The organism is Candidatus Accumulibacter sp. ACC012, from assembly GCF_907163155.1.
GTDB classification, from domain to species: Bacteria; Pseudomonadota; Gammaproteobacteria; order Burkholderiales; family Rhodocyclaceae; genus Accumulibacter; species Accumulibacter delftensis.
Genome location: NZ_CAJQUC010000022.1, coordinates 228,798 through 344,140, shown reverse-complemented (window position 1 = coordinate 344,140; position 115,343 = coordinate 228,798). Strand labels below are relative to the sequence as shown.

The window sequence follows — 115,343 nt, the reverse complement described above, 5'->3', positions numbered from 1 at the left end:
TCGCCGTCGGCCAGTATTAGTTCCAGCTTGCCGCGATTGCTGAGCAGTTTCAGCGCCGTCTCGGCCTGCGGGATTTGTTTCTCCAGGACCCTTATTTCAGCCTTCAGCGCCTTCTGCTGGTCTTTGCGGGCGTCCTTAAGATCTTGCACAGTGACCTTGTAGGTCATCCGCAACTCCTGAACCTGCAAGCGCAGGACGCCCTTCTCGCCGATCCAGTGGGTCTTGAGGGTGTCGATCTCCTGTGCCTGCTTCTGCGCCAGCGCTTCGGCGTCGCTGTCGAGGTCGATAAGCTTCTGCTTGGCCTTGAGCAGCGTGGCCTTGAGGGCGATCAGTTTTTCTTCGGCGGCGGCGATCCGGTCTTCATCTGCGCTCGCGCCCTGTTCGTCACCATCCTCGCCGCCTTCACTGTTTTCGTCGACGTCGTTACCGCTGCTCACTTCGTCCGCTTCGGGCTCGCTGAAATTTTCGGCGATCAGATCAACCACTGCTTCGGGAATAGCGTCGTCCGGCACGTCGGCGTCATCATGCGCGCCCAGCAGCGTCTTGATGTCCGCCACGTAATCCGGACAGGCGCCGGCTACCTGGTCATGCACTTGGCCGATCTGCGCGAGTTCTTCCGGCGTGTACTTTTGCACGAACAGCACCGAGGTCTTGGTGCCCGTGTGCGGTTTGAACGTGTTCGGATGCAGGCCGACGACTGCCAGCAAGCGCGCCTTCTTGAGAATCCACTCGCGGATGAAGGCGAGCGAGGAATTGTTGAACTTGCCCTGCGGCAAGACGATGGCGGCACGCCCGCCCGGTTTGAGCATCTTCACGATGCGCTCGATGAACAGCACGTCGCGCTCTTCCTTCGGCGCCTTGTTGTCGCCAGCACGTCTGAGCGCCTGTTTCGCCAGTTCATAGCGAACCAGCATCTTGCGGTCCTTCATCTCACCCGCGAAAGGCGGATTGGCGAGAATCACATCGAATTTCAGCTCATCGAAGTATTCCCAGGCCTTGTCGTCGTCCTTCAGAGTTTCGCCTTCGGGAATCTTCTGGGCGGTCAGTTTGGCTTGTCGCAGCCCGTGCATTAGCGCCTGGCCAGATGCGTTGTCGTACCAGGTGCGGGGATCTAGGCTACTGACATCGGGACCAAAGATGTTGGTGTGGCCATCGCCGGCAATCAGCATCAAGGCCCGGGAGGTTTTAGCGGCGCGCTGTTCGAAGTCGATGCCCCAGAGGTACTTGCTGGCGTACCTGTGCTTACGCAATTCACGCTGCTCGTTGTCGGCGGCGGGGTAGCACCAGTCCATCGCGTGCAGGAGGAAGCCGCCGGAGCCGCAGGACGGGTCCATGACGTACTCGGTGCGCGTCGGGTTGAGCATGCGTACGCACATTTCGACGACATGGCGCGGGGTAAAGAACTGCCCCTTTTTCTTCTTGGCTTCGGTCGGCAGCAGGTACTCGAAGGCGTCGTCCATGATGCGCAGATTCGAGCCCATCAGGCGCACGCCTTCGATGGGGCCAACACACACTTGAAGGTGGCGATTGGCGAGCTCGATGTCCTCGCCTTCCTTGAAGATGCCGGGCCACTCTTCGCAGGCCTTGTGGAAGAGGTTGTTGATGCGGTCGTAAGTGATCACGGGGTCGATGGCCTTGCGAAACTCGACCACCTTGTTGGCGCGATTCTCCAGCGCCTCTTTCTCATCCCAAATCTTGGCGAAGATCAGCTTGAAGATTTCGTTGAATTCGTCTTTTCCGCTGTCGGCCAGGACCAGTTCTTCCAGGTCCTGAATGATCTTCTTGAAGTTGAAGTTCTTCTTGAGTTGCAGGAGGGTTTTGCTGGCTTCGAGCACATCCTTTGGCGCCTGGCCGTGCTTTGGGATGTCAAACAGCGTGTCATCGAATTGTGCCGGGTACGGGCGGTAGAGAATGATGTTGTCCGCCCCGTTGGACCACACCGCTACCGGCGCGCCCTTGGCGTTCATGTAGCTTTTGAGCTGCTCGATGCCGTCCTTGCGCTTGGGCTGCTTGCACTCGACGATGATTTTTGGCGTAAGCTTGGTCGCATCGGTGTAGACGATGATGTCCGCCACCTTGGTGCCGACTTCGGTGCCGAACTGAACGCTCTTTTCCAGATCGATTTCGTCGGTCCTGTAGCCATATTGGTTCAGCAGCTTGTAGACCCACAATTGCCGGACGATTTCTTCAGGAGCCGATCTGCCTCCCTCGACATAGACCTGGACTTCGTCGTTGCCCGTTGAAAACGGGATGAAGCTCTGCAGGTAGTATTTGGTTTTCCCGGCATCCTTGCCCGTGGTTGCTGTCTTCGGGTAGATGGTGATGATGTCCTGGATGGGCTTGCCGAAGTTATTGAATTCGCTGAGCTCAAACCTGGCGCCGGGCTCTTTGAAGATACGGTCGATAAGTTCTTTGGTGTTCATGCGGCTTTCTTGTGGCTGGTGATGACTTATTGTCGATTGGTCTTGGCAGCTCGGTTTTTCACGATCCCGCGGCTCTGGTGTCCCGGCCGGAAGGTCGCGCGGGCTTTTCAGGGCAGGGTCGTACGACCGCACAGCACCTTGGCCTTGCCGGTCCTTCTTCTTTCTCCCTCGTCCGGCGCCTGTGGTCGTGCAGTACCGTAATGTACTGGAACGTCTGTCATAATCCAATGCAATTGACGTCAGCTCGCCCAAGGGGAGACATATGGCTCGCAACTACACCACCAGGGATTTCTTCCGGCAGATGCCGAATGCGTTGCTTGCCCGCTACTTCGGAGCGCACGAGCTATTTGCTGATCTCGATTTCTCGGCGATGAAGGAGACCAAGCCCGATGAACTTTTCGGCGCCTGGCTGCATCTCCCCGACCCCACGCGCAACGAAATGGACGCGGAGTTTCGCGACATGTTCGACATGGGCTGCGAGAAGGGCTTTCGGGCGATTGTGGACGAAGCTACATGGCAGCTGCGGAAAGCTCCCGATGAACTCGCCGCATTTGTGGAAACGCTGTCGGCCTTGGCCAGCCACTACGAGCGGGCGATGGTCAGCTTCCTGGACCACAACGAGTACTGGAAGGGTGCGACTCGCTTCTACCACGCGGACACGCTGTCGTACTGGCGCAAGCGCAAGCACCTCGCGCACAACCCGGCGGCGGTGGACGAGGCCAGCATGGCGCAGCTGGCCGGAGCGATCAGTCGGTATTTCCACACTACCGAGGGAAGAGGCAAGCACTGCTTGGTGGAACCCTACCGGCGTGGCGATCTGGATTATTTCTTTGCCTATCCGGAAGACTACTCGCAACAGGATCCGGAATGGGTGGATGGCGAGATCGACCGCCGGCCGCACAATCCCGCCTTCGAGGTCGTGTTCGTGTATTCGCAGAAGGAGGGATCGCTTGATCTTCATTTTCGCGGCTCCTACAAGGCCATTGAGCCGCTGCAAGCGATTTTCGCAACGACGATTCTCAAGCTTGCAGAGTTGCCGCCGGACCCGAAGGATGAGCGTGTGTATGACCTGAATCCCTTGCGCTACACGGGCTTCAACTTCAACTACGCCGTGGGCAGCGGCATCGAACGTATTGCCATCACCAAGTTACGACTGTCCTCGCGGGCAGAGAAGGGCGAGCGCATCACCCTGGAGGCGGACGCCAGCGAGGATCTGAATGCGATCTACGCGTTGCTCGCAAAGCTTGGCAAGGCAATCCAGCTGCACTCGTACAACGTCACGCAGGTTGAGCTATCCGCATCGGTGGCGCTTGATGCCGAAAAGCCAGCCAAGTCCGTTACGATCCGCATCACTCACCCGAATTCGTGCTCGCTGAAGTATGACGAACTGGGGTTGAGGTTACGCCAGATGCTCGAAGACTCTGGCGTGGAGCCCAAGGCGCCGACGGAAGAAGATGAGCCGGCAGTGGTAGAGGAACCCGTTGAGGCATGACGCCGCAGGCCGCGCTGCTTGAGCTGCTGGCGCGCATCGGTTCAGGCGCTGGGGCACCAATACTCGTCAGCGAACACGAATTGAGCCAGTGGCCGAGCGCGGCGGTCACGGCGATGAAAGCGCAACGGTTGTTGACCAAGGCCCGACCAGCTCGCAGTGTGATTTGCCCAGGCTGCGAGCGCGAATGCGTGATGCTCGTACACACCCTGCAAGACCGCGAAGGCACGACCGCAGCCTTCATCGTCTGCGACAAGCGCAGCGACATTAACCGGGTGGAGATATTGGCAGACCGCCTTTCCCAGTGGCAAAGCAACGGCGATGCTGTTGTTGGCTTCGTCGCTGACGCGCTGAGCTTGCGCCGCAGTACCCAGCCTGCCGCTACGGCTACACTGCGGCCAATTGGGATCGCCAGCGGCAACAAGCGTAGCCAAATGCTTTGCCTGCGGGTGGCTGACGAATTGGCGTTGGTCGCGGGTGGCAATGAGCTGCCTTTGCCGGACCTGATCGAGCATCGCGATGGCGCGTTCTTTGTGAACGCAAACAGAGTTCGCCATTTGGTCGATGCCGCGACCACCGCCGACCCACGTTACACGCCCAGCAACATCAAGCGCGACGAAGGGAAGGCTGCTACACAGGCAATGTACCTGAGCTGGCAGAAAGCTTACCGGAAATTGGCCAGGCAACGCCCAAACATGCCCGAAACCTGGTACGCGCAGCAGATTGGCAAGATGCCTATCGCGAACGGCCGCGACCCGAGCACAATTAAGAAGCACATGAATCCTTGAAATAGTTGGGCGGAAAGTTTTCGCCCAGTCTGAGGCAACCGCGACCCCTTGCTTTTCGGCGCCTTTCGCCGCTTCCCGGCCTCTCGACACCGCATCGGTGCGCTTTCTGTCTACAGGAAGAAGATCGACAAGCCATTGTTTTTGCGGCGATCAAGAAGCTACAAGCGGGTGCTCATTGCGTGTTTTTTCGCCCAAATCGCCCAGCTACGCTCCCTCCCAGCAAGTCCCGAAACTTACTGTGAGGTTCAAAGATGAAGAATTCCCTCCTTCGCGCCCCCGCTGTGCTCCGCGCACGCGGCAGGTCACACAGCGGCCACTACGACGATATCAAGAAGGGGTTGTTTACGCACTCGGTGAAGATCGGCCCACGCGCCGTGGGCTGGCCGGCGGCGGAAGTTGACACGCTCAACGCCGCGCGCATTGCCGGCAAGACCGACGACGAGGTTCGCGACCTGGTCGCCAAACTCGAAGCCGCTCGCAAAGTGCAAGCGTAGGGGGCGCGCCATGAGATACGCGAACCCCACGCGGGGACTGCACCGAGCCGCCTTCGGCTTCAAGCGCGACCGGCTGCCGAATGCCGTCGAATACTTCCGGGAACAGGGTTTGAAGCTGGTGGGCGGTGGCGAATGGAAGTCCGCTGTCTGCCCGTTCCACCAGGACACCAGGCCCAGCTTGCGGGTACGGATCGAGACCGGCGCTTTTCGCTGTATGGTCTGCGGCGCGCACGGTGGCGACGTGCTGGCCTTCCATATGCAACGTTACGAGCTGCGCTTCATCGAGGCAGCGCGGACCTTGGGAGCCTGGGAGGAAGCGCGATGAGTGAGACACTCCGACAAGCCGCACATCGTCTTGCTGCCGGGGCGATGCGCGAAGGCTTCAAGCCTCAAGCGCTGCATGAATACACCAACGCCGATGGCACGCCGCTGCACTGGCGCATCCGCCTGAAGAATCCCGACACCGGGGACAAGTGGATTCGACCGATGAAGCTAAACGGCGAAGGCTACGCTCTGGGCGAACCAGACTACCCGAACGGCAAGCCGCTCTACCGACTGCATAATTTGGCGGCGAGGCCTGCCGATCCGGTAATCGTGTGCGAGGGTGAATGGTGTGCCGATGCCTTGGCAAAAACCGGAGCACTGGCCACCACCAGCGGGGCTGCGGATTCCGTCGGCAAGACCGATTGGCAAGCGCTCGCGGGCCGACACGTAACCGTCTGGCCGGACAACGACGAGGCCGGGCAACGCTATGCGGCTGCGGTGACGGCGACACTGCGGGCACTCGGTTGCGAGGTCAGTTTGATCGACGTAGCGGCGCTGGATTCGCCACCCAAGGGCGATGTGGTTGATTGGCTAATGGCGAATCCTGATGCCACTGCGTCGGACATTGCCGCCCTGCCTACCATCGCCCGGGGCGGTGTCGCAGTGGCAACGACGAACAAGTCGGCTGCAAGCGCCGACTGGCCGGCGCCGAAGCCGATCCAGGCGCCGCTGCGTCCGGTTCCTGCCTTCGACGCTGACACCCTGCTGCCCGAGGCGCTGCGCGGATGGGTCATGGACGAAGCCGATCGCATGCCCTGCCCGCCAGACTTCGTTGCGGCGGGAGCGCTGGTGGCACTGGGGGCGATCATTGGCGCGCGCTGCGCGATCAAGCCAAAATCGCGTGACTCCTGGCTGATCGTACCGAATTTATGGGGTGGCATTGTTGGCTTGCCGTCAGCGAAGAAGTCGCCGGCCATCGGCGCGGCGCTGAAACCGCTTGACCGCCTTATCGCGCGAGCAATGGAGGCGTACCAGGCTGACGCAGAAGCGTTTGAGGCCGACAAGACGGTGTTCGAGGCGAAGCGGGATGCCATCGAGTCGCGCATCAAGGCGGCGGCAAAAGATGTCAAGAAGGGCGATCTGGACAGTATCGCCAGGGAACTGCAAAGCCACCGGCACCAGGCGCCTGCTGAACCGACCCTGCGGCGCTACAAGTCCAACGACACCACCGTGGAAAAACTGGGCGAACTGCTGCGGGAGAATCCCGCCGGCTTGCTGGTGCTGCGCGACGAACTGGTCGGGCTGATCGCCGCATGGGACAAGGAGGGCCGCGAAGGCGAACGGGCCTTCTACCTCGAAGCGTGGAACGGCAATGCCAGTTTCGACACGGACCGCATCGGGCGCGGCTCGATCTTCATCCCCAATCTGTGCGTGTCCATATTCGGCGGCATTCAGCCGGACAAACTGACCGGCTACCTGGAGCAGGCAGCGAACGCGCTGGCCAACGACGGAATGCTGCAACGCTTTCAACTGCTGGTATTTCCTGATCATCGGGCCTGGGAATGGCGCGACCGCATTCCTGCGAAGGACGCACGCGACCTTGCCTTCTCCGTATTCGATGCGCTGGCCGATTTTGATCCAGTAGCGTGGGGCGCTGCGTCCATCGACGATTTCGCGAAGTTCCCACATTTCCGCTTCGACGAGGCGGCGCAGGAAATCTTCATTGAGTGGTCGGGCGATCTGCACCGCTCGAAGATGCCCGCCGAGGATCATCCCATCATTGCGCAGCACCTCGCGAAGTTCGACAAGCTGTTTCCGGCCTTGGCCTTGATTCTTCACCTGGTCGAGTGCGCGGCGACTGGCCGCCGGGGGCTGGTGACGGCGGAAGCGGCACTGCGGGCCGCGGCCTGGTGTGATTACCTGGAAGCGCACGCGCGGCGCTGCTATGGCCTGCTGGTGGATGATGGCCTGCGAGCGGCGCAAGCGCTGGCGGACAAGTTGCGTCAAGGCAAGCTCGTCGACGGCTTTACGGCGCGCGACGTACGACGCAACCAATGGCGCAGCCTGACAACCGACAACGCCGTGGAGGCTGCGCTGGACTGGCTGCAAGATGAAGACTGGCTGCGCGCCGAAGAAGTTGGCGGCACCGGGCCAGGGACCGGGCGGCGCACGTATCGCTATTCCATCAATCCGAAGACCGTCAAACCGAGCCGCGATCATGGCTGACTGGCTTGGACGGGCGAGGCGGGAATTCGCGCGAAGTGCTGGCCAGGCTACTGCCGTTACTGCCGAAGGAAATCCAATGGCAGTATTGGCAGTGCCTGATCCGGACGACGCTGAGATTTTGCAGGCTTCTATCGGCAGTAACAACAGTGCCACAGTATCGGATTTCCAGGAATCCAAAGGAGGCGTCGACGACGACGGGCGTACCTGCACTCAATGCGCGAACCTGACGGCGCGCGGGCTTTGCCTCGCAGCACGGCGCGGTGAAATCGTTGCGAGCCGCAGCTATGAGCCGGTCCGCGATATTCCTCGCCGCTGCGAGGGTTACATGCCGGGCGCGGACGATGCCGACCGGCGACCGGGGCTAGAACGCTGGCCTGCACCGTTTTGGAAGGAGAACGGTCGTGCGAACCATTGAGGTGGAAGCGATCAACGACAAACGTCGTAATGTTCTTTCCGGCGACCGACGAGAATGTAGCGGCGAATACGGCCAGCCAGTGTGAAGCCGTGCGCTTCAACGCCTGAAGCACGGCATTTCGTCCAAGCTTTCGCCGTATTGGTGCATGAGGAGCGCGCCGACGGCGCGGGCCTTTTTGGCCGCGCTGATCGATGAACAAGGGATGCGGGCGACGCGTGGCTAAGGTCTGACCGGCTGATGTTACATGAAGTCTCCCCGCAGGACTTGTCACCATCTCGCTATTGACTTTGGCATATTGAACGCGGTCGAAAAGTTGATGCAGTGCAGCGGACCGCGGCCGACATTGCCCTCACGGCACTTTGGGTGGCCCGGTAAAGGCGAGATTTGGTGAGTTCGGCAATCAAGCGGCGCACGCATCGAGCCAGCCGCCGGACCCTCTCTTTCTGCGAACTCCTCTTTATCGCACCAAGCGCCAGAGATTGGCCCGCCTTCATGAGCGTGTTCTTTCACGGTAACCGCCGCTGGATGACAAATCCGACCGCCGCATCGCCCGGTGGGGGCGTGAAGGCGCACAAGCCCAATGCTCGAAGTCAAAGCGAGACGAGTTGCGCTTCGCCGTCGTAAGAGCTCTCGTGTCTGCGGCCCGCGGGGCGGGTGACCACAAAGGCTGAGCGAGGCAATGCGAAACTCACTCGGACCGTTTTTCGAGGGCCACCGGGCCAGTTCGAGATTGACGCCGCGTGATGGAGGCTCATATACTTTCGTCGCTACTATTAGATTTCCGATACTTTATCGAGGAAGCGCTAATGCCTGACCTAGAGCGGTTTTATCGCGCAGCCTGCCTCGAATCGCTGCCGGGTCTTGTCAAACGGCGCGACGGGGACGTGCGGGCCTTCGATGACTCGGTGATCCGCAACCGACAACGTTACGTGCAATACGAGCTTGCCGCCGCGCGCATTTGCATTGACGCACGTGACGCAGACAAGCGCCGCATTGACGGTCGCCGTGCCAAAACTATGGGCATACTAGACGGCCACGGCGCGCTCGACCAATTCCGGCGTGTGCAAGCCGGAGCCAGTGCCCAAGCCGCCGAGACGACGCCATTCACGTCTTCGACGAAAGAGCCGAGGGCCCGGTTTTCTGGTTCGCGATGCAGGGCTCCCGCAGCAAGGGCATCAAGAACCTTCAGCCATTCAGCTGCGACAGCATGTTAATGCGGCTATGCCATTGGCGCGGACTTGGCGCCGATTTCCTCGTCTATGGCAGCCACCCGCTTGACGATGTCGGCGGTCGTCAGGTCATCAAATCCCTCCGCGCCGGCGAGCGGCCGCGGAGCGATTTGGGCTTCCAATGCTCAGTGACGATGAGCGACGACGATCCGTGCAAGAAAAGTGAGGGGGAGTTCGTTCTGGGCAAGCATGTGCTGATGGATGCGACGGAGGAGGGTGGATTGTTTGGGGTGAGGAGTTTAACCGAAGCTTGCTTTTGAGTAGGGAAGCGGGGGAAATGATGAGCGTCAGGAGTCTGATACACGATCTAAAAAGCTCGGATGTGGGGAAAATCTACTGGCACAACTTCTGCGTCCAGTTTCTGGCCGATCTCTTGGATAAAGAGATTGCCCGAAACGTATTTGTGCGCGCATCAATTGATAAGGGCTATCGTAAGGCTATCGAGGAAAACAAGGCTGACCCTAGAAGGTATCACGTCCCAAAGTCTGCGCGTGCGGCAATTTATTTGGCTACTGCCGACAACATGTATGCGCTTTCGGCTAGTCGGGCTGGACCTGCATTGGCTGATTTGCCGCCTACGGTTTCTACGGTCATTTCGGGCTCTATGTCGTTTCGTGTGGAACGGGCGCTGGTTTTGGCGGTTTGAGGGGGCGGCGATGTCAAGGGCGGACGCAGTCCGGGCGCAGCCGAACCCTTTACATCGCTGCCCGCTCGCTTACGCTTCCTCCGGGCCGAGGAAGGCAGTCTGCCGCCCTCGGCATGGAGGACAATAGCGGCCTTTCCTCTCGCGGCCTCTTCCTCATGATTGAAACGCTGTTCACCCAGGCTCTGGGCCTCGTTGCTCCTTGGCAGGTAGCTGAAGTCATCTTCAAGCCAGAGTCGGGACGGATCGATTTCCAGGTCCGATTTGGCGCGGCCAATCATGCTTGCCCGGCTTGCGGTGCGGCAGCGCAGCCGCTGCATGACCGCTTGGCGCGTTCCTGGCGCCATATGGATTTCTTTCAGTACGAAGCCCACCTGCATGCCGAGGTGCCGCGAGTGGCCTGTGCCGGTTGCGGCAAGGTCACGCAGATCGCCGTGCCTTGGGCGCGAGAAGGCAGTCGCTTCACCCTGCTGTTCGAGGCTTTGACGCTGATGCTGGCGCCGACCATGTCGGTCCTGGCGGCCGGCCGACTGCTGCGTGTGCGCAGTCGCAGACTGTGGCGCGTGATCAATCATCATGTGGGCCAAGCGCGTGCGCAGGAAAGTCATGCCGAGGTTCGCGTGATTGGCGTCGATGAGACCGCCAGTAAGCGCGGCCAGACGTACATCTCTGTTTTTTATGATCTTGATGCACAGCGCTTGCTGTTTGCGACGCCGGGACGGGACAAGGCCACGCTCGGGAAGTTCGCCAGCGACCTTACCGAGCATGGTGGTCAGCCGACCGCGATCACCCATGTCAGCATGGACATGAGCGGCTCGTTCCAGGCCGGCGCCGCCGAGCACTTTCCAGCAGCCGAGGTCTGCTTTGACCGCTTTCACGTCGTTGCTCTGAGCAGCACGGCGCTGGACGAGGTGCGACGAGCAGAGGTCAAGAGCGAACCCGAACTGAAGGGCACCCGCTGGGGCCTGCACAAGAAGCCCGCCGACTGGACCGTCAAACAAACCGAGACCATGCACTGGTTGCAGCGCTCGAACCTCAAGACCGCACGGGCCTGGCGGATCAAGCAGGCGCTGCGCTCCATCTACGCCACCGCCACGACACCTGACGAGGCCACGCCCCTGCTCAAGCGCTGGCTCAGCTGGGCCAGCCGCTGCCGACTCGAACCATTCAAGCGCCTCGGCAGGACGATCAGCAAGCATCTTCCTGGCGTACTCAACGGTTTTAACGCCGGCAAACACAACGGCCGCGTCGAAGCGATGAATCGATCGCTCCAGGAGGCGCGCGCACGGGCGCGCGGCTATCGCCGCGTCGAAAACTTCATCGCCATGGCCTACCTTATCGCTGGGAAGCTCACTCATTTGCCCGTCTCGCCCTTCGCCCCGTTCTTGCCCGTTCCACAGGAAACGACCTAAACCCTCATTTCGGGTGAGACGTTTGAAGATTATTGTGCGAAAAATGTTCCCGGGCTAAATAGTATGCTTATAAGCGTGCTTATCAAGATGGGAGCGTCTACGGTTCCGCGAGGGCTTAAACTGTCCAAGATATTCGAAGAGATGCACGCCAATGGTATTCGGCGTATCGACGACCTTCCAAATGCGAAGAATAATATTCTGCCGTATATAGCGATAAGAACGCGCTTCGCAAGGTTTTGGTTGGCAGGAAATCCGCACGGCCTTCCAGATGATCCGGATGCGATTCGTGACCTGTTTGGTCTTGGGTATCTTCGGAAAGGTGACTGGCTGATCCGCGTTTCGATGCCAACTGTCGAGGTGTATCGCGAACTAGGCATGAATTCGAAATTGGTCCGGCGGCCTACTGCCTTTTGTGTTACCGATGACGGCGCACCAAGGTTTCGAGGACTTACGGTCGATGACCACATGAGAATTCCCGGCTCGCCCGTAAAAACGAACGGAACCACAGTTCAATTGAACAAGGTTGAAAACGATGAGTTGCCTGATAACGGTGAGATGGAATGGGCTTGTCCGGAAGTTGCGTCGCAGCAGAAGAATTTTCACTTTGATTTGCTGGGTAAGATTAAGTCGGATAGGCCAAAGCCAAACAACACCGACTTTGCCAAATACTTGAGGAAAACGCTCCCTCTGTCGACAGACGAAGAACAAAAAGTCATTGATTTCTTGGCGCAGCCGTGATGAGTATGAATATGGAAAGAAAAAGTGCGATGAGCCGTGATCCTCAGTTTTCTGAGTGGCTGACCGAGAGCGTAGATCGAAATCCCAACTTGAGACCATTAGCCAGCGATATTGAGGGGTTTTCTGAGGAAGACTTCGGTGCGTGGATCGAGCGGGCGCTAATTCGTATAGTGATTGAAGGAAGAGAGGAAGCAGAGGCATTTTCGCCTGGCGAATCTATTATTGGCACCTCTCAACGAGGATGGCGAGATGATCTATTCGCTGTTATTGCGTTGCTCGAAGACAGCGTTAAGGCGACTGCGATTAGAGGGATTGTTCGGTGTTTCAAAGGAATTGCTCCCCGGCCAAGTGACAACGACATTTTCGAAAATGGAGGCAAGAATTGGGAGCAGTATGTCGTGGAATTGATGCGATTAGTTCGTGACCTGCGTTCGCCGCTGTGCGATATCGAAGCCACGCCGCTGCGCGAGTTGGATCAGTTGCTCAGAGTCAAGTTCCCCAATAGCCAAGCGGTACTCGACGAGGGATTGCTGCTTTGGCGTGCTTTTGCTCATCAAATTGAAGCTGATGAAGAATGGGACGTGACCTTTGGTCGGCATCCGCGTTTTCGGGACGAATATATACCGTTGGTAGCCTTTGCGCACGTGGTCAGGTTTCCTGCGAAAGTCTTTTTCTATTTGTCAGAGTGGGGTCCATATCGCCACTATCGACGCAGGCTGTTGGCCGACTCGGGCGTCGACCAATCTGCCAAGCGCGTGATGAAGCAACTATACCGCGCAACAGAGAACGTTGTGCGGTTTGCAGCGAATCGTGGAGTGCCGATCGGAATTTCGGAACTCGAGGCCGACCCAACGTATAAGTTTCTTTCTTTAGAAAGTGCCCCGCCGAGGTTTCAACAGCGGGATGCGAACTCGATTATTATCGCTGACGCAGAAGCTAAGTGCCGAAAACCTCGTTCACTTCTCGATATGAAAGCGATGTGTTGGAGGCCGAGCCGTGACGATGTCGACGGGGTATTTTCTAAAAATGAGCGAATTTAGTTGCTGATGGGGACGCTTTTATGACGAAGGCACCTGGTTTGGATCATTCAATATTATTTGTTGGGGCTACCGAGCTGGCGATGCTCGATTTGCTCCGGCAAGAGTATGTTGAGAACAAGGAAGTCAAATATTTTTTTGTTGTGGATTTCCCGCGTATGGCGAAGGCGCATTGCGTTCCACCCTTGCATTTATCAATGCCGGAAATTGCGGGGTTGTTGCGGTCGCCGACCAAGGAAGTGAAGGAATCGGGGAGGTCTAGATCAACAACACCCCAACATGACTTACGTCTGATTAAAGGGTTGGCCGACAAATATCCAGAAACACTTGGGCTGGCGGAGGTGTTATCGCGATTTGTATTTGATACAGATTGGTCGGAAAACCTACCGAAGATAATGCTGTCCACCCAGACGGCTGAGGCAGCATCTATAGAAGACGCATTGCGTCGGCAATCGGTGGATGAATGGAGTCGTTCTGTATCAGATAAGAGGGTCAACCAAGCGTTAGACAGTTTTTTGGTGCTTTATCGTGAGAGCGGTAGGTCTATTGATGATTTCATAAAGGCAGTAGCAGAAAAAGCAGAAGCGTTGCTGCCAGGGATTTATGGAGAATATTCGCAAGTTCGTCAATTTCTTCGATTTGAGGATATCAAACCCAAAGGGGGCGAAGACGATTCGGAAAGTCGTGTAATGTATGCGCATGGATTCTCTGAGTTTAGGCCCTATTTGCATGAGATTGCGGATGGCTCTGTCGGCGAGGAGAGATTCAAGTTGCTTAGGAATAGTTGGAGGAGCTCTATTCCAGATACGTACTCACGGATTACGCCAAGTGAAACGGCAGAGCGAATTCGAATCAATAGGAATTCAGATGCCGATACCCTGGCCACCATTGAGTATTTGAACAACCGTTTAATTGAAGATGAAAAGCCATATCGTTTGGTTTTTTTATCGGATGATAGCAAGCTGTTTGCCGGCGCAATTAAGCGCTTTCGATTGATGGAGGATAATCGATCTTTGCTATTCAATCCGGAACGCTCTCTGGGGACTGCAAGTGCCTTCCACAGGAGCAGATATAGTGCTCATCTCCTACTGTCGACTCGTTATAGTGAGCTTCAAAAGGTTCCACTTCTTGATCCACGAGCACTGATGACGGGAAGGCGTTTTGTCGACTTCTCTGTGGCCGGGCGGCACAGAGAAGAGAATATTGAACCGGTCCGCGCTATAACGGAGTGGTTGCCAATTTTTTTCGACGGACAAGAACGTGATCGCAAGGCGATTGCAAGGACGTATTTGCATATCCAGCAAAATGGTGGCAAAGGTGACGGCATCGAGATGAGCGCGGATATGTTCGAGGAGCGTCAGTATGAAGCCTTGAAGTCCCACTGGAGTAGCTATGTCCGCACCGTGGGTACAGCTCATGGCTTGACGCGCTATGCAACGCGCTCCCACTTGCGCGACGTTTTTCTGGCGCTGGTTCGCGACGATCAGTCGGCGGTGGAGAAAGCAATACATCGGCAACTCGACAACGTAATGAGCGAATGGCTACCTGCGTTAGGCGGAGCGACGCTTCTCGGCCGCCGTTCATCAGAAGCCAGACTAGCGCGAGGTGCCGCGAGAATTCGCAGCGTTCCCCCGTTGTTGTTGCCGGCGTGGCCGGTGGTTCAACGGTCGCTTTTAGAGCTTCTTCGTAGCGCCGTTGCTTATCGAGGAGGAGGTGCTTCGCCTAAGCTGGAATGGATTACCAACCCGACAGCAAGCAATTTGGGATTGAAAAAGCCATGGGATGCAATACCACCATGGAATCTTCACTATATACAGTCCGTGGGCCTGGCGTATGGTTTTGCGAGTGAAGGGAACTGGACTGCAAGCTATCGCTTGGCGTCGTCGGCGTTTTCGCTCGCGGAACTTAGGCGGGACCCAACCGGAAGTCCTGACGAGAATTATGTCTCAGGTCGGGAGGCGGCCTTTTTGGCGTCGCTTGCCGCACGACGGAGTCTGGCGGCTCGACCCGTATACCTGCAATTGTCAGAAACAGACATTGAACGCAATCTGACGGGGCGTTTGCGGCAGGCTATCGAACTCGAGAGTAAGCTATTTGACGAAAATGGCTGGGGACGCCGTCGAGAAGCGCATGAATTGCGTTTGACTGGGGAGGTATTGTCTTGGTGCGTGTATCGTCAATTGTGTGAAATTATGCGTAGCTGCATTGGGGACGTGAAGAGAGTGGGAGTTGCGGATTATTATAACTTATCCGACATCAAGGTCGATACTTGGGATGTATACAGCAGCGTGCTTGGGCTGAGAAGTGAGTTTAATCAAGATACAGAATGTGACGCTAGGGATGATTATTCTCTCTCCCTAACCTATCTTGGTCGGCAGGTGTTGTTTAACTTATTGCAGGTAGAGGTTTTTCAGTTGCTCGCCAGAGAAGCTTCGCCTGGCGAGGCTGTAGCCGAACATATCGAGAAGGTATTGACAGCCCTCCTAGACTTTTCCCCATCTCGAGACGATACGGGAGGCGCTAGCATGCCTTGGTCATGCTTCGAAAACCATGTGCTGAGGATTGCTGTAAAACTTGGGGGAATTGGGCGCTCGTTGGAGTTAGGAGCTGCCCTTTGTGTTGATGAAAGGCTGGCAGAAGATGGTGTGAGCGAAGAGCATACGAAACCAATGGAGCACAGCCTGTCCGAGTGGCGGATAGCTCTCATAATGAAGAACGGCGTCACCGTCTTGTGAGCTTTAGAGAGAAGCACGAACACTCCGTTTCTACAAGATTTTTGACGTATTCGTGCGCATGGCACGCGAAGCGTGTTGAACTCGTGTACACCGTTGGCTACCAACACCCACCTTTGCTGACTGCGGTCGGCAAAGGTGGGCATAGTGTCCGCGACATTATTGGCGGGCACATGAAGAGTAATCGTTCACGCCCCCCATGCCGCGGTCGGGATGGTAGGAAGCGCGGGAAGCTGTAACCCTTTGCGAGCGGCAGCAATGACGGTGCCGAGGTACTGCCAGGCGGAGGCACCGCGGCGGCGACAGGTCTCGATGACGCTGGCCAGGAGAGCAAAGGCGCGGGATCCTTCTTCGGAACGGGTGCCGTGACTGATGCGGCGTGAAATGACCCAGTGTCGCAACGCCTGTTCGGCGGCGTTGTTGGAGAGCGGCAGCAGGGGCTCCGCGAGCGGTCGCAGGATGACTTTCCAGTCATAGAGGAACTCGCGCACAACACTGCGCAGGGCCGGATGTTCATCCGTCTGATGCCGCTCGCACAGGTGCCTTAGCCGTTTGACCTCGGCGGCGTAGCGCTCAGGCAGCGCTTGCGGCGGCGGATCGAGCCGCGCCGCGTAGATGGCCGCCATCAGCGCTGTCAGGATAGCTTCCATCTCCTGCCCAACCCGGGACACCCGGCCATCGCTCGATTCGGCCAGCCCCCGCAGCTTGCGCATCAGGTGCGGCCAGCAGCGCAGGCGGTTTTCCCAGTTTCTGTAGACCCCGTAACCATCGCTGATGAGAATGCCGGTATAGCCGTCTTGCAGGGCGTTCTCAAGCATCTCCCGGGTGCGTGGGCCGATGAGGTACAGCACCGTAGAGGTGCTGACCAGTGCCCACAACCACAGCAGCACGCCGGATTCCGGCCACGACGTTTCATCGATGTGCAACTGCGCCACCTGCACGACGTCGGCCACCAGCGCGTCCTCCAGTGGGAAGCTGGCACGGCCCGCCTCCCGGATCGTCTCATCGATCACGCCGGTGCTCAGCGTCAGGTCGAAGACTTCCCGCAGGAGCTCGCGAATGCTCGCTCGTGACAGACGCATCCGCAGCGCGAGCAGAACGATCACGCCGGCCAGACGAGGACCCACCAAGCGCCATTCGCCCAGCTCAACCTTTTCCCACTGGGCGTCGGGCGGCGCCCGCCAAGGCATGGCACGGCTGACGTGCCCGCAAGCGCAGCGCACTTCAAGCAGCGTGTGACGCGTCACGCTGAACATCAGCCCGATGCTGCCCTCGACTGGCGGCGCGATGTCGATCTCGTCCCAGGCCGTGTAAGCCTGCGACTCGGCATCCTCCGCCAGGGCTTCACCACAAGCCGCGCAGTTCTCGGGTCGGTGCACGCAACGGTCAGTAACCGCCAGTTTTTGCGTGCGACCATGGCCCGGACTACCCGTTTGTTTGCCCGGTCGCTTCCCCGAGCCCTTTCCGGACGATGGGCCCTTGGTTACCGGCGGCACAGTCTCTTGTGCCGGCGCCGGGCCCTCTGCCGTGGCGCCAGCACCATCGGCAGCGCCAGCCTGGGCTGGCGCGCCTTTCTCCACGCCTGGGGCGCGCGCCTTCTCCCACGGGGCCTTTGTGCTCGGCGGCCGCGAGCTGTTGCCCGGGTTTTGATTCAGCTGATCCTGCAACGCCTTGACGTCGTGCAGCAGTCGCTTCGATACTTCCAGCAATAGCTCCGCCGGCAGCTTCTTCAGCCACTCGTCGTCCATCTGGAAGAGATCATGCTTGCTCAGGCGCATCCCGTCGCGGCTATCGTGTCGTCGTCATGGTCATGAATTATGCCGCAAAACATGGTGTTGGCGGCGTTTCTTAAGGGGAAGTGAACGGTTACCATGAAGAGAACGCTTTTTCCTCACCTCAGTGGCGGAGGGATCGACTGGATGCTCAACTTCACGGCCGATAAGTTCTTTGATTGGAGATTTTGGCCTAGCGCCAGTCCGTGAGCCGCGCCCACCTGAAACACCAACGTAGCCGTATGCTGCCTTTCTGGTTATCGACAAGCGTGAAACGCCGTTTGCGGCGGCCGTGCCAAATGTGGCTCCCCCGAGTTCGACACTTTTCGCGTGCCGATCGCGTAAATTGCACCTCAATGCTTGCAAAAACAAGGCGTTAGTATTTTGGCCGAAACCGTCGTGTAGTGACACGTTATTTCGTTGAGGCTATTGCCTGTGGTCGATCTGGGCGCTACAGTAGCGACATGTTTGTGAAGATCACCACGTCGGGGCCGCGGCGCTACGTGAAGCTCGTCGAGGCCTACCGCGACACCGGCGGCGCCTCCCGCCAACGGGTCATCGCCACCCTCGGACGGATCGAAGCAGTGCGCGCCGGCGAAGCCGACTCGCTGGTCAATGGTCTGCTGCGCGCAGCGGGCAAGCCGTCCCTTGAAGAGGGCACCGGTGACGTGTCCTTCGCACCCGCCCTGTCGGTCGGCGATACCTGGCTGCTCACCGCCCTGTGGCAGGAACTGGGCTTCGCCGATGCCTTCCGCCGGGTATTGCGCAACCGCCGCCAGTTCGACGCCGAGCGCTTGTTGCGGGTGATGGTCTTCAACCGCCTCTGCGATCCCGAATCGAAGCTGGGCATCCTGCGCTGGCTGGAAGGCACCCGCGTTCCCGAAGTCGCCAGCGAAACGGTCACCCATCAGCATTTGTTGCGCACCATGGATACGCTGGCGGACTGCGCCGAGACGATGGATAAGGTCGTGGCCGGTCTTCTGCGCCCCTTGATCGACCAGGAGTTGTCGATCGTCTTCTACGATCTCACGACGATCCGTACCGAAGGCAGCACCGAACTCTCTGGCGAGGTCCGGCGCTTTGGCCTGTCGAAGGATGGCGGGATCGTCCGGCAGGTGATGCTGGGAGTGGTACAGACCGCCGAAGGCCTGCCGATTCATCACGAGGTCTTCGCCGGCAACAGCGGCGAGACGACGACGCTGGTGTCGACGATCGAGAAGGTCCTGGCGCGCTATCCGATCAAGCGGGTGGTGCTGGTTGCCGATCGGGGCTTGCTCAGTCTGGATAATCTGGAAGCCATCCGAGCGATTCGGGTGGGCGGTCAGCCACTGGAATTCATTCTGGCTGTTCCGGCCCGCCGCTATGCCGACTTCGATACCTTGCTGGCCGAATTCCATGAGCAGCGTTGCCTGTCGGCAACCGAAGAGGTCGTCGGTGAATTGGAATGGCAGGGCTTTCGTCTGATCGTGGCGCATCGCCCCGACACCGCCAGCGAACAGGGTCAGGCGCGGGATGCACGCATCGCGGCGCTCGAGGCCGATGCGGCAAGGTGGGCGGGCAAGCTCGATGGTCAGGATTCCGGCCAGACCCACCGTGGCCGGAAGTTGTCGGATGCCGGCACGACAGCCCGCTTCTACCGCGCTGTCACAGAGGCCCACCTGGCGAACATCATCAAGGTCAATCTGGCGGCGGACGTATTCACCTACGAGATCGACCCGCGGGCCTTGAGCCGTGCGCACATGATGGACGGCAAGCTGATCCTGGTCTCGAACATGCCGGATCACACGCCGGCCGAGATTGTGGCGCGCTACAAGGCGCTGGCCGACATCGAGAGGGGCTTTCGTGTGCTGAAGTCAGAGATCGAGATCGCGCCAGTCTTCCATCGCCTGCCGAACCGGATTCGCGCGCATGCCTTGATCTGTTTCCTGGCGCTGGTGTTGTATCGGGTGCTACGCATGCGCCTGAAGGCCAGGGATAGCCAGTTCTCGCCGGAGCGTGCGCTGGAAATCGCGCGGCGCATTCAGTTTCACCAGATCACCTTGCATCAACGTCAGTCGGCGTCAGGCCTGTCGGCCATGACGCCACAACAGAAGGAGCTGTTCGAGACCGTCGCCCTGCCAGAACCGTCCGCCAAGCGTTTGTAGTGCCAATTTCACTTACGTGAATTGCGCATATTCAATGGCTTACGGGTTTTGCTGTCGAACTCGGGGGCTCCACCTGATAATATAGTGACGATCACGAAATAGAAAAGAAGACGATGGCTGACAGCGCTGTGACAGTCACGAAGCGTGGCAGGCGACCCAAGGGTGAGGGACCGATGACTGCCAGCGAGCGCAAACGGGCTCAGCGTACTCGCGACAGGCGGGCGGCCATAGAAAAGCTATTGGCGATGAGCAAAACGCGCCGCTACATGCGCTGCTGGCGCTTCTGCGTCGCGCCGACACGTCGGAACCGGCAAGGCGTTCTGCTGAGCGGGCGTGGGCGGAAATCGGTCGCCGTTATGGATTCGTGACCATCACGAAATGAGATAAGAGACTATGGAAACCATTGAAGCAACGGCGGTGAGTAATTCTGCGGTGATTCCATGCCAGACGGTCACCGACACTGCGCCAACAACGAAAACGGCAGCGTACGAGGCGGTGCGCTTCAACGCCATGAAGCACGGCATTCTTTCCAAGTTGGCGGTGCTGGCCCACGAAGATCATGCCGAGTTTGACGACTTGTTGGCGGCTTTGATCAATGAACACCGGCCAGCCGGCATTACCGAGCGCCACCTCATTGAAGAACTGGCGACGATCATTTGGCGCAAGCGGCGCGTGTTACTGGCCGAAGGCGCGAAGATCAACGAAGGACTGAAAGCGGCGGTGAGCAATCCGGCGCTGGTGATGACTACGGCTGCACCTTTTCAGCGTGGACTATCGGGGAAGGGCGTCGACTTGCGCGACCTCTTGGACGCCACACCGAAAGAGATGGGCGAGCGCCAGCGCGAGGCGGAGAATGATCTCGCTGCAACTCGCAAGGCCGGAGAAATCCTCCGCAAAGGCGGCGCAAACGCCTATCAGGCCGCGCGGCGGGCCTTGAGTGCCGGCTTGCGGGAGTGGTGGGACGTACGCCTTTCGGACGACGAAGGCGACGCCACGGCCGAAAGCTTCGCCGAGTTCGTGCGCGACGAACTCCACCCTTTCTGCATTAGCGCCCTGCAGGAAGTGCGATTTACCCCGGCAATCAAAGCGCAGACCCTGGGTGAAGGCGTGCAAGCGTACCGGCTTGAGAAGCTGAATCGCTACGAAACGCACCTTGATCGAAAGTTCGAGCGAACTTTGGCCATGCTTTTGATGCTGAAAGACCTGCGCGGCGAATGAAATCGGACATCATCAAAACGACCTAGAAGCTATGCGTAGCAGGGGGTTCAGGCAGATTGGCGGAAAACGACATGGCCAACTTGCCAAATGATTTAGGCTAAATCGGAGCGTAGACAGATGGGTGGCGCGGGCAGCGGGCGGGGATTCCAAGGGGAAAGGGCTACCACCAGCGAGATGCTGGCGCTGGACGTGCGGCGCGTGCAGCGCGATGGCCTGCTGATTCCGGGGCGGGCCTCTACGTGGAAGTGGGCACGAAATGGCGAAAAGGTGGCGTCAATCCAGATGCGAGCGGAAGCCGACCGCGTGATTCTCGACTACAGCAGCCGAAGCAACGGCGGCGAGTGGCAAGCGATCGAATATCCAGTCTCTCTGGAATGGACGGGCTGCACCCTCGGTGGACGGCGGGCGTGGTTCCTCTGCCCGGGCAAGGGATGCGGGCGGCGTGTGGCAATTCTCTTCGGCGGTTCAATCTTCGCGTGTCGGCATTGTCACAAGCTGGTCTATGCCTGTCAGCGCGAAGATGCTAACTATAGAGCGCTGCGGCGTTCGGACAGGATCCGGGATCGGCTGGGCTGGCCTGCGGGCATTGCGAATCCCGACGGCGGCAAACCCAAGGGCATGCACTGGCGTACCTTCGAGCGATTGACCGCAGAACACGACGCCTTCGTCCAGGTATCGCTGGCGGCGACGGTGAGGCGGTTCGGGCTGAGGATGTGAACGGCGAGCGGTGAATCTGTTTCGCAAAATGGATGTTCGCGCGTGACCGGGTGGCGTGCTGCCGTCGTCTCTCCCCCCCCAGGGGACGTAGAAGAGTGGAGAGCGCCGTTCGGGCTGTGTGATGCGCCTCTGGAAAATGACGGGCGCAACGTGACACGTCATTAGTTTCGCGCGAAATACGATCAGTGCTATCACGGTTCGGAAACGCACCGTTCCGTATAGATTCCGTACAAAACAAACATGGCCGCCAAGAAGCGGCCTAAGTCATTGTTTTTATGGCACGCCCGAGACGATTCGAACGTCCGACCCCTGCCTTCGGAGGGCAGTACTCTATCCAGCTGAGCTACGGGCGCGTGCAGGGTGCGAAGCTTAACCGGTTTGCCCCGGGCAGTCCAGCTCGGCACTTCTGGGCGGCGGCAAACGGCGTTACAATTCGTCATCTAACCCGCAGACAAACAAGGATCCGGCATGGCGCAAACAAAATTCTCTTCACGAACGATCCTGGTGATCACCATCGTCATTGCCGTTCTTCTGATCGTGGTCATCTGGCCGCTTTCAATGATCGGCAAGGGCAGCAGCGAAACGCGCAGCGACACTTACGCCGATGAGGTCTATGTCCGCATTCTGCCGGTGGCCAAGCTGGAGCTGGCGAAAGCGCCGGCAGCCGCGGCCGACGGCCAGCCGCGTGACGGCGCAACGGTGTACAAGTCGGTCTGCATGGCTTGCCACGGAACTGGCGTCGCCGGCGCACCGAAAGCGGGCGACAAGGCCGCCTGGGGGCCGCGTATCGCTACTGGTAGCGATGCCCTGATCGTCAGTGTCACCAACGGCAAGGGCGCGATGCCGCCAAAAGGCGGTGGCGCCGACCTGACCGAGGAGGAGATCAAGGCTGCGGTCGAGCACCTCGTCGGCCTGGCGCAGTAAAACCTTCGATTCGGTGGTACAAAAAAAGGAGACCTCGCGGTCTCCTTTTTTTGCTGCGGAAAGCTGCTCCGCAAACTCGGGATGTGTCCGAAGCTTACTTGGTCACGGCCGGAACGGCGGCCGCGGCGGCGGCAGGTACGGTAGCGGGAACGGCGCTGCCACCGGCGGCTTCCACTTTACCGCTCGCCATGTCCTTGGCTGCTGCGGTCGGGGTGCTGGCTTTCGGCATGGAGACGGGCGTCTTGCTTGCAGCCTTCATCTCGGGCTTGGCGACGGCGCTGCCAACGGCAGGAGCGGTTGCAGCTGCGGTGGCGGCAACGGCCGGGGTCAGCGCAGGGGCCGCCACGGCCGGCGTCGCGACAGCTGGTGTTACGGCCGCTGCTGCGGCTGGCTTCGCCGCCTCGACGGCCTTGGTGGCGTCAGCGGCAGAAGGTGTTTGTGCGAAGGCGGCGGTGCTGAAAGCAGCGGCGATGGCAACGGCGATGATGTTCTTGAACATGTGGATCTCCTGAGCTTGGTTCTGAGGTTGATTGGTTCTTGCTCGCTCGGCCGCTTTGCTGTTTCTGTTGTCTCGGCCTTGCCAACAGTAACGCGAGCGCTTGCCAAGGCGATGTCAGGTCATGCGTAACGTCGCGTAACACGGCGTAACCACCGCTCGGTGCAGCGGGCCTTTTCAGAACTCAGCAGAGCTTACTTGGCCTTGCCGAGCATCGCTTTCATCGCCGCCAGGCGATCGGAGCTGGCGGCCTTGTCCGGCGGCGCCGCGCTCTTGCCACCGGAAACGCGCAGGTCATCGCCCATCTCGGCGACGAAACGCGAAGGCTCGCAAGGGATGCTTTCGCGGCCCTGCCTGCGTCGCTCGCAGTAGCTCAGGTGCAGCGAGCGCTGCGCGCGCGTGATTCCTACGTACATCAAGCGGCGCTCCTCCTCGATGCGGCCGTCGGCCTGCGCTTCGCGGTGCGGCAGAATGCCCTCTTCGATACCGATCAGAAAGACGTGCTTGAACTCCAGGCCCTTGGCCGCGTGCAGGGTCGATAGCTGGACGGCATCGACGTCTCCTTCATTCTTGTCAAGCAGGTTAATCAGGGCGATGGTCTGGGTGAGGTCGATCAAGGTCTTCCCTTCTTCCTGGCCCTTCTTGCCCAACCAGGCGCAGAACTCCTGCACGTTGCCCCACTTTGTTTGCGCCGCACGCTTCTCGTCGTGCTCGGTGAGCCAGTCTTCGTAAGCGATGGCGTTGAGCAACTCGCTCAGCAACTGCGCCGCCGGATCGCTGCCAGCGCGCGCTTGCAGGCGATTGATGAATTCGCAGAATCCGAGCAACGGCGCAAGCTGGCGTGGCTGCACGCGCTGCGCGAAGCCTTCTTCGAAAGCTGCCGCGAACAAGGACAGGTGGCGTTCGCCGGCGTAGCCACCGAGGGCCTGCAGAGTGCTGGTGCCGACACCACGCCGCGGCGTGCTCACCGCGCGGATGAACGCCGGATCATCGTCCTCGTTGGCCAGCAGCCGCAGGTAGGCAACCAGATCCTTGATCTCGCTCTTGTCGAAGAAGGACTGGCCGCCGGAAAGCAGGTAGGGAATGCGCTGGTTGCGCAGGAACTGTTCGAGCGCCCGCGCCTGGAAGTTGCCGCGGTAGAGGATGGCGTAATCCTTGAACGAGCCACGATGTTCGAAGCGATGCGCCTGCAGCTTCATGACCACCGCTTCGGCTTCTTTTTCGTTGTCCTGGCAGACGCTGACGGTGATCGGATCGCCATGGCCGAGGTCGGACCACAGCTTCTTGTCGAAGAGTTTTTCGTTGTGCGCGATCAACGCATTGGCCGCCTTGAGGATGCGCACCGTCGAGCGATAGTTCTGTTCGAGCTTGATCAGCTTGAGCTTTGGATAGTCGCGCGGCAGCCCGCGCAGATTCTCGATGTCGGCGCCGCGCCAGCCATAGATCGCCTGATCGTCGTCGCCGACCGCAGTAAACGCGGCGCGCGGCCCGGCGAGCAGCTTGAGCAGCTGGTACTGGCTGGTGTTGGTGTCCTGATACTCGTCAATGAGCAGATAGCGCAGGCGGTTCTGCCACTTCTCGCGCACTTCCGGATGTTTCTCGAAGAGTGCCACCGGCAGCGCGATCAGATCATCAAAATCGACCGCCTGGTAGGCCTGCAGAGTGGCCGAATAGCTGGCGAAGGCATTCGCGGCGAGCAGTTCGGTGTCGTTCTGCGCGTCCTTGCGGGCCTGGTCGGGCGAAACCAGCGCACTTTTCCAGTTCGAGATCAGCGTCTGCAGCTTGCGGATGACCGCCTTGTCGACGCTGGCTGCCAGCTCGGAAACAATGCCGAAACAGTCGGTGGCATCGAGGATCGAGAAGTTCGGCTTGTAGCCCAGGGTGCGCGCTTCCTCGCGCAGGATGCGCACGCCGAGCGCGTGGAAAGTCGAGATGGTCAGGCCCTTCGACGGCTTGTCGGCGAGCAGCTTGCTCACCCGCTCCTGCATTTCCTTCGCCGCCTTGTTGGTGAAGGTGATGGCGGCGATGTTGCTCGGGCTGAAGCCGCAGGACTCGATCAGATAGGCAATCTTCTCGGTGATCACGCGCGTCTTGCCCGAACCGGCACCGGCGAGAACCAGCAGCGGGCCGTCGAGGTAGCGGATCGCTTCGCGTTGCGGGGGGTTGAGCGAGAGCATCGGGCGAGTAACCAAGAGCGGGGCGGGAATGGACGAAAGAAGCAGACGGAAGGAGCGGAAGAGGCGAAAGCGGGGCGCGATTCTAGCATGCTGGCTGGGGGCCGCTGTGCTCGCCCCGGCTGCTGTCATTGGCGCGGCTATCTGCGCGACAGCCGGGATTTCGCCGGGATTGAGCTGCAAACGCCCGGGGCCAGGCAGAGGTGGCAACGCTTTCTGTCCTTGCCACTGACGCGGTTTCGTCGGAACATGGCAGGCGTTGCCATCAAGCCGCCTCGCCATCCCCTGTGCCAGTGAAGAAAGCTCCCGTCGAAGTGTTTGCCGTCCCTGATCTGGCCTCACCCCTGCCAAGCGGCTCACTTTTTCGAGGCCAACGCCGTGGCCCTCCCGGATAGCCCCTCGCCCCTTGTGGGAGAGTGGTTGGGGAGAGGGGCGGCACTTGAAATCCCCGCCGCAGAACAAGAACCAAGCCGCAGCCATCCTGAATACCTCGATGGGCGCGACGTAGCGCAGATTCCCCTTCTCCCCCGGCCCCTCCCCCGCGAGGGGGAGGGGAGTAGGTAGCCGACACTTTTTATTGCTCCTTGCCAACCCTGAGCCCCACCGCCATGTCGCCATGTCTCCACTGATCCGCCGTCTGTTGCTGGCTGTGCTTGTCGTCCTACTGATCGCCGGAGGGGTGTGGTGGGCGACGCGACCGGAACCCGTGGCGGTGGTGTTCAGGGAAATCGAGCGTGGGCTGGTCGAATCGACGATCGCCAACACCCGCGCGGGGACTATCGAAGCCTGCCAGCGGACCAGGCTGTCGACGATCACTGGCGGTCGCATCGAAGTGCTGGCGGTCAAGGAAGGTGACCGGGTCGAGAAGGGCCAGCTGCTGATGAAGTTGTGGAATGACGACCAGCAGGCGCAGAAAGCATGGTACAGAGCGCAGGTGGCCACTGCGCGCCAGCGTGTCAATGAAGCCTGCACCGTCGCCGCCAACGCCGAACGCGAGGCCGAGCGGCAGGCAAGCCTGCGCGCCAAGGGCTTTGTTTCGCAGGCCAAGGAAGACAGCGCACGCAGCGAGTCACTGGCCAGGGGCGCCGGCTGCGCTGCCGCCAAAGCCGACGTCCTGCAGGCCGAAGCGCGCGTCTACCTGACCCGCGTCGAGGAAGGCCGGACGGTGCTCTACGCGCCATTTGCCGGCACCATCGCCAAGATCGTCGGCGAGGTCGGCGAGTACTCGACACCGTCGCCGCCCGGCGTGCCGACACCGCCGGCGATCGATCTCATCGACGACTCCTGCCTGTACGTCAAGGCACCGATGGACGAAGTCGATGCGCCGCGCGTTGCGGCCGGGCAGACGGTGCGCATCAGCCTCGACGCGCTGCCCAGGCAGTCCTTCCCGGGCAAGGTCAGGCGCGTGGCGCCTTACGTTTCGGCGGTCGAGAAGCAGGCACGCACCGTTGATATCGAAGCCACTTTCGACGACCCGACGGCACCCGGCAAGCTGCTCGTCGGCTACAGCGCGGACATCGAAGTGATCCTCGATGTGCGTGCGGACGTCGTTCGGGTGCCGACCTCGGCGCTGCTCGAAGGCGGGCGCGTGCTGGTCGCCGGTGCCGAGGGCAAGCTCGAAGAGCGGCAGGTGCAGACCGGCCTCGCCAACTGGGAGTTTGCCGAAGTGCTCGCAGGACTGGCGCCGGGCGATCGTGTCGTGACCTCGCTCGAACGCGCCGGCGTCAAGGCCGGTGCACATTACGCGCTTGATGCCCAGGCGACGGCAAGCGGCCGCTGACGGTCATGACCTGTCGAAATACCCCGGATCGTGAAAGTCATGACCGTTTCCGCTCTCACTTGCAGTGCGCATTCCGGCTTGCACGCCGGAATCGTTCGACGGGCTGGGCGCATGCGCCCAGAATTCCCCGTCTTACCCCCGGCCCTTCTCCCGCGAGGGGAGAAGGGAGTTTCGTGAGTCGCTTGCGCGACTTTCACATTAAGCGATGAGTGTGGCACTGATCGAACTGGCCGGCATCGAGCGCGTTTTTCAGCTCGGTGACAGCGAGGTGCACGCGCTGCGCTGCCTTGACCTGAGCATCACCGCCGGCGAGTACGTCGCCGTCATGGGCCCGTCGGGCTCGGGAAAATCAACGCTGCTCAACCTCCTCGGCCTGCTCGACCGGCCCAACGCCGGCACCTATCATCTGGAGGGCCGCGACGTTACCACCCTCTCGGCGGAAGAGCAGGCGCGGGTACGCAGCGAGCGCATCGGTTTCGTCTTCCAGAGCTTCCACCTGGTGCCACGCCTGACCGCCGCCGAGAACGTCGCCCTGCCGATGATTCTCGCCGGCGTCGCGCCCACCCAACGCGCCGAGCGCGTGGCGCGGACCCTGCGCGACTACGGCCTCGAAAACCGCGCCGACCACCGCCCGGACCAGCTCTCGGGCGGACAGCGCCAGCGCGTGGCCATCGCCCGCGCAACGATCATGCAGCCGGCGGTGATTCTCGCCGACGAGCCGACCGGCAACCTCGATCGAGCCACCGGCGAGGAAGTCATGCGCCTGCTCGAAACGCTCAACGGCCAGGGCGTGACGCTGATCGTGGTCACCCACGACGGCGCCCTGGGCGCCCGCGCCCGGCGTCAGTTGCTGATGGAAGACGGCGCCCTGCAACATGACAGCGCACGCCCTGAAGCAGACACCAGCACGTGCGCACTCCCGACCTGATCCGCTTCGCCCGCGACGCGGCGACCGGCAATCCCCTGCGCACTTTCCTGCTGGTGCTGGCAATGGCCATCGGCGTCGCGGCGGTCGTCGTCCTCACCGCGCTCGGCGACGGCGCCCGCCGCTACGTACTCAATGAATTCTCGTCGATCGGCAGCAACCTGGTCATCGTCCTGCCCGGACGCTCGCAGACCGGCGGCTTCAACCCCGGCAACGCCGTCACCAGCACGCCGCGCGACCTGACTATCGACGACGCGCAGGCGCTGTTGCGCGCCAACGCCGTGCACCGCGCCGCACCGCTCGCCGTCGGCACTTCGGAAATCAGTTTTGCCGGCAAACTCCGCGAAGTGATGGTCGTCGGCACCACAGCCGAGTTCATCGACGTGCGCCGCCTGACGCTGGCGCAGGGGCGCTTCCTGCCGACCGGCGACTGGCGTCGTGGCGTCTCCGAAGCAGTCATTGGCGCCAAGGTGCGCGACGAAATGTTCGGCCACGAGTCGGCGCTCGGGCAACTGGTACGCGTCGGCGACCGCCGTTTTCGCATCGTTGGCGTCCTCGCCTCCAGCGGCCAGGGGCTGGGGATGAACACCGACGAACTGGTCATCGTGCCGGTGGCGCTGGCGCAGGCGATGTTCAACAGCAACACCCTGTTCCGGATTCTCGTCGAAGCGAGCAGTCGCGAAGCCATCGAACCGGCCAAGGTGCAGGTCACCGAGATCATCAAGCAGCGCCACGACGGCGAAGAGGACGTGACGATCATCACCCAGGACGCCGTGCTCGCCACCTTCGACCGCCTGCTCGGCACGATGACCCTCGCCGTCGCCGGCATCGCGGCGATCAGCCTGGCCGTCGCCGGCATCCTGGTGATGAACGTGATGCTCGTCTCCGTCGCCCAGCGCAGCGCCGAGATCGGCCTGCTCAAGGCGCTCGGCGCCACCGGCGCGACGATCCGCAATGCCTTCCTGACCGAAGCGGCGATGCTCTCGGTCGCCGGCGCCGTCCTTGGTTTCGTGTTGGGGCAGGCGGGCGCGGCGCTCATCCGCCAGCTGTACCCGGTGTACCCCGCCTTCCCACCGGACTGGGCCGTCCTCGCCGCGCTCGGCACGGCACTCGTCACCGGCGTGCTCTTCGGCGTCCTGCCCGCCAGCCAGGCCGCGCGGCTCGATCCGGTGCTGTCGTTGTCCAGACGCTGAGGCGGTGGCGCGACGGGCGAGAACTCTCGCCGAGCGGTACGCACCCCCAGCGTCATTGCGACGAAATCGCTTGCGCTCCTTGGCCTCGATGGCACACCCATGCGCCGGGTATTACAATGATCGCTAACATAATACAAAAGGAGGCGCGACATGGCGACGACACTTACCAGCAAGGGTCAGGTCACCATCCCCAAGCAGATTCGTGATGCATTGAATCTGGCACCCGGTTGCTCCGTGGATTTTTCGGTCAATCGCGAGGGCGATGTCGTTATCCACAAGGTAGCTGCGAGGCTGAGTCGCCAGCCCGACCGCTTCGAATCTGCCCGTGGCAAAGCCGATGTCAAATGGCGGACTGACGACCTGATGGCGCTACTGCGCAGTGAGAGTGAGGGCTGATGCTGCTGGTCGACACCAACGTGCTGGTCGATGTTCTGGAGAACGATCCGAAATGGGTGGACTGGTCAATTGGCCAACTGCGCGCGCAAGCGAAAGTCCACCGGCTGGCGATCAACCCGATCATCTATTCCGAACTGTCGCTGACCTTCTCGACCGTTGAGGCACTCGACAAAACTATCGATGAGCTGGAGCTGGCCATGATCGAGCTGCCGCGCCCAGCCCTGTTCCTGGCCGGTAAGGCGTTTGTACGCTACCGGCGACAGGGTGGCACCAAGAACAACGTACTCGCCGACTTCTTCATCGGTGCGCATGCCGCCGTGTCGCGATTTCCGCTATTGACCCGAGATACGCGACGCTACACCTCCTATTTTTCCGATGTGGCACTGATCGCAGGGTTTAGGTCGTTTGGTGTGGAACGGTGCCGATGCCTGTGGCTAGCCCTTCGGGCGCCCCCACCCCTGACCCCGCCCCCGAGGGCGGGGAAGTCCTTGCCGCCGGACGGGCTCGGGGGCTGGCCGCGAAAAACCGCAACCAACCCCAAGCCCTTGAGCTTACTAGCGTTTCTGACGCAGTAAAGGGTCCGCTTCGCCGGGCTTTGCCCGCCCTTGACAGCGCCATCAACGCTCGCAACGCCGCTGGTCACGGCGGCTATGTCTGCGCCGCGGCGGAGGTCGGTCGTGGCCCGTTCCACACCAAACGACATAGACCCTGATCGCACCGGAAGCCTCGCCATGAATGATTCTCCAACCGTTACCCCAGCCAGATCGCATCCCGTATTCGGGAATTCGCAGACAGGCTGCGTGGGTCAACAGAAACGGGGGCTTAACCATTTATTGCCCAAGGCAAGAGAAAAGGCCCCGCGCGCTCGATCCCGTGCAGTCGCTATCCAGGCGCTGAGCCCGCGGCGACGAACACGAATCCGCTAGAATGCTGTGCGTAGGGTGTTTGGTGAGCCCATCAACACCGCGGCCCGAGGGAATGACAAGCTGATGGCGACGAGAACCACCAAAAAAGGCGACTCCACCGCCACCATCGGCTTCGAGGCCAAGCGTTGGCTCACCGCCGACAAGCTGCGCAACAACATGGACGCCGCGGAGTACAAGCACGTCGTCCTCGGCCTGATCTTCCTCAAGTACATCTCCGACACCTTCGAGGAACACCACGCCAGGCTGATCGACGTCGATTGCGATGGCGATAGCGATGCCGGCCAAGTCAACACTTACGGGCACGACAGCAACGCCGCCACGCGCCGTTCAACGGCTCCAACCGGTTCGCCAAACACGACGACGCGCGCTCGCACTTCGGCGTCCGGCCCAAGATCAACGCCAACCTCGCGCCCGCGAGTCTGGAACCTCCGGCGGCATGCCCGGCAGGCGATCCGGAAAAAAAAAGACCTTCGTCAAGCAGTCCTTGAGGCCAATCTTCTGGACTGTAACGCCAATGCGCCAACAATTGCGACAGCATATTGATCATTATGGACTATCCCTTCGAGAACCTAAGCCCCGAAAAATTCCAGCTTTTCTGCCAAGCTCTATTAGCCAAAGAATACCCGGGAGTGCAGTGTTTTCCAATAGCGCAACCGGACGGCGGTAGAGATGCGACCCAAATGCATTTTGGGCGCGGGCGAGGGAGAGAATTCGCCATCATTCAAGTCAAATTTGTCCGAAACCCTTTCACCGAAACGGATCCGCATAAATGGCTTTCGGAAATTGTCGCAAAAGAAATTCCGAAGGTAAAAAAACAGGTTCTCGTAGGAGCAAAATTCTTTGCCCTCATGACGAACGTGCCTGGAACAGCACACCTTGATGCGGGGAGCATTGACAGGGTTAATAAGACGCTCAGCGACGAGCTTGGTATTCCTTCAATGTGCCTGTGGCGAAATGACTTGAATCGTCGATTAGACGGCACGTGGGACTTGAAATGGGCCTACCCGGAGCTGATGACTGGGCCCGACTTTATTCGCTTGGTTATTGAAGGAAACCTCTCGGAGAGCAAAGAACGGAGAGCAACAGCCATCAGGGCATTCGTTAAAACCCAGTTCGCTACCGACGAATATGTAAAGTTTAAACAGGTCGACCTAGATAACCGGTTGCTGGATCTGTTTATCGACGTCCCTATTGCCGAAAATATTGGGGGGCGCTGGCTGCACGCTAGATGGCTGGCAAATTTCCAAAAAGCCGCCAACCACGACTATTGGGTTGAACAACTAGGCGTTGAAATAGACGACGAGACTATTAGGGGCCTTACGCGGCCTGAACATGTACGGGTCCTTCGCAGCAAGTCTGTAGGCGCCGCGACATTTCTTCTTGGCGACGATTCGGCTGCCAGATGGCCGTTCACGGTAGTTGAAGGAGCTCCGGGACAGGGGAAATCGACCATCGCGCAATATTTATGCCAAGTCCACAGAATGCGACTGTTGGAACGTCAAACAGAGCTCCAGCAAATTCCAGAGAATCACCGATGTACCACTTTGCGCCTCCCTATAAAAGTCGATTTACGGGATTTCGCGGTCTGGCTTGCCAAGAGAAACCCATTTACAGCAGAGACCGAAGAAATACCGACCACCTTATGGGATCGTTCTCTGGAAAGCTTTCTAGCTGCTCTTATTCGTAGCCAATCAGGTGGAGCCCAATTCGATGTATCAGATCTCCATTCTGTTGCGCGCCTCAGCTCCGTCCTGCTTGTATTGGACGGACTAGATGAAGTCGCAGATATTAAGCGGCGAGAAGAAGTCGTCAGCGAAATAGTGAAGGGATCAGAGAGATTACTTTCACTCTCGGCCGCGCTGCAAGTCGTCGTTACTAGCCGCCCAGCAGCTTTCGAGAACTCGCCTGGACTTCCGGAGGGAAAATTTCGTTATATAAGCCTCGATTATGTAACACAAGAACTGATCGATGAATATGCGGGCAAGTGGCTTCGAGCCAGAAGACTTAATGAGAAGGAAAGCTCTGAAGTAAGAAAGATTCTGCGTGAAAAATTGAACGAGCCGCACCTACGCGACTTAGCCCGCAACCCAATGCAGCTGACGATCCTGTTGAGTTTGATCCACACGCGTGGCGTTTCGCTCCCGGATAAGCGCACAGCTCTCTACGACAGCTATGTGGACCTGTTTTTTAACCGCGAATGCGAGAAGAGCATGATCGTGCGGGAAAATCGAGAGGTATTGATTGACATCCACAGATACTTAGCATGGCTCCTCCACGTCGAATCCGAACAAGCAGCCGGGAACGCTGTAAACCAGCCGGCCGGCGCGATCGAGGAAACGCGCCTCAAGGCCGTCTTGCGAAACTATCTTGTTACCGAGGGGCGCGACCCTGAACTTGCGGAGGTGTTGTTTACTGGATTGATCGAACGCGTTGTTGCTCTTGTTTCAAGAGTGCAGGGGACCTATGAATTCGAGGTGCAACCTCTACGTGAATATTTTGCAGCGCGCTTTTTGCATGAAACGGCTCCATATTCACCGGTAGGAGACGAAAAGCGAGGAACTCGTCCGGACCGTTTCGACGCTATTGCTCGCAATTTTTACTGGTTGAACGTTACGCGTTTCTACGCAGGGTGCTATAGCAAAGGTGAGCTTGCATCTCTCATTGACCGTCTTGGCGAACTAATCGGAGATTCGGAATTTCGACATTTGAGCCACCCGCGAGTTCTTGGGGCAACGCTGCTCGGTGATTGGGTGTTCACGCAGCATCCAAAGTCCGTGTCTGCGGTAGTCCATAAGGTTCTTGACGGGCTTGGCCTTCGCTTCTTATTGACCTCAACAAGCCGACGCCAATCTAATGCCCAGCCTCTGATTCTACCAGTTGCATGCGGCAAGGCGGAGTTAGTTGAGAAATGTATTTTGATGCTCCGAGGGACACCGCCGAAGGATTTTGCACTTGACGTCCTCGACTTGTTGAGGGCGAACACAACACGTGAAGAAGTGACTCCCCAATGGAGCGTGGAGACATCATCCGTCACAGGAGTCAAGCGAACGACATGGCTTGAATATGGGCTTCATCTCGGATGTGTCCCGACATTAGACCCAGGTGAATTGGATGTTCTTCTCACTGATGGCCCTCTTTCTACGGCGCGAATCGAGGTCTTGTTGAAGTCCCGCCGCGTCGAGTTTTTTGAAGGAAGTGACTCACGGCGCCGCGCAATAACCAACGCATTGCTTGATAGGTGTGTGTCTATTAGTTTTGGGTTACGGCACCCAAGCATACTGGAGGCGTTTGGACAGACGCTTAATCCAGAACGTTATGCCTTAGCGTTTTTGGAGGCGTCACCCGTGCCGTTAGCCGAACTCCTTAACCGCTACTCACCACGAGGCTCCTCAGTGATTAAAATGGAGGCCTTTGGCACTGCGGACTGGGCGGGTGTCGATCCCTTTAAGGAAGTCGTGGCGATAGGAATCGAATGCCAAGGAATAGAAGCTGCGCGCTGGGCTACTGAGCTACCTCCCTGGGAGAAACTAGTCGATACTCTATCGACACATTTTGGAGAGCAATGGGCGGCCCGTCAATTATCGAATATTGCTGCCGGGATCAAGACGAAGTCCGAGAATTGCACTGATTTCCCAGATCTCTATGACTCGCAAAGATCTTTGTGCCGGCGTGTGCGATATGCTCGACTACGTGCTGGAACTTCAACTTGGTGGAGCAAGCACCTCCAAGATGCCGCAGACGCGGAGCAGCAGATGTTTTGCTGTCTGGTGTACTTCACTTGGGCTAGCCCGAATAGCGTTTCACAAACCCTGAAAATCGCCGATGCCATAGTTGCCGCTTTCTCAGAGCAGCAGTGGTTTCTCCTTTTCGACTTAGTTGAAGAGGCAGTTGCGCTCACACGACCGCACGTCCGTGACAAGAACGTAAGTTTTTTTGAAGCGGAGAAGCATTCCTTCCCACTATCTCAGCGCACGCTAGCCCTTCTACGGCTACGCACAGGGGCTTCCGCAGTCGAGCAGCTTTACCAGACTTGGCTATCGAAAAACGGCACATGGGACAGTCGGGGTCTCCATGTCTTCCAACAAGATGCGATTCAACAACTTCTACGACACCCGAAAGAGTCCGAGAAACACCTAGACGTTTTGTCTGCCGGATATGTGGCGGGGGTGCTTTCGGAGCCATTCGCTTCACACAGGTATTCTCGGCGCGATCTCCTCCGGGATGTTCCGGTAAGGCTCGCGATGGAGATTGTTGAACGCGCTGATTGTTTCCCAAGTTTCCTCGTTGCTGCCGCGGAAGGGCGATGCAGAGCCGAGACCGCAAAGAAGATCCGTCCCGTTGGGAAAGTTGCGGAGGAAGATGGATGGTTTACTCAGCACTGACGGCCCTAGAACTGGGGCACCTACCGGCGGGACGGGTTGCACGGCCGGCGAAACGAGCCGAGAAACGAGGCAAAGTCTTGACTATTGCCCAAGGCACGTGGGAAGACCTGACCCCTTGCGTGCGCGGACGCCTTGCGTGCGGCCCCCCAAACCCTTGGGTTCGCCCAAGCGACGGGGCGCGGGCGCGGCTCACGATGGAGCTTGTCATGAGAGGTTCTGCTGAGCTTTCATCAGGGCTTTTCCGGGCCAATTTGGACTTATTCTCGCCGATTGGGGATCATTCTCTGAAAAAAAACCGCGATTCGACTCCGATTGGTCGAGTCCAGCCCTCTCCTCCAACGCGTGAAATCGTTATCCGGCCAGTTTCCCGACAAGACTGTCGAGATTCTGGTGCGACCCGGGGGGCGAATGAGCCTCAACGAATCTATTGTCCAAGACGTGGCGCTGGAGCGGTTCGGAGCTTAACGCCGCGAGTCCAAGGAGACCGCCAACAACTTTTCCCGCACCCTCGCCACCCTGCGCGACACGCTGCTGCCAAAGCTGCTGAGCGGCGAGTTGAGCGTGGCGTCGCTCGAATCCAGACAGGAGGCCGTTGCATGACCACCGCTGGCGTTTTGGCTCGACCTCGCCGAATTTCGCCAGCGAGTTCCCCGTATCTGGATTTGAGCTCCCTGAAGTTGAGTGGCAAGGCCGCAGTCCTGCCCGCAAATTCCTGCAATTCCAGGCAGGCCAGGCCATGAGCGACGAAGCCTTGCCCCAATCCGAATTCATCCTCTACCAGACCGAGGATGGCCGCACGCGCATCCAGTGCCGGTTTGAGAACGAAAGCATCTGGCTATCGCAGGCGCTCATCGCGGAGCTCTTCCAGAAAGATGTGCGGACTATCAACGAGCACATGGGAAACATCTTCGAGGAAGGCGAATTGAGGCGAGAGGCAACTATCCGGAAATTCCGGATAGTTCGCCAGGAAGGCGCGCGGGAGGTGGCGCGGGAGGTCGAACACTACAATCTGGACGCTATCCTCGCCGTCGGTTTCCGCGTGCGCAGCCAGCGCGGCACTCAGTTCCGCCAGTGGGCGACCACACGCCTGGGCGAGCTCCTGGTGAAGGGCTTCACCATGGACGACGAGCGACTGAAGAATCCTCCAGGCAAGGGGCAGCAGGATTACTTCGACGAACTGCTGGAGCGCATCCGCGACATCCGCTCGTCGGAGCGGCGCTTCTACCAGAAGGTGCTCGATATCTACGCGACCAGTGTGGACTACACGCCGGATGCGGAGCAGTCCCAGCGCTTCTTTGCCGCCGTGCAGAACAAGATGCACTGGGCCACGCATGGCCACACCGCCGCCGAGATCATCCACGAGCGCGCCGATTCGAACAGGCCGTTCATGGGTCTGCAGACGACGCGGCCGGGCGGCATCGTGCGCAAGGACGACGCGACGGTTGCCAAGAACTACCTGACCGAAGACGAGCTCCAGGTACTCAACCGCATCGTGAACCTCTACATCGAATACGCGGAGCTGCAGGCGCTGGAGCGCAGGCCGATGACGATGCGCGCCTGGATCACGAAGCTCGACGAGTTTCTGAAAATTTCTGGACGCGAACTGCTGGATCACGCGGGCAAGATTTCCGCTGACGATGCCCGCGCCAAGGCCGATCGCGAATATGCCCGCTATCGTGTGCTGCGCGATGCGCAGCCGCGGCGCGTGGATGTCGATTTCGAGAAGGCGGCAAAGGAATTGAAGACGCTTCCGCGCCCCAGAAAACCCAAGGCAGGGAAACCATGAGCCGCAACGAATCCATCGTCGAAGACGCAGCGCTTAAACGGTTCGAAGCGCAACGCTGCGAGTTCAAGGAAGCCGCCAACAACTTTTCCAGCACCCTCGCCACCCTGCGCGACACGCTGCTGTCGAAGCTGCCGAGCGGCAAGTTAAACCAGTCATTGCTGGAACTGCGGATGCTTGACCTGCTTGCGGAAGAGCTGCTCGCAGCGCAGCGCAAGGTTTTCGGTGCCAGATTCGACGCGCTGGGCCGCGACGAACGGCTGCCGCTTGCGGCCGCAAGCTCGGAGCAAGTGGTAAGGCATTCCCGCGTGCGGGAGATGACCAGTCTCCATTCGGTCGATGCGACGCGGCTGCTTCAGGGTCTGGTGAGGGACGGCTTTCTCGAGTCGCACAACCCGGGGCGCGGCGCGGTTTATTGCCTTCCCGGGGCGGCAATCCCCAAGCCGGAAGAGGTGTTCCTGGCTGGCTCCGCACAATCCACGGAACGCTCCGCACTTTTGGAGTCCAGCTCCACACATTTGAGTGACACTCCGAATATTGAGGTACAGCAGCGTGACCACGATGACTGCCTGCCTGCTTAGTGGCCAACTCGATGTGCCGGTCATCGATTCGCTGAACGGCCTGACTCCAGCGTTCCGCATTGAGCTGGAAAAGCTCGCGATTGAGCCCAGATCAAAGAAAGAGATTGCCGAGGAGGCGATGCAAAAGGCGATTCTCGCCGTCTGCCGTGGCCATTTTGTCGCGCTGAGCACACTGGCTGAACTGCTGAAGCGAGATCCGCATGCCCTACGCCAGCAACACCTCAAGCCTTTGACCAGGGACGGGAAATTGCGCCTGGCGTTCCCGACCGCGCCGATCCATGCGAAGCAAGCTTACCGGTCCGCCGAATGACGCTTTCGAAGATCAAGGAAATGGACCTGGCCGGCCGCTTTCGAGGCAACGACCGACAGGCCGCGCCAGGCCAAAACAGGAAGTGGACCTGGGGTGAGCCGACATGATCGCCAAAGTCCAGCTCTGGGGCCGCACGATCGGTGCCGTCTCGCTCGCGGAAAGGCGGGAGGTGGCCACGTTTCAATACGACACGGAGTTCGCGCGCAGCGGGATCGAAATTTCGCCGCTGAGCATGCCCTTGAGCGAGCGGGTGCATCAATTCCAGGCGCTGCCGCGCGAGACCTTCCACGGTCTGCCGGGGCTGCTCGCGGACTCGCTGCCGGACCGCTTCGGAAACGCCTTGATCGATGCCTGGCTGGCCACGCAGGGCCGCACGCCAGACAGCTTCAACGCCGTCGAGCGCCTTTGCTACACCGGCAAGCGCGGCATGGGTGCGCTGGAGTTTGCTCCGGTGCTGGGGCCGAGCGAGCGCAAGACGACGAAAATTGAAATCGACGCGTTGGTGCGACTGGCCGGCGAGGTGATGACGCACCGAAACGATCTCCAGGGACATTTCCACGACACGGGTAGAGAGAAGGCGCTGCGCGCCATCCTGAGCGTCGGCACGGTCGCCGGCGGGGCTCGGGCCAAGGCGGTGATCGCCTGGAACCCGGCCAGCAACGAAGTGCGTTCGGGGCAAATCACGGCCGGCGAGGGTTTCGAATACTGGCTGCTGAAGTTCGACGGTGTTTCCGGCAACAGGGACAAGGAGCTGGAAGACCCGCAGGGATACGGGACCATCGAGTTTGCCTACCACCTGATGGCCAAGGCGGCGGGCATCACGATGAGCGCCTGCCGGCTGCTGGAGGAAGACGGGCGGCGGCACTTCATGACCCGCCGCTTCGATCGCTTGCCTGGCGGGGAGAAGCTGCACATGCAGTCGCTGGGTGCGCTAGCGCATTTCGATTTCAATCAAGCGGGAGCCTACGCCTACGAGCAGGCGCTGCTGATCATCCGCCAATTGCAACTGCCGATGGCCGCGGTGGAGGAGCAGTTCCGGCGGATGGTGTTCAACATCGTGGCGCGCAATCAGGACGACCATGTGAAGAACATCGCCTTCCTGATGAACAAGGAGGGCGCGTGGTCGCTCGCCCCGGCCTTCGACCTCACCTACAGCTACAATCCGTCGGGTTCCTGGACGGCCACGCACCAGATGACGCTGAATGGGAAACGGGACGGCTTCACGCTGGCGGATTTCAAGGCCTGCGCGAAGGCGGCGCTGATGAAACAGGGCCGCGCAGCGACAATCATCGCGAAAGTGCAGGCGGCCGTGCAGCGCTGGCCGGAGTTTGCCGCTCAGGCACGCCTCGCCGATGAATGGCGCGACACGATTCAAAAAACCCACCGGCTGTCTTTTCCAGAAAAATGATCCGCCCCCGCGACTCCCTGCACCTTGCCCTGCGCGCGATCACCGCGCACCGCCTGCGCAGCTTCCTGACCCTGCTGGGCATTGCCGTCGGCGTCGCGGCGGTGATCCTGCTGACCTCGATCGGCGAAGGCATCCATCGCTTCGTGCTTGCCGAATTCACCCAGTTCGGCACCAATGTGATCAGCGTCGCGCCGGGCCGGACGAAGACCGCCGGGCACGCGCCGAGCGGCATTCCGACCTCGGTGCGGCCGCTGACCCTCGACGACGCACGCGCCCTGGCCCGCCTGCCACACATCACCGGCATGACGGCGACCGTCTGGGGCAACACCGAAGTCAATGCCAATGGCCGCCTGCGGCGCACGACGGTCAATGGCGTCAGCCCCGACATGCTCAAGGTGTTCAGCATCAAGGTGCGCAGCGGTCAGTTTCTGCCCGCCGAGGACGCCGACAGTGCGCGCGCCTTCATGGTCCTGGGCGCACGCCTCAAGGAGGAGTTGTTCGGTAGCGCCAACCCGCTTGGTGCCCGCATCAGCGCCGGTGGCATGCAGTTTCGCGTCATCGGCGTCCTCGAAGCCAAGGGTCAGTTCCTGGGTATCGATCTCGACGACGCCGCCTACATTCCGACCGCGCGGGCGCTGGAGCTGTACAACCGCGACGGGATCATGAAGATCGATCTATCGTACGAGGAAGGCGTGCGCGCCGCCGGCGTCAGCGCGCGCGTCAAGGCGACGCTGACGGCGCGCCACGGCCGCGAGGATTTCACGATCACCACCCAGGAAGACATGCTGCGCACCCTGTCGAACATCCTCGACGTGCTGACCATGGCCGTCGGTGCGCTGGGCAGCATCTCGCTGCTCGTCGGCGGCGTCGGCATCGTCACCATCATGACCATCGCGGTCACCGAACGGACGGGCGAAATCGGCCTGCTGGTCGCCCTCGGCGCGCCGCGGCGGACCATTCTCGGGCTCTTTCTCGGCGAAGCGGTCGCCCTCTCGGCACTCGGCGGATTGCTGGGCCTGCTGCTCGGCTTCGGGCTCGCGCAGTTGATCCACCTGCTGGTGCCGGCCCTACCGGTGCACACGCCGCTCAGCTTCGTCGCCCTGGCCGAACTCATCGCCGTGCTCATCGGCCTGTTGGCCGGGGTGCTGCCGGCCCGGCGTGCGGCACGGCTGAACGCCGTGGACGCGCTGCGCGCCGAATGAGGCGACACGGCTCGCTGGCGGCAACGAACTGCGCTGCGGCTACCCGATCCTATCCCTTCCCAACTTCTTCTTTCTACAAGGACCAACGATGAGCAACATTCCCCTGCGCATTTATCACAACCAGCGCTGCTCGAAAAGCCGCGCCGCCTGCCAGTTGATCGCCGAGAAAGGCGTCGAAGCGGAGATCGTCGACTACCTCAAGACGCCACCGACCCGCGAAGAACTGCGTGCGCTGCTGGCGATGCTGGGCATGAAAGCGGCGGATCTCGTGCGCCGCAGCGAAGCCGTTTTCAAGGAAAACTACGCCGGACGTTCGCTGAGCGACGACGAGTGGCTGGATGCCCTGGCCACACACCCGATCCTGATCGAACGCCCGATCGCCGTACGCGGCGAGCGGGCGGTTCTCGGCAGGCCGCCGGAGAAGGTGCTGGAGTTGCTCTAGGCTGCGGTCAGCGCTTCACTTGCGCGCGCCGCCCTTCACCGACCACGAATCCCGGAGCGTCACCGTGCGATTGAAGACCGGCGCGCCGGGCTGCGAATCGACGCGATCGGCGACGAAGTAGCCATGCCGTTCGAACTGGAAGCATTCTTCCGCCTCGACCGCCTTCAGCGAGGGCTCGAGCCAGGCCTGGATGACGCGCATGCTGTCGGGATTGATGTCGTCGCGGAAATCGCGTTCGACGCCCTCCGGGTCGCCTTCGCGCCGGGCGCCAGGTGAGGGGACGGAGAACAGCCGGTCGTAGAGGCGCACTTCGGCAGGGCAGGCCTCGGCAACCGAGATCCAGTGCAGGTTACCCTTGACCTTGTAGTCGTCGGCACCGGGCGTACCGCTCTTCGAATCGGCGAAGTATTCGCAATGAACGGCGCTCACGGCACCGCTGTCGTCAAGGTCGAAAGCGGTGCACTTGACGACATAGCCATAACGCAGACGGGCCATATTGCCGGGATAGAGGCGATGGTAGCCCTTGCTTGGTTGCACCATGAAGTCTTCGCGTTCGATCCACAGCTCACGGCCAAAGGGCATGGCGCGCTTGCCGGCTTCCGGCTTCAACGGATGGTTGGGCGCAAAGCACTCCTCGCTTTCTCCGATCGGGTAGTTGTCGATGATCAGCTTGAGCGGATCGAGTACCGCGACGCGGCGTTCGGCGGCATCGTTGAGGATTTCGCGCATGCAGTCTTCGAGCAACGAGTACTCGATCAGCGAGTCCGATTTCGAGACGCCGACACGCTCGGCAAAGAGGCGAAACCCTGCCGCCGGGTAGCCACGGCGGCGCGCGCCGACCAGCGTCGGCAGACGCGGGTCGTCCCAGCCGCTCACGTGCTTTTCCTCGACCAGCTGGATCAGCATGCGCTTCGAGAGGACGATGTAAGTGAGGTTCAGTCGGGAGAACTCGATCTGCTGCGGTAGCGGCCGCTGCAACAGGCCGCCTTCGGCCAGCCGCTCGAGCAGCCAGTCGTAGAAAGGGCGCTGGTCGGCAAATTCGAGGGTACAGATCGAGTGGCTGATGTTCTCGAGGGCGTCTTCGATCGGGTGCGCATAGGTGTACATCGGATAGACGCACCAGCGGTCGCCGGTGTTGTGGTGGCTGGCGTGGCGGATACGGTAGATCGCCGGATCACGCAGATTGATGTTGCCGGCGGCCATGTCGATGCGCGCCCGCAGGATGTGCGCGCCGTCCGGAAACTCGCCCTGCTGCATGCGTTTGAAGAGGTCCATGCTTGCCGCGGCGCTGCGCTGGCGAAACGGCGAATTGGCACCCGCTTCGGTGAGCGTCCCGCGGCTGGCACGCATCTCCTCGGCGCTCTGGCTATCGACGTAGGCGTGGCCGCTGCTGATCAGGTATTCGGCAAACTCGACCATCCAGTCGAAGTAGTTGGACGCAAAATAGAGATTGCACTCGCTGTCTGTCGACGCTTCGGCGAGCGGACCTTGCCAGGAAAAGCCGAGCCAATGCACGGCATCGACGATCGAATCGACGTATTCCTGCTCTTCCTTCTCCGGGTTGGTGTCGTCGAAGCGCAGGTGGCAGCGACCACCGTAGTCCTGCGCCAGCCCGAAGTTCAGGCAGATCGACTTGGCGTGGCCAAAGTGCAAATAGCCGTTCGGCTCCGGCGGAAAGCGCGTGCGGATTTTCGCCGCGTCGAGCGCACCGGCAAGTTGCTGTGCGGCCGGCCCGGGCTGGCCCGACCATCTGCGCGCCGCATGCTTGCCGGCGGCGAGATCGGCTTCGATGAGGTTACGGATAAAGTTGCTGCTGGCGACTGCTGAGGTGCTCGCCGCACTACTGCTGGGCTCCTGGCTCACGGGGCGGTCCTTGATTCGAGAAGCCTTGCATTTTACCCGTCCGGGCTGGCAGCACCGCCGCTTTTCGCAGCCTGCGCATGCGCACGCGCTTCGAAGGCGCTGACCATGCCGGCAGCCATCGGCATGACCAGCAGCTGAATCACCGGCATCAGCAGAAACGAACGTGTCTCGCAGTCAAGCGCAAAGTCGACGTGGCAGCGATCATCGCCGAACGGCGTGAAGGCCCAGCGGATGTCGAAGTGCGCGAACGAGCGGTCGTTGGAACGTATGCTGATCTTGTGCGGGCGATCGAGCTCGGTGCGCGTGCGGAAGCGATGCAACAGTAGCCCGAGCGCCAGGCTCTGCTCGGTTTCGTAGGCCGCTTCTTCGCGGCGAACGATCTTCGCATCGGCGATCAGCGGCACGAACTGGGGATAGCTTTCGACATCGGCGACGACATCGAACAGGTACTCGGCGGCGAGCGCAATAGCGCGGCTTTCACGGTGGGTTGCCATGGGCTGCTGCCTCCTGTTTTCCGTTTCACTGCGCGCTTGCGTGCTCGGAGCCGGACAGCGCAGGGCACAGCATCACGAGCTGGGCACGGCTGCCTGACGACACCCCGCACGCATAACAGCAGTGATCTGGAAAGCGAGTTTCTTGGCGATAGCCCGGGCCTCGTCTGCCGGGAACACGTCATAGAGTGAAGCCGGTTTGTGGGTGTTCAGGTTATCGAGCACCACGCGAATGCTTTTCGCCACGGGGAAGGGGGCAACCAAGTGCTTCATGGCGTGCGCAAAATCGATCTTGGTTCGGCGTTCGGTGATCAACACCTCGCGCCAGCCGCGTGCTGGCTTGGATATCATCATCAGGTCGCGAACGCCATTGCGTTGCTATTCCACGTCAAAGGGCGCCGGTGCGCCGGGTTCCACGAGAATGGGCTTACCAACGATCATGACAGTCGAGATACCCCGGATGATGAAAGTCATGACCGTTAATGTGAAAGTCGCGCAAAAAAAACAAACCCCGCTGGCGCGGGGCCTGCCCAGGCACAGAATTGTTCAGTGCTTGCGCCGCGACACCCGGATTCCGACAAGGCCCAGGCCAAGAAGTGCAAGCATGGCGGGTTCCGGCACCTTAGCATCACCTCCGTAGATCCGCGTCCCTTGTTGTACAACGCAGCAAGTGTCACTCAAGATCGGATCGCTGGCGTCGATAAAGTTGCCATTGTTACCGAAAAGGCCACCGCCCAGGCTGGTCAGGCCGTTTTGCGTCACCGTCGTACCGGGAAGCAGCCAGTGATAGGTGAACTCTTCGTCGGATATTACACCGAAGTAGTAGGTGGTGTTTGCAGTCAGCGCCAAGGAGAATAGTGGCGAGTCGTACCACTGTAATTCAACTCCGGCGCTCGTCGCTTGAAGCCCAGATTGATAGAGTCGTGTTCCGTCCGGCAAAAAGATTGCGAAGTTCAGATCGCCAGCATTTTGCAGTTGCCCGAAGACGCCGAACTGGTCGATGCTGACCGGTGCTGCGCCAACATCGATGCGCGCAAGAATGCCGGAGTTTGCAGAGCGCGTCTCGTCTACCGCTTCGGAAGGCTCGGACGGGTTACCGGCAAGGTTGTCAATCAATAGCAAACCGGCATTCGCGGGCGACGAAAGGGAGGCTGCTATAGCCGCTATAGCCGCTATAGCAGCCAGTTTATGGGCAGCCCCGAGAAGTTCTTTCAGCATGATTATTCTCCTAGCAAGTTTGGATTGAACGGCTGCGACGGATTTGTGATGAATTGGTCAATATCTTTCCACGGATAGCCGCAACTCAACACGCAAAAAGCGTGCCAGATAGTGCTTTTATCATGTAAACAATGACCTGATGAAGTATGGTCAGCCGGACGTTCCGGATGTGTAAAAAATCCCGACACGCGTGGCGGCCCCACAACACACCGGCGCAAATGAGACCCAATGCCTCGGCGCTCACGAAACCTGACCTTTTTCGTTCACTAAAACGGATTCAGCAGACCGCCGCCGTGGCGTGGCGCGGATGCACACCGATGAACTTGCCGGCGACGATGCTGGCGGCAAGCTCGACGGTCAGCGACAAACGCAGGAAGGCGAAGCCGTTGTTGCTGTCGAGGTTCGCGAGCCTCAGCTTGATCGCCGCCTGCTGGATCTTGTCCAGCGTCGCAGCAGCGCCAAGGACGCCGGTCTCGACCACCGCCAGAAACGCATGGAAGTTGGCGACCGACCCCCAGGCGGCGGTGACAGTACCGGCGGCCTGGCAGGCGGGGTCGATGGTGGCGAGAATCGACAGTGTTTCGCTGCCCTTGGTGTTGGTCTGCATGGACGTCTCCTGCGGAAAACAGAGGGGGGAGAAGGGAATCGAGAACCACGGCGGGCACGACGGCCCCGAGAGGGTTCGCGACTCGCTCAGCGCGCGGTGAGTTGGATGCAGGGCGAGAGCGTGTTGGCCTCCCTTGGCCGGGGCGATCGGGTTCTGCATCTGCGATTGGCCGTCCATGCGGAAGGTGGTGCGAAACGCCGTCAGGTCGGCGTCGAAGTAGAGGTGCATCGACATCGCCGTGAAAAAGCTGCCGCCTTGACAAGCATTTCCCTGGCGGGTAGATTCGCCTCCTGCCCGCGTCAGCATGCCGGGTTTTCGCCGATTTGACGTAAACAGATTGCGGGCGCGTTAAAAATTGCGGGCGCGTTAAAAATCCCGCTACCGGTCATGACCTGTCGAGAGACCCCAACTCATGAAAGTCATAATCGCCCCTCTTCCCCGGGCTCTTCTCGTACGGTGGGAGAAGGGAGATTCGTGATTCGCGATTGGCGATTCGCGTACGCGACTTTCACATTGAAGCGAGGCCCGCACCAAGACCCGTTGAGCTTTTCGCCGACGGGTTTTTTGTTTTGTAGCGCCGCAACCGTACACAAGGGATAGCCATGCAGCCGGACCGTACCGCCGAACTCAAAGCCTGCCTCGAAAGGAAAATTCTCGTTCTCGACGGCGCCATGGGCACGATGATCCAGCGTCATCGGCTGCAGGAGGCGGATTACCGCGGTAGCCGCTTCGCCGCGCATCCCCACGACCTGAAAGGCAACAACGACCTCCTGGTGCTGACCCAGCCCGATCTGATCCGCTCGATTCACGCCGAGTACTTGTCGGCTGGCGCGGACATTATCGAAACCAACACCTTCAATTCGACCAGCGTCTCGCAGGCCGACTACCACCTCGAAGCGATCGTGCACGAGCTGAACGTCGCCGGCGCCCAACTGGCGCGCGCGGTGTGCGACGAGTTCACCGCGCGCGACCCGAGCCGGCCGCGCTTCGTCGCCGGCGGCCTCGGACCGACCTCGCGCACGGCGTCAATCTCGCCCGACGTCAACGATCCGGGTTACCGCAACACCAGCTTCGACGAACTCGTCGCCACCTACAGCGAAGCCGTGCGCGGACTGTGCGAAGGCGGCGTCGACCTGATCCTGGTCGAAACCGTGTTCGACACGCTGAACGCCAAAGCCGCGCTCTTTGCGGTCGAGCAGTACTTCGAACAGGTGGGACGGCGTTGGCCGGTGATGATCTCGGGAACCATCACCGACGCCTCCGGGCGGACGCTATCCGGGCAGACCGCGGAAGCGTTCTGGAACTCGCTGAGCCACATTCGGCCGCTGAGCTTCGGCCTCAACTGCGCGCTCGGCGCCGCCGAATTGCGCCAGTACGTCGAAGAGTTGTCGCGGATTTGCGATTGTTTTGTTTCGGCCTACCCCAACGCCGGCCTGCCGAACGCTTTTGGCGGTTACGACGAGACGCCGGAGCAGCTCGCCGCGGAAGTTTCCGACTGGGCCAGGCAGGGTTTTGTAAACATCGTCGGCGGCTGCTGCGGCACCTCACCCGAACACATCGCCGCGCTCAGCAAGGGCGTCGCCGGGGTCAGGCCGCGGCGCCTGCCGCAAGTCGAGCAGAAGCTGCGCCTCTCGGGCCTCGAGCCCTTCAACGTCGGCAAGGACTCGCTGTTCGTCAATGTCGGCGAGCGCACCAATGTCACCGGCTCGAAAGCCTTCGCGCGGATGATTCTCGAAGGCCGTTTCGACGACGCACTGGCGGTCGCCCGCCAGCAGGTCGAGAACGGCGCGCAAGTGATCGACATCAACATGGACGAGGCAATGCTCGACTCGAAGGCGGCGATGGAGCGCTTCCTGAAGCTTATTGCCAGCGAGCCGGACATCTCGCGCGTGCCGATCATGATCGACTCGTCGAAGTGGGAAGTCATCGAAGCCGGCCTCAAATGCATCCAGGGCAAGGGCATCGTCAACTCGATCTCGATGAAGGAGGGGGAGGCCGAATTCCTGCGCCAGGCGCGGCTGGCGCGGCGCTACGGCGCGGCGGTGGTGGTGATGGCTTTCGACGAAAGCGGACAGGCCGACACCTACGCGCGCAAGACCGAAATCTGCGCCCGTGCCTACCAGCTGCTCACCGAGCAGGCAGGCTTCCCGCCCGAGGACATCATCTTCGACCCGAACATTTTCGCCATCGCCACCGGCATCGAAGAGCACAACAACTACGCCGTCGACTTCATCGAGGCCTGCAAGTGGATTCGCGCCACGCTGCCGGGTGCGCAGCTCTCGGGTGGCGTTTCCAACGTCTCCTTCTCGTTCCGCGGCAACGACGCGGTGCGCGAAGCGATCCACACCGTCTTCCTGTATCACGCGGTCAAGGCCGGCCTGTCGATGGGCATCGTCAATGCCGGCATGCTCGGGGTCTACGATGACCTCGACCCGGTGCTGCGCGACAAGGTCGAAGACGTGGTGCTCAACCGCAGCCCCGAGGCCGGCGAAGCGCTGGTCGAGTTTGCGCTGACGGTAAAGGAGGGCAAGGCCAGAGACAGCGGTCCCGATTTGAGCTGGCGCGAGCTGCCGGTCGAGGAGCGCCTGACGCATGCGCTGGTCAAGGGCATCAACAACTTCGTGGTGGGCGACACCGAAGAGTGTCGCGCGGCGCTGGAAGCCGCCGGGAAACCACCGCTGTCGGTCATCGAGGGGCCCTTGATGAACGGCATGAACGTCGTCGGCGACCTCTTCGGCGCCGGCAAAATGTTCCTGCCGCAGGTGGTCAAATCGGCACGGGTGATGAAGCAGGCGGTCGCCCACCTGATTCCCTATATCGAAGCCGAGAAGCTGCGCACCGGGGTCAGCAGCAAAGGCAAGATCGTCGTCGCCACGGTCAAGGGCGACGTGCACGACATCGGCAAGAATATCGTCGGCGTCGTCCTCGGCTGCAATGGCTACGACGTTGTCGACCTCGGGGTGATGGTCTCCTGCGACAAGATCCTGCACGCCGCCCGCGAACACGGCGCACAGGCAGTCGGCCTGTCGGGCCTGATCACTCCGTCGCTCGAGGAGATGAGTCACGTCGCCAGCGAAATGCAGCGCCTGGGCTTTGCCGACGGCGTTGATGGCGGCCCTGCCGTGCCGCTGCTGATCGGCGGCGCGACGACCAGCCGCGCGCATACGGCGATCAAGATCGCGCCGAACTACAGCGGACCGGTGATCTACGTCCCTGACGCCTCGCGCGCCGTCGGCGTCGTCACCCAACTGCTGTCGATCGACCGCGCCGCCAGCTACAAGGCCGAAGTCGCTGCCGACTACCAAAAGCTGCGCGCGCAGCACGCAAACAAGAAGGGCATCCAGCTGGTGACCCTTGCCGCAGCGCGCGACAACCGTTTTTCGGATGACGCCGAGGCGGCCTACAAACCTGTCGCACCGAATAAGCCCGGCCTGCACGTCCTGCGCGACATCGACCTGGCGACGCTGGCCGAGTTCATCGACTGGGGACCGTTTTTCCAGACCTGGGATCTGGCCGGCAGCTTTCCGAAAATTCTCGATGACGCGCTGGTCGGCGAGACGGCGCGCGAAGTCTATGCCGACGCACAGAAGATGCTGCAGACGATCATCGAGGAAAAATGGCTGAGCGCCAACGCTGTCTTCGGGCTCTTCCCGGCCAACGCCGTCGGCGACGACATCGAGATTTATGCCGACGAAGCGCGTAACGAACGCTTGATGAGCTGGCACAACCTTCGCCAGCAACAGGAGCGCCCCGCGGGCAAGCCGCACTACTGTCTGAGCGATTTTGTCGCTGCGCGGGGTACGCCGGACTGGCTGGGCGCCTTTGCCGTCGGCGCCGGCTTTGGTATCGAAGCCAAGCTCGCCGAGTTTGCCGCCGCCCACGACGACTACCGCGCGATCCTCCTGAAAGCGCTCGCCGACCGCCTCGCCGAAGCCTGTGCCGAGTACTTGCACGCGCAGGTGCGCCGCGATTACTGGGGCTACGCCAGCGACGAGACACTGGACTGCGCGGCACTGATCCGCGAGGACTATCGCGGCACCCGGCCGGCTCCCGGCTACCCGGCCTGCCCCGACCATACTGCCAAGCGCGCCCTCTTCGCGCTGCTCGACGCGCCCGCCAACACCGGCATGGGCTTGACCGAGAATTTCGCGATGACGCCAGCGGCGGCAGTTGCCGGCTTCTATCTGGCGCACCCGCAGGCGCGCTACTTCGCGGTCAGCAAGATTGCCCGTGACCAGCTCGAAGACTGGGCCGAGCGCGCCGGCTTCAGCGTCAGCGAAGCCCAACGCTGGCTGGCACCTCTGCTCTAGGCGACGAGCGGGAGGGGGCAGCGATGAGCGCACCAGGGCTGCCCGACTTCGTCGCACGTGACGTCGACCTTGGCATGCGCACGACGCTGCGCTTGCCGGGCCGGGCTGCCTTGCACGCGGAAATCCACACCAGCACGCAACTGGCAATGCTTGCCGGCAACCACCGATGGCGTCGCTTCGTTCTCGGCGCCGGCAGCAATCTGGTACTCACCGGCGACTTCGATGGCCTGCTGCTGCAAATGGCGATTCGCGGTCGCGAGCTGATCGGTGAAGACGACGACGCCTGGTACGTCCGTGCCGGTGCCGGCGAAAATTGGCATCAACTGGTGCTGTGGACACTGGCGCAGGGCTGGCCCGGGCTCGAAAATCTGGCGCTGATTCCGGGCACGGTCGGCGCCGCGCCGATCCAGAACATCGGCGCCTACGGACTGGAAGTCGGCGAGCGCCTGCATGCCCTCGAAGCCATCGACATGCAGACCGGCAGAACGCTGCGACTCGCTCACGCCGACTGCCGTTTCGCCTACCGTGACAGCGTCTTCAAGCAGGAAGGCTGGCATCTGGATGGGCAACGGGTGATCACGCGGGTGACCTTCCGCCTGCCGAAAGCCTGGCAGCCACTACTCGGCTACAGCGATCTCGCCACCGAACTCGAAGGGCAGCGGAGCAGCGACGCGAACGACTCGCCGAACACTCGGCCGGACAGCCATCCGAACGGCCACCCGCAGGGCCAAGCGGACAGCCAGGCCACTGCCTGGCAAATCGCCGAGGCGGTGATCCGCGTCCGCAGCCGCAAGCTGCCCGACCCGGCAACGCTGCCGAACGCCGGCAGCTTCTTCCACAACCCGGTGGTCGGCGCCTCGCTCGCCGAACAATTGGCGATTGCACATCCGGGTCTGCCGCGCTATCCGCAGCCCGACGGCCGCATCAAACTGGCCGCCGGCTGGTTGATCGAGCGCAGCGGCTGGAAAGGTCGGGATCTGGGCCGCGTCGGGATGTACGAGAAGCAGGCGCTGGTACTGGTCAATCGCGGCGCGGCGTGCGGCGCCGAGGTGATGGCGTTGGCGCAAGCCGTGCAGGGGGATGTCCGCGAACGCTTCGCCGTCGAGCTCTTGCCCGAGCCGGTTTTTCTCTGAATGCTGAATGCCGGGCCGAAGGCCTTCGACAGTCCGCCTGTGGAGGACCCTGCGCTCAGACCGGCACGACACTGCCACAAAGCTCGATGAACTCGCCGTCCTGAAAACAGGCGCCAACGGTGTGCTCTTCATCCCAGAGCGTCGTGTAGGCCAATTCGGTGCTCACTTTTCCATCCACAAAAGCAAGCGACACGGACACCAGCGATACCGCCCCCCAGACTTCACGGGCGTCCACCAGCTTGGGAAATGCGGCGCCGGCTTCGCTCAGCTCACCCCTGGCCAGGGACTCGGCATACGGGCCGTAATGCTCCAATAGCGCCTGTTCGATGCTTGGCCGCCAACCGGCAAACTGCGTGGCGACTTCGCGTGCCGCCTGCAAGGCCGGCGCGTCGGGCTCGCTGCGCGTGCCGGAGATCGCCAGCGGGACGTTTTCATCGCTGCCGAGGCTGATCGATCCGCGCCAATGGCCGCGGGAGCGCAAGAGCTCGCCAAGCTGTGGATCGCGGAACGGTGCTGATTTGAAAAGATCGAACATGGCTTTTGCTCCGTGCTAAACAGGCATACAGAGTGAATCGCGGCAATTGCCGGGGGTGACAGCAGCGTCCGCTGAATGAGAAGCCGCTCGCCGGGTATTAGGGGCATCAAAATGCCTCGTCCGGCCGCAGGAAGCGCCATTGCCCAAGCGGCAAGTCAGCCAGTCGGACCGCACCGATGCGGACTCGCTTGAGGCCGCAGACACGCAGGCCGACGAGCTCGCACATGCGCCGGATCTGGCGTTTTCGCCCCTCGCGGAGCACGAAGCGCAGCTGATCATCGTTCAGCCATTCGACCTTGGCCGGCTTGAGCTGGCGGTCGTCAAGGCTGAGGCCGTGATTCAACAGCGCCAGGCCTTTGTCGTCAAGCTGACCTTCGACACGAACCAGATACTCCTTGTCGATGCAGCTCTCCTGACCGATCAGCTGGCGCGCCACGCGCCCATCCTGAGTAAGCACCAGCAAGCCGGTCGAATCGATATCCAGGCGGCCGGCCGGTGCCAGGCCCTTCAAGCATGAAGGATGGAATACTGGCGTGTCCGGCGTGCAGCGCTGATTTTCGGGTTGAACCAGGGTAACCGCTGGCGTGAAGCCGGGCTCCGGCTGCCCGGAAACATAGCCCATCGGCTTGTGCAGCAGGATCGTCATTCGGCTTTGCTGCTGCGCCTGCGCCTCCTTGTCGAGAACGATTACCGCCGCCGGATCAGCGCGAGTGCCGAGTTCGCTGACCCGACGGCCATCGACGAAGACCCAGCCGCGCACGATATAGTCGTCGGCGTTGCGGCGTGAACAGAGACCACGCTCGGCCATCAGCTTGGAGATCCGGACACCCGTCTGGGGAGCGCTGCTCGCTACCGCGGCAGGCTTCGCTGGCGCCGGAATGCGGGCCGGCAGTGCCGCCCCGTTCGACGCTACAGCCGATGGCAAGCGCGCCGGAATCCGGCGCACTTTTGGCGGCGCCTTGACGTCGGCCGCTGCTGGCGCGCGCGACGCCTCCGCGGCTGCCGCTGGCGGCTTACTCGAACCGCCGCCGCGGCGGCTTGCCGCCGCCCGAGTGCCCGGTGCTCCGCTGGGGGTCTTGCGTGGCCGATCGGCCATCAATCAGGCGATGTCCAGCAACTCGATTTCGAAAACGATCTTGGCGTGCGGCGGAATCAGGTTGCCGGCACCGCGTGCCCCGTAAGCTAGATCGGCAGGGATGGTGAGCCGACGAACGCCACCTACGCACATCCCCGGGACGCCTTCGTCCCAACCGGCAATCACATGTTTTCCGTCGAGCGGAAAACGGAAGGGCTCGTTGCGATCGACGCTCGAGTCGAACTTCGTACCGTCGGCAAGCCAGCCCGTGTAATGCACGATAACGTGCTGGCCGGAACACGCAACAGGGCCACTGCCGGCAATGATGTCCTCGAACTGCAGGCCGCTGGGGGTGGTGACGATGGGCATGTGAGATCCTTGTGAACGAAAAAAACCGCAGTTTAGCCCAGCAAGCCACGAAAAGGGCCATTTTCGCGCATTTTGCCAGGTCTCCACCGGGCGCCAGGGGGGTAGCTTTTTGGCATATTCGTTCCTGGCAGCCGGAGCAGGGCCGCGAAGCCATATCAAACTAATGGATACCCTCGCCCGCTCGGTGTGCGATCCGGTAAGATGGGAAAAAACTAGGGCAAGGAACACGAACAATGCATGCATCATCGCTCAGTGAGCCGGTCGTTACCGACCGGGAAGCCCTGCAGGAGTTCATCGACATCCTGTGGGAATACACGCCGACGATCGAACGCGATGTCGCTCGCCTCAAGAACCATCCCACCGAACACGCGGTCGTTGGCAACCTGTTCCGCACTCTGCACAACATAAAAGGCGACGCAGCACTGTGCAGGGTAGAAGTGGCAGTGGCCATCGTTCACCCGATGGAATCGGTTCTGGTGCGGGTACGAAACGGTGATCTACCGTTCACCAATGCCATTGCCGAAGCCACACTATTGACCATCGACCGCCTGGAACTGGCAGTTGAACGGCTATCCTCGGAGCAAACACTCGCTGGACTGCAGCTGCAACTCCTGATCGAGGGCTTGGAAAAGCTGGCCGCGGCAACGCCATCGGAACTGGACGCCTGTGTCGCCGACCTCATCGAAGCGGTTACCGGCAAGCGCCCAGTCACGGTTGCGGTCAAGGCCCCCGCAGCGCAACGCAAGCCGGGCGACGCTTCCCGATCACAAACGGCCGACGACCTGCTTTTCTTCCTGACGCTGGCCAATCAGTTCGAAATGCGCTCGCCGCGTTTCGCCGGCCGTACCATGCGCATCCTGCGCCTGGCGCTGGAAACCAATCAAATGGCCGGCAATCCGATTGACCCGGTGCAGCTGGAAGCCGCCATCTACATGCACGACGTCGGGATGATGTTTCTTCCCGAATCGGTGTGGCTCAGGGCCAGCGCACTGACCCCCGCAGAGCAACGCATCATGCGCGCACACCCTGAGTATGCCGCCGGCCTGCTGTCGCGCATGGAGAGCTGGGCGGCCGCCGCCGCGATGGTCGCCCAACACCATGAAACGCCCTTCGGCAAGGGTTACCCGGGCGCGCTTACGGGGGAACAAATCTGCCCTGGTGCCAAGGTCCTGGCCATTGTCGATGCCTTCGAGGCGGTGATGTTGAAGCACACCGAGCGCGGCCGCAAGCGTTCGCTGTTGCGGGCCATCGCCGAAGTCAACGCCTGCGACCAGCAGTTTGCGCCGGAATGGATCGAGCCCTTCAACCAGGTGATACGACGTGCCGCTGAAAGCCGATGACTGATTTAGCAACAGCCGACCTGGAGCGTCGCTTCGCGGGTATCGCCCGCTTGTACGGGACGGCCGCGCTGCAGCGCTTTCAGCGCGCGCATATCGCCGTCGTCGGCGTCGGCGGCGTCGGTTCCTGGGCTGCCGAAGCACTGGCACGCTCGGCAATCGGCAGGATCACGCTGATCGATCTGGACATGGTCGCCGAATCCAACGTCAACCGCCAGGTGCACGCCCTCGACGGCGAGTTCGGCAAGGCCAAGGTCAGCGCCATGGCACAGCGCATCCAGGCCATCAATCCGGCCTGCGTGGTCAAGGAAGTCGAGGATTTCGTAACCCCGGAAAACGTCGATACGCTCCTCGCTGGCCCCTTTGATTATCTGATCGACGCCATCGACCAGGTGCGCACCAAGGCGGCGATGATCGCCTATGCCCGACGTTGCGCGCTGCCGCTGATCACCGCCGGTGGTGCCGGCGGCCAGATTGACCCGACACGAATCCAGATCGCCGACCTGGCTTTGACCATCCAGGATCCCTTGCTCGCCAGGCTGCGCGCGCTATTGCGCAAGGACTACGCGTTCACCAGGGAGGCAAAGAAGAAGTTTGGCATCGCGGCGGTCTTCTCGAGCGAAGCGCTACGCTATCCGGAAGCCGCCACGACCTGTGATCAAGCGCCGGTGCTCAGTGGCCTGAGCTGTGCCGGCTACGGTTCATCGGTCTGCGTCACCGCCACCTTTGGCCTGCTGGCCGCCGGGGAAGTGCTCAGGGTCCTGGCCAGCACCGCTGGTGCAGTGCCCGACCGGGGCTGCGCGTAAGCCTAAGGCCGGGTCTTTGCTGACGGCAGCCCGGCAACGGGCCGCCGGTCAGCCGATCACGACCCGATTCTTGCCGGCCTGCTTGGCCGCGAACATCGCCTCGTCGGCACGTTTGCTGACCGAAGCCTGGGTATCACCGGCGCGCAACTCGCTGAGGCCAGCGCTGAAGGTGATCAGCTGTCGGTTGTTGTCGTGCAGGAAGATGCGCCGGGTGAGCTCACGTTGCAGGCGAACCAGCGCCGTCTGCGCGTCCTCGAGCTGCGTGTCCGGCAGCAGGATGATGAACTCCTCGCCGCCAAAACGAGCCACCGTGTCCTGCGGCCGAATGGTCTCGCGAATGACCGTGGTCAAATGGATCAGCGCTGCATCACCGGCGTCGTGCCCGAGTGTGTCGTTGAGCTTCTTGAAGTTGTCGATGTCGAGCAAGGCGACGCAGAGGGTCGATTGGCGGCGCTGCGCGCGCGCCGTCTCCTTCTCGAAAGCTTCTTCAAGACCGCGGCGGTTGAGCGCCCCGGTGAGCTGGTCGTGACGAACCAGGGTGCTGGCTTTGTCGAGTTCGACCTGCAATTCGCCGATACGCTGCTCGGCTTCGTCGACACTCTGTTTGGCACTCCGCAGCTCATCACGCGAGCGCTGAGCGTTAAGCTGGATGATTTTCGTCTCGCGAATCACTTCCGCGAGTACGTCTTCCAGCTCGGAGATGTCTTCGGCCGCGCTGATGCGGTCAGCGCAGATTTCGATCTTGTCGTGATACTCCGAAGTCGAATCGGCAAACTCGGCCAGGTGATCGACGAAACCGGCCAGCATCTGCTTAAGGTTTTCGCGCGCTTCGTTGAGGCTGTGCTTCAACTGCCCCTGCTTGAAAATCACTTCCCTGAGCCGATTCTCGGCGTCACCGATCGAGCGCAGGCTCAACGGGCCGGCAACAATTTCCCTAACGATCGCGATCTGTCCAGCAAGCCAACGGTCCTCGACGACCAGCTCGCCGACGTTCTCGATCAGCAACTGCAGCAGATTGAGCAGACCAGCGCGCAGCTCGACGCGATCTTCGGCGAGCAGCTCAAGGCGGAAAGCAAAACGCTTGATGCCTGCCTGCAAGCCCTCCATCGCTGCACGCGAGGTGGCCGTGCGCAGCTTGTGCGCCAGGGCTGTCGCGTCGGCCACCAACTCCGGCTCGTCCTGCAGCAGTGAGGGAACGAGCACCGCTAGCGTGTATGCGAAGATTTCGCTCAGTTCGGCCGACAACTGGGCAGCCAGATCACTGCTCTGCAGCGCTTTCTTAGCCGCAGCAAGGTCCGCCGGCGACGACGACTTGGCCACCAGCGCAGGCGTCGCTTTCTCGTCCTCGACGAGGGGGATTTCGTCAGCCATCGGCGCATTCAGCGACCACGAGCGGAGCAAGCTCTGCAGACGTGTGAAAAGCAGCTCGCTGTTGCCAGCGGCGCCGGCCAGCAGGCGCTCGAATGCCTCGCGCTTGCGGGCGACGGTAAGGCCCGCCTGCTTGCCCTCCCACTGCCGCAGAAAGTCGCCGAACAGCTCACTCCAGGGTAGATCCTGTTCCTTGCCAAGCTGCGCGAAAAGCTCGCCCAGGCCGCGCTTGAGCTCCTCCCAGGTCTTGCCCTTGAAGGCCTGCTCGAAACGCTTCAGCAAGCGCTGCTGCGCCGGCTTTTCTCTTGGTAGCGCATTGAGCAGAGCCTTCAGCTCACGCTCCGGAAACGGCGTCGCGGCGGCGGCTGAAATACCCGCGATCTCATGGTAGAGCGCCTGATAGTTTTCGGGTGACGGCGACATGCGCCTGCTAGCCAACAGGCGAAAGGCTTCGCGGGCAATTTCTGACGGATTCGTGAGAGTTGGCATGAGCTTCCATCAACAAGACATACGGATCGCGGCATTCTAACAGCGTGCCCACCGGGGAGAAAGCATGCCGCACAGCGGAAGTCACGATAGATCAAACACCTGGCGACGACGAGCAGGAGCCCTCCCTGGCTGCGCGGGCCATCGGCCAGCAAGCCATCGGGCCAGCACGTCGACCCCAATCAGCCCGCGTGCAGGCGCTTCCGTGGCTACCCCAGGATTGCGATTCGGCTATAATCAGCGCCTCGACAGAATTACCCCGCCTCCGTAGCATGAAGGTCGTGCAGTTGATTTGTAATCATCAGGTGTTGGTTCGATTCCGACCGGAGGCACCATTAAAAACAAGTAGTTAGCCCGGATCACAAGGCCGGGCTTTTTGTCGTCTGCAGAAAAGTAGGCGCATAGCAGGCGGATTCGAGCATTCCGAATCTATCCCGCCAAAGAAAAACCCGACGCTGGGCCGGCTCGGTGCCTGATTGGCGCAGGCCTTGCGGGGTGACGTTTCCTGCCGGCTTGGGTGCGTGGCCGTCGATGGTGCCGAGGCGACCCGAGCCGTCAATCGCGCAATGACGTGGCCAGACGTTCTGCCCCGGCCCTTGGCGGCTAACTGGAGAAGCCAGCCCCGAAGGGCGAGATCCGACGGCGGCAACAGTGGAGCAGCTGCGCGCCATGAGGTCCCTTCAACGAAGCTCACCCCGAAGGGCAAGATGTGACCTTCCACCGTCGACACGCGGCCGTCGGCCGCCTTGTCGCATTGACGCTGATCCCGGCGGCGTCGATGACAGCAGCCCTGATAGTGGTGTAGAGGTCGGGCATGCTTGTCTCCTGATCGTTGGCGATAACCGGACTATTAATAGTGTTGAATTCTATCGCATGCCGCCTCAGTAGGCGCTCGTTGTTACATCGCTATGCGCCGCCCCCATGCCGCGAGTGAGCAGGTGCTGTGGCACCGGCAGCCGCCAGTATTAGTACAGGTGGTGCGTTTGCGTAATCTGGCCCGATGGCGCTGCGACGCTTTCCACGGCTCTTGTGGAAGGCTTTTCGGCAGACGGATTCTGTGTGCAGTCGGCGCAGAAGATGGCAAGGCCATGCTATCCAAGAGCCTTGCCCTGGCCAGGGTAGTGCTGCGTTCTGGGGGAAGCGATCTGCTTGTTGCTTCACCAACGAAAGCAGCAGGGGCACACCGAACTTCCGCGGCTGATCCATGGTGATGCTGTTGCCAATGGCGTTGAAAATCTGGTCGGCCGACAGGAAAGCCCAGGGGGACAGCCAGGCCAAACCAGAGCCCGGTCGCAATCCATTGCGGCGACCGGCTGTCGCATGGCTTGTCGCTGGATACGCGACCCAAAGCAAGCTTCGCGAGCGTATGAGCCTGCATCAATCAGCGTCAATCACCAACCTGGCGCCGAGAACAGTAGTGGAAATGGCGCCTACTTGACGCGCTGCAGCTTCGGCCGACCGGCAGGTGGCGGAATCTTCGGCGGCTCGGGCTCGCCATCCTGGCCGGGAACAGGGGTGCTGCCTTCCGCTTCAGCGACCGCCCCTGCGGGCTCCGGCTCGAAGGCCATGCCGCCACCGTTTTCACGGGCGTAGATGGCGGCAACGTTGCCGATCGGCACCAGCAGGTCGCGTGCGACGCCGCCGAAGCGGGCCTGAAAGGTGATGACGTCGTTGCCGATCTCGAGGCGTCCGGTCGCTTCGTAGTCGAGATTCAGGACGATCTGGCCATCGCGAACATGTTCCATCGGCACGCGCGTGCGCGCGTCTACGCTCACCGCGAGGTAGGGGGTGAAGCCGTTGTCGGTGCACCATTGGTGGATGGCGCGAATCAGATAGGGTTTGGTCGACGGCAGATCCAAGTTCGTTCCCATGCAAAGTGATCGACAATCGGCAGGGCGGCGGCGGACGCCACCGGCGAACGGCGACGCCCTGTGCAGCCTGTGCTGCGCGCTACTTGCGCATCGCTTTTTCGGAGGGCGTCAGCGCGTCGATGAAGCCCTGACGGCTGAAAATGCGCTCGCCGTACTTCAAAAGCGGCAAGGCGGTCTTCGAGAGTTCGATGCCGTAGTGGTCGAGCCGCCAGAGCAGCGGCGCGATGGCCACGTCGAGCATCGAGAACTCTTCGCCGAGCATGTGCTTCTGCTTGACGAATACCGGCGACATCTCGGTGAGACGGTCACGGATCTGCTGGCGAGCGCGGTCGGCTGTCTTGCCATTTTTCTCGAGAGGCTCGATATAAGCGAAAACTTCGCGCTCCATGGTGATCAGCAGTTGCCGCGCCCGCGCCCGCATGATGGGATCGGCGGGCATCAACTGCGGATGTGGGAAGCGCTCATCGATGTACTCGTTGATGATGTTCGGCTCGTAGAGGATGAGGTCCCGCTCGACAAGGACCGGCACACGGCCGTAGGGGTTGATGATGGCAATCTCTTCGGCTTTGGCGAAGAGATCGACATCAATCACCTGGAAATCCATGCCTTTTTCGTAGAGCACAATACGGCAACGGTGACTGAACGGGCAGGTGCTTCCCGAATAGAGATTCATCATGATCAATACCCTCAAAAACGAATCGGCACCGCGGCGGGAGCGAGCGCTTGTCGCGCCCTCGCCGGCGATGCCGTAGCCCGAAACGCGGCGTTATGCTTCAGTTACTTGATGTCTTTCCAGTAATTCTTCTTCATCTTGTAGGCGAAGCCGAAGAGAACCAGGAGATAGGCCAGGACACCGGCACCGAGTTGCTTGCGGAAGCCGGCATCCGGCTCCGCCGCCCAGACCAGGAAGCCGACCAGATCGGCAACGGTCTTGTCGTACTCGGCGGGCGTTTGCGTGCCGGGAGTGGCCAGTTCGAGATGGTGATCGCTGTTCAGAACCTGTATCCCCTGCAACTGCCAAAGAGCGTGCGGCATGCCAACGTTCTCGAAAACCAGGTTGTTCCAACCGGTCGGCCGCTTTTCGTCGCGGTAGAACGAGCGCAGATAGGTGTACAACCAGTCGGCACCGCTACCGTCCTCGGAAGCACGCGCACGGGCGACCAGAGACAGATCGGGCGGCGTCGCTCCGAACCAGATTTTCTGCTCGGCAGGGCGGGCGGCAACGCGCATCTTCTCGCCGATCTTGTCAGCCGTAAACAAGAGGTGATCCTTGATCTCCTGCTCGGAAAGGCCGATCTCGGTCAGGCGGTTGTAGCGGACGAAGCTCAAGCCGTGGCAGTTCATACAGTAGTTGACGAAGGTCCTGGCGCCGCTTTGCAGGGCGGCATTGTCGCGCTGCACTTCCGGTGCCTTTTCAAGATGAAGAGCGGCGCCGCTGGCAAAGGCAATGGCCGGAGCGACGAGCAATGCAGTGAGCAATTTTTTCATTTTGTGCTTTCCTTTACATCGTCACGCGATCAGGTTCCGGCTTGTACTTGTCGATCTTCGACCACCACGGCATGGTCAAAAAGAAGAGGAAGTAGTACAGGCTGAGAATCTGCGCCACCGGAGCACCGGGAATGACGCCGAAGAAAGCGTAGGACGGTGCTTTCGTGCCAAGGAAGCCAAGGATGAAAAAGGAGATCACGAAGATCGTCAGCAGGGTCTTGAAGATCGGACCACGATAACGGATCGACTTGACCGGGCTACGGTCCAGCCACGGCAGGAAAGCCAGGATCACGACACCGCCACCCATCGCCACGACACCCCAGAACTTGGCGTCGATGCCGAAAAGCGGCCAAACCATCGCCCGCAGGAGCGAGTAGTAAGGCGTGAAGTACCAGACCGGGGCGATGTGCGCCGGGGTCTTCAGCGGATCGGCGGGGAGGAAGTTGTTGTACTCGAGGAAGTAGCCGCCGCCTTCGGGAGCGAAGAAAACGATGATCGAGAAGACCATCAGGAAGACCACCACGCCGACGATATCCTTCACCGAGTAGTAGGGGTGAAAGGGGATGCCGTCGAGCGGAATGCCTTCGGGGGTCGTGCGCTTCTTGATTTCGACGCCGTCCGGGTTGTTCGAACCGACTTCATGCAGCGCTAGGATGTGCGCGGCAACGAGGCCGAGAAGGACCAAGGGCACGGCAATGACGTGGAAGGAGAAGAAGCGGTTGAGCGTGGCATCGCCGACGACGAAATCGCCGCGAATCCAGATCGACAGGGGCTCGCCGACCAGCGGGATGGCTGAGAACAGGTTGACGATCACCTGTGCGCCCCAAAAGGACATTTGCCCCCAGGGCAGCAGGTAGCCCATGAAGGCTTCGGCCATCAGGCACAGAAAGAGCAGCGTGCCAAAGACCCAGATCAGCTCTCGCGGCTGCCGATAGGAACCGTAGAGCATGCCACGAAACATGTGCAGGTAAACAACCAGGAAGAAGGCCGAGGCCCCGGTCGAGTGCATGTAGCGGACCAACCACCCCCAGGGCACATCGCGCATGATGTATTCGACGCTGGCGAAAGCCACCGGAATACCATCGGCGTTGAGCGAGGCGTCCGGCTTGTAGTGCATGACCAGGAAGATGCCGGTAACGATCTGAATGACCAGCACCAGCATCGCCAGCGAACCGAAGAAGTACCAGAAGTTGAAGTTTTTCGGTGCGTAGTACTCGGAGAGGTGGCCGCGCCACATCGACGTCGCCGGGAAGCGGGCGTCAAACCACTCCAGCAGATTGCCCTGCAGGGAACCATCCGACTTGTACTTCTCGAAATTGGTATTCGATGCCATCGCTTAGGCTCCCTTCTTGTGTTCGCCAATGAGGATGCGCGTGTCCGACAAATACATGTGCGGAGGCACCTCAAGGTTGGTTGGTGCCGGCTGGCTCTTGTAGACGCGGCCGGCAAAGTCGAAGTGGGAACCGTGGCAGGGACACAGGAAACCGCCGACCCAGTCGGCAGCCATGCCATCTGCGGGACCATGCTTGAATTTTGCCGAAGGCGAGCAACCGAGGTGAGTACAGATGCCGACGACGACCATGTACTCGGGCTTTATCGAGCGAGTTTCGTTCTTGCAATACTCTGGCTGCATGTCCTTTTCGGACTTGGGGTCGGCCATCTGGTCGTTGAGCGCGGGTAGCGTCTCGAGCATCGGCTTGTTGCGGTTGATGATCCACACCGGTTTGCCTCGCCACTCGACGGTCATCATCTGACCGAGTTCGAGGTTGCCGACATCGACTTCGACCGGCGCACCGGCTGCCTTGGCCCGCTCGGATGGCAGCATGCTGGACAGGAACGGTACTAGCGCGACCAGCGCCCCCGCCCCGCCAACGGCAGCGGTCGCGACGACTAGTCGCCGCCTTCCGCAGTCCACTTTGCTCTCATTGCTCATAGCGCTGATCCCTAGCACGTAATGGAAAGTTGGTACGAACTAAACCGCGGCATTATACGCTAAAGTCGATGCAGAGAAAATTTGCAGCCTTGTCCAAAGTGGTATGAGCCTGAACAGGCGGCGTGTTTCCACTCAAACATGAGCCTGAAAGAAGATGTTGGCGAAGGGCGAAACGGGTTGATCATCCTGAAGATGGTGATCAACATGAACGAAGCACAGCTTCGCACGATCGAGCAGATCGACCAATTTCTCAGCGGCAGCGCCCTCATCGAGTTGTCGACGGCAACGGCACCATGTCCAGGATCGCCAAAGACAAGGAGAAAAGGAAGCACAACGAACGGTATAAGGGCTCTGCCTGGCTCGCGTACAAGAACATCTGGTGAATACTCGACGAACAGCAAGGCGAGTACGCAGCCGTCGGCCTTCACGGGCAGGTGATTCTATATCAATCGCGACGCCGACATGGTCGTCGCCTTCCTCTCGAGTCAGCACGTCGCTTCCGCTGCCGGCAGGAGGGAGCTGAACGGACGCGGTGCGGAGTTCCTCGCCGCGACGCACCTAGCGGGCTTGGCACGGACGATCGCAAGCCGGCGGCGACAGAGCCGCCCGGCCGCCTACGAGACAAGCGGGCGGCGCTCGCGCAGGGCCTGCGCCAGCGTTCCCGCATCGACGTATTCGAGTTCGCCGCCCACCGGCACCCCGCGCGCGATGCGCGAAACGCTGACGCCGCGGCTTTTGAGCATTTCCGAGAGGTAGTGGGCGGTCGCTTCGCCTTCGTTGGTGAAATTGGTGGCGATGATCACTTCGCGCACCACGCCATCGCTGGCGCGCGCCAGCAGGCGTTCGAGGTGCAGTTCGCCAGGGCCGATGCCGTCGAGCGGCGAAACGCGCCCCATGAGCACGTAGTACAGCCCCGCATAGGCGTGCGTCTGCTCCATCATGTTCATGTCGATCGGCGTTTCGACGACACAGAGCTGGCTGGCATCGCGCTTGCTCGACAGGCAGCGGACACAAATTTCGGACTCGGTGAGCGTGTTACAGCGCTGACAGTGGCGCAGGGCGCCAAGCGCCCGCTGCAGCGCATCGGCCAGGCGCCCGGCACCGGCTCGCTCGTTCTGCAACAGGTGGTAGGCCATGCGTTGCGCCGACTTCGGACCAACGCCTGGCAAACAACGCAAAGCCTCGATCAGCGCTTCGAGACTCGACGGAGCGTTCATCAGAAAGGCAGTTTCATCCCGGGCGGCAGATTGAGCCCTGCCGAGAAGCCGGACATGCGCTCCTGAGAGAGCTCCTCGGCGCGCCGTACGCCGTCGTTGAGCGCGGCCGCAACCAGGTCTTCGAGCATTTCCTTGTCGTCCATCACCGACGGATCGATGCTCACCCGACGGACATTGTGGTTGCAGGTCATCAAGATTTTGACCATGCCGGCGCCGGACTGGCCTTCTACTTCAAGCTGGGCCAGCTCGTCCTGCGCCTTTTTCATGTTCTCCTGCATCTGCTGAGCCTGTTTCATCAGGCCGGCGATTCCGCCTTTCATCATCTTTGTTGCCTCGCTCTGGGGTAGGGGGTTTAAACGGGTTTTATGGAAGATTCGATCAGGGTGGCGTCGAACATCTCGATCACCTCGCGGACAAAGCCGTCCTGCTCCACCGCCGCGATTGCGCGATCCTGGCGCTGACGACGATCGCGCTGCACGCTCGCCGCCGGCGTCTCGCCAGTCGTGGCTTCAAGTTCGATCGCCAACTGCAAGGGACCGCCAAAACGCTCGGCCAGTAACTGCTGCAGCTTGTCCTGTGCGGGCTTCATGAGCAGGTGGCGATGTGCTGGGGCGAGACGAAGGGCGATTCGCCCCGCCTGCAATTCGCGCAGTTCACAGTGCTGGGCCAGTTCGCGGGCCATCCCGCCGACGTTGAGGGTAGCCAGGATTTCGTGCCAGTCGCCGGTGGCTGCTGACGTGAGTGGCGGAGACAGCACGGCTGCCACGGCAGCTTTTGCGATCGGTGCAGCCGGCACAACGACCGCCCGCGCTTCGCTTGCTGCCGCCGGGGCTGGTCGGGCGACCGCAGCGGCGCTGGACGACAAGGCGGGCGACGCAGCGGGTGGCACGGCGCGCGATACCGACGCCGGCGAGGGGCTCGCTGGCGAACGCTCGGCGATGGTCGCCGCGTTCGCGCTCGCGCGCGGGTGAGCAGGGGAATCGTCACTGGCCAAGGCCGGGCGGAAAGCGTGCAGGCGCAACAGGGTCATGACAAAACCGGCCTGCTCGTCGGGCGCCAGAGGCAGTTCGCGGCGACCATGGATGGCAATCTGGTAGGCAAGCTGCACGAACTCGGGGTCGAGAGCGGCCGCCAGCTCCTCGAGGCGCAGGCGCTCGGGCAGGTCCTCGGCAATCGCTTGCGGTGCCAGCTGGGCGATCTGCAGGCGAGTGAACAGGGCGGCCATTTCCTGAAGGGCGGCGTCGAAGGACAGGCTGCGGGCTGCCATCTCGTCGGCCACCCGCAACATCGCCGCGGCATCGCCGGCCAGCAAGGCGTCGACAATCGACAACAGGTGATCGAGATCAACGGCACCGAGCATCTCGCGCACCTGCACCTCCTCGACCTTGCCGGAACCATGCGCGATCGCCTGATCGAGCAGCGACAGCGCGTCACGCATACTGCCTGCGGCCGAGCGGGCCAGCAACTGCAGCGCTCCGGCTTCGGCGCTGATCGACTCGGCTTCGAGAACCTGCTTGAGGTGGCCGGCAATCAGCGGCTGCGTCATCTGCTTGAGGTTGAACTGCAGGCAGCGCGACAGAACGGTCACCGGAATTTTCTGGGGATCGGTAGTCGCCAGGATGAACTTGACGTGCTCCGGCGGCTCTTCGAGCGTCTTCAGCATGGCATTGAACGCCGAATTCGAGAGCATGTGCACTTCGTCGATGACATAGACCTTGAAGCGGCCACGGGTCGGCGCGTACACCGCATTCTCGAGCAGCTCGCGCATCTCGTCGACCTTGGTGTTTGTCGCCGCGTCCACTTCGAGCAGATCGACAAAACGCCCGCTGTCGATTTCCTGGCACGCCGAACAGATGCCGCAGGGCGTGGCGCTGACGCCAGTTTCACAATTGAGGGCCTTGGCCAGGATCCTGGCCAGCGTCGTCTTGCCGACGCCACGGGTACCGGTAAAAAGATACGCGTGGTGCAAGCGCTGGGAGGTCAGCGCGTGCGTCAGCGCCCGCACCACGTGCTCCTGGCCAACCAGGCTGGCAAAGCTTCGTGGGCGCCATTTGCGCGCCAGGACTTGGTAACTCATGAGCGGATTCTAGCAGATGGCACTGACGACTCCGGCAGCAGCAATGGACAGAAGCTGACGATTTGCGACCTGCAGAAACGGGGGCATGAGCGGAAGCTTGCGGAAGCTGGAAAGGCGGAAGAAGCCGAAAAAGCTGCAGAAGCGCCGGCGGAAGCAGCAACGAAAGACGCGGCAAAACAAGCGGCAGGCAGAAATGAAGGTGGCGAGCCTTACCCCCGGCACTCACATAAGACGGCTGTGGCTGCTTCCTTCCGGACCTGACCAGGTTGACCATCCTGCGATGCGGGGAGACCCGCCACGAAGAATGCTATCACATCAGCCACCGCCACGTCGGAAATGGCGCTGAAAGTCGTCGATGAAAGCGGCCTGCTGTTCGGCACTGCCTCCCGAGAATTCGATCGCCACCTCGAGACGCGGCAAGCGCAGGATGCCGACCTGCAGGGCCTGCAGAGGACGGCAGCGGATGTCGACGCTGCGCTCGCCCTGTTGCAGATGCCAACAGCCGTCGGCCGGCTGCTGCACCCGCCAGTCAGGTAGCAGCGGTTGTAGCTGGCGCTTGAACTCGGGCAGCGCCAGGGTCATGGCGAATTGCAGCACCAACGCTCCCGAGGCCTAACCGCCGGCGATCGGCGGCCAGATGGCCAGCACATCGCCGGCGATCAGCGCGCGCTCAGCACGCGCTGGCGGGGGAATGAACTCGCCATTGAGAAGCACCAGATGCACCAGACGCGGCGGCAGCGCCCAGGTGGCGATCAGCGCAGCGACGGTGGTCTGCTCGGGAACATCGATGGCGACCGCGTTTGTGCGCCGCGCGTCCGCGGGCAGATAATCCGAAAGAAAAGCGTACAGCTTGAGGGTGATCGGCATGGGGGTGGGTATGGGCGTGGGTATGGCAATGGGCATTACTGCGTCGCCGCCAAACCCTTGGCGAGGTAGGCTTCACTGAGCAGCAGCGGGTTGGCCAGCAAACGCACTTTCCATTCGCCAAGGCGAACCCGCCCCTGAATCAGGCCGCGCAGGACACCGATGTTCTCGCTGTGACCAATGCTGTTGGCGCCGACCAGTTGCTCGCCGTCGAAGACCAGCCGCAGGTAGCGGTACTCGGCTTCGTCGAGCAACTGCGCCGAGCTGCAACCGGGAAACTCCTGCCATTGCCCGAAGGAAGCGGAGATCAGGCCCATGGTGTCGAGGACGTTGAACACGAAGGTGCCGGGCAGGGCTGCCGACTGGCCGGCCATGTTCAGGGCGGCGATGCGCGCCTGCTCGACGGCGTCGGGCTGAATGGCATTGACGACGCGGCGACCGGTGCCGAACTCGACCGCTTCGGCGACATCGCCGGCGGCATAAATGCCGGCGACACTGGTCTGCATCGAATCATCGACAAGGATGCCGATATCGACGGCGACCCCGCTGCCGGCGAGGAAATCGACGTTCGGCTTGACGCCGGTGGCATTGATCAGCGCGTCAACCTCGACACATTCACCATCGTCGAGCGTGACTCGCAAGGCTTCGCCCGCCGGCTCGATGGAAACCACCCGCCGGCCGGTTTTAACCAGCACACCTTTTCCCTCGCACCAGCGACGAATCATCGCCCCGGCCACCTCGTCCATCATGCGCGGCACCATGCGCTCGCCCATTTCGACGACCGTCAGTTGCGGGCCGCGCGCGGCCAGCGACTCCAGGATGATGCAGCCGATGAAACCGGCGCCCATCTGCAGAACGCGCGCCCCCGGGGCAACCGCCGCGGCAATGCGGCGCGCATCGGCCAGGGTCCAGCACGACAGCACCTGCGGCAGGTCGATGCCGGGGATCGGCGGGCGTAGTGGATGCGCGCCGGTGGCGATCAACAGCTTGTCCCAGGCAAGCGTGCTGCCGTCGCTCAGGGTGACCGTCTGCTGCCCGGCGTCGAGTCCGGCAACGCGCCCGTGCAGCAACTGGATGCGCAAGCGCTCGAAGTGATCGGCATCCTTGCGCAGATAGGTGCCGGGCTCGCCAATCTTGCCGCTCAGCAGGTAGGGAATCGCCATCCGCGAGTAGGGCGGTTCCGCTTCGTCGCCGATCAGGGTGATTTCGGCCTGCGCATCGGCACGACGCAGCGTCTCGGCGGCAACGACCCCGGCCGGGCCGTTGCCGATGATCAGGTGCCTGATCACTTCACAGACCCAGGCGCGAGCGGGTGGCCGCCGTCGGCACGCCCTCGGCGGTCCAGCCGCGCAGGCTGTAGTACTCGGGAAGCATCTTGCCGATTTCGGCGACCATGCCTTTCGAACCACCGGTCTTGCACGGTTCATTGAGCAGCCGTGGCGGCAGGGTATCGTCCTTGCCGGTGATTCCCGCAGCGAGATTGAAGTCGCGTTCGAGATTCCAGATGCGCTCGCCCATCTGCAACAGCGAATCCTGCGACCAATCACCTTCACAGGCCGCCTGAATCTGCGGCTGGATGTCGTTCATGGTCCACGCGAAGGTGGTGAACACGCACAGGCCACTCGAATCGACGACCGCGGTCGCATCCTGGAACGCCTTCAGCAGTTCCGGCTTGCCGGCGGTTTCCCTGGGGTCGGTCTTGACCGGGATGCCGAACACTTCGCTGGAAACCATATAGCCGCGCAGATGGCAGGCGCCGCGGTTCGAGGTCGCGTAGGCCAGCCCCATGCCCTGCAAGGCGCGTCCGTCGTAGGCCGGGAACTCCTGCCCCTTGACGGTCATCGACAGCTCGGGCTTGCCGTACCTGGCACACACCCGCTTCGACCCCTGCCCGAGGATTTTGCCGAAGCCTTCGCCACGCGCCGTCATTTCAGCCAGTTTGCACAGCGCTTCGGCGGAGCCGAAAGGCACCTCGAGGCCGATTTCTTCCTTGCTCAGGATGCCCAGGTCGTAAAGCTCCATGACCGCGCCGACGGTGGCCCCGAAGGAAATCGGGTCCATGCCGTCTTCGTTGCACAGCAGGTTGGCGAATTGCAGCGCTTCGAGATCATCGACGCCGTTGGCGCTACCGAGCGCCCAGGCGGCTTCGTACTCGAGACCACCGTTGGCGCCCCAGTACTCGGGCCTGGTTTCCACGGAAAAATGGCTTTCGTCGATACGCGAAATCCGCCCACAGGCGATGGTGCAGCCAAAACACGCCTGATTGGTGACCAGATGCGCGCGGCCATCGCTGGCACGTTTCTCGTGCATCGCTTCGGCGGAGATCTTGCGTGCGCCTTCGAACTCGACGTCACGATGGTTGCGCGTCGGCAAGGCGCCCATTTCGTTGATCACGTTCATCAGCACCTGCGTACCGTAGGTCGGCAGGCCCTGGCCGGTGACCGCGTTCTCGGCGAGCACTTTCTTGCCGGCGGTCGTTGCCGCCATGAACGCCTTGGCATCGGCGATGTTGCCAACACCACGCGTGCCACGCACGGCAATTGCCTTGAGATTCTTCGAGCCCATCACCGCACCGACGCCGGAGCGACCGGCGGCGCGATGCAAATCGTTGACGATGGCCGCGAAGAGAACCTGGTTTTCGCCTGCACGACCGATGCTCGAAACGCGTAGCAGGGGATCCTGGTGACGCTTCTTGAGGGTCGCCTCGGTCGACCAGACGGTCGTTCCCCAGAGATCGTCCGCCGGCAGCAGCTCGGCCAGATCGTTCTCGATGTGCAGATAGACCGGCGTCGGCGACCTGCCTTCGACGATGATCATGTCCCAGCCGGCGAACTTCAGCTCGGCCCCGAAGAAGCCGCCCGAGTTCGAACAGGCAATGACCCCGGTCAAGGGTCCCTTGGTGACCACCGAATAGCGGCCGCCGGTCGAGGCCATGGTTCCGGTCAGCGGACCGGTGGCGTAGATGATCTTGTTTTCGGGTGCCAGCGGATCGACCGTGGGGTCGATTTCACTGACCAGATACTTGCTGGCCAGCCCACGTTGGCCGAGGTACTGCGCCGCCCACTCCATGTTCAGCGCTTCGCTGACACAGCTGCCCTGGGTGAGGTTGATGCGAAGAATCTTGCGAGTCCATGCCATGGTCGTCTCTCCTCAAACCCGTGCCGCACTATCGGTCTTCTGCGCCCACTTGCGCATCCGCTCGAGGCCGGTCCAGTCACTGTCGATATAGGTGATGGCGTCCGTCGGACAGGCTTCGGCGCAGGCCGGGTCGCCGCCGCAGAGGTCGCACTTCTGGACCTTGCCGGTTTCGTGGCTGTAATTGATCGTGCCGAATGGACAGGCAATGGTGCACACCTTGCAGCCGACACAGACCGCGTCCAGCACCACTTTGGCGCCGGTCGTGACGTCGATCTTGATCGCCTCGACCGGACAGGCGTTGAGACACCAGGCTTCGGCGCACTGGGTGCAGGTGTAGGGAACCTTGCGACCTTCGTGGTGAAAGTCGAAAACCTTGATCAATGACCGCGACGGGTTGAAAGCCCCGGTGTGCTCATACGAGCAGGCCATTTCACACTGCAGGCAACCGGTGCATTTGCCCGGGTCGATGTGCAAGGATTTCTGCATGACGTCTCCTCCATGAACAGATCAATGAGATTCTGCTGAACGACGCCGCAGTCCTCTCTTCCCGCTGCGACTGACTGATCACTATAGGCAATTGCCGACACTTGTAAAAGTTGCGCTGCAGCAAAGACAAGGCGGCGCGGATTGACAAGCTCGGCGAGCAACTGCTCAGCGCGCGGGCATTGCATGTGCGCCCGCAGCAACCGCATTCCGCAAATCCGACCACAGGCTGCTGCAGAAACCACGCTGACTGCCATCACTTTTTTGCTGCGTCGCAACATGGTAAGGTCAACGAACGCCGTCGCCAGACGTTAGAGTGAGCACTGGTGTAAATCCGCCATGCATCCCGCCACGAACAAACAAAGGACTCATGTGACGAAACCCGACAATCACCCGCTGCGCTTTGCGCTCAACTATGAGCTGCATGCCCGCCCCCCGGAAGCGCTGAGCATCCCCGAACAGGCCTCGTATCTCGCTCTGGCCACCGACCCAGAGAACAGGCAAGCCGAGTACGAAAGCATCGTCGAGCTATGCACGCGCTACGGCGTCACTGCGCCGGCACCGGAAGTTAATCACTTCAAGGTCGATCTGGGCACTTTCCGACTCAAGTGGGAGCGGCGCGCCGAGTGCAGCAGCTACACTTTCTTTCGCCAGGGCGAGTCCGGCGAGCCCTTCGCCCAGCCGGTAATAGCCAGCGTCCCCCGGGCCTGGCTCGACCAGCTGCCGGGGCAGGTGCTGGTGGCAGCGCACGTCGCGCTGCGCAAGGCACCGGCGGCAACGCCGGACAGCGAGGAACTGGCCAGCCTGTTTGACGGCAACCCACTCGTCGGCGGCCGCGTCGGCGACGGCGTCGCCAGCGTGCGCGCCGACTTCCGCATCCACGCAGACGGCTTCAGCCGCTTCCTGATCGACGACATCAGCCTCACCCCGCGCCAGGCGGGACGAATGGTGCAGCGCTTGCTGGAAGTGGAAACCTATCTGATGCGTGCTCTGCTCACCCTCCCGGTGGCCAGGGCCACCTTGCCGGTGCTGGCCGATGCTGACCGCCAGCTCTCGGCGCTGCTCAACGAGATGGTTGAGGTCAGAAGTGAGGACGAGCCCGCCCTCCTTGACCGGCTGACGCGGCTTGCCGCGGTCGTCGAGGGCACCATTTCGTCCACCCTGGGCCGGATTTGCGCGGCACGTGCCTACCAGGACCTGGTCGAACGCCGCCTTGCCGAACTGCGGGAAGTGCGTGTGGAAGGCGTGCAACCCATCGGCGAGTTTGTCGAACGCCGCCTGCGGCCGGCGATGAGCACCTGCGAAACAGTGGCCAGGCTCCAGGACAGCCTCTCGGAACGGATCAGTCGCGCCAGCGAAATGTTGCGTACGCGTGTCGACATCGCCTTGCAGCGGCAGAACCAGGCGCTGCTCAGCACCGCTGCGCACCGCGCAAAACTGCAGTTGCGTCTGCAGGAAACGGTGGAAGGATTGTCGGTGGCCGCGGTCAGCTACTACGTGGTCGGCCTGGTCGGTTATGCGGCCAAGGCCGTCAAGGCGGCAGGCGCACCGGTCAATCCGGAAATCGTCACCGGGATCGCGATTCCGATCGTGGTCGTCGTTGCAGCGCTGGGCGTTCGGCACATACGCCAACTGGTGCAACGCGCGATCACTTGACGGGCGTTTTCTGTACCCACTACTCTTATGCGTTGACGGATACTCGGCAAACCTCCCATGCCCACACTGTACCGCACCCATCTACCCGCCCTGGCTCTGCTTTTCGCCGATTTGGAAAATCACGCCCGCGCGCAGTCCAGGGTGTTTGTCGGCACGGCCGGGAGCGTACTGGAGCGTAGCAATGCTGATGGGTTTCGCTTTTACGCCCACCAGTTCTACGACGGCGACGGCAAGAAGCGGGAGCGTTACCTCGCTGGCCCCGTTGGAAGCTCCGCAGCAGATTCGCTGGCCCAGGCTCTGCGGCTGGCCATCACCGACACCAAAGCCGCCACGATCTCACTGCGGCTTCTGGGGCGGGAAGGCTTTGCACTGGTCAATGCCAAGACCTACGCGACCCTGGCCAGCCTGTACAACCACGGCGTATTTCAGGCGGGAGGGGTACTCATCGGCTCGCATGCCTACGGCCTGCTCCTGAACCAGCTCGGTGTGGCTGGTACTCCCTATGCCACGGAAGACATAGACATTGCCCGGCGGGAGAAACTGGCCTTTCCCGCACTTCCAGAAGCCAGTTTCCTGGAGATGCTGCAGTCCACCGGGATTCCCTTCATCGAAGTACCGCAGCTGGATGCTCGGCAGCCGTCCACCTCGTTTAAGGAAAGGGGCAGAAGCCGTTTCCATGTGGATCTGCTGGTACCGTCCGCCGGGGAAGATTTTCAGGTGGTAGCGGTGCCTGAACTGCAAGCTCACGCCACGGCTTTGCCCTACCTGGGTTATCTTCTGGCCGATTCACAAATGAGTCTGTTGATGGCGAGGGAAGGCTGCTGCATGGTGCGCGTGCCCTTGCCCGAGCGCTTTGCCCTGCACAAGCTGATGGTGTCCCAGCTGCGCACAAATCGGGGGAGCCAGTCGGAAAAGGACCTTTTCCAGGCCGCGGTCCTTCTTGCCGTGCTTGGGGAAAACCATCCCGGGGCCATCGAGGAGGCATGGCGACGAGTCCCCCTGTCCATCCTCGCTCGCCTGCGATCTGCCGTTGCCCAGATACGGCACCTGCTGGAGCCAGAGCACGTTCGCGCTTGGGAAGAGATCAACCCGGAATAGTCGCCGCTCAAGCAGTCGCCTCCCGCTCCTGTAGCTCCTTGCGCGCCCGTTACATGGCATTTTCCAGTCAATACGCCCGTTCGCGCTACGCCCGGTTCCAAAAATCTTCTGCGCGTAGTGACTCTCCAGCCTCGGCCGGATAGGATTACCCGCGCCGAGATGGAAGTTCGCCAAGGCCCTCGGGAGCGGGGCCAGGGGTGGGGGCGCCCGAAGGGCTCGGAGAGGCATCTGCCTCACCCGGGGCGCCTCCACACGAAAAGACCTAAACCCTCAAAGGAAGGCCGGCCAATGCTCGTGGCAACGACATCCTGTACGGCGATGAATTCGAGGCCGATCAGTGTGTGCTTGATTTGGCTTTGAGCGCGCTATGGACGGAATGACGTCATTGCCCGACTTCACTGCGTAGCTTTTCGGCCGCGCCACCACGCAAGCTTGCTACTGACCTTCCAGCCACCGTGTAATTGCGGCGTCGGTTCTCGCGTCGAGAAACATCTGCTCTCGCAGGCACAAGGACTGGACGTTGTTTGCGGTCATTCGGGCCAGCGAGTGGGCATCGTCCTCACCTCGCCCAAAGACGTGTCCATGCAACAGGAGCCCGCGCAAAATCCAGTTCACATCGAATCGGCTAACGCCATGGCCAACCTCACGAATTTGATCGCGCACTCGCTTGCCAGTCTCTTTCAAGTCGAAGGGCTGCTCGGCCACATCCTGGGCGATGTTTCTGAAGAGCGTCTGGTAGACGACAGGCGGCAGCAGCGGTATCCCGGACACTTCATGAACCTGCGTGGCGATCGGCAGCAGCTCCTGGTCGCACCCCCAATTCTGAGCGCTGGCGTTGAGGGACGTGCTACTGATCGCCGGCGCACTGATTCGTCGGCGAGAGTCGAATATGCAGCCGCCTCCTGCGCTCCAGTCGACTCGAAGGACGCCGAGGTGGAGCGTTTCCAGAAATTTTCTGAACGAGCTCTTGCCATTCCAGTCTGCCGCGATGGCGCCGTTCTGGGTGGTGATTAGGCTGGCGATTCGGCTGCATGGGACCGGCATTTCCGATTTGGCGACCTCTTCCTCGATGAGTCGAGTAATACGCGTCAGCTCGGTATCGATGGAAGCCTTCGGCACCGCTGTTGTGAGCGAAGGCGCGGTGTGGCGACGTGGGTCGTAGATGGTGCCACCGCCGGCGGTGGTGATCATCAGTGGCGTTAGATTCCACGACGCGAGCAGAGCCCGAAAGCTGCCGTGGCCAGCCCATGTTGAGGCGTCCATCCCGTCGACGGTGGAGAGAATCTTTGCGGCAAGCTTGGCCATAGCGACCGGCATCGGCGATTCCGTAACGGTTTGCTCGACGAGGATGCGTGCAGCAGCAGCGAGCGCACGGTCGTCGACCGTGCGGGTCGCGGGCGCAGCCGGAAGTTCAGGCGATGGAGATTCGTCGTCGTCCTTGAAACCGAGCGCATGGCGAACGAAATTGTCCTGATCAATGAGCAGGTCGGCCGACGCCCGGTAGGCTGCCGAAGGAAATCCGATCGCCAACACCGTCGTGCGCCGGTCCCAGCGGCGGAGCTTGCGCAGCACCGGGGTGAAGTCAGCGTCCGCTGAAAACACGATGAACTCGTCGTAGTGGACCTCGTGCTGCAACAGATCGACGATGTCGAGCACCATGTGGATGTCCGTGCTTGTCTTTCCCTCGCTCGTCAGGGCGGGACAGTCGATGATCTGGAAGCCGGCCAGGTTGAAGGAGGGTCGGAAGCGTTGATACGCCTGCGGATTGAGGTAACAGCGTCGCACGAGGACGCGGCGGCGCGCATTGACAGGGGAGTGGTCGGGCAATTCCAGAGCCTCGACGACCCAGTTCATCCATTTCAGCGGCTGGTGCGCAAAGCGGTCGGCGATGGCTTGGTCGAGCTTTCTCAGCCCGGAGTAAACGTTGTCAAAGTCGACGAATAGCGCGCTTTTCACGAGGGCAGGTCCTTACGATTGGTGTTGCTATTGCACACGGGGAGGCTCCCTCACACCGGTCTCATTGCTGCCCGTGACGCCGCGTAAACGCCATCAGCCGTTGATAGCGGGAGTCGTCGCTGGCCTCTGGCCAGGCTTTCGCTATCGTATCCAGGCAATGGTGAAGCCCACCTGGTGCCCAAGCTTGGTCGGCGATGATCGTATCGAGAAGCTGCAGGGAAGCTTGCGGGTGTTGGCCGCACAGGCCTGACTCGTGCAGAGGGTCAACGACATAGTCCGGGTACTCCAACGGCATCAACCACTCATGCAGGGTCTGCAGCGCTACAGGAAAGGCGGCATCGGAAGCTATGGCGAGGCATGCGAGTCGCTCCGCAATGTGCTCGGAGGCGAGTTCAAGAAACTTTGGCCAGATCCTATGCCAATAGGGTTTGATACGATTGTTCCAATGGCTTTCGCGCTGGTCGCCAGCGCCTTCGAGGGCGTGCACGAGGGCCTGTGCGGCTTCCTCCAAGCCCTCCTGCGGCAAATCGGCCGTAGCTTGGCGCAGTTCGTCCGTGGAGAAAACGTCTGCAAAGTCTAGTGCGGCATAGGTGAGGAGGTCCGCATACGCGCGACCATACTCACCGAACTCGCGGTAATGAAGGGCGGTATCGAGAAAGTCATTCTTTAAGGCGGCAAGCAGTGGCCGGTACAAGCGTGGCGACCAAAGGAAGCCTTCCCAAGTCGCGCGCGCTTCGATCACCGATCGCTGCCAGTTGAACAGGGGTAGCAGGCACCTTGTCGTCCAGTCCTGGTCCACCCGGAATAGCGCGATCACGTTAGCTGCGAGCAGAACGCGGGCGTGACGATACTGAGCCACCTCAGGATCGCAGAGCATGTCGAATAGTTGTGCCAGACCGTTTGGCAAACGCTGTCCATCCTCGGGTTGACGACTGAAGCAGTAAGCAAGCAAGGCTTGAGTGATGTGGCCCACTGGGTGATTGACGGCTCGCGTGACAAGTTCCTCTGTGGTCTCATCGTCCTCGTGATCCATCGCCAGAAAGCGGTGACAGAGCGCGAGGAAGACCGCTTCGTCCCGGTCAAGGATCTTTGCCACCGCCTTTAACCACCTAGTTCCGGCTTGGCCGACGACGAGCAGTGTGTCGTCGGGCATGCGTTGCAGAGTAGCTGCCAGGTACCGCCAGGAACGGAGCAGCAGCTTGCCCTCGCTCCAGGCTTCTAGCGCGTCACGCCAGCGCTTGGCAGGCCATGTATCCTCATGTGCGAGAGCGCACAAAGCGCAAGCTGCGGTCGAAAACTTGTCTCGGCAGATCTCGCTCCAGTCGTCCTCGTGCCAGCTGTTTGATGACGGTGGAAGCCGCAGACACTTCACTAAGTGGCGCCGCTGGCGTGGCAGCCTTTCGAATTGACGCCGATCTTCGTCGCCGGGATCTCCCGTGCCACTCATCCAGAACGAGAACTCGTCACTTTCATTTTTTGCAAGCTGCCAATCCGGGTGAGCAAAGATCAAGGCTTCAAGTCGCGTCTTTGCGTCGCCATAGAGAACACAGCCACCGAAAGCCAGCTTGGCCAAGCGTCGCCATACCTTTCCATTCAGTAACTGCCGCGACGGATCAGAGTCGCTGCCCACCACCGCGCCGGGCGGTCCTGCCAAAATGCCTGCTTGCAGGCGGCCGAGTGGCTGCGCCTCTAGCTCGGCGCCTCGCAACACCTGCAGGCGCATCGTTTCGCGGTATGTCTCCACGGACCATAACCAGCAAGCGCCGTCTTTCAGAAGCCACTCTACCCACTCGCCGTCGGTGCCGACGCCGTCATGAGTCGCGGCAAACAGAGCCAGGCGCTTAATGGCTGGGTAGGGTTGTTCCCACCAATCTGCCGCCACGCGGTGGGCACGGGCGGGATCGCTTTCCAGTGTCTCAAGCCAGGCATCGCGCAGGATCTCGATCAGCGACACCCAACCACGGAAACCCCTGTTCTGCGCGTGCGGGCTAATCGAGGGCTGGCCGGCAAAGGATCGATCACGCCGGTCGTTCGCGTCACCCATTTCGCGCATCAGGTCCAGCGCGTCACGCAGCAGACCTTGAACGTCTGCCAGTAGCTGCGGCAGTGCTGCTCGCCAGGCTGGCGAGTGCGCCAGACGTTTTAGCGATGCGTGAACATGCTTGGTGGCTAAAACAATTTCCCAGTCGACCAGATCTCTTACCCGCTCCGGTCGGCCCGCAGGCGCAGGCGGTTCACCCCAAAGGAAGGGCTGACGCAGCGCTATCCGCGGTGCCAGCATTTCTCGCAAGTCCAGGCGCAAGCTGAGCGTGAGTCCGTCATGAGCTAAGCGCTTCTGCCAGCGCTGCAGGTCGAAGTGGTCCCCTGGGGACTTCGCGCGTCCGGAGAGGAGAAGGCGCCAAAGGGTTCGCATCATCGGGCTTGGGACGGCCTTCGGCGCATTGGTCAGGATACGTTGGAGTTCCTCGACATTCTCGTCGCGCTCAAGCCTGGCCAGTTCGCTCAAACGATCGTCGAGTGCCGAAGCGAAATGGCCGTTCAGTTGCCCGCCGTGCCTGGCAACCCACAATGCCAGCGCCGGATCGTCCAAATGGCGGGTCAACCATCGCCCCAACTGCATCATGACCTTATCGCAATGGCTAGCGAAACCGCTCCCATCGACCAGGGTCATCCGTGACGCATGCGTGTAGGGCGCCGGGCGGCACATCAAGTTAAAGGTCAGTTTGTCGTCACGCGTTGGCTGAGGTGCCACGCCGAAGCGGTCAAGGTCCGCGTGCCGGCAGCGCTCCTCACTCAGCGCTTCCAGCCAATCCAGTGACGGCGCCGGATCGAAGTCGGCGAAGCGTCTGGCAGGCTGGCCGGATTCATCGGACAGCGCCCAGAGCATTCGTCCGACGAAATCATCTTGCCGCGTGCTGGCCTGCGGCCGCGTCATCGCGTACTCAACGACGATACGCTCCTTGCCGAGCACACCGTCGCGATAGGTGTCGGCCCATGCCCTCAGAGTGCGATGCAGGGCTGAATGGTCAGTGCCGCCCGATAGCACTTCGTAGAGAATCGGCGTGACGCCTTTGGCTTTCCACTCGATCTTTTGCTGGTCTTCCTGGCCCGCCTGAGCGCCGTCGTAGTCGGCAAATGCATAGGCGTCGGGTGTCACCTCACCAAGCATGCGGTCTGCCGCGAGCGCATCCATCATGTAGCGCAGTACCGGGTCATTGATGCTGTAACCGACGAAGCACACGACGTAGTTGCGGAACAGCTCGCTGACGAAACGAGCGGCCCAGCGCTCGGTCAGGTAGGCCAGACCAAAATCGCCACTGGTCAGCACCAGGCGATTCAGTGCGTTCTCGTCCGGAGTCTTGGGGAGGAGCCCGTGCAAATAGACGATTCCGTTCCAGCGACTGTCTTTTGGGATCGGCAGCAAGGGTGCTGGATACGCCGGAATGACTGGCTGCGCGCGCGCGATGAGCCCCTCGAAAATGCGGTCGAAGTTGGTGGTAACGAGGCGGAGTGCGTTGTCGCGGTCGCGTGCAAGCTGGATCAGGGAGCGATGGTTGTCCATCGCTCCCTTGCGTCGCAGCTTCGGCTGCAGGACTTTCATCAGCGCCGTTCGCACCGCGCGTCGCTGCCCAGGAGTTCGCCGTTCAAGCAAATCCAGCGTGGCATCGTATTGCTGCCTAGAGTAAGCCTGTTCCTCAACGGCATTGCGCTGCGTTCCCAAGTCGGCATAGATTTCGTCGACCAGACCACGAAAACCTGGCAACCCCGCCGGATAGGAAATTCCAGCGCCACAGAAGAACACCACACGGCCTTTCTCGTGCGCCTGCAACAGCTGCTCGGGAACGTGGGGGCCGTGCTTGACGAACTGCATGATCAGCTCGGCGTGGGGAATGCACGTGCCAAGGTGGCCGACCGCAGAACAGTGTTGGCTTTACGGATGGCGGTATGTTTGGCTTTGAGCGGGCCGAACCAAACCAGCAGCCGGCCGAAGCCGTTCTGAATATTCAGAGGTGGCACGGGCACTTTGACTGTCATGCGTATTTTAAAGCTCCCGCGCCAGATAGCATCCGGAACCTTCCGGAGAGATGTCCCGCGCATTAAGCGGTACTTTCTCTTTCAGCAGATGGTAGCGCACAAATGCCGAAGTCGTAAGTCCGGAAGCCGCTCGCAGGTGATTAAACGGTGCGACCCGAAGGGTAGCGGGGCAGGCGATTTCCCAGCCAGTGACGACGATCAACGCTGGGGCGCGGCGTACAGATTTAAGGACAGCACGGCAACTGTGTCGCCGCTCCCCCTCTCCCCCAACCCCTCCCCCGCGAGGGGGGAGGGGAGCAGGCGGCGGGTGGGCGGGGGGCTTTTGATTTCTAGCGAGGTGCGGAGCGGTCCTTGCAAATGGCTTAGAATCTGCTTCTTGCGAATCTGGCTGAGCGAGGCTGCACGCTGGCGACGGCCGGATCGTCCCTCGGCCGATGGCGGTCGCCAACTCTGCTCGTGAATGAATATCTTATGGAAGCGACCCGCATCTGCCTTGTCCGTCATGGCGAAACATCCTGGAACGCGGAAAAGCGAATTCAGGGGAATATCGACGTTGGCCTGAATGAGGCGGGGCTGGCGCAGGCGGAGGCCGCTGCGCGGTGGCTGTCGCCGCTGGCCATCGAGGCGCTCTACAGCAGCGACTTGCAGCGGGCGCGGCAAACGGCGCAAGGCCTGGCGGGCGTCCTGAAGCTGGCGCCGATCCTGCGGCCGGAATTTCGCGAGCGACGCTACGGGCTTTTCGAAGGGCTGACCTACGAGCAGTCGCGAAGCCGCTACCCGGACGTGTATTCCCTGTTCGAAGAGCGGGTGCCGGATTTCGTGATTCCGTACGGCGGCGAGAGTCTGCAGCAACTGCACCTGCGGGTCAGCACCGGTTTACGGCGCCTGGTCGACGAGCACCGTGGCCAGACGATCGCGGTGGTGACGCACGGCGGCGTGCTGGACATCGTCAACCGCCTGGTGCGCGGCACTTCCTTGCGCCAGCCGCGCGATTTCCTGATTCCCAACGCCGGTATCAACTGGGTAAGCGCCACGGGCGACAGCTGGCGCATGGAAGCGTGGGGCGTGACCGACCATCTGGCGATGGTCGGGCTTGACGAATTACCGTAGCTGCGCAGAAGAAACAACACCGATAGTGCCGCCGCCGGCCAAAAAGGAGTGCCGGCCGCATGCCAACATTCAATCGTTCATGCTTTCGGCTGCACCGCGCCGTGACGCGTTGACTCGTCCATCAGCTCCAGCAGCGACGAAATCCCCTGCCGCAGATTCCCGAGCCCGGGTTGCGGCATTTTTCCCAGAGCACCGCGCAGCCGGCCCTGCATCGGGCCAGGAATATCCTTGACGACGTCGACGCCGGCATCCGTGAGATGCAGACGGACGACGCGGTTGTCGGTATCGCGCCTTTCGCGGCGGACCAACTGGCGCAGTTCGAGCTTGTCGAGCAGGTTGCTGGCGGTAGAAGGCTTGATATGCAGCGCGCTGGCGAGCTGCGAGACACGCAAGCCGGGGCGGGCCGAAATTTGCCACAGTGCCCACAGCTGCGAACCACTCAGGCCGTGCCGGTCGTCGATGTTCTGCATGCCATTCTGAACCGAGCGCACCAGTTCCAACAGCTTGCCGAAGGTGTCGTCCGCGCCCTCGCGGATCGTAGCGGCCCCGTCCGGGGCCTGCCGATCTGCGGCCTGCTCCGGCGAACCATCCTTGCTTGTGTGAGTCATTGTGCGAACCCTTGCGTTGCCAGAGAATTGATTTTGTGCAATACTATTCTGCTCACACTATTTGTACAAGCGAAATTTTCCCCTGACGCTTGTCAACCCGGAGCTACATGGACAAAGCAATCCTCGAACAAATTCTTTCCGTCGGCCAGCAACTCTCGCCGACGATAACCTCGACCTTGCGCATCAGCCTGATCTTCGTGCTCGCCTGGCTGGCGATGGCTTTTTCACACAAGCTGATCCGAACCTTCCGTATCTACATCAGCCGCAGCATTCGCGATAGCGAAGAGGTACAGCGAGCGGAGACCCTGGGCCGCGTCTTCCGCTACGCCGTGTCGGTGATCATTTCGCTGGTCGCCAGCGTCCTGGTGCTGGCCGAACTGGGTGTTTCCGTTGCCCCGATCCTCGGCGCTGCCGGTGTTGTCGGCGTCGCCGTCGGTTTTGGCGCGCAGAGTCTGGTCAAGGATTACTTTTCGGGCTTCTTCCTGCTGCTCGAGAACCAGATCCGCCTGGGCGATGTCGTCGAAGCGGGCGGCAAGAGCGGCATGGTCGAGGAAATTACTTTGCGCTATGTGCGCATGCGCAACTACGATGGCCACGTGCACTTCGTTCCGAACGGCAGCATCAGCACCGTTACCAGCATGACCCGCGGCTTCGCGCAGGCGGTGGTCGACGTCGGCGTCGCCTATCGCGAAAGCGTCGATCAGGCGCTCGCGGTGATGCGTAGCGTCGGCACCGAGTTGCGCGCAGACCCTGCTTTCGCGACCAAGATCCTTGACGACATCGAGATCGTCGGCGTCGAGTCCTGGGGCGATTCGGCGGTGATCCTGCGCTGCCGCTTCAAGGTCGTGGCCATCGAACAGTGGACCGTTCGCCGCGAATATCTGCGCCGCCTCAAAGACGCTTTCGATGCTGCCGCCATCGAGATTCCCTATCCGCATCTCACCGTCTATCCCGGACAGGCCAAGGACGGCTCAGGCCCACCCCTGTATCTGTCGATGGACGGTGCCACGCAACACCCCGGAGGTACGCAATGAAAGTCACAAAATCCGTCGTTGCACACAGCCTGTTCAGCGAACAGGACATTTACCTCTTTCGCGAGGGCAAGCACACCCGGCTCTACGACCGCTTCGGCGCGCACGCCACGGAAAAGGGGGGCCAACGCGGCTTCCAGTTCAGCGTCTGGGCGCCCAATGCCGAGAAAGTGTCGGTGGTCGGCGACTTCAACAATTTTCAGGCCGGCAGTCACTACCTTCTTAGTCGCCCCGATCACTCGGGCATCTGGGAGGGTTTCATCGCCGGACCGGCGCTGGGCGACAGCTACAAGTTCCAGATCAGCAGCCGGCACGGTACGCAGGAGAAAGCCGATCCCTTTGCCCGTCAATCCGAGGAGCCGCCGCGCAGCGCTTCGCGCCTGTGCACCCTCGACTACAACTGGAGCGACAGCGAATGGATGGCCAAGCGCCGGGCGATCAATGCCCTCGATGCGCCGCTGTCGATCTACGAAGTGCATCTCGGTTCCTGGCGGCGCATTCCCGAGGACGGCAACCGCTCGCTGAGCTACCGTGAAATGGCTCATCAGTTGACCGCCTACGTCCAGGAAATGGGCTTCACCCACGTCGAGCTGATGCCGGTGATGGAGCATCCCTTCTATGGCTCATGGGGCTATCAGACGACTGGCTATTTCGCGCCGACAGCCCGCTACGGGACACCGGAAGATCTGATGTTGCTGATCGACACCCTGCATCAGGCCGGGATCGGCGTCATCCTCGACTGGGTGCCCTCGCACTTTCCCGCCGATGGCCATGGGCTGGCCAACTTCGACGGCACCTGCCTGTACGAGCACGAGGACCCGCGGCAGGGCTTCCACCCGGACTGGAAAAGTTCGATCTTCAACCTCGGGCGCAATGAAGTGCGCGGCTTCCTGATGTCCAGCGCGCTCTTCTGGCTCGACAAGTACCATATCGACGGCTTGCGCGTCGATGCCGTCGCCTCGATGCTTTACCTCGACTACGGGCGCGAGGAAGGCGAATGGATCCCGAACGAACACGGCGGCCGCGAAAACCTCGAGTCGATGAGTTTTCTGCGCAGCCTCAACGAAGCCGTCTATCGCGACCATCCGGACGTGCAGACGATGGCCGAAGAGTCCACCGCCTGGCCGCTGGTTTCGCGCCCGACCTATATGGGTGGCCTGGGTTTTGGCATGAAATGGAACATGGGCTGGATGAACGACACCCTGAAGTATTTCCAGCTGCAGCCGCTGTTCCGCAAATACCAGCACGACAAGCTGACGTTCACGATCTGGTACGCGTTCACCGAAAATTTCGTCCTGCCCCTGTCGCACGACGAAGTGGTGCACGGCAAGGGCGCGCTGATCGGCAAGATGCCGGGCGACGAGTGGCAGCAGTTCGCCAATCTGCGCTTGCTCTATGGCCTGATGTGGACCCATCCCGGCAAGAAGCTGCTGTTCATGGGCGGCGAAATCGGCCAGCGACGCGAGTGGCAGCATGAGGAAAGCCTCGAATGGCACATCCTGCAATACCCGCTGCACGCAGGCGTGCAGTCCTGGGTCAAAGACCTCAATCGTGTCTATCGCCAGGAAAAAGCGCTGCATGAGCGGGATTTCAACAGCGACGGCTTCGCCTGGATCGATGCCCAGAACTGGGAGGAAAGCGTCATCAGCTTCCTGCGCTACGGCAAGCACCGCGACGACACCATGCTGGTGGTCTGTAACTTTACACCGGTACCGCGCCACGACTACGTCGTCGGCGCGCCGCGCGGCGGCCAGTGGCGGGAGGTGCTGAACAGCGACGCCCCCCTCTATGGTGGCAGTGGCATGGGTAATCTTGGTCAGGTCGAGGCCTCTCCGCAGGCCGCGCACGGCTATTGCCATTCCCTGTCGCTGACCGTGCCGCCGCTGGCAGTGCTGGTCTTCAAGCCGATCCCCGAGAACCAATCCCTTTCATGAGCGATGACGTTTTCGCCCTGTACACGCCAGGAGGAATCCGGGCCAGAGCTGCGGTCGTGCATCCCTCTTGCCTGCGCTCGACAATCCCGTCACGCTTGGCTGCTACATGGTGTGATCACCAATGGCGCCCTGCCAACCGTCGCCCGCCTGATCCTGCAAAACGGTCGGCCCGGCCGGATAGAGCAGCCCCTGGCCGTACCGGCTTGCAGCCGGTTCGCCTCGCCAGGCGGTAGAGACACTTGCTGACAACGGCTTTCTCGTTGCGACCAGAAGCCTAACTTTGACGACTTCCCTTGAGTGGAGGAAATGATTGATGGCCAACGAGTTGATGGAAAAAGCCGCCGCAGCGGCCGAAGTGACCTGGGAAAACGATCCCCTTTGGTACAAGGATGCGATCATCTACGAATTGCACGTCAAAGCCTTCAAGGACAGTGGCGACGACGGCATTGGTGATTTCAAGGGCCTGACCGAGAAGCTCGACTACATCCAGGATCTGGGCGTCAACACCCTCTGGCTGCTGCCCTTCTATCCCTCGCCGATGCGCGACGACGGCTACGACATTTCCGACTACCACAACGTCAGCCCCGACTACGGCAACCGCAACGACGCGCGCGTCTTCATCCGCGAAGCCCATCGCCGCGGACTACGGGTGATCACCGAGCTGGTCATCAACCACACCTCCGACCAGCACCCCTGGTTCCAGGCGGCAAGGCGAGCCCCGGCCGGGTCGAAAAAGCGCGATTTCTACGTGTGGTCGGATACCGACAAGAAGTTTCCGGAAACGCGCATCATCTTCACCGACACCGAGAAGTCGAACTGGGCCTGGGACGATGTCGCCAAGGCCTACTACTGGCACCGCTTTTTCTCGCACCAGCCGGACCTCAACCACAACAATCAGGACGTCGTCAAGGCGGTGATCCGCATCATGCGCTTCTGGCTGGATATGGGCGTCGATGGTCTGCGCCTCGACGCAATCCCCTACCTCTGCGTTCGCGAAGGGACGAACAACGAGAACGTCCCCGAAACGCACGAAGTGATCAAGCAAATCCGCGCGGTCATCGATTCGCGCTACAAGAACCGCATGCTGCTCGCCGAGGCCAATATGTGGCCGGAAGACGTGCGTGAGTACTTCGGCGACGGCGACGAGTGTCACATGGCCTACAACTTCCCGGTGATGCCACGCATCTTCATGGCCGTGGCCCAGGAAGAACGCCATCCGATCATCGAGATCATGAACCAGACGCCGGAAATCCCGGACAACTGCCAGTGGGCGATCTTCCTGCGCAACCACGATGAACTGACGCTGGAGATGGTCACCGAGAGCGAACGCGCCTTCATGTACAAGGCCTATGCGTCCGACCCGCGGATGCGCGTCAACGTCGGTATTCGCCGCCGCCTGGCTCCGTTGATGGACAACAACCGCCACAAAATCGAACTGGTGAAGTTCCTGATCCTGACCCTGCCCGGCTCACCGGTACTCTACTATGGTGACGAAATCGGCATGGGTGACAACATCTATCTCGGCGACCGCAATGGCGTGCGCACGCCGATGCAGTGGAGCCCGGACCGCAATGCCGGCTTCTCCAGAGCCGATCCGCAGCGACTTTACCTGCCGCCGAACATGGACCCGATCTACGGCTACGAGGCGATCAACGTCGAAGCACAGGCGCGCAACCCCTCGTCACTGCTGCACTGGACCAAGCGCCTGATCGCGGTACGCAAGAACTACAAGGCTTTCGGCCGTGGCAGCATCACCTTCCTCGAGCCGGGCAACCGCAAGATCCTCGCCTATGTGCGCGAGTACCAGGACGAGACCCTGCTCTGCGTGGTCAATCTGTCGCGCAACGCACAACCGGTGGAACTCGACCTGGTGGCGTTCAAGACGCGCGTGCCGGTCGAACTGCTCGGCCGCTCGGCCTTCCCGCCGATCGGCGACCTGCCCTACCTGCTGACCCTGGCCGGCCACGGCACCTACTGCTTCCGCCTGACCACCGACGCCGAAGTGCCGTACTGGCACGAAGAACGCCTGGCGCGCGCCGAACTGCCGGTTCTGGTGCTCACCGAGGGCTGGCTGACTTTCTCGGGTGGCAAGACCACCGCCACCACCGTGCGCCGGGCAATCGCCGCCACCACCCGCGACCAGCTGCAACACAAGGTGCTGGCACCCTATGTGGTCACCAAGCGCTGGTTTGCCGGCAAAGGGCACGCCATCGAGAGCATCAACATCATCGAGCAGGCGCCGTGGGATACCGACAAGGGCAGCTGGCTGCTGACCATCATCGAAGTGCACTGTGCCGGCATCGAGCCGCAGGTCTACTTCCTGCCGCTGGCGATCTGCTGGGACGACCAAACCAGCGAAGAGGAGCGTGCCTTGCTGGCCTCTTGGGCATTGGCGCGAGTGCGTCAGCAGGACCGCACCGGCCTGCTTTACGGTGCCTTCGGCTCGGATGGCTTCTGCCGCGACCTGGCCGAGGGTATCGGCAAGAACGTGACCATACCCTTTGCCCGCGGTCGCCTCGAGTTCCACGCCTCGCCGGCGTTTGCCAAACTCGCCGCCGGCCTCGACGCGCCGGTACGTCATCCGTCGCTGGAACAGAGCAATACCGCGGTGTACTTCGGCGACAAGTTGTTCCTCAAGGGCTATCGTCGCCTGCAGACGGGTACCAATCCCGAAGTCGAAGTCGGTCGCTTCCTGACCGATACCTCGCCTTACGAACACATTGCGCCGGTCGCCGGCTCGGTCGAAATCCGTCGTGCCGATGGCCAGACGATGACGCTCGCGCTGTTGCAGGGCTACACCAAGAACCAGGGTGACAGCTGGAACTTCACGCTCGACTACCTTGAACGCTATCTCTCCGAAGTTGCCATCGCGTCCGACGAGCTTGACGGCAACCCGCACGCCTACTTCGTGACGCTGGTCGAGGTTCTCGGCCGCCGTACCGGTGAGCTGCACCAGGCTTTCGGTCGTTCGACTGGCGACCCGGCCTTCGAACGCGAGCCGATCACCACCCAGGACATGAGCGACTGGGCGACGGCCCTGAAAGCTGAAGCGGTAGCCACGCTCGACGAGCTCGAACGGCGCAGCGAGAACTTCCCCGCGGAGGTGCGCGAAGGCTGCGATCGCCTGTCGGCATTGCGACCGGTGCTCCTGGAGCGCATTTCGCCGCAGGCACTGGCCGGCATCAGCGCCGCCAAGATGCGCTATCACGGCGACTACCACCTCGGCCAGGTGCTGCGCGTGGAAAATGATTTTGTAATCATCGACTTCGAGGGCGAACCCGCGCGTTCAATGGACGAGCGCCGCCAGAAACATTCGCCGCTACGCGACGTTGCCGGCATGCTGCGCTCGTTCAGCTATGCGGCAGCAGTGGCCACCAACCGCCTGACCAACGAAGACCCAGTCGACCGCCATCGTGCCGGGCCGCTGGTCGAGAGCTGGGAGGAGCAGGTCCGCGATGCCTTCATGAGCGGCTACCGCGCTGCCGTACAGGGCTGCCCGGCATGGCCGGAGGAGCCTGGTGGCGCTGAACGACTGATCGAGTTCTTCGTGATCGAGAAAGCGCTCTACGAGCTGCGTTACGAAATGGGCAACCGGCCAGACTGGGTCTCGGTGCCCCTCTTCAGCCTGCTCAGGAACCTCGAAGATAAAGAACCCAGCTGATTTTTACCCGTTAAGGAGAGAACACCATGAAAGTACTTGCGATGGTCCTGGCTGGCGGCCAGGGTTCCCGGCTGCATCCTCTGACTGCACAACGCTCCAAGCCGGCGGTGCCTTTCGGCGGCCGCTACCGGATCGCCGACTTCGTGCTCAGTAACCTGGTGAACTCGGAGATCCGCGGCATCTACCTGATGGTTCAGTACAAGTCGCAGTCGCTGATCGAGCACGTCGCCAAGGCCTGGGGAAACTCCAACGCCTACACCGGCCAGTTCGTCACCGTCGTGCCACCGCAAATGCGCGGCGGTGGTGCGGAGTGGTTCCAGGGGACCTCCGACGCCGTCTTCCAGAACATCAACCTCATCGAGCGCCACTCGCCGGACATGGTTGCCGTCTTCGGCGCCGATCACATCTACCGCATGGATGTGCGCCAGATGATCGATTTCCACCGCCGGAATTCGGCGCATGTGTCGGTGGCGGCGATTCCGGTACCCCTGGCCGCTGCCTCGGCCTTCGGCATCATCGACGCCGACAAGCGACACCGCATCCGCAGCTTCCTCGAGAAACCGGCGAATCCACCGGCGATGCTCAGCGACCCGACGCGCGCCTACGGCTCGATGGGCAACTACCTGTTCAACACCGACGTCCTGTTGAAAGCGCTGCGCGAGGCCAATGAGAACGACGAGCACGATTTCGGCCACCACATCCTGCCGCGGCTGATCAAGACGCACCAGGTCCTGGCCTACAACTTCGCTGACAACCACGTTCCGGGTGTCGCGGATTATGAGGAACAGTCCTACTGGCGCGACGTCGGCGACATCGACGCCTATTACGAAGCCCACTACGACGTCCTCGGCGCCAAACCGCGCTTCAACCTCTTCAATCCGAAATGGTTCATCAACTCGAGTTCCTACCAGGGACCATCACCACTGATCTCCGGCAACATCAGCAACAGCACCATCGCCGCCGGCTCGCTGATCAAGAACGCGCGCATCAGCAACTCGATGCTGCGTCGTGAAGTCGTCGTCGAGGAAGACGTCGAGATCGACGACTGCCTGATCATGGACTACACCGTCATCCGCCGTGGCTCGCGTCTCAAGCGGGTCATTGTCGACCGCTACAACGTCGTCGAGCCAAACTCACGCATCGGCTTCGATGCCGCCGCCGACCGCGCCCGCTATACGGTCAGCAACGGCGGCGTAGTGGTTTTGGCCAAAGGTCTGGATGTCCCTGACGTAACCCGCTACCAAATTTAGGAGGTCCACCATGAACCTTCCCGTTACCGCCGTTTGGCCCGGCGCACCTACACCACGTGGCGCTACATGGGACGGCGAGGGCGTCAATTTCGCCCTCTTTTCCGAACACGCCGAACGCGTCGAACTGTGTCTGTTCGATCCGACCGGAAAGAAGGAAGTGCAGCGCATCGAATTGCGCGAGCAGACCAATCTGGTCTGGCACTGCTACCTGCCCGAGGCGCGGCCCGGCCTGCTCTACGGCTACCGGGTGTACGGTCCCTACGAACCCGCGCGCGGCCACCGCTTCAACGGCAACAAGCTGCTCATCGAGCCTTACGCCAAGGATATCGTCGGCGAGGTGCGCTGGAGCGACGCGCATTTCGGCTACAAGATCGGTCACCGTAACGAGGACCTGTCCTTCGACCGTCGTGACAACGCCGCCGGCATGCCCAAGTGCCGGGTCATCGACCGGGCCTTCACCTGGGGCAACGACAAGGCACCGAACATTCCCTGGGCGGACATGGTGATCTACGAGACGCATGTGCGTGGCTTCACCATGAAGCACCCCGAGGTGCCGCCAGCGCTGCGCGGCACCTACGCCGGTATGGCGACGGCACCGGTGATCGATCACCTCAAGCGCCTCGGCGTTACTTCGGTCGAGCTGATGCCGGTGCATGCCTTCCTCAACGACCGCCATCTGATCGATCGTGGCCTCACCAACTACTGGGGCTACAACTCGATCGGCTTCTTCGCGCCCGACGCCCGCTTCAGTTCCACCGGCGTGGTCAGCGAGTTCAAGACGATGGTCAAGACCCTGCACTCGCACGGCATCGAAGTCATTCTCGACGTGGTCTACAACCACACCGCCGAGGGCAACCATCTCGGCCCGATGCTCTCTTTCCGGGGCGTCGACAACGCCGCGTACTATCGTCTGGTCGCTGACAATCCACGCTACTACATGGACTACACCGGCTGCGGCAACACCCTCGACCTGCAGCAGCCACGCATGCTGCAGCTGATCATGGACTCGCTGCGCTACTGGGTGTTGGAAATGCACGTCGACGGCTTCCGTTTCGACCTCGCTTCGGCGCTGGCGCGCGAACTGCATGCGGTCGACAAGCTCGGCGCCTTCTTCGATATCCTGCTGCAGGATCCGGTGCTGTCGCAGGTCAAGCTGATCGCCGAACCCTGGGACCTCGGCGAAGGCGGTTACCAGGTCGGCAACTTCCCGGCCGGTTGGGGCGAGTGGAACGACCACTACCGCGACACCATGCGCGCGCACTGGAAGGGCGACAGCGGCCTGATCGGCGACTTCGCCAGCCGCCTCACCGGCTCCAGCGACTTCTACCAGCACAGTGGCCGCAAGCCCTGGGCGAGCGTCAACTTCGTCACCGCCCACGACGGCTTCACGCTGCACGATCTGGTCAGTTACAACGACAAGCACAACGCAGCCAACGGCGAAGACAACCGCGACGGTAACGACAACAACCGTTCCTGGAACTGCGGTGCCGAGGGACCGACCGACGACGCCGAGATCAACGAACTGCGCGCGCGGCAGAAACGCAACCTGCTGGCGACACTGTTCTTTTCGCAGGGTGTGCCAATGCTTCTCGCTGGCGACGAAATGGGACGTAGCCAGGGCGGCAACAACAATGCCTACTGCCAGGACAACGAGATTAGCTGGGTCAACTGGGATCTCTCGCCAGCCGACCGCGATTTCCTGGCTTTCGTGCAACGGGTCATTGCCCTGCGCCGTGAGCATCCGGTTTTCCGCCGCCGCAACTTCTTCCACGGCAGCGCCCCCGAGGGTTCGCTGCTCAAGGACATCCACTGGCTGAAACCCGATGGCAGCGAGATGAACGATGAGGAGTGGTCGCACAGCTACGCGCAGTGCCTGGGTGTCTATCTCAGCGGCGAAGCGATGCAAGAGCGCGACCGGCGCGGCCGCCCGGTACACGACGACAACTTCGTGCTGCTCTTCAACAGCTATCACGAAAACCTCGACTTCCGCCTGCCGGTGCTGCCCGAGACCTGCGAGTGGCTGAGCGTCCTCGATACGCACATCGCCAATGGCCTGGCGCCGGACGGCGTCTTCCAGGGCGGTGACATTTACCCCCTCGAAAGCCGTTCGCTGGCTCTCCTGCAGCAAAGGAAGAAATTATGAAACGCCAGCACAACATGCCTTTCGGTGCCGAAGTCCTCGCCGAAGGCGGCGTCCGTTTTCGCCTCTGGGCGCCCGGCGTAGACGCTGTCGGCCTGCAGCTCGACGGTGCCCCCGAACTGCCGATGACCGCTGCCGCGGGCGGCTGGTTCGAACTCACCGTCGCCGAAGCACAAGCCGGCGGTCGCTATCTGTTCAAGCTGCCGGATGGTTTGCTGGTTCCCGATCCGGCATCGCGCTACAACCCTGACGACGTGCATGGGGCTTCCGAAATCGTTGCCCCTGCCGCCTTCGACTGGCCCGACAGCGAATGGCGCGGTCGGCCGTGGGAGGAAGCCGTAATCTACGAGTTGCATATCGGCAGCTTCACCAAGGCCGGCGACTTCGCTGGCGCCATCGAGCGCCTCGACTATCTCGTCGAACTCGGCGTCACCGCGCTCGAAATCATGCCCGTCTCGGACTTCCCGGGGCAGCGCAACTGGGGCTACGACGGCGTCCTGCCGTTCGCACCCGACGCCGCCTACGGCCGACCGGAAGACTTCAAGCGCCTGATCGCCGCCGCCCACGAGCGCGGCCTGATGGTCCTGCTCGACGTGGTGTACAACCACTTTGGTCCGGAAGGCAACTATCTGCACGCCTACGCCCCCGACTTCTTCAACCCGCGCCACGAAACCCCCTGGGGTGCGGCGATCAACTTCGATGGCCAAGGCAGCCGCGCGGTACGCGATTTCTTCGTGCACAACGTCCTCTACTGGCTGGAGGAGTTCCATCTCGACGGCCTGCGCCTCGATGCCATCCACGCCATCTGCGACGACAGCTCGCCGGACATCATCGAGGAGCTTGCCGCCGCCTTCAAGGCGGTGCCGGGACGCGCGCGGCACGTGCACATGGTGCTCGAGAACGAGCGCAATCAGGCGCGCTATCTCGCCCGCAACGAGTCCGGCCGTCTGGTGCATGGCACCGCACAGTGGAACGACGACATCCACCACTGCTTTCACGTCGTGGCCACGGGCGAAACCGACGGCTACTACAGCGACTACGCGGCCGAACCGGTGCGCCGTCTCGGTCGCTGCCTCAGCGAGGGCTTCGCCTATCAGGGTGAAGCCTCGACTTTCGCGCATGGCGAACGGCGTGGCGAAGCGAGCGCCCACCTGCCGCCGGCAGCGTTCATCAATTTCCTGCAGAACCACGACCAGATCGGCAACCGCGCTTTCGGCGAGCGTCTCGCTCACCTCGCTCCGCCGGCGGCGATGGAGGCCGTCACCAGCATCCTGCTGCTCGCGCCGCAGCCGCCGCTGCTGTTCATGGGCGAGGAGTTTGCGACCACCCAGCCCTTCCAGTTCTTCTGCGACTTCGGCCCCGAACTGGCGCGCCTGGTGACCGAAGGCCGCCGCCGCGAATTCGGACGCTTCGCGCGCTTTGCCGATCCAGAAGTGCGCGCCAGCATCCCCGATCCGAACGCGCTGGAGACCTTCGCAGCCGGCGTTCTCGACTGGAGCGCAATCGACCGTGAGCCACACCGCGCCACCCTGGAACTGCACCGGCAACTGCTCTCGCTACGTCACCAGTGGATTGCGCCGCGTCTGGCCGGCATGGGCAATGGTGATCCGCAGCTGAAGCTGTTGTCGCCACGTTGCTTGTCGATCAACTGGACTCTCGGCGACCGCAGCCTGCTGACCCTGCTTGCCAATCTTGGTGACGATCAGCTGGTCGCCACACCGGCCAGCGGCCAGCTGCTCTTCGCGACCGCCAATCTTGACGCTGGCGCACTCGCCAGCGGCCAACTGCCGGCATGGTCGGTGGCCTGGCATCTGCACATCGGAGACCGCCCATGAGCGCCGCTGACGAAAAGCGCCACGACGCCCTGGCACAACTTGCCGAGCATTGCGGCATCAGTGCCGGCTATGACGACGTCTGGGGAAAACCGCACGCCACCTCCGAAAAGACTTTGCGCGCCCTGCTGGCGGCGATGCACTTCCCGGCCGATGCCGACCCGGCAACACTGCTGCAAGGCCTGCAGCAAGATGAGTGGCGACGGCCACTGCCGCCGGTCAAGGTGGTTGCACTCGGCGAAACGCCAACACTGGCCGTCTCACTGCCGGTGGCGCGTGCCGGCCAGCCACACCGCTGGATCCTGAGCGCCGAGAACGGCACCGCGAGCAGCGGCGAATTCGAGCCCGGCAAGCTGCCAAGACTCGCCGAGCAGCGCGTGGACGGGGTCGACTTCCTGCGCGGGGAACTGCAACTGCCGCCACCGAGTGAAGCCGGTTACTACCGCCTGGAAGTCGAACAACCGGGCAGCGGCGGCCTGGCGCAGGTGGCGATGACCCTGGTGGTCGCCCCGGCTAGCTGTTACCTGCCCGACGCCGTGCAGGGAGACGGTCGCGTCTGGGGTCCGACGGTGCAACTCTACGGCGTCCGCTCGCGGCGCAACTGGGGCATCGGTGACTTCGGCGACCTGCGCACCCTGATCGATCTGTCAGCGGACGCCGGTGGCGGGGTAATCGGCGTCAATCCACTCCACGCCCTGTTCCCGGACGACCCGGCGCGGATCAGCCCCTACAGCCCGTCCAGCCGCTGCTTCGTCAATGTGCTGTACATCGACGTCGAAGCCGTCCCCGAGTTCAGCGAATGCGAGGCGGCCCGCCAGCTGGTCGCCTCCGAGCGCTTCCAGGGCCGGCTGCGGCGCCTGCGCGTCGCCGACGAGGTCGACTACCAGGAAGTCTCGGCCGCCAAGCGCGAAATTCTGAGCGCACTTTACCGCCATTTCCGGGACCAGCATCTGGGCAATGACAGCGCCCGGGCACGCGCTTTCCGCCTGTTTCGCACGCAAGGCGGCCAGACACTCGAGTTGCACGCCCGTTTCGAGGCCTTGCAGGCGCACTTCCAGCAGGAGAACCCCGCCATCTGGGGCTGGCCCGCGTGGCCCACGGAATACCGTGACCCACAGGCAGTCGCGGTAGCCGCCTTCGCCGATGAACATGCCGAAGCCGTCGAATACTCGGCCTGGCTGCAGTGGCTCGCCGACGAACAACTGACGGCACTGGGCCAGCAATCGTGGCGTCGCGGCCTTGGCGTCGGCCTCTATCAGGATTTGGCGGTCGGCGTTAATCCCGGCGGCTCGGAAGCCTGGGCGTGGCAAAACGCCTTTGCCGGCGCCGCTTACGTCGGCGCGCCACCCGACGAGTTCAACCCCGTCGGTCAGGACTGGGGGCTACCGCCGCTAGTGCCGCACCGCCTGCGCGAAGCCGCCTACGCACCCTTCATCGCCATGCTGCGCGCCAACATGCGCCACTGTGGCGCGCTGCGCATCGACCATGTGATGGGCCTGGCGCGTCTGTTCTGGGTTCCCGTTGGCCGACCGGCGACGGAAGGCGCCTACGTCAACTATCGGCTCGCCGACCTGCTGGCCATCGTCGCGCTGGAAAGCCAGCGCAATCGCTGCATGGTCATCGGCGAAGACCTGGGCACCGTTCCGGACGGCTTCCGGCCGCGTTTGGCGAGCGCCGGCGTGCTCTCCTACCGCCCCTTCCTTTTCGAGCGCAGCAAGGACGGCAACTTCAAGCCACCTGGCGAGTATCCGCGGCAGGCGCTGGTCGCCGTCAGTACCCACGATCTACCGACCTTGAAGGGCTTCTGGAAAGGCCACGATATCGACACCCGCGCGGCGCTGCAGCTTTTCCCCGACGAAGCGCAGTTCGAGCACATGGTCGTCGACCGCGCCCAGGATCGCGCGCGCTTCCTGATGGCGCTGAAGCACGCCGACTTGCTGCCCGAGGGCGCCAGCGTGCACCCTTTTTCGGTCCCCGAGATCACACAGGACTTCGTGGTCGCCATCCACGCTTTCCTGGCGCGAACGCCGGCCCAGCTGCTGGTCGTCCAGCCCGAGGACATTCTCGGCACTATCGAGCAGGCCAATCTGCCCGGCAGCCGTGACGACCAGCATCCCAACTGGCGGCGCCGGCTGCCGCTGGATCTCGAAGACTGGCCGCAAGACGGACGTTTCGGCGCCGTTGGCGAACAGCTGATCAACGAGCGCGGCACGGCGGTCGTACCGCCCGAGGAAATGACGATGCCTTCGCGGGCAACGATCATCCCGCGCGCGACGTACCGGATGCAGTTCAACCGCGACTTCACCTTTGCCCAGGCCGGAGCGCTATCGTCCTATCTGGCGGCGCTGGGAATCAGCCACTGCTACGCCTCGCCCTATCTGCGGGCGCGACCCGGCAGCACGCACGGTTACGACATCGTCGGCCACGCCGAACTCAATCCGGAAATCGGCACCCCTCAGGAATTCGAGGACTTCGCCGCCGCCCTCAAGGAAAACGGTCTGTCACAGGTCATCGACGTGGTTCCCAACCATATGGGAATCATGGGCTCGGACAACGCCTGGTGGCTGGACGTCCTGGAAAACGGTCCGGCCTCGGCCTGGGGCGCGTTCTTCGATATCGACTGGGACCCGCTCAACCGCGAACTCAAAGGCAAGGTCCTGTTGCCGCTGCTGGGCGCGCACTACGGGCAGGTGCTCAACGCCGGCGAACTGCGCCTGGACTACGACGCCGTGCGCGGCGAGTTCAGCATCTTCTACTACCAGCACCGGCTGCCGGTGGACCCGGCCAGCTACCCGCGTATCGTCGGGCATCGCCGCGAACGCCTGGCGGCCACCCTGGGCGAAGGGCACGAGCGCTACGGCGAACTGGAAACCCTGCTCACCGCCTTCGGGCACCTGCCGGCACGGACCAACAGCAAAGCGCCGAAAATGGCCGAGCGGCAACGCGACAAGGAAGTGCATAAGCGCCACCTGGCGGCGTTCACCGAAGCACATGCCGACATCGCCCACCACATCGCCGACAATCTCGCCGAGTTCAACGGCCGCCCCGGGCATCCGGCCAGCTTCGACCTGCTGCACGAGCTGATCCAGGTACAGGGCTACCGTCTCGCCTACTGGCGGGTGGCCTGCGACGAAATCAACTATCGCCGCTTTTTCGATATCAACGACCTCGCCGCCTTGCGCATGGAAGACCCGGCGGTGTTCGACGCCACCCATCATCTGATTCTCGATCTCGTCGCCCAGGGCAAGGTTGAAGGGCTGCGTATCGACCATCCGGACGGAATGTTCGACCCTGGTGCGTATTTCCGCCAGCTGCAACAGGCGGCAGGCGGCAAGCCGCTGGCACCCGGCGAAGCACTGCCCATCTATCTGGTCATCGAAAAAATCCTCGCCGAGCACGAGCGCCTGCCGGATGACTGGCCGATCCATGGCGCCACCGGCTATCGCTTTTCCAACCTGGTCAACAACCTCTTCGTCGATACCGCCTCAGAGCGACGCATGACGCGTATCTACCGCGATTTCACGGGTGTCGACAGCGACTTCGAAGAACTCGCCTACGACGCCAAGAAGCTGATCATGCACACCGCGCTGGCGAGCGAGTTCAGCGTCCTCGCCAACCGCCTGGCGCGTATCGCTGCCGCCGACCGGGACACCTGCGACTTCACCCTCAACGGTCTTCGCGAAGCCTTGATCGAAGTCGTGGCCTGTTTCCCCGTCTATCGCAGCTACGTTGCCTATGGCGAACTGTCGGCCGACGACCGCCGCCACATCGCCTGGGCAGTGGCGGTGGCAAAAAAACGCAGCCCGCTGTTCGATACCGGCATCTACGACTTCCTCGAGGGCGTGCTGACCACCGATCTCGCCCGCGGCCGCAGCGCCTCCTACCGCGAGCCGCTCGAAGCCTTCGCCATGAAGTTTCAGCAGGTGTCGTCACCGGTGATGGCCAAGGGTGTCGAAGACACTGCCTTCTACCGTTACCATCGCCTGAGCTCGCTCAACGACGTCGGCGGCGAGCCGCGCCGCTTCGGCATTTCGGTGGCCGCCTTCCATGCCGCCACGCGTGCCCGTGCCGTCCGCTGGCCGCACAACATGCTCGCCACCTCGACACACGACAGCAAGCGTTCCGAGGACGCGCGCGCGCGCATCAACGTGCTCTCCGAGATCCCGGCGGCGTGGAAACTGATGCTCAAGCGCTGGCGGCGTCTCAATCGCGGCCGCAAACATCTGGTCGACGGCGTTGAAGCCCCGTCGCGTAACGACGAGTATCTGCTCTACCAGACACTGCTCGGCACCTGGCCGCTGACCCCGCCGAACGACGATGAACTGGCCGAGTACCGGACGCGTATCGATGCCTATATGATCAAAGCCCTGCGTGAAGGCAAGGAGCACAGCAGCTGGGTGCAGGTCAACAGCGCGTACGAAGGCGCGGTCAGCGACTTTGTCCACGCCCTGCTGGCACCCGGCGACAAGAACCTGTTCCTGGCCGACTTCGCACTCATGCTGCAGACGATCAGCCACCACGGCCTGATCAATGCCCTGGCCCAGGCGCTGATCAAGGTCACCTCACCGGGCGTGCCGGACATCTACCAGGGCTGCGAGCTATGGCAGTTCAACCTGGTCGACCCGGACAACCGCCGGCCGGTAGACTTTGCGCTGCGCCGCGAGCTGCTGGCGCAGGTGCAGGCGCTGGTCGACGGGCCGTCGGAACAGTGGCCCGACCGCCTGCGACCGCTGGTCGCCGACATGACCGACGGGCGCATCAAGCTGTACACGCTGTGGCAGAGTCTGGCGCTGCGCGCGCGCTGGCCGGAGGTTCTCGAGCAGGGTGACTACCTGCCCCTGAAAGTCAGCGGCGAACACGCGGCGCACGTCTGCGCCTACGCCCGCCGCCACGGCGAGCGCGCCATTGTCGTCGTTGTGCCGCTGCTGCCGGTGCGCCTGCTCGGCGATAACCGGGTGCTGCCGCTGGGCAATGAGGTGTGGACCGATACCATGCTCGAACTGCCCGACGGGCTAGCCGCCGCTGGCTGGCGCAATCTGCTCAGCGGCGAGAATCATTCGGCAAGCGCGCAATTGCCGATCGGCGAGATCCTGGCCAGCTTCCCGGTCGCGCTACTGGCCGTGGAAGGCGAGCTTTGAGGCAGCGGCGAAGGGCGGCCAGCTGACCGCTAGCCACCCTTCGCCGCCAGCGTACCGCTTCACCAGCGATGGCCACGCGCGGCGTTGAGAAACTCGTCGAGAATTGGCGTACTATCCAGCAAGTCCGGACTTCCCGGCGGATGAAACTCGGGATGCCACTGCAAACCCAGCACATAGGGTTTGCCTTGCAGGCGTACCGCTTCGATCACTCCGTCGCTCGCGCCACGAGCCTCAACGGTCAGGCCGCGGCCAAGCGCTTTGATCGACTGGTGATGAATCGAGATCACCTTGCCACCGCTGGCACCGGGATAGAGCCTGGCCAGGCCCGCATCCTCCTCCCAGGCAATGGCATGGCTGTGGCGGTCATAATCGTCATGGACATGCGCTCCCGCAGCCTCGATCTGCGTCGCAATGTCCTGATAGAGCGTTCCGCCGCGGGCCACGTTGATCACCTGCGCACCGCGACAGATGCCCAAAACCGCCTTGCCGGCTTCGATGAATTCGTGCAGCAGTTCCATTTCGTAGGCATCACGCACGATATCCCCCCCCCAATCCGGATGCAGCGCCTCCTCGCCATAGCTTTGCGGGCTGACGTCGGCGCCGCCTTGCAGGAGCAGGCCGTCGAGGTACTCCGCGTAGTCCGAGAGGCGGATACTGCTGCGATTGACGATGCCGTCACCGCTCACCGCCGGGATCATGAACACCATCACATCGCGCGCCATCACCCAATGCGCCACCGACTGTTCGAGGTAGTGCAGCGATTTGGAGAGCAGGGCCGTTGCGCCGGCCTGCGGATGATAAATGCGCGCCGAAAGGCCAATACGTAATGGGCGCCGGCTCATGGGACCTCCTGATGAAGTGTCAAACTGCAGCGACTGAGCCTAGCATACCGGTGCTCATCATGTCGTGGCGGTCTACCGCCCGGCCGCGCTTTGCGCGCCGCTTGCCGGGCTGCTCACAGTTGCCGCCGCGGATGCTAGACTGCGCGCTTGGCCGCGTCCAGAGAGGCAGAGATTCGACAATTCTGCGAACTGTTACGCATCCGTTGCGTGTGGTTGCGCATGGTTGGGAATTGTCCCACCCACCCGAAGTTGCGATTCTCCGTCGGCGCAGCCTGCCACCGCGGCGCATCCTCCTCCCGCCGCTTGCCACATTCTGACCAGTCCCGCGCGTCGCGCCAGCCATCAACTACACCGACAGGATGCCAATGAAAAATCTGAATCCTCTTCGCGGCAGACTCAGCACCTTCAGGTGGCGTACGCGTTTGACCTTGTGGGGGGCCGCGGCTTGCGCGGGCCTGGCCGTGGTCGCCTTCACGAGACTCACTGACCTCGCGCTGAAGACTTTTTTCGACCTCTACAACTTCCATCCCGGCTTGCCCTTCCCCTGGATGCCGTTTGTCACTGCGCCGCTGGCCGGGATGCTGGCTGTCTGGCTGACGCGGAAATTTTTCCCGGGCGGACAGGGCAGCGGTATCCCGCAGGTCATCGCGGCGACGCATCTTGCCGCGCGCGGGGAATCGGTCAGCGGTCTGGTTTCGCTACGCATCGCCTGCGGCAAGATCGTCGTCGGATCGATGGCCCTGCTGGGCGGCTTTTCCGCCGGTCGCGAAGGACCGTCGGTGCAGGTTGCGGCGTCGATTCTGCACTTCTCGCACCGCTTTCTGCCGCACGCACGGGCGATTGCCCCGGCGGATTTGATTCTCGCTGGCGGCGCGGCAGGAATCGCTGCCGCCTTCAACACACCACTCGCCGGTATCGTCTTCGCTGTCGAGGAATTGGGCAAACGCCTCGAAGCCAAGACGACCGGAATCCTGGTCGGCACGATCATCCTGTCGGGCCTGGTGGCCATCGCGCTGGAGGGTAATTATTACCACTTTGGGCGCATGAAGATCTCGCAATTCACCGAGATCGTTGGCCCGGTGCTGTTCTATGGCATGGCCTGCGGGGTGCTCGGCGGTGTCTTCAGCCGTCTGCTGCTGTGGCCACAACAACAGCCCAACTTCATCCTCTGGCGCTGGCGCAGCGCGCGACCGGTGCTGTTTGCCGGCGGCTGCGGGCTGCTCATTGCCCTGGTCGGCTGGCTTGGTGGCGGCTTGTCTTTCGGAAGCGGCTACGCGGTCAGCTCGTCGCTCCTTTCCAGCGACGCCTTGTCGGCCCCGTGGCACGCTCCGGTCACCCGCTTCGTAGCCACGGTCATCACCTATTATTCGGGCATTCCCGGCGGTATTTTCGCCCCCTGCCTGGCCGTCGGCGCAGCCATTGGCGCCAGTACCAGCGCCATTCTCGGTTTCGGTGCCGAAGCAGTACCGGTGACAGCGCTGTGCATGGCTGCCTTCCTGGCCGCGGTCACCCAATCGCCGATCACGGCGGCGATCATCGTCATGGAAATGCTCGACGGTCACGAGATGGTCATCAGCCTGATGGCGGTCACGCTGATCGCCAAGGCAGTAAGCGGACGTGTCAGTCCGGAACTCTATCAGCAGCTGGCTCTGGGCTTCATTGCCCAACAGCGCGCGCAAACTGCAGCGGCGAAGCTTGCAGCCGAACCGGTGCCGGCGCCAGAGGCTCAGTCCGGGCCGGAACCGGGACCGGATCAGCCCCCCCCCAAGGAAGCGAACAGGCAGTGACTGCTTATTGGATGGCCATGTCCACGACGCGCAATGGAGTGCGGGCCGGAATGCTCAGGCGAATCACCAGGCACGAGCGGCGTTTGCCCCCTTGCCGGTGGTCGGGGCGCAGATGAGCAGGGAAAACGCCTTGCTTTCGCCAGCGACTGATCGCGGGCTAAGCATCGCCTTGATCTTTGCCCTCGCTGCCGAGCGCTTGTCGGTCTACTACAGCCATGATCAGTGGCTTAAAGAAGGCCAGGGTACCACTCTCGCCGCCGACTGGTTGGCGCGCTCGCAACGCCGACTGCCCCTCGCCGAGCGACGGCAGCTGTCTGCCTTGAGCGAACAACTGGCACGGCAGGTTGCCGACACCCTGTCGCGGGAAGCCGGACTGCACACGGCGCACGAAATGATGGAAGCGCTCGATGCCCGCTACGAGTCCGAGATTGGACGCACGCTGATGGTGGAATGTGAGCGGCTGCTGGATAGCGCTCTCGCCGACCAGGCGTCAAGCATCCCTCCCCGTTAGGGTGGTTTGGTTTACCCTTGGAAGGAAAAATTTCGGGGGAAACTCATTCCGCCGAGAACACCTTGATCGGCGCTAGAATTGGCGCCGAGCGCGAGGCATTGTCGTTGCAGGACTATCGAGAGGTCTGACATGAGAGCTATTTTCGCTTTGCTGGCATTTTCTTTTTCGACGGTGGCCTCGTCCGCGTGCTACATCATCTATACGCGATCGAAGGAGGTGATATGGCAGGGGAGCAGCCCGCCAGTAGCCATGAATACCCTTTATATCGACGCCGAAGTACAGAAGAAAGTGCCCAAAGGGCATATGGTGATCTTGATCGGTTCGCAGGCACCTTGCCCGGCGATAGATTTCACCGTTCCGAGAAGAACGATGCGGCAAGCGGCTGCGGAAATGAACAACAACTAAGCCGGAGCAGCCGCCCGGCCATGTGCTTTCCCAAGTTCCGGCTGGCCACCGGCGGCGGCGGCCAGTGTAGTGTTGCACGCAGTATGGAACCTCTACAGATTCCGGCTACCACGTTGGCTTCGCGCCGCTGTCCGGCTTGCTGAAAGCCTTATCGGAAGTTCGGCGCTACACCACCCGCCCGCACGTCATTGCGAGGAGGAGCAGCCAACGTGGCAATCCAGTTTCATCCTCTCACTATTTCCTACCGCGTTGACAACGCGAAAAGCCAAACCTCTGGATTGCCGCGTCGGCTGCGCCTCCTCGCAATGACGGTGGGTAGGAGAGGGTTGCCGAACGTCTCATCAAGAATGCAGCACTGCACTGGCCAGCCGGCTACGCAGCCTTTGACAACACAATTCGAAGATCGAAATGGCCAGCGCCCCGCGGGGCGCGTTGTGCCCGGCGTCGGTCGCCACACTCAGGCTAGGGCTGCAACTCGATCTCGCCCGGTCGCCAGCTCTTGTCGAACCACGGCTCAAGTGGTCCATACAGACGCAGGATCATGAACCAACCTTTTCCGGGAATCGTCTGCACCCAATTGCCTTCCTTTCCAGCCGGAGCTTTGGGGCCAAAATAGACATCGACAGAGCCATCCGTGTTGACCACCATATCCTTGTTCTGGCTGCTGACGCTGGGGAACTGCTGATCGGTCTGGACCATCGAGCGCGTCTGGTTGTCATAGGCGACGACCGACCAGAAGTCCGCGACCGGAATATTCGGCGGAAGATGCAGCTTGTAGTTTTTCCCGCCTTCAAAGGGTTTGCCGTCGGCGTCCTGTGCGGACCAAGGATACTGCGAGCCCTTGCCGACCATTTTTTCGGCCATGGCCGGGGTGACGCCCGTGGCGAAGTAGTAGAAGAAGGCGTCTTCTTCGCGCATTCTGAAGGCAATCGCCCGCGCGGTCACGGTGCCGATATTGGCGGCGTCGGTCAGAATCTTTTTCATCCGCGCATCGGGATCGAAGGGCTTGCCCTTCTCGATGCCGATCGAGGCAAACAGGCCAAGGGTTGTCGGGTCGCTTCCGGCGCTGGGTTCTTCCTGAATGGCTTCGTTCAGGAGACTCCAGAAGCTGTAGTCGCCGGGAGGAACGAAGTTCGAAGGAAGTCCGGAGGCATTGACGAACTTCATCTCGGGCGGATTGGCCGCATCGGAGAGCTGATAGATCTTGAGATGTTTCTTGGCCGACTCGACGCCGGGCCTGGTCGATCCATCGACCAGAAAGGAGCGGAAGGGCATCCAGTTGCCATAGGTGCTCGGACGGACAACGAAATATCCTTCAGGCACTTTGCCGGCGTAGCCTGGTGGCAGTATCAGATACTTGCCGCCCTTGCCCTTGTCGGGACCGGTGATGCCGATGTCAGCCACCCATTTGTACCAGAAGTCAGTCAATGAGCCCCAGGACCATGGGGGGACCCTCAACCACCAGCGGCCCCTTCTTCGTATCCAGCCAAATGAAGCTGTAGATGGTGTTGTCGTTGGCTGTGAGTTCAACGGTTTTCGAATCAACGAGGTCTTCCCAGATCACGTCCGTTTGGTTTACCGGTCCGAACTCGCGCAGCGTGCTACGCATACTCACCTGATTCACGATTGGAATGGCAAGCAGGTAGGCCTGCAGTGCTCTCGAGGCATCAAGATTGTCATAGACCGTCTGTGTCGTCGCGTCATCTGGATAGCCGTAGTCGAGTTTCAGAGTGCCGATTGACGTACTCACCGTATCCGGCACCATCACCCCGGGAGCGATGGGCGTGCTCATCTGCTGCGGCTTGGCTGCATAGGAGGAAGTCACCCCGGCCAGGCAGCACGCCAGCTGAGTACGGTCACCAGCAATGCCGCCAGGAGGCATTTCGAAAGCTCAGGTCTCATGCGTTTCTCCGCTTGGTTTGCTGGTTTCAAAGTAGTGCCGCAGAGAGACAGGAATCGTGAGCCCTGCATGGTCAGCACCGAAAAGGCGGGACATTCCATGCGCAACGCCCCGCCTGCCCGAAGATCCCGCGACGCACTCTCCTGCGCTCGCGCTGTACGCCGCCCGCTTGCCGACTACATGGGCGCGGGTTGCACGCGAGTCAGCGGTTTGCCGTCGAGCGCTTCGGCCTGCGCACCATCGAGCTTCTTGATGTCCTCCGGCGTAAGCTCCGGCCGATCGACCTTGATCGTGAGCTTGTTGAGCTTGGCTGTCAGCGGGAATGGCGGCTTGTAGTCGGTGTCGTTCACCCCGCTAAGGGTGTCGGAACCGATGTCGAAACTCTCGTCCCACTGCAGGATCATCGGCAAGGTACGTTTCATGTTGATGGTCTGCACGTCCTTGCCGTCCACCTTGAGGGTGCCGGTGCCGGGACGGCCGAGCCCGCTCATGTTGTTGAAAGCGAGCGTGCCGAGGCCGAGACCGTCGTACGTAAAGTCGAACTCCAGCGTGTGCTTACCTGCAGCGAGAGCTTCTGGCCCCTCCCACTTGATGCGCATCAGATCGACCAGGTTCCACAGGAACACCGGCTTGCCCTTGAGCAGGTAGAAGCCGTAGCCGGCAAAGCGCCCACCCGAGGTCAGGATCATGCCTTCGGCACCGCCTTCGGGGACGGTGATTTCCGCCGTAATCGTGTACGACGCATCCAGCAGGAACGGCGAATCACCCTGCGGCAAGCCGACCATCGGTTTGGTATACACGACCATGTTCTGGTTGATGCCGCCGAGCCGGGAGGCGTTCTGCTTGAACCAGTCGAACGGCGTGTCAAAGGCCCATGACCAGCCGGCCGACATGTGGTTGTAGGTGAGCTCGGTGCCCCAGACGTCGTAGAACTTCATCTGCACGTCGACCGGAATCTCGTTGAGGCCGTTGAAGAACGCCACCTCGTTGGGGGTACCCAGCGGGCCACCCTCGGCGCTGGTGCCGTTGTCGCCGTTGATGTAGATGATCAGCGTGTTGTCGAGCCTGCCCAGGTCCGCGAAGGACTGGATCACACGGCCGATCTCGTGGTCGTTGTAGGCGGCATAGGCGGCGAAGATCTCGACCTGGCGGATGAACAATTTCTTCTCCTCCGCGCCGAGTTGATCCCAGGGCTTCAGAAGCTCATTGGGCCAGGGCGTCAGCTTCGCATCCTTGGCGATCACGCCGAGCTTCTTCTGGTTCTCGAAGATGGTCTCGCGCAGCTTGTTGTAGCCATCGTCGAAAAGGTGCATCGCCCTGATCTTCTCCACCCACTCTCTCGTCGGATGATGCGGTGCGTGCGTGGCGCCGGGCGCGTATTTGATGAAGATCGGCTTGCTGGGGTCAGTCTGATGAATGCGCGTCATGTAGTCGATGGCATCATCAGCCATCCCGGTGATGAGGTTCCAGCCCGGCTTGCCCTCGAAGGGATAGATTTGCGTGGTATTGCGGAACAGGTTCGGCTGCCACTGGTTGGCGTCGCCGCCGACGAAACCGTAGAAGTACTCGAAGCCCATGCCGGTCGGCCACTGATCGAAAGGCCCGACCTGGCTGGCGGCAAAGGCCGGCGTGTTGTGGTCCTTGCCAAACCAGGCTGTGGAATAGCCGTTGTCGAGCAGAATGCGACCGATCGTTGCCTTGTCCTTGCCGATAATGCTGTTGTAGCCGGGGAAGCCGGTGGACTGCTCGGAAATCACGCCAAAACCGGCCGAGTGGTGATTGCGCCCGGTAATCAGCGCCGCGCGCGTCGGCGAGCACAGGGCGGTCGAGAACACACGGTTGTAGCGCAAGCCTTCGTTGGCAATACGGTCCATCGTTGGCGTCGGAATGACACCGCCGAAAGTGCTGGGGACGCCGAAGCCGGCGTCGTCGGTGATGATCAGCAACACGTTCGGCGCACCCTTCGGTGGCACGATGCGCGGCGCCCACCAGGGCGTCGACTGCAGCGCGTCGTCCTGATGACCCCGCCGAACGCCGGATCGGGCGCCGGAAGTTGTTTAGCGCTGATGCTGGTGGTAGCACTGGGTGACCCCAGGGTGCCGGTGACCTGCTGCGCCGTGGCCGGGCTGGCCACCAGCAGGGCAGTGAGGAGCAGGCATAGGGTGGTGGTGAAACTGCGAATCCTGGACATGGTTTCCTCCCGAATAGTCATGCCTGTTAAATATTGCAACTTTGGGGCATATGATGCCTTGCAGTTCCGGACAGATTCTCTTTTGCCGTGTTGATCGCCGAGCTGAAGTGCCCGGGCCGCACAATACGCACGGACTTACTACACCCAGGGAGCAGACCCGTGGTCATGAAACACCAAGCGCAAGGGCCGTCGTTGGATTCACTGACGACCAGCAGACGAGGGGAGATTTGCGTCGGCCCGATTCTCGCAATCCCGCTCGTCCTCAGCGAACGGGGAGTCAGCCCGCAGGACGTGTTTGCCCTGGCCAGAGTCGATCAGCGGCTATTCGACAATGCCGACAACAGGATCGCGATCGAGGCCCTGGGCGTTCTTTTTGAAAATCTCCGTGGCGCTCACCGGCTGCCTTCATTTCGGACTGCTGGTCGGTGAGCGCTTCGAGTTGCAGAGCCTCGGTCCGCTCGGCGAGGTGCTACGCAATTCCGCCACGGTCGGCGAGGCGATTCGTGCCCTGCTACGGTATTTCCACGTCCACGACCGAGGCGCAGCGCCGCTACTGCTCACTCCCGACCCTTCCCGTGTCGTTCTCGGGTATTCGGTTTTCCACCACGGCTTGCCAGCACTCACGCAAATTCAGGATGCGGCGATCATGATCGGCTACCGCATCCTTGCCGAGCTGTGCGGATCTTCCTGGAAGGCGCTGCGCGTACAGTTCTTGCACGCGCCGCCCGCCAGTACCGCCGCGTATCACCGGCTGTTCGGCGCCAATGTTGCCTTCGAGGCCGAAGTGTCGGGAATGATATTCGCTCCGTCCTGGCTGGGAAAGGAAATCGAAGGCGCCGACGCGAATCGCCTTGAGCGGGTCAGCACAGCGATCCGGGATGCGGAAGCCAGGGGGCCGATGGGCTTTTCCGAGCGCGTGCAAAGCATGCTGCCGCAAATGCTGCTCAGCGGCATGGCTTCGGCCAAGGCGGTCGCGGGCCTGTTTGCCGTCCACGAACGAACGCTGCGGCGGCGACAGGAGGAAGAAGGAACGAACCTCCAGCAACTGATCAATCAAACGCGCTTCGAGCTTGCGCAGCAGTTCCTCCAGAATACCGGCCTGTCCGTGTCGGCGATTGGCGCTGCGCTGCGCTACGACGATCCGAATGCCTTCTCGCGAGCGTTTCGTAGCTGGGCGAACTGCAGTCCCAGCAAGTGGCGTGCGCAGCATTGACCGCGCCTGCTCGCGCCACGCCCGAACTTCGCCCGACCGCTGCGGTCAGTTGGCCTAGCTGCTACTATGCGAACGCGTATCCACACTGAATAGATAGCGCGCAAACCGATGGGAGACCCATGCGCAGCAACACCCACCTGCACCTGCTGCTTGCCAGCCTGGCCCTGCTCTGCGGCCCGGCCCTGGCAGCGGACCCGCCGCCAGCGAGCGTGATCGTCGCTCCGGCGCGCCAGATCCAGTTCGCCGACAGCATCGAAGCGCTGGGCACGGTCGCCGCCAGGGAATCGGTCGCCTTGACGGCAACGGTCACGGAAACCGTCAGCGCCCTCCACTTCGACGACGGCGACCGGGTCGAAAAGGGCCAGCTACTCGCCGAATTGAGCAGCCGCGAGGAGCACGCCCAGCTCGAGGAAGCGCGCGCCACGGTCAGCGAAGCGCTGCGTCAGTATCAGCGTTTCCAGTCGCTGGCCGCCAAGGGCACCGCAGCCAAATCGCTTCTCGACGAACGCCAGCGTGACTGGGAAACGGCGCGCGCCCGACTGGCGGCCATCGAGTCGCGCCTGGCGGACCGACTGATCAAGGCGCCATTCGCCGGCGTTGTCGGCCTGCGCGACCTGAGCGTCGGGGCACTGGTCGAGCCCGGCGACCTGATCACCACGGTCGACGACGACAGCGCCGTCAAACTCGAGTTTCCGGTCGCCGCTACTTACCTCGAGGTGCTGCGCCCCGGCCTGGAGGTAAGCGCCAGCAGCCGCGCCTTTCCTGGACGCCGCTTTCACGGCACGATCAAGGCGGTGAATAGCCGTATCGATCCGGTCACCCGTTCGATTCGCGTGCGCGCGACGCTGCCGAACCCCGAGCACCTGCTCAGGCCCGGCCTGCTGATGAACGTCCTTGTGCAGCAGGAGCCGCGCACGACACTGCTCATCCCGGAGGAATCGCTGCTGCCGCTCGGTGAGCAACAGTTCGTCTTCGTGGTCAACGCGGACGGCAAGGTCGACAAGCGTGAATTGCAGATCGGTGGACGTCGCCCCGGGCTGGTCGAAGTCGTCAAGGGCGTCGCGGTGGACGAACAGGTCATCACCCACGGCCACATGCAGCTGCACCCCGGGCAGGCGGTCCATATCATTGCCATTGACGATGGCAGCCGCAACCTGGCCGAACTGCTGCGCTCGCTGCCCGGCGGCGTCGCTACCCCATGATTCTCTCCGACGTATCGGTCACCCGGCCGGTGTTCGCCTCGGTGATGTCCCTGCTGCTCATCGCCTTCGGCCTGCTCTCCTTCGAGCGCCTGCCGCTGCGCGAGTACCCGGACATCGATCCGCCGATCGTTACCGTCGAGACCGGCTACCCGGGCGCGGCCGCCAACGTCGTCGAGAACCGCGTCACCAAGTTGATCGAAGAGCGTATTTCGGGTATCGAGGGAATTCGCTTCATTGCCTCGAGCAGCGAAGATGGGCGCTCGCGAATCACGCTCGAATTCGCCGTTGGTCGCGACATCGATGCCGCCGCCAACGACATTCGCGACCGCGTCTCGGCGATCGTCGATGACCTGCCCGAGGAAGCCGAGCCACCGGACATCCAGAAGCAGGACAGCAATGAAGACGTGATCATGTGGCTCAACCTGGCTGGCGACGGCATGAGCATCCCGGAACTGACCGACTACGCCCGGCGCTACCTGATGGACCGCTTTTCGGTGCTCGACGGCGTCGCTCGAGTGCGCGTCGGCGGCGGCCAGGAATACGCCATGCGCATCTGGCTGGACCGCCGCGAACTGGCGGCGCGCAAACTCACGGTCGCCGACGTCGAGGGCGCACTGCGCGCCGAAAACCTGGAGCTGCCAGCCGGCAGTATCGACTCCGAAAACCGTCAGTTCACGGTGCGCACGCAGCGCAGTTTCCTGACCGCGCAGGACTTTGCGCAGCTGGTGCTGGCACGCGGTGACGACGGCTACCTGGTACGCCTCGCCGACGTCGCGCGCGTCGTGCGCGGCACCACCGAAGACCGCCTCTTCTTCCGCGGCAACGGCGTGCCGATGGTCGGCATCGGCATCACCAAGCAGTCCACGGCCAATACTCTGGCCGTCGCCAAGGCGGCGAAGGCAGCGATGGAGCGCATCAACAGCACTCTGCCGGCGGGCATGGCGATCAAGCAGAGCTATGACAGCTCGGTCTTCGTCGAGGGCGCGATCCACGAAGTCTACAAGACGCTCTTCCTCGCCATCGCCATGGTCGTCGGCGTGATTTTTCTCTTCCTCGGCAGTCTGCGCGCCATGCTGGTACCGGCGGTGACCGTGCCGGTCTCGCTGGTGGCCACTTTCATGGTCCTGCTGGCGCTCGATTTCTCGCTCAACATCCTCACCCTGCTGGCGCTGGTCCTGGCCATTGGCCTGGTCGTCGACGATGCCATCGTGGTTATCGAGAACATTCACCGACGCATGCAGGAGTACGGCGAAACGCGTCTCGTGGCCGCCTACCGCGGCACCCGCCAGGTGGGTTTCGCCGTCATCGCCACCACCGTCGTGCTGGTTGCGGTGTTCGTGCCGATTGCCTTCCTGCAGGGCAATATCGGCCGCCTGTTTGCCGAGTTTTCGCTGACCATGGCGGCTGCCGTGTGTTTCTCGAGTTTTGTTGCCCTGTCTCTGTCGCCGATGCTGGCCTCGAAGATCCTGCGCCAGGATGCCGAGCACGCGCGCCTTTCGGGGCTTGTCGATCGCTTGTTCGGCAGGGTGCGCAAGAGCTATCACACCCTGCTGCAAGGCTCCCTGCGGCACAGCTGGATCATTATCCTGCTCTTTCTCGCCCTGCTCGCCAGCTCGATATGGCTGTACCGGAACATCCCCGATGAGTACGCGCCGCGCGAAGACCGGGGCGTCTTTTACGTGATGGTCAGTGGCCCGGAAGGAAGTTCATACCCCTACATCGCGGCCTACATGACCGAGATCGAGCAGCGCCTGATGCCGCTGGTGGAAAGCGGCGAGATCGCACGCATGCTGGTGCGCGCACCGCGCGCCTTCGGCAATTTCGAGATCTTCAATACCGGTATCGTCATCAACGTCCTCAGCGACTGGTCGCAGCGACGCTCGGCCTGGGAAATCATGGCCGATGTCAACCAACGTCTCAAGGATCTGCCCGGCGTGCGCGCTTTCCCGGTCATGCGCCAGGGTTTCGGCTCGCGCATCCAGAAACCGGTGCAGTTCGTCATCGGCGGCGGCACCTATGAACAACTCGCGCAATGGCGCGACACTTTGGTCGAGCAGATCAACGCCAACAACCCTGGCCTGGTCGGACTGGACTGGGACTACAAGGAGACCAAGCCGCAACTGCGCGTGGTGATCGACTACGACCGCGCCGCCGAACTCGGGGTCAGCATCGGCGACATCGGGCGGACGCTGGAAACGGTGCTCGGCGCGCGGAAAGTCACCACCTATATTGATGCCGGCGAAGAATACGACGTGATCCTGAAAGGCGAGCGCGGCACGCAGCGCACCCCGGCCAGTCTGGAGAACATCCACGTCCGCTCGGCGCGCACGCAGGCACTGATACCACTTGGCAACCTGGTGCGGCTCGAGGAGTTTGCCGATTCGCTTCAGCTGAACCGTTACAACCGGGTGCGTGCGATCACCCTGGAAGCCAATCTCGCCGAAGGCGTTGCGTTGGGCGACGCTCTGCGCAGCCTCGAGAAATTGACCCGGGAACACCTGCCCAGCGAAGTGATCATCGACTACAAGGGCCAGTCGGAGGACTTCAAGTCGACCGGCGGCACCATCCTCTTTGCCTTCGTGCTTGGCGTGGTCATCGTTTTCCTGGTGCTGGCCGCGCAGTTCGAGAGCTGGATCCATCCCTTCGTGATCATGCTCACCGTGCCGCTGGCGATGGCCGGGGCACTCCTCGGCCTTTATTTTTCCGGCCAGACACTCAACCTCTACAGCCAGATCGGCCTGATCATGCTCGTCGGCCTTGCCGCCAAGAACGGCATTCTGATCGTCGAATTTGCCAACCAGCTGCGCGACGCCGGCAGACCTTTCCGCGCCGCCCTCATCGAGGCCGCCGAAATCCGCCTGCGCCCGATCGTCATGACCGGCATCACTACCGCCGCCGGTGCCGTTCCGCTGCTCCTGTCAGCCGGTGCCGGCACGGAAACACGCACGGTCATCGGCACGGTAGTGCTCTGCGGCATCCTCTCGGCCACCTTGTTCACCCTCTTTGTGGTGCCCGTCGCCTACGACCTGCTGGCCAGGCATACCGGCTCGCCAAATCGCGTCCACCGGCAGCTGGAAATGGAACTGGCGGCCAGCGATGAGCAGGCACGTCGAATGGAAAGCCTGGCGGGCAGCGACGACAAAGCTGCCCATGAAAAGACTCGCTTGCGTGAAAATCCATGATTCTCTGAGGCACGCCTCATCGCCCCGGGAACATCCGACAGGCGGCTGGAGAGCGGCGGACGCAACCCCGATTTACGCAAAGAAGGACGGCTAATGTTGAAGTTCACATGTTGCGATGAGATGCGGCAGTTCTTCTCGCCAGATCACGCGCAGGTTTTGCGCGCTATCACGCGCGGCTACGAGCGCGAATGCTTGCGCGTAGACGCCAGCGCCTATCTAGCGCAAACCCCTCACCCCCTGACGCTGGGCTCCAAACTCACCCACCCCTGGATTACCACCGACTACGCCGAAGCGCTGCTGGAGTTCATTACCCCTCCATCACAAGACCCGGCCTTTCCCCTGGATTTCCTGCGCGACATCCACCGCTTCACGGCCCGGCAGATGCGGGGAGAAATCATGTGGGCAGGTTCCATGCCCTGCGTCGTCGGCGACGACAAGACCATCGCCATCGCCAACTACGGCAGCTCCAACTCCGCCAAAATGAAGTCTGTTTATCGCGAAGGCCTGGGCCTTCGCTATGGGCGGCACATGCAGACGATTGCCGGCTCGCACTACAACTGGTCGCTGCCTGAGGAGTTCTGGGTGATCTTGAAAGGCTGCTGCTCCGGAACAGGGAGCCTGCAGGACTTTGTCAGCGAGCGCTATTTCGGATTGATTCGCAATTTTCTACGTTTTGGCTGGTTGATTCCCTACCTGTTTGGTGCCTCGCCCGCAATCTGTCAGTCATTCCTGCAAGGCCGCCGCTCAGGCCTCCAGGAGCTCGTTCCAGGCACCCTGTTCCGCCCCTACGCGACCAGCCTGCGCATGAGCGACCTGGGCTATCAGAACCGGGCGCAAGATCAACTGCACGTCAGTTTCAATTCGCTGGCCGAGTACACCCGGGCACTGGAGACGGCGATTCGCACCCCTGATCCGTTCTACGAAAAGCTGGGCGTGCGCGAAGGCGAGCGCTGGAAGCAACTCAACGCGAACCTGCTGCAGATTGAGAACGAATTTTATGCCGGCATCCGGCCCAAGCGCGTCGCCAAGGCCGGCGAGCGCCCGGCGCTGGCCTTGAAGAAATACGGTGTCGAATACCTGGAAGTGCGCCTGTTTGACCTGAACCCGTTCGTAGACATCGGCATTGTCCCCGCGCAAAGTACCTTTGCCGACATCCTGTTGCTGATGTGCCTTTTTCATCAGAGTCCGCCCATTTCGGCTCGCGAGCAGGGGGAGAACGACGAAAACCAGACCCGTATCGTCAATCAGGGCCGCCAGCCTGACCTGACCCTGCTGGTGTACAACCGCGAACAAGCTTTCCGGCCCATTGCACACGCCCTGTTTGACGACATGCAGCCTTTTGCGCAGATGCTGGATGTGGCTTACGGTGGCGATAACTACAGCCGCACGCTGGCCAGCTTGCGCACGCGAATTGATCACCCGGAGACGACGCCGTCGGCCCAGGTGCTGCTTGCCGCCAGGGAAAACAAGGGCTACTTCAAATTCGCCATGCAGCAGTCCCAGCAGCACCACGAGAGCCTGCTGGCCCAGTCGCTGGACGCGGCTACCTTGGCCAGGTTCGAGGCCAGCGTGCAAGCCTCGCTGGCCGAGCAACAGCGATTGGAATCGCTGCCGCAGGGGCCCTTTGAGGACTACGTGGCGAGTTACTACGCATAGAGTGCAAGCGCCCAGGACTCGCGTCCTTGGAAACAACCCTGGCGCGCGGATAGAGTTCAGTAGCCAAATCTCGATCGGAAGCGGGGCGCAATCACCGTCTCTGCGCGCGCCGCCGGCACCCAAACCAACTTTCCCCGGATGACTATCGCCATGTCCAAACCGAGCACTATCGACGAACGGCAAGCGCCAAGCGGCGTGCCGGCGGCGAAATTCGCCCTCTGGGCGCTGGGCTTTCGTCCGTTCTACCTGCTCGCCAGCATCTTCGCCGCGCTGTCGATTCCGCTCTGGATCGCCCAATACGCCGGCTATCTGCCGGCCGCTTTGGCACACAGCCCGGCCTGGCACGGTCACGAGATGCTCTTCGGGTACACGCTGGCAGTGATCGTCGGCTTTCTGTTCACAGCCAGCCGTAACTGGACCGGACAGCCAACACCGAGCGGCGCCGCCCTGCTCGCTTTCGCGCTACTGTGGGTCGCCGGGCGGGTCCTGATGCTGACGCCCTACGCGATGGCGGCAGCGATCGCCAACGCCGCCTTGCCGGTGGCGGCCGCCATCGCGCTAGCCATTCCGCTGTGGAAGAGCCGTAACCAGCGCAACTATTTCTTCGTCCCCTTGCTGATGCTGCTTGGCGCAGCGGTGCTGGCGATGCATCTTTCCTGGCTCGGCTTGCTGGTCTGGCCCGAACGAGCCAGCTTGCTGGTCGGGCTCGACATGGTTCTGTTCATCATCGCGGTGATGGGTGGGCGCGTGATCCCGATGTTCACCAACAACGGCATCCCCGGAACACTGGCGACCCGCCATCCGCTCATTGAAAAGCTCGCCCTGGGGAGCGTTCTGCTCTTGCTGGTGGCGGACGTTCTACCCGCTCCCGCGGCGCTGATCACGATCATCGCGCTGACCGCCGCCCTGGCCCACGCAGCCCGGCTCTACCTCTGGCAACCCTGGCGAACCCTGCGCACACCGCTGGTGTGGGTGCTGCATGCGGCCTACGCCTGGATCGTCGTGTACCTCGTACTGCGCGCCTCGGCGGCGCTCGGCCTGGTCGCCGAGGCGCTGGCGCTGCATGCACTGACCATCGGCGCCATCGGCGGCATGACCCTGGGCATGATGACCCGTACGGCGCGCGGCCATACCGGCCGTCCCCTGGTCGCCGACCGCTACGAGATCGCCGCTTTCGTGCTGGTCCTGTGCGCCGCGCTGATCCGCGTCTTCGGCGGGATGATCTTCCCCGACGCCTACCTGGGCACGCTCATCGGCTCGGGGATTTGCTGGTCGCTGGCCTTCACCTTGTACGCGATTCGCTACTGGCCAGTGCTGTCACGCGCGCGGCTCGACGGCAAACCAGGCTAGCCAGCCGGCAGCGACGAAAACGCCAACCTGCGTGAGGATTGTTACCATGCCTACCAGCCCGCCCGCTGCCACCCCGTTCACGAAGGCTGCACGCCTTTTTATGCGGGCAGCCTTCGTTTTCGTCACCGCGGCGGGAGTTTCGCTGTTTCTGCTCAGCGAGCAGACGAGTGCCTACTTCGCGTGGACCATCAAGCCGCCCATCACGGCTTCATTCCTCGGCTGCGGCTACCTCGGGGTGGCCACGGCGCTGGGGCTGGGGTTGCGCGAATCGGACTGGGGGGCGGTGCGAGTGGGCATCTGGGTGGTGGCCACGGGACTCATTTCGATTCTCATCGCCACTCTCCTGCACCTCGACAAGTTCCATCTCCATAGCCCGCTGTGGACCGCCAGGGTTTGGGCCTGGAGCTGGCTCCTCCTCTATGTCGCACTGGTGCCGGGCCTGTTCGCCGCCCTGTGGACGCAGTGGCGTCAAGCGGCGACGAGGCCACCGTCCGGCATGGCGCTAGCCGCCGGCCTGCGCCTCGGTCAGCGCTTGTTGGGCGGCATGATGGTGTTGATGGGGGCGGCCCTGTTCCTGGCCCCAGGGAGTGCGGAACAACTCTGGCCATGGTCCCTGAGCCCGCTCACGGCACGCATGGTCGGCAGCTTCTATCTCGCCATCGGCGTCAGCCTCTTCGCCGCGGCGCACGAAAACAATTACGCCCGCATCCGGGTCGCAAACTTCGCCTACCTGGTGTTTGCACTGCTGCAGCTGCTGACGGCCCTGCGCTACCCGGTCGTGGACTGGCGGACTGTGCCGGGGCTTTTGCTCGCGGCGGTGATCTTCGCCTTGTTGACCATCGGAAGTATCGGGGTACGCGCTAGCCGCAGGGTTCCGACTATCAGTACCTGACGGCGGCCATTATTGGCATAATGCGAACCATATTCACCCCGGGGGAGTCGGTCCATGTCCAGGATTCGCTACATAGCGGCGCTGCTGTTTTTCTTCTTCGCAGCCCTATCGGTCGTCGGCGCAGCAAAGGCGCAGCAGGTCACCGGAGTCCTTGGCTCGCCGAGCGCCACCACCACCCTTGGCGGGAAGCAGCTGCCGCCCCCTGATCCGAAATTCGGCGGAGTGATCAAGGAAAAGGCCTCGGAGTCGACCCCCTGGTGGCCGCCGCGCGTCGTGCCGCCGAAAGCTGCGCCGAACGTGTTGCTGATCATGAGCGACGACGACGGCTTCGGCGCACCGTCGACCTTCGGCGGCGTCATCCCGACGCCGGCGCTGGACCGCATCGCAACGAGTGGTCTGCGCTATACGAACTTCCACTCCACCTCGCTGTGCTCGCCGACGCGGGCGGCGCTGATCACCGGCCGCAATCATCACTCGGTGGGCTTCGGGGTGGTTGGCGAAATCGCCACCGGCTACCCTGGCTACGACTCGATCATCCCGATCGAGAAGGGCACCATCGGCACCATCCTGAAAGACAACGGCTACGCCACCTCGTGGTTCGGCAAGGACCACAACACGCCCTTCTTCGCCAACAGCCAGGCCGGACCGTTCGAGCAGTGGCCGAACGGCATGGGCTTCGAGTATTTCTACGGCTTTGTGGGTGGAGACACCAGCCAGTGGCAACCAAACCTGTTTCGCAATACCACGCCGATCTATCCTTTTCAGGGCAATCCGGGCTGGAACCTGACCACGGCGATGGCCGACGAGGCCATCCAGTACATGAAGCAGCTCAAGGAGCTGGCGCCCGAGAAGCCGTTCTTCGTCTACTACGTGCCGGGCGGCACGCACGCCCCGCACCACCCGACGAAGGAATGGATCGACAAGATCAGCGCCATGCATCTGTTCGATGACGGCTGGGAAAAGCTGCGCGAGACGATCTTCGCCAACCAGAAGCGGCTGGGCATCATGCCCGAGAACGCGCAACTGACGCCCTGGCCGGACGGACAGGAGATCTACGGCGGCGCCAAGCTGCCGAGGTGGGACTCGCTGAGCTTCGAGGAGAAGAAACTGTTCATCAAGCAGGCCGACGTCTATGGCGCCTATCAAGCCTACACCGATCATCAGATCGGCCGCGTCATCCAGGCGGTCGAGGACCTGGGCGAGCTCGACAACACGCTGATCATCTACATCAGCGGCGACAACGGCGCCAGCGCCGAAGGCATGGTCAACGGCACGCCGAACGAGTTCACCACCTTCAACGGCATCGAGGTACCGATCAAGGACCAGTTCCTGTGGTACGAGTTCTGGGGCTCCGAGCGGACTTTTCCGCACTACTCGGCGGCCTGGGCGTGGGCGCTTGGCACGCCGTTCAAGTGGATGAAACAGGTACCG

At 61.8% G+C, this 115,343-nt stretch carries 83 protein-coding genes, 2 tRNA genes, 1 other RNA gene and 3 pseudogenes (2 of these 89 cut by a window edge); 55 read left to right on the top strand and 34 right to left on the bottom strand.

Features of this window, described 5'->3' with window-relative positions; translation table 11 throughout:
• On the bottom strand, positions 1–2,675 hold the 5' portion of the coding sequence (locus QZ648_RS22290) for an N-6 DNA methylase (protein WP_291998338.1). 331 nt of this gene lie to the left of the window's left edge; 2,675 of the gene's 3,006 nt are visible here — the first part of the coding sequence; its start codon is at positions 2,673–2,675; its stop codon lies off the left edge, out of view.
• Positions 2,676–2,685: 10 nt separating this feature from the next.
• Between QZ648_RS22290 and QZ648_RS22285 the strand changes: the two genes are divergently transcribed.
• The 12 genes from QZ648_RS22285 to QZ648_RS22230 all read left to right on the top strand — a co-directional run bounded on the left by QZ648_RS22285 (position 2,686) and on the right by QZ648_RS22230 (position 15,893).
• Positions 2,686–3,915: a hypothetical protein gene (locus QZ648_RS22285; RefSeq protein ID WP_291998337.1), complete on the top strand. Its 1,230-nt coding sequence runs from the start codon at positions 2,686–2,688 to the stop codon at positions 3,913–3,915.
• Positions 3,912–4,700 carry a hypothetical protein gene (locus tag QZ648_RS22280; RefSeq protein WP_291998336.1) on the top strand — a complete coding sequence of 263 codons (789 nt, stop codon included), beginning with the start codon at positions 3,912–3,914 and terminating at the stop codon, positions 4,698–4,700. The genes QZ648_RS22285 and QZ648_RS22280 overlap by 4 nt, the downstream gene beginning before the upstream one ends.
• A gap of 251 nt (positions 4,701–4,951) precedes the next feature.
• On the top strand, positions 4,952–5,194 hold the full coding sequence (locus QZ648_RS22275; RefSeq protein WP_291998335.1) for an AlpA family phage regulatory protein: 243 nt from the start codon (positions 4,952–4,954) through the stop codon (positions 5,192–5,194).
• A gap of 10 nt (positions 5,195–5,204) precedes the next feature.
• Positions 5,205–5,519, top strand: a complete 315-nt coding sequence (locus QZ648_RS22270) for a CHC2 zinc finger domain-containing protein (protein ID WP_291998334.1) — start codon at positions 5,205–5,207, stop codon at positions 5,517–5,519.
• A 731-nt stretch (positions 5,520–6,250) separates the two neighbouring features.
• On the top strand, positions 6,251–7,684 hold the full coding sequence (locus QZ648_RS22265) for a YfjI family protein (RefSeq protein ID WP_291998333.1): 1,434 nt from the start codon (positions 6,251–6,253) through the stop codon (positions 7,682–7,684).
• 76 nt (positions 7,685–7,760) lie between these two features.
• Positions 7,761–8,099, top strand: a complete 339-nt coding sequence (locus QZ648_RS22260) for a hypothetical protein (protein WP_291998332.1) — start codon at positions 7,761–7,763, stop codon at positions 8,097–8,099.
• A gap of 1,051 nt (positions 8,100–9,150) precedes the next feature.
• Complete coding sequence (locus QZ648_RS22255; RefSeq protein WP_366144227.1) at positions 9,151–9,588, top strand: DUF2326 domain-containing protein; 438 nt, start codon at positions 9,151–9,153, stop codon at positions 9,586–9,588.
• A gap of 17 nt (positions 9,589–9,605) precedes the next feature.
• Entirely contained in the window at positions 9,606–9,974 is a 369-nt protein-coding gene (locus tag QZ648_RS22250) for a hypothetical protein (RefSeq protein ID WP_291998331.1), read from the top strand.
• 113 nt (positions 9,975–10,087) lie between these two features.
• Complete coding sequence (locus QZ648_RS22245; RefSeq protein ID WP_291995979.1) at positions 10,088–11,383, top strand: ISL3 family transposase; 1,296 nt, start codon at positions 10,088–10,090, stop codon at positions 11,381–11,383.
• Between the two features lie 75 nt (positions 11,384–11,458).
• Positions 11,459–12,121 (top strand): hypothetical protein, encoded by a 663-nt coding sequence (locus tag QZ648_RS22240; protein WP_291998330.1) that lies wholly within the window; start codon positions 11,459–11,461, stop codon positions 12,119–12,121.
• Positions 12,121–13,161, top strand: coding sequence for a hypothetical protein (locus tag QZ648_RS22235; RefSeq protein WP_291998329.1), 1,041 nt, complete (start codon positions 12,121–12,123; stop codon positions 13,159–13,161). Before QZ648_RS22240 ends, QZ648_RS22235 begins: the two co-directional genes overlap by 1 nt.
• Before the next feature lie 20 nt (positions 13,162–13,181).
• A complete protein-coding gene (locus QZ648_RS22230) occupies positions 13,182–15,893 on the top strand; it encodes a hypothetical protein (RefSeq protein ID WP_291998328.1) in 2,712 nt (903 codons plus the stop codon).
• Between the two features lie 185 nt (positions 15,894–16,078).
• Here the strand turns inward: QZ648_RS22230 and QZ648_RS22225 are convergent, their stop codons facing one another.
• Positions 16,079–17,668 carry an IS66 family transposase gene (locus QZ648_RS22225; RefSeq protein ID WP_291995935.1) on the bottom strand — a complete coding sequence of 530 codons (1,590 nt, stop codon included), beginning with the start codon at positions 17,666–17,668 and terminating at the stop codon, positions 16,079–16,081.
• Between the two features lie 458 nt (positions 17,669–18,126).
• Here QZ648_RS22225 and QZ648_RS22220 point away from each other — a divergent pair, with 458 nt between their 5' ends.
• The 3 genes from QZ648_RS22220 (at position 18,127) to QZ648_RS22210 (ending at position 21,741) form a co-directional block, all read left to right on the top strand.
• Positions 18,127–19,806 (top strand): IS1634 family transposase, encoded by a 1,680-nt coding sequence (locus QZ648_RS22220; protein WP_291998327.1) that lies wholly within the window; start codon positions 18,127–18,129, stop codon positions 19,804–19,806.
• A gap of 393 nt (positions 19,807–20,199) precedes the next feature.
• Entirely contained in the window at positions 20,200–21,024 is an 825-nt protein-coding gene (locus QZ648_RS22215; RefSeq protein ID WP_291998326.1) for a hypothetical protein, read from the top strand.
• A 117-nt stretch (positions 21,025–21,141) separates the two neighbouring features.
• Complete coding sequence (locus QZ648_RS22210) at positions 21,142–21,741, top strand: hypothetical protein (RefSeq protein ID WP_291998325.1); 600 nt, start codon at positions 21,142–21,144, stop codon at positions 21,739–21,741.
• Between the two features lie 276 nt (positions 21,742–22,017).
• Here QZ648_RS22210 and QZ648_RS22205 read toward each other — a convergent pair.
• Positions 22,018–22,094 (bottom strand) — tRNA-Arg (locus QZ648_RS22205).
• A 115-nt stretch (positions 22,095–22,209) separates the two neighbouring features.
• Here QZ648_RS22205 and QZ648_RS22200 point away from each other — a divergent pair.
• A complete protein-coding gene (locus tag QZ648_RS22200) occupies positions 22,210–22,665 on the top strand; it encodes a c-type cytochrome (RefSeq protein WP_169064927.1) in 456 nt (151 codons plus the stop codon).
• A gap of 94 nt (positions 22,666–22,759) precedes the next feature.
• Here the strand turns inward: QZ648_RS22200 and QZ648_RS22195 are convergent, their stop codons facing one another.
• Both QZ648_RS22195 and QZ648_RS22190 read right to left on the bottom strand, forming a co-directional pair.
• The gene (locus QZ648_RS22195; RefSeq protein WP_291998324.1) at positions 22,760–23,164 is read right to left on the bottom strand and encodes a hypothetical protein; all 405 of its coding nucleotides are present in this window, start codon (positions 23,162–23,164) and stop codon (positions 22,760–22,762) included.
• Between the two features lie 191 nt (positions 23,165–23,355).
• Positions 23,356–25,338: a UvrD-helicase domain-containing protein gene (locus tag QZ648_RS22190; protein WP_291998323.1), complete on the bottom strand. Its 1,983-nt coding sequence runs from the start codon at positions 25,336–25,338 to the stop codon at positions 23,356–23,358.
• A 613-nt stretch (positions 25,339–25,951) separates the two neighbouring features.
• Between QZ648_RS22190 and QZ648_RS22185 the strand changes: the two genes are divergently transcribed.
• From QZ648_RS22185 to arsC, 13 genes and pseudogenes are all read left to right on the top strand, one after another.
• Complete coding sequence (locus QZ648_RS22185) at positions 25,952–27,115, top strand: efflux RND transporter periplasmic adaptor subunit (protein WP_169064924.1); 1,164 nt, start codon at positions 25,952–25,954, stop codon at positions 27,113–27,115.
• Between the two features lie 211 nt (positions 27,116–27,326).
• Positions 27,327–28,043 carry an ABC transporter ATP-binding protein gene (locus QZ648_RS22180; protein ID WP_291998322.1) on the top strand — a complete coding sequence of 239 codons (717 nt, stop codon included), beginning with the start codon at positions 27,327–27,329 and terminating at the stop codon, positions 28,041–28,043.
• Complete coding sequence (locus QZ648_RS22175; protein WP_169067175.1) at positions 28,025–29,233, top strand: ABC transporter permease; 1,209 nt, start codon at positions 28,025–28,027, stop codon at positions 29,231–29,233. Before QZ648_RS22180 ends, QZ648_RS22175 begins: the two co-directional genes overlap by 19 nt.
• A 150-nt stretch (positions 29,234–29,383) precedes the next feature.
• Positions 29,384–29,629 (top strand): AbrB/MazE/SpoVT family DNA-binding domain-containing protein, encoded by a 246-nt coding sequence (locus tag QZ648_RS22170; protein ID WP_291998321.1) that lies wholly within the window; start codon positions 29,384–29,386, stop codon positions 29,627–29,629.
• Positions 29,629–30,021: pseudogene (locus tag QZ648_RS22165) on the top strand (type II toxin-antitoxin system VapC family toxin); the annotation flags it as partial. The gene QZ648_RS22170 and the pseudogene QZ648_RS22165, both read left to right, overlap by 1 nt.
• 597 nt (positions 30,022–30,618) lie before the next feature.
• On the top strand, positions 30,619–31,098 hold the full coding sequence (locus tag QZ648_RS22160; protein ID WP_291998320.1) for a type I restriction-modification system subunit M N-terminal domain-containing protein: 480 nt from the start codon (positions 30,619–30,621) through the stop codon (positions 31,096–31,098).
• Positions 31,099–31,103: 5 nt separating this feature from the next.
• Positions 31,104–34,937: an NACHT domain-containing protein gene (locus QZ648_RS22155; RefSeq protein ID WP_291998319.1), complete on the top strand. Its 3,834-nt coding sequence runs from the start codon at positions 31,104–31,106 to the stop codon at positions 34,935–34,937.
• Between the two features lie 736 nt (positions 34,938–35,673).
• Complete coding sequence (locus QZ648_RS22150) at positions 35,674–36,723, top strand: virulence RhuM family protein (RefSeq protein ID WP_291998318.1); 1,050 nt, start codon at positions 35,674–35,676, stop codon at positions 36,721–36,723.
• Complete coding sequence (locus QZ648_RS22145) at positions 36,720–37,301, top strand: hypothetical protein (protein WP_291998317.1); 582 nt, start codon at positions 36,720–36,722, stop codon at positions 37,299–37,301. Before QZ648_RS22150 ends, QZ648_RS22145 begins: the two co-directional genes overlap by 4 nt.
• A gap of 13 nt (positions 37,302–37,314) precedes the next feature.
• On the top strand, positions 37,315–37,611 hold the full coding sequence (locus QZ648_RS22140; protein ID WP_291998316.1) for a hypothetical protein: 297 nt from the start codon (positions 37,315–37,317) through the stop codon (positions 37,609–37,611).
• A 103-nt stretch (positions 37,612–37,714) separates the two neighbouring features.
• Positions 37,715–39,019 carry a HipA domain-containing protein gene (locus QZ648_RS22135; protein ID WP_291998315.1) on the top strand — a complete coding sequence of 435 codons (1,305 nt, stop codon included), beginning with the start codon at positions 37,715–37,717 and terminating at the stop codon, positions 39,017–39,019.
• On the top strand, positions 39,016–40,221 hold the full coding sequence (locus QZ648_RS22130; RefSeq protein ID WP_291998314.1) for an ABC transporter permease: 1,206 nt from the start codon (positions 39,016–39,018) through the stop codon (positions 40,219–40,221). The genes QZ648_RS22135 and QZ648_RS22130 overlap by 4 nt, the downstream gene beginning before the upstream one ends.
• 88 nt (positions 40,222–40,309) lie before the next feature.
• The gene (arsC, locus tag QZ648_RS22125; protein WP_169067172.1) at positions 40,310–40,663 is read left to right on the top strand and encodes an arsenate reductase (glutaredoxin); all 354 of its coding nucleotides are present in this window, start codon (positions 40,310–40,312) and stop codon (positions 40,661–40,663) included.
• Between the two features lie 15 nt (positions 40,664–40,678).
• On the opposite strand, the gene QZ648_RS22120 is transcribed toward arsC, so the two are convergent.
• The 5 genes from QZ648_RS22120 to QZ648_RS22100 form a co-directional block, all read right to left on the bottom strand.
• The gene (locus QZ648_RS22120; RefSeq protein ID WP_291998313.1) at positions 40,679–42,526 is read right to left on the bottom strand and encodes a glutamine--tRNA ligase/YqeY domain fusion protein; all 1,848 of its coding nucleotides are present in this window, start codon (positions 42,524–42,526) and stop codon (positions 40,679–40,681) included.
• 32 nt (positions 42,527–42,558) lie between these two features.
• Entirely contained in the window at positions 42,559–43,020 is a 462-nt protein-coding gene (locus QZ648_RS22115) for a type II toxin-antitoxin system RatA family toxin (RefSeq protein ID WP_291998312.1), read from the bottom strand.
• A gap of 72 nt (positions 43,021–43,092) precedes the next feature.
• Entirely contained in the window at positions 43,093–43,368 is a 276-nt protein-coding gene (locus QZ648_RS22110; protein WP_291998409.1) for a transposase, read from the bottom strand.
• A gap of 195 nt (positions 43,369–43,563) precedes the next feature.
• Positions 43,564–44,235 (bottom strand): PEP-CTERM sorting domain-containing protein, encoded by a 672-nt coding sequence (locus QZ648_RS22105; protein WP_291998311.1) that lies wholly within the window; start codon positions 44,233–44,235, stop codon positions 43,564–43,566.
• Between the two features lie 277 nt (positions 44,236–44,512).
• Positions 44,513–45,070 carry a hypothetical protein gene (locus QZ648_RS22100; protein WP_291998310.1) on the bottom strand — a complete coding sequence of 186 codons (558 nt, stop codon included), beginning with the start codon at positions 45,068–45,070 and terminating at the stop codon, positions 44,513–44,515.
• A gap of 374 nt (positions 45,071–45,444) precedes the next feature.
• Here QZ648_RS22100 and metH point away from each other — a divergent pair, with 374 nt between their 5' ends.
• The gene (metH, locus tag QZ648_RS22095) at positions 45,445–49,152 is read left to right on the top strand and encodes a methionine synthase (RefSeq protein WP_291998309.1); all 3,708 of its coding nucleotides are present in this window, start codon (positions 45,445–45,447) and stop codon (positions 49,150–49,152) included.
• A gap of 23 nt (positions 49,153–49,175) precedes the next feature.
• Entirely contained in the window at positions 49,176–50,285 is a 1,110-nt protein-coding gene (murB, locus tag QZ648_RS22090; RefSeq protein ID WP_291998308.1) for a UDP-N-acetylmuramate dehydrogenase, read from the top strand.
• Positions 50,286–50,340: 55 nt separating this feature from the next.
• Here murB and QZ648_RS22085 read toward each other — a convergent pair whose 3' ends face one another.
• The 3 genes from QZ648_RS22085 to QZ648_RS22075 form a co-directional block, all read right to left on the bottom strand.
• Complete coding sequence (locus tag QZ648_RS22085; protein ID WP_291998307.1) at positions 50,341–50,820, bottom strand: hypothetical protein; 480 nt, start codon at positions 50,818–50,820, stop codon at positions 50,341–50,343.
• Between the two features lie 106 nt (positions 50,821–50,926).
• Complete coding sequence (locus tag QZ648_RS22080; RefSeq protein WP_248595446.1) at positions 50,927–51,916, bottom strand: pseudouridine synthase; 990 nt, start codon at positions 51,914–51,916, stop codon at positions 50,927–50,929.
• Between the two features lie 3 nt (positions 51,917–51,919).
• Positions 51,920–52,264, bottom strand: coding sequence for an FKBP-type peptidyl-prolyl cis-trans isomerase (locus QZ648_RS22075; RefSeq protein ID WP_169067163.1), 345 nt, complete (start codon positions 52,262–52,264; stop codon positions 51,920–51,922).
• Positions 52,265–52,497: 233 nt separating this feature from the next.
• Between QZ648_RS22075 and QZ648_RS22070 the strand changes: the two genes are divergently transcribed.
• A complete protein-coding gene (locus tag QZ648_RS22070) occupies positions 52,498–53,604 on the top strand; it encodes an HD domain-containing phosphohydrolase (protein WP_169067162.1) in 1,107 nt (368 codons plus the stop codon).
• The gene (gene tcdA, locus QZ648_RS22065; RefSeq protein ID WP_291998306.1) at positions 53,601–54,407 is read left to right on the top strand and encodes a tRNA cyclic N6-threonylcarbamoyladenosine(37) synthase TcdA; all 807 of its coding nucleotides are present in this window, start codon (positions 53,601–53,603) and stop codon (positions 54,405–54,407) included. Before QZ648_RS22070 ends, tcdA begins: the two co-directional genes overlap by 4 nt.
• Positions 54,408–54,455: 48 nt before the next feature.
• Here tcdA and QZ648_RS22060 read toward each other — a convergent pair whose 3' ends face one another.
• Positions 54,456–56,264 carry a GGDEF domain-containing protein gene (locus QZ648_RS22060; RefSeq protein ID WP_291998305.1) on the bottom strand — a complete coding sequence of 603 codons (1,809 nt, stop codon included), beginning with the start codon at positions 56,262–56,264 and terminating at the stop codon, positions 54,456–54,458.
• Positions 56,265–56,522: 258 nt separating this feature from the next.
• On the opposite strand from QZ648_RS22060, the gene QZ648_RS22055 reads away from it, so the two are divergent.
• Positions 56,523–56,596, top strand: a tRNA-Thr gene (locus QZ648_RS22055).
• A 1,095-nt stretch (positions 56,597–57,691) separates the two neighbouring features.
• Here the strand turns inward: QZ648_RS22055 and QZ648_RS22050 are convergent.
• From QZ648_RS22050 to petA, 5 genes are all read right to left on the bottom strand, one after another.
• Entirely contained in the window at positions 57,692–58,132 is a 441-nt protein-coding gene (locus QZ648_RS22050; protein WP_248595445.1) for a ClpXP protease specificity-enhancing factor, read from the bottom strand.
• Between the two features lie 79 nt (positions 58,133–58,211).
• Positions 58,212–58,808, bottom strand: a complete 597-nt coding sequence (locus QZ648_RS22045) for a glutathione S-transferase N-terminal domain-containing protein (protein WP_169067159.1) — start codon at positions 58,806–58,808, stop codon at positions 58,212–58,214.
• A 101-nt stretch (positions 58,809–58,909) separates the two neighbouring features.
• Complete coding sequence (locus QZ648_RS22040) at positions 58,910–59,620, bottom strand: cytochrome c1 (protein WP_291998304.1); 711 nt, start codon at positions 59,618–59,620, stop codon at positions 58,910–58,912.
• A 13-nt stretch (positions 59,621–59,633) separates the two neighbouring features.
• Positions 59,634–60,953: a cytochrome bc complex cytochrome b subunit gene (locus tag QZ648_RS22035; protein ID WP_169067157.1), complete on the bottom strand. Its 1,320-nt coding sequence runs from the start codon at positions 60,951–60,953 to the stop codon at positions 59,634–59,636.
• A 3-nt stretch (positions 60,954–60,956) separates the two neighbouring features.
• Positions 60,957–61,553 carry a ubiquinol-cytochrome c reductase iron-sulfur subunit gene (gene petA, locus QZ648_RS22030; RefSeq protein WP_169067156.1) on the bottom strand — a complete coding sequence of 199 codons (597 nt, stop codon included), beginning with the start codon at positions 61,551–61,553 and terminating at the stop codon, positions 60,957–60,959.
• Positions 61,554–61,691: 138 nt separating this feature from the next.
• Here petA and QZ648_RS22025 point away from each other — a divergent pair, with 138 nt between their 5' ends.
• Positions 61,692–61,991, top strand: a complete 300-nt coding sequence (locus tag QZ648_RS22025) for a hypothetical protein (RefSeq protein WP_291998303.1) — start codon at positions 61,692–61,694, stop codon at positions 61,989–61,991.
• Between the two features lie 176 nt (positions 61,992–62,167).
• Here QZ648_RS22025 and recR read toward each other — a convergent pair whose 3' ends face one another.
• From recR to QZ648_RS21980, 9 genes are all read right to left on the bottom strand, one after another.
• On the bottom strand, positions 62,168–62,770 hold the full coding sequence (recR, locus tag QZ648_RS22020; RefSeq protein WP_169067154.1) for a recombination mediator RecR: 603 nt from the start codon (positions 62,768–62,770) through the stop codon (positions 62,168–62,170).
• The gene (locus QZ648_RS22015; protein WP_169067153.1) at positions 62,770–63,093 is read right to left on the bottom strand and encodes a YbaB/EbfC family nucleoid-associated protein; all 324 of its coding nucleotides are present in this window, start codon (positions 63,091–63,093) and stop codon (positions 62,770–62,772) included. Before QZ648_RS22015 ends, recR begins: the two co-directional genes overlap by 1 nt.
• A 29-nt stretch (positions 63,094–63,122) precedes the next feature.
• Positions 63,123–64,847: a DNA polymerase III subunit gamma/tau gene (gene dnaX / locus QZ648_RS22010; RefSeq protein WP_291998302.1), complete on the bottom strand. Its 1,725-nt coding sequence runs from the start codon at positions 64,845–64,847 to the stop codon at positions 63,123–63,125.
• Positions 64,848–65,045: 198 nt separating this feature from the next.
• Positions 65,046–65,144, bottom strand: an RNA gene (gene ffs / locus QZ648_RS22005) — signal recognition particle sRNA small type.
• A gap of 18 nt (positions 65,145–65,162) precedes the next feature.
• Positions 65,163–65,444 carry a hypothetical protein gene (locus QZ648_RS22000; RefSeq protein ID WP_291998301.1) on the bottom strand — a complete coding sequence of 94 codons (282 nt, stop codon included), beginning with the start codon at positions 65,442–65,444 and terminating at the stop codon, positions 65,163–65,165.
• Positions 65,445–65,459: 15 nt separating this feature from the next.
• The gene (locus QZ648_RS21995; protein WP_169067177.1) at positions 65,460–65,714 is read right to left on the bottom strand and encodes a MoaD/ThiS family protein; all 255 of its coding nucleotides are present in this window, start codon (positions 65,712–65,714) and stop codon (positions 65,460–65,462) included.
• 35 nt (positions 65,715–65,749) lie between these two features.
• Positions 65,750–66,997, bottom strand: a complete 1,248-nt coding sequence (locus QZ648_RS21990) for an FAD-dependent oxidoreductase (protein WP_291998408.1) — start codon at positions 66,995–66,997, stop codon at positions 65,750–65,752.
• Positions 66,998–67,001: 4 nt separating this feature from the next.
• The gene (locus QZ648_RS21985) at positions 67,002–68,849 is read right to left on the bottom strand and encodes an aldehyde ferredoxin oxidoreductase family protein (RefSeq protein WP_291998300.1); all 1,848 of its coding nucleotides are present in this window, start codon (positions 68,847–68,849) and stop codon (positions 67,002–67,004) included.
• A gap of 12 nt (positions 68,850–68,861) precedes the next feature.
• Positions 68,862–69,335: a 4Fe-4S dicluster domain-containing protein gene (locus QZ648_RS21980; protein ID WP_169067150.1), complete on the bottom strand. Its 474-nt coding sequence runs from the start codon at positions 69,333–69,335 to the stop codon at positions 68,862–68,864.
• 369 nt (positions 69,336–69,704) lie between these two features.
• Between QZ648_RS21980 and QZ648_RS21975 the strand changes: the two genes are divergently transcribed.
• Entirely contained in the window at positions 69,705–70,988 is a 1,284-nt protein-coding gene (locus QZ648_RS21975) for a DUF3422 domain-containing protein (protein ID WP_169067149.1), read from the top strand.
• A gap of 57 nt (positions 70,989–71,045) precedes the next feature.
• Positions 71,046–72,086, top strand: a complete 1,041-nt coding sequence (locus tag QZ648_RS21970) for a GSU2403 family nucleotidyltransferase fold protein (RefSeq protein ID WP_291998299.1) — start codon at positions 71,046–71,048, stop codon at positions 72,084–72,086.
• 435 nt (positions 72,087–72,521) lie between these two features.
• Here the strand turns inward: QZ648_RS21970 and QZ648_RS21965 are convergent, their stop codons facing one another.
• Both QZ648_RS21965 and dsr1 read right to left on the bottom strand, forming a co-directional pair.
• A complete protein-coding gene (locus QZ648_RS21965) occupies positions 72,522–74,042 on the bottom strand; it encodes an NYN domain-containing protein (protein WP_291998298.1) in 1,521 nt (506 codons plus the stop codon).
• A 61-nt stretch (positions 74,043–74,103) separates the two neighbouring features.
• Positions 74,104–77,913 (bottom strand): anti-phage defense-associated sirtuin Dsr1, encoded by a 3,810-nt coding sequence (dsr1, locus tag QZ648_RS21960; protein ID WP_291998297.1) that lies wholly within the window; start codon positions 77,911–77,913, stop codon positions 74,104–74,106.
• A gap of 635 nt (positions 77,914–78,548) precedes the next feature.
• Here dsr1 and QZ648_RS21955 point away from each other — a divergent pair.
• Positions 78,549–79,187 carry a histidine phosphatase family protein gene (locus QZ648_RS21955; RefSeq protein WP_169065057.1) on the top strand — a complete coding sequence of 213 codons (639 nt, stop codon included), beginning with the start codon at positions 78,549–78,551 and terminating at the stop codon, positions 79,185–79,187.
• A gap of 77 nt (positions 79,188–79,264) precedes the next feature.
• Here QZ648_RS21955 and QZ648_RS21950 read toward each other — a convergent pair whose 3' ends face one another.
• Positions 79,265–79,795 (bottom strand): MarR family transcriptional regulator, encoded by a 531-nt coding sequence (locus tag QZ648_RS21950; RefSeq protein WP_169065056.1) that lies wholly within the window; start codon positions 79,793–79,795, stop codon positions 79,265–79,267.
• Positions 79,796–79,902: 107 nt separating this feature from the next.
• Here QZ648_RS21950 and QZ648_RS21945 point away from each other — a divergent pair, with 107 nt between their 5' ends.
• The 7 genes from QZ648_RS21945 to QZ648_RS21915 all read left to right on the top strand — a co-directional run bounded on the left by QZ648_RS21945 (position 79,903) and on the right by QZ648_RS21915 (position 96,781).
• Entirely contained in the window at positions 79,903–80,829 is a 927-nt protein-coding gene (locus QZ648_RS21945; RefSeq protein ID WP_169065055.1) for a mechanosensitive ion channel family protein, read from the top strand.
• Positions 80,826–82,760 carry a 1,4-alpha-glucan branching protein GlgB gene (glgB, locus tag QZ648_RS21940; protein ID WP_169065054.1) on the top strand — a complete coding sequence of 645 codons (1,935 nt, stop codon included), beginning with the start codon at positions 80,826–80,828 and terminating at the stop codon, positions 82,758–82,760. Before QZ648_RS21945 ends, glgB begins: the two co-directional genes overlap by 4 nt.
• Positions 82,761–83,073: 313 nt before the next feature.
• On the top strand, positions 83,074–86,421 hold the full coding sequence (treS, locus tag QZ648_RS21935) for a maltose alpha-D-glucosyltransferase (protein ID WP_248595187.1): 3,348 nt from the start codon (positions 83,074–83,076) through the stop codon (positions 86,419–86,421).
• A gap of 26 nt (positions 86,422–86,447) precedes the next feature.
• On the top strand, positions 86,448–87,671 hold the full coding sequence (locus tag QZ648_RS21930) for a glucose-1-phosphate adenylyltransferase (RefSeq protein WP_169065052.1): 1,224 nt from the start codon (positions 86,448–86,450) through the stop codon (positions 87,669–87,671).
• 10 nt (positions 87,672–87,681) lie between these two features.
• On the top strand, positions 87,682–89,814 hold the full coding sequence (gene glgX, locus QZ648_RS21925) for a glycogen debranching protein GlgX (protein WP_291998296.1): 2,133 nt from the start codon (positions 87,682–87,684) through the stop codon (positions 89,812–89,814).
• Positions 89,811–91,646, top strand: a complete 1,836-nt coding sequence (treZ, locus tag QZ648_RS21920; protein ID WP_291998295.1) for a malto-oligosyltrehalose trehalohydrolase — start codon at positions 89,811–89,813, stop codon at positions 91,644–91,646. The genes glgX and treZ overlap by 4 nt, the downstream gene beginning before the upstream one ends.
• On the top strand, positions 91,643–96,781 hold the full coding sequence (locus tag QZ648_RS21915) for a malto-oligosyltrehalose synthase (protein ID WP_291998294.1): 5,139 nt from the start codon (positions 91,643–91,645) through the stop codon (positions 96,779–96,781). The genes treZ and QZ648_RS21915 overlap by 4 nt, the downstream gene beginning before the upstream one ends.
• Positions 96,782–96,840: 59 nt before the next feature.
• Here the strand turns inward: QZ648_RS21915 and QZ648_RS21910 are convergent, their stop codons facing one another.
• Positions 96,841–97,623 carry a type 1 glutamine amidotransferase gene (locus tag QZ648_RS21910; RefSeq protein ID WP_291998293.1) on the bottom strand — a complete coding sequence of 261 codons (783 nt, stop codon included), beginning with the start codon at positions 97,621–97,623 and terminating at the stop codon, positions 96,841–96,843.
• A 359-nt stretch (positions 97,624–97,982) separates the two neighbouring features.
• Here QZ648_RS21910 and QZ648_RS21905 point away from each other — a divergent pair, with 359 nt between their 5' ends.
• From QZ648_RS21905 to QZ648_RS21895, 3 genes are all read left to right on the top strand, one after another.
• Entirely contained in the window at positions 97,983–99,410 is a 1,428-nt protein-coding gene (locus QZ648_RS21905) for a chloride channel protein (RefSeq protein ID WP_291998292.1), read from the top strand.
• 112 nt (positions 99,411–99,522) lie between these two features.
• Positions 99,523–99,921 carry a hypothetical protein gene (locus QZ648_RS21900; RefSeq protein WP_291998291.1) on the top strand — a complete coding sequence of 133 codons (399 nt, stop codon included), beginning with the start codon at positions 99,523–99,525 and terminating at the stop codon, positions 99,919–99,921.
• Positions 99,922–100,170: 249 nt separating this feature from the next.
• Positions 100,171–100,326, top strand: coding sequence for a hypothetical protein (locus QZ648_RS21895; protein WP_291998290.1), 156 nt, complete (start codon positions 100,171–100,173; stop codon positions 100,324–100,326).
• A 462-nt stretch (positions 100,327–100,788) separates the two neighbouring features.
• On the opposite strand, the pseudogene QZ648_RS21890 reads toward QZ648_RS21895, so the two are convergent.
• Together QZ648_RS21890 and QZ648_RS21885 are read right to left on the bottom strand one after the other, a co-directional pair.
• A pseudogene (locus QZ648_RS21890) lies at positions 100,789–102,118 on the bottom strand (DUF1254 domain-containing protein).
• A gap of 284 nt (positions 102,119–102,402) precedes the next feature.
• A pseudogene (locus QZ648_RS21885) lies at positions 102,403–104,417 on the bottom strand (sulfatase-like hydrolase/transferase).
• Between the two features lie 373 nt (positions 104,418–104,790).
• Here QZ648_RS21885 and QZ648_RS21880 point away from each other — a divergent pair.
• The 7 genes from QZ648_RS21880 to QZ648_RS21850 all read left to right on the top strand — a co-directional run.
• Complete coding sequence (locus tag QZ648_RS21880; protein ID WP_291998289.1) at positions 104,791–105,630, top strand: AraC family transcriptional regulator; 840 nt, start codon at positions 104,791–104,793, stop codon at positions 105,628–105,630.
• Positions 105,631–105,749: 119 nt separating this feature from the next.
• Positions 105,750–106,832 carry an efflux RND transporter periplasmic adaptor subunit gene (locus QZ648_RS21875; RefSeq protein ID WP_169065045.1) on the top strand — a complete coding sequence of 361 codons (1,083 nt, stop codon included), beginning with the start codon at positions 105,750–105,752 and terminating at the stop codon, positions 106,830–106,832.
• Positions 106,829–110,014 carry an efflux RND transporter permease subunit gene (locus tag QZ648_RS21870; RefSeq protein ID WP_291998288.1) on the top strand — a complete coding sequence of 1,062 codons (3,186 nt, stop codon included), beginning with the start codon at positions 106,829–106,831 and terminating at the stop codon, positions 110,012–110,014. The genes QZ648_RS21875 and QZ648_RS21870 overlap by 4 nt, the downstream gene beginning before the upstream one ends.
• Positions 110,015–110,107: 93 nt before the next feature.
• A complete protein-coding gene (gene gshA, locus QZ648_RS21865) occupies positions 110,108–111,670 on the top strand; it encodes a glutamate--cysteine ligase (protein ID WP_291998287.1) in 1,563 nt (520 codons plus the stop codon).
• 150 nt (positions 111,671–111,820) lie between these two features.
• Positions 111,821–113,020, top strand: coding sequence for an NnrS family protein (locus QZ648_RS21860; protein WP_291998286.1), 1,200 nt, complete (start codon positions 111,821–111,823; stop codon positions 113,018–113,020).
• Positions 113,021–113,066: 46 nt separating this feature from the next.
• Positions 113,067–113,912, top strand: coding sequence for a hypothetical protein (locus QZ648_RS21855; RefSeq protein ID WP_291998285.1), 846 nt, complete (start codon positions 113,067–113,069; stop codon positions 113,910–113,912).
• Between the two features lie 54 nt (positions 113,913–113,966).
• Positions 113,967–115,343 carry the 5' portion of an arylsulfatase gene (locus tag QZ648_RS21850; protein WP_291998284.1) on the top strand. It continues 1,197 nt past the right edge of the window, so only the first 1,377 of its 2,574 coding nucleotides appear in the window; its start codon is at positions 113,967–113,969; the stop codon falls past the right edge of the window.

Excerpts from the sequence above, each read along its gene's own strand:
- QZ648_RS22050 (WP_248595445.1), bottom strand. The coding sequence starts at position 58,132 with ATGGGAACGAACTTGGATCTGCCGTCGACCAAACCCTATCTGATTCGC.
- QZ648_RS21945 (WP_169065055.1), top strand. The coding sequence starts at position 79,903 with ATGGACAAAGCAATCCTCGAACAAATTCTTTCCGTCGGCCAGCAACTC.
- QZ648_RS21895 (WP_291998290.1), top strand. The coding sequence starts at position 100,171 with ATGAATACCCTTTATATCGACGCCGAAGTACAGAAGAAAGTGCCCAAA.
- QZ648_RS21910 (WP_291998293.1), bottom strand. The coding sequence starts at position 97,623 with ATGAGCCGGCGCCCATTACGTATTGGCCTTTCGGCGCGCATTTATCAT.
- QZ648_RS22060 (WP_291998305.1), bottom strand. The coding sequence starts at position 56,264 with ATGCCAACTCTCACGAATCCGTCAGAAATTGCCCGCGAAGCCTTTCGC.
- QZ648_RS21915 (WP_291998294.1), top strand. The coding sequence starts at position 91,643 with ATGAGCGCCGCTGACGAAAAGCGCCACGACGCCCTGGCACAACTTGCC.
- QZ648_RS22190 (WP_291998323.1), bottom strand. The coding sequence starts at position 25,338 with ATGCTCTCGCTCAACCCCCCGCAACGCGAAGCGATCCGCTACCTCGAC.
- QZ648_RS22170 (WP_291998321.1), top strand. The coding sequence starts at position 29,384 with ATGGCGACGACACTTACCAGCAAGGGTCAGGTCACCATCCCCAAGCAG.
- QZ648_RS22245 (WP_291995979.1), top strand. The coding sequence starts at position 10,088 with ATGGAGGACAATAGCGGCCTTTCCTCTCGCGGCCTCTTCCTCATGATT.
- arsC (WP_169067172.1), top strand. The coding sequence starts at position 40,310 with ATGAGCAACATTCCCCTGCGCATTTATCACAACCAGCGCTGCTCGAAA.
- QZ648_RS21955 (WP_169065057.1), top strand. The coding sequence starts at position 78,549 with ATGGAAGCGACCCGCATCTGCCTTGTCCGTCATGGCGAAACATCCTGG.
- QZ648_RS22210 (WP_291998325.1), top strand. The coding sequence starts at position 21,142 with ATGGGTGGCGCGGGCAGCGGGCGGGGATTCCAAGGGGAAAGGGCTACC.
- petA (WP_169067156.1), bottom strand. The coding sequence starts at position 61,553 with ATGAGCAATGAGAGCAAAGTGGACTGCGGAAGGCGGCGACTAGTCGTC.
- QZ648_RS22040 (WP_291998304.1), bottom strand. The coding sequence starts at position 59,620 with ATGAAAAAATTGCTCACTGCATTGCTCGTCGCTCCGGCCATTGCCTTT.
- glgB (WP_169065054.1), top strand. The coding sequence starts at position 80,826 with ATGAAAGTCACAAAATCCGTCGTTGCACACAGCCTGTTCAGCGAACAG.
- QZ648_RS22235 (WP_291998329.1), top strand. The coding sequence starts at position 12,121 with ATGAGTATGAATATGGAAAGAAAAAGTGCGATGAGCCGTGATCCTCAG.
- dnaX (WP_291998302.1), bottom strand. The coding sequence starts at position 64,847 with ATGAGTTACCAAGTCCTGGCGCGCAAATGGCGCCCACGAAGCTTTGCC.
- QZ648_RS21855 (WP_291998285.1), top strand. The coding sequence starts at position 113,067 with ATGCCTACCAGCCCGCCCGCTGCCACCCCGTTCACGAAGGCTGCACGC.
- QZ648_RS22250 (WP_291998331.1), top strand. The coding sequence starts at position 9,606 with ATGATGAGCGTCAGGAGTCTGATACACGATCTAAAAAGCTCGGATGTG.
- QZ648_RS22225 (WP_291995935.1), bottom strand. The coding sequence starts at position 17,668 with ATGCGCCTGAGCAAGCATGATCTCTTCCAGATGGACGACGAGTGGCTG.
- QZ648_RS21985 (WP_291998300.1), bottom strand. The coding sequence starts at position 68,849 with ATGGCATGGACTCGCAAGATTCTTCGCATCAACCTCACCCAGGGCAGC.
- treZ (WP_291998295.1), top strand. The coding sequence starts at position 89,811 with ATGAAACGCCAGCACAACATGCCTTTCGGTGCCGAAGTCCTCGCCGAA.
- treS (WP_248595187.1), top strand. The coding sequence starts at position 83,074 with ATGGCCAACGAGTTGATGGAAAAAGCCGCCGCAGCGGCCGAAGTGACC.
- QZ648_RS22265 (WP_291998333.1), top strand. The coding sequence starts at position 6,251 with ATGGACGAAGCCGATCGCATGCCCTGCCCGCCAGACTTCGTTGCGGCG.
- glgX (WP_291998296.1), top strand. The coding sequence starts at position 87,682 with ATGAACCTTCCCGTTACCGCCGTTTGGCCCGGCGCACCTACACCACGT.
- QZ648_RS22230 (WP_291998328.1), top strand. The coding sequence starts at position 13,182 with ATGACGAAGGCACCTGGTTTGGATCATTCAATATTATTTGTTGGGGCT.
- QZ648_RS22200 (WP_169064927.1), top strand. The coding sequence starts at position 22,210 with ATGGCGCAAACAAAATTCTCTTCACGAACGATCCTGGTGATCACCATC.
- QZ648_RS21980 (WP_169067150.1), bottom strand. The coding sequence starts at position 69,335 with ATGCAGAAATCCTTGCACATCGACCCGGGCAAATGCACCGGTTGCCTG.
- QZ648_RS21875 (WP_169065045.1), top strand. The coding sequence starts at position 105,750 with ATGCGCAGCAACACCCACCTGCACCTGCTGCTTGCCAGCCTGGCCCTG.
- QZ648_RS22285 (WP_291998337.1), top strand. The coding sequence starts at position 2,686 with ATGGCTCGCAACTACACCACCAGGGATTTCTTCCGGCAGATGCCGAAT.
- QZ648_RS22220 (WP_291998327.1), top strand. The coding sequence starts at position 18,127 with ATGTTTGTGAAGATCACCACGTCGGGGCCGCGGCGCTACGTGAAGCTC.
- recR (WP_169067154.1), bottom strand. The coding sequence starts at position 62,770 with ATGAACGCTCCGTCGAGTCTCGAAGCGCTGATCGAGGCTTTGCGTTGT.
- QZ648_RS21930 (WP_169065052.1), top strand. The coding sequence starts at position 86,448 with ATGAAAGTACTTGCGATGGTCCTGGCTGGCGGCCAGGGTTCCCGGCTG.
- QZ648_RS21905 (WP_291998292.1), top strand. The coding sequence starts at position 97,983 with ATGCCAATGAAAAATCTGAATCCTCTTCGCGGCAGACTCAGCACCTTC.
- QZ648_RS22150 (WP_291998318.1), top strand. The coding sequence starts at position 35,674 with ATGAGCGACGAAGCCTTGCCCCAATCCGAATTCATCCTCTACCAGACC.
- murB (WP_291998308.1), top strand. The coding sequence starts at position 49,176 with ATGAGCGCACCAGGGCTGCCCGACTTCGTCGCACGTGACGTCGACCTT.
- QZ648_RS22145 (WP_291998317.1), top strand. The coding sequence starts at position 36,720 with ATGAGCCGCAACGAATCCATCGTCGAAGACGCAGCGCTTAAACGGTTC.
- QZ648_RS22110 (WP_291998409.1), bottom strand. The coding sequence starts at position 43,368 with ATGATATCCAAGCCAGCACGCGGCTGGCGCGAGGTGTTGATCACCGAA.
- QZ648_RS22115 (WP_291998312.1), bottom strand. The coding sequence starts at position 43,020 with ATGGCAACCCACCGTGAAAGCCGCGCTATTGCGCTCGCCGCCGAGTAC.
- QZ648_RS22075 (WP_169067163.1), bottom strand. The coding sequence starts at position 52,264 with ATGCCCATCGTCACCACCCCCAGCGGCCTGCAGTTCGAGGACATCATT.
- QZ648_RS22280 (WP_291998336.1), top strand. The coding sequence starts at position 3,912 with ATGACGCCGCAGGCCGCGCTGCTTGAGCTGCTGGCGCGCATCGGTTCA.
- QZ648_RS22080 (WP_248595446.1), bottom strand. The coding sequence starts at position 51,916 with ATGGCCGATCGGCCACGCAAGACCCCCAGCGGAGCACCGGGCACTCGG.
- QZ648_RS22195 (WP_291998324.1), bottom strand. The coding sequence starts at position 23,164 with ATGTTCAAGAACATCATCGCCGTTGCCATCGCCGCTGCTTTCAGCACC.
- QZ648_RS22155 (WP_291998319.1), top strand. The coding sequence starts at position 31,104 with ATGGACTATCCCTTCGAGAACCTAAGCCCCGAAAAATTCCAGCTTTTC.
- dsr1 (WP_291998297.1), bottom strand. The coding sequence starts at position 77,913 with ATGCAGTTCGTCAAGCACGGCCCCCACGTTCCCGAGCAGCTGTTGCAG.
- QZ648_RS22105 (WP_291998311.1), bottom strand. The coding sequence starts at position 44,235 with ATGCTGAAAGAACTTCTCGGGGCTGCCCATAAACTGGCTGCTATAGCG.
- QZ648_RS22215 (WP_291998326.1), top strand. The coding sequence starts at position 20,200 with ATGGAAACCATTGAAGCAACGGCGGTGAGTAATTCTGCGGTGATTCCA.
- tcdA (WP_291998306.1), top strand. The coding sequence starts at position 53,601 with ATGACTGATTTAGCAACAGCCGACCTGGAGCGTCGCTTCGCGGGTATC.
- QZ648_RS22135 (WP_291998315.1), top strand. The coding sequence starts at position 37,715 with ATGATCGCCAAAGTCCAGCTCTGGGGCCGCACGATCGGTGCCGTCTCG.
- QZ648_RS22185 (WP_169064924.1), top strand. The coding sequence starts at position 25,952 with ATGTCTCCACTGATCCGCCGTCTGTTGCTGGCTGTGCTTGTCGTCCTA.
- QZ648_RS22035 (WP_169067157.1), bottom strand. The coding sequence starts at position 60,953 with ATGGCATCGAATACCAATTTCGAGAAGTACAAGTCGGATGGTTCCCTG.
- QZ648_RS21870 (WP_291998288.1), top strand. The coding sequence starts at position 106,829 with ATGATTCTCTCCGACGTATCGGTCACCCGGCCGGTGTTCGCCTCGGTG.
- QZ648_RS22270 (WP_291998334.1), top strand. The coding sequence starts at position 5,205 with ATGAGATACGCGAACCCCACGCGGGGACTGCACCGAGCCGCCTTCGGC.
- QZ648_RS22085 (WP_291998307.1), bottom strand. The coding sequence starts at position 50,820 with ATGTTCGATCTTTTCAAATCAGCACCGTTCCGCGATCCACAGCTTGGC.
- QZ648_RS21950 (WP_169065056.1), bottom strand. The coding sequence starts at position 79,795 with ATGACTCACACAAGCAAGGATGGTTCGCCGGAGCAGGCCGCAGATCGG.
- metH (WP_291998309.1), top strand. The coding sequence starts at position 45,445 with ATGCAGCCGGACCGTACCGCCGAACTCAAAGCCTGCCTCGAAAGGAAA.
- QZ648_RS22275 (WP_291998335.1), top strand. The coding sequence starts at position 4,952 with ATGAAGAATTCCCTCCTTCGCGCCCCCGCTGTGCTCCGCGCACGCGGC.
- QZ648_RS21860 (WP_291998286.1), top strand. The coding sequence starts at position 111,821 with ATGTCCAAACCGAGCACTATCGACGAACGGCAAGCGCCAAGCGGCGTG.
- QZ648_RS22070 (WP_169067162.1), top strand. The coding sequence starts at position 52,498 with ATGCATGCATCATCGCTCAGTGAGCCGGTCGTTACCGACCGGGAAGCC.
- QZ648_RS22130 (WP_291998314.1), top strand. The coding sequence starts at position 39,016 with ATGATCCGCCCCCGCGACTCCCTGCACCTTGCCCTGCGCGCGATCACC.
- QZ648_RS22015 (WP_169067153.1), bottom strand. The coding sequence starts at position 63,093 with ATGATGAAAGGCGGAATCGCCGGCCTGATGAAACAGGCTCAGCAGATG.
- QZ648_RS22100 (WP_291998310.1), bottom strand. The coding sequence starts at position 45,070 with ATGCACCTCTACTTCGACGCCGACCTGACGGCGTTTCGCACCACCTTC.
- QZ648_RS22025 (WP_291998303.1), top strand. The coding sequence starts at position 61,692 with ATGAGCCTGAAAGAAGATGTTGGCGAAGGGCGAAACGGGTTGATCATC.
- QZ648_RS21900 (WP_291998291.1), top strand. The coding sequence starts at position 99,523 with ATGAGCAGGGAAAACGCCTTGCTTTCGCCAGCGACTGATCGCGGGCTA.
- gshA (WP_291998287.1), top strand. The coding sequence starts at position 110,108 with ATGTTGAAGTTCACATGTTGCGATGAGATGCGGCAGTTCTTCTCGCCA.
- QZ648_RS22045 (WP_169067159.1), bottom strand. The coding sequence starts at position 58,808 with ATGATGAATCTCTATTCGGGAAGCACCTGCCCGTTCAGTCACCGTTGC.
- QZ648_RS22160 (WP_291998320.1), top strand. The coding sequence starts at position 30,619 with ATGGCGACGAGAACCACCAAAAAAGGCGACTCCACCGCCACCATCGGC.
- QZ648_RS22260 (WP_291998332.1), top strand. The coding sequence starts at position 7,761 with ATGGCAGTATTGGCAGTGCCTGATCCGGACGACGCTGAGATTTTGCAG.
- QZ648_RS21970 (WP_291998299.1), top strand. The coding sequence starts at position 71,046 with ATGCCCACACTGTACCGCACCCATCTACCCGCCCTGGCTCTGCTTTTC.
- QZ648_RS21995 (WP_169067177.1), bottom strand. The coding sequence starts at position 65,714 with ATGCCGATCACCCTCAAGCTGTACGCTTTTCTTTCGGATTATCTGCCC.